The sequence below is a fragment of the Vibrio stylophorae genome, assembly GCF_921293875.1.
GTDB classification, from domain to species: Bacteria; Pseudomonadota; Gammaproteobacteria; order Enterobacterales; family Vibrionaceae; genus Vibrio_A; species Vibrio_A stylophorae.
Genome location: NZ_CAKLDI010000001.1, coordinates 402,961 through 518,303 on the forward strand (window position 1 = coordinate 402,961; position 115,343 = coordinate 518,303).

The following is a 115,343-nucleotide window of genomic DNA, read 5'->3' on the forward strand; positions in this document are numbered from 1 at the left end:
TCATCGCCCGCTTGCTTACCCATCTCTTCGTCTGATGCCGTGTAGTCCAGTGCATCATCGATCAATTGAAATGCCGTACCGAGGTAGCGACCATAATCTTGCATCGCAATTTCTTGTTCTGTGGTGGCACCCGCGAGCACGGCGCTCACTTGGGTGGCGACTTCAAATAAGCGTGCCGTTTTTGAGTAAATGACTTGCATATAACTGTCTTCAGTTACATGTGGATCATTGCAGTTAATGAGCTGGTGGACTTCACCTTCGGCGATTACATTGACTGCTTCGCTCATTAATTCAAGGACGCGAAGTGAGCCAAGTTTGGTCATCATTTGAAAGGCGCGGGTGTAGATATAATCACCGACCAAAACGCTGGCAGCATTGCCGAATTCGGCATTAGCGGTGGCTTTGCCACGACGCAATTCTGATTCATCAACCACATCATCATGAAGCAGTGTTGCGGTGTGAATGAATTCGATATAAGCCGCACTCATCAGATGCTTATCACCTTGATAATTGAGCGCTTTAGCTGCTAATACCGCCAATGTTGGGCGAATACGTTTGCCGCCGCCACTGATGATATAAAAGCCAAGTTGATTGATCAGCGCGACAGGCGAATTGAGCTGGTCAAGAATGTGTTGATTGACGGCATTCATATCGCTTTCAATCAGTTGAGTGATTGCTTTGAAGTCCATTATTTTTCCTGTGCCTAGCTGTCAAAAAAGCAGATTTATGTATAATTAGCTACATGGATTTTACATGAAAACGGCATAGGTGACAGCGTTGATCCTATGTTGGGCGGGCGACGATTCAAGGTTGATCAGCTTTTCACCAATTTTCTTTGTCGAATGGCTTGTCAGTTGCGATTTAATAACGTAGAATTCGCGCCCTATTGATAAAAGATTTGCGCACACTCAATTGGTCACAATTTGACCTGACTGTGCGGATGAAGCGGAGTAAGAAATGTACGCTGTTTTCCAAAGTGGTGGTAAGCAACACCGAGTAAGCGAAGGTCAAACCGTTCGCTTGGAAAAGCTAGACGTTGAAACTGGTGCGACTGTTGAATTCGACAAAGTGCTACTGGTTGCTAACGGTGAAGAGATCAAAGTAGGTGCGCCTCTTGTTGAAGGTGGCAAAATCACTGCTGAGGTTGTAACTCACGGTCGTGGCGACAAAGTGAAAATTGTTAAATTCCGTCGTCGTAAGCATTCACGTAAGCAAATGGGCCACCGTCAGTGGTTCACTGAAGTCAAAATTACTGGCATCAGCGCTTAAGTTAAGGAGAAGGATTAGATGGCACACAAAAAAGCTGGCGGTTCTACTCGTAACGGCCGTGATTCAGAAAGTAAACGTCTTGGTGTAAAACGCTTCGGCGGTGAATCTGTTCTTGCAGGTAACATCATCGTTCGTCAACGTGGTACTAAGTTCCACGCTGGTACTAACGTAGGTTGTGGTAAAGACCACACACTTTTCGCTCTAACTGAAGGTAAAGTTAAGTTTGAAGTGAAAGGTCCTAAAAACCGTAAATTCGTTAGCATCGAAGCTGAATAAGCCAATCGGTACGAATGACAAAGCCCTGCCTTATGGCGGGGCTTTTTATTAATGGTGCATTACTCACTCTTGAGGCTTTATTCTCTCTGCTGCTGGGTTAAACTAAACAAAATGCACCGATGTGGAGCAACAAATGAAATTTGTAGATGAAGCCGTCATTAAAGTTGATGCCGGTGATGGTGGTAACGGTACCGTCAGTTTTCGTCGCGAAAAATACGTCCCTAAAGGTGGCCCTGACGGTGGCGATGGTGGTGATGGTGGCGACGTTTATCTGATTGCAGATGAAAACCTAAACACCCTGATTGATTACCGTTTCCAGCGCTTCTATGCAGCCGGTCGTGGTGAGAATGGCCGTGCAGGTAACTGTACAGGTAAACGTGGCGATGATTGCGTGTTGCGAGTTCCTGTGGGTACCCGTGCTGTTGATATCGATACAGGTGAAGTGGTTGCAGATTTAACGCAACATAATAGTAAGATCATGGTTGCCAAAGGTGGTTGGCATGGTTTGGGGAATACCCGCTTTAAATCATCTGTGAACCGCGCTCCACGTCAAAAGACCATGGGGACCAAAGGTGAAGTGCGTGAACTGCGCCTCGAGCTTTTGCTACTCGCTGATGTGGGTATGCTAGGTTTGCCAAACGCAGGTAAATCAACCTTTATCCGCGCAGTGTCTGCTGCGAAACCGAAAGTGGCTGATTATCCATTTACCACGCTGGTGCCAAGCCTTGGTGTGGTTCGTATTGCCGATGATAAGAGCTTTGTGGTTGCCGATATTCCAGGATTGATTGAAGGTGCATCTGAAGGTGCGGGTCTTGGTATTCGCTTCTTGAAGCACCTTGAGCGTTGCCGCGTGCTACTACATATGATCGATCTATTGCCGATGGATCAATCGGATCCTGTCGCTAATGCAGTGACGATCATTGAAGAGCTCGGTCAATACAGTGAAAAGTTAGCCAATAAACCTTGTTGGTTGGTATTTAACAAAGTTGATCTGCTTTCTGAAGAGGATGCACAAGCAACCATTGATGCAGTACTTGAAGCATTGGATTGGGATGAGCAGTACTACTGCATCTCTGCGGCAAACCGCCAAGGTACGCAGCAGATTTGTTATGATCTGATGACGCAAATTGAATCCATGCCGCGCGAAATTGAAGTGGAAGAGACCCTTGATGCCCCTGAAAAAGTGGAATTCAAGTGGGATGATTACCATGATCGTGCAATCCGCGAACATCAACAAGTCGATGATGACGATGATGATGATTGGGATGATTGGGACGAAGATGATTATGATGTAGAGATCATCTATAAGCCATAATGTAAATTATCGCTTAGTCGAAGAAAAAACCGCCGATAAATTCGGCGGTTTTTTTATACAAAAAGAGCCCATGATCTAAGAAAAGTGTGGATTTATATCAATATTCACATTTCACATTTTGTTACACTGAGCGCCATCTGTTGGAAGGAATTGCTCATACATGATCATACAGGATGTCGATGCGCATGGTTATCAGCGCAAGGTCACGCAGCTTGCGATTCTCGCAGGCCAAATGTTATTGCAGCACGGTGCGGAAAGCGCACTGGTTGCAGATATTAGTCGCCGTTTTGCTTACGCTTTGGGTGCTAAGGATGTTGCTGTGTCGCTCACAGCAAATTCGCTCACCTTAACCACCATTATTAACGATAACTGCATGACCACAGTGCGTGAATGCCCAGACAAAGGGATCAACATGCGTGCTGTCACTCAGATTCAGCGCACCTGCATCTTGACCGAAAAAGGGTTACTTGATGCCACGCAGGCACGATATAAGCTCGATCATATTACCCCGCGACGTTATAACCGCTGGTTGGTGGTACTCATGATTGGCCTGTCGTGTGCGGCATTTTGTCGATTGGCTGGTGGTGATATCGCAGCGATCCTTTTGACTTTTTTAGCCTCCAGCTGCGGCATGATTGTGCGCCAAGAGATGGGGCACCGTCATTTCAACCCAAGCCTAAATTTTGCTGTCACCGCCTTTGTCACCACGCTGGTTGCGGGCATTGGTGAAAAATACCAGATAGGTGATACGCCCTTCTTAGCCATGGCCTCTTCGGTATTGATGCTAGTTCCCGGCTTTCCTCTAATTAATACCTTTGCTGATATGGTAAAAGGCTATATCAATATGGGCATCGCACGATTTACCTTTGCCAGCTTGTTAACGTTGGCGACTTGTATTGGCATTGTCGCGGCAATGAAGGTACTTGGTGTTTGGGGGTGGATCATATGATCGTGGATATCAACTGGCTGGATCTTTTAATTGGTCTTGCCCATGACATGTTCTTTGCATCGATTCCAGCGGTTGGATTTGCGCTGGTGTTTAATGTGCCGGAGCGCGCATTGAAATATTGCGCCATGGGTGGTGCTTTGGGTCATGGCATGCGCTATGTGCTGATGCAATTTGGTATGCCTATTGAGTGGGGGACCTTAGCTGCGGCGACCACAGTTGGCATGATCGGTGTTTATTGGTCGCATCGCTTTTTGGCGCATCCTAAAGTGTTTACTGTGGCAGCGATGATTCCTATGGTGCCAGGCGTTTTTGCTTATAAGGCGATGATTGCCATGGTTGAGATTAACGAGCAAGGCTATAGCCCTGAGCTTTGGGCGATGGTCATGGATAATTTTATTAAGGCCATGTTTATTATTGCTTCCTTGGCGATTGGGCTTGCGATGCCTGGACTGTTATTTTATCGTCGACGTCCGGTTATTTAACGCCGCTAGCTTCAGTCGATATAAGGATAAACCATGAAAATTAGTATGATTGCCGCATTAGCAAAGGATCGTGTGATTGGTCAAGACAATCAAATGCCTTGGCATTTACCGGCTGATTTTGCTTGGTTTAAACGCTGTACTTTAGGCAAGCCTGTGATTATGGGGCGCAAAACCTATGAGTCCATTGGTCGCCCTCTGCCCGGCCGTCACAATATTGTGATTAGTCGCCAAGCGCCAGCTGATCAAGCGGTGACTTGGGTCAGTGGTATTGAGCAAGCCATTGAAGCTGCTGGCGATGTTAAAGAGGTGATGATTATTGGCGGTGGCTCTATTTATCGCAGTTGCTTAGCCACTGCAAATTGCCTGTATCTTACCTTTATCGATGCGCAAGTGGATGGTGACACTCAGTTCCCTGATTGGGGCGATGCTTGGCAACAAACTTATTCTGAGCATTATTCTGCAGATGATAAAAATGCTTACGATATGGAATTTGCGATTTTAGAGCGGATCTAAGCTTGAATTCTGAACAATAAAAAAGCGCCTTTGGCGCTTTTTTATTGTCTTGGAATGCGAATGGCTACGAGTACGACTCTGGCGCGATTAATTCGCGGATTGATGAGCCGTAAGGCTGGGCTGATGGAAGTATTGCTGATCTTCCCAGCGCAGCATGGTCATGCCATTGCCCCACACGCAGCCACTATCTAAACAAATCACACCATGACCTTGGTATTGACCAAGCGCTGCCCAGTGACCAAAGATAACCGTTGGCAATTTATTGCGACGCGGTACATCAAACCAAGGCATTAAATCAGGATTTTCAAGGGCTTGAGGTGGCATTTTTTCCGCCATATCCAGCGCCCCATCGGCATAGCAAAATCGCATCCGAGTAAGGCTATTGATGGTAAAGCGTGTCTTTTCAAGTGGCGTGTGTGCATCGCACCAACGCGCAGGCTGATCGCCATACATCTGTTGTAGTAGCTGCTGATAGTTAGCACTTTGCAGCTGTTTTTCGATTAATTTGGCTTGCGTGGCTGCGGTTTTCAGATCCCACTCAGGCGCAATGCCGGCATGACTGACCACAAAATCAAAGGTTGGGTGCTGGCGTAGCAAGGGTTGATGGCGCAGCCAAGTGAGTAAGGACTCACAGTCTGGCGCATCTAAAATCGCTTGGGTCTGATCTTTTGGATTGATGGTTTTAAAGCCATGCGCGACGGCTAGCAGGTGGAGATCATGATTGCCCAATACAGCTTTTGCACTATTGCCGAGCGATTGAATAAAGCGCAAGGTTTGCAAAGAAGCAGGGCCGCGAGCCACCAAATCACCGACCAGCCAAAGTTCATCAGTGGCTGGGTCAAAATGAACGCTTGAAAGCAGGGCTTGTAGTTCAGCTAAGCAGCCCTGTATATCACCGACAAGATAGGTGGCCACGTGAAGGAACCTTATGCTTCGTCACTATTCGCTGGATTGTTATCTGTTGCATTGCCATGATTGGCATCAAGCCAGTTGGCCATCGCAACAAATTGTGCCAGCGAGAGGTTTTCTGGACGTAGCGTTGGGTTGATATCCAAAGACTCAAGCACGGTATCATCCATCAACTTTTTAAAGCAGTTACGTACGGTTTTACGGCGTTGGCCAAAACCTTCACGACACACACGATCCAACCATTTTAAGTTGGTGGCAGGGTGTGGCAATTCAGCATGTGGGGTAAGACGAACCACAGCTGAGTCAACTTTTGGTGCTGGTTTAAATGCCGTTGGCGGTACTTCCAATACTGGTGTTACTTTGCAGTAGTACTGCGCCATCACGGTCAAACGACCATAAGCCTTGCTACCAGGGCCAGCCGCAAGACGGTTCACCACCTCTTTTTGTAGCATAAAGTGCATATCTTGAATGCAGCCGCTAAAGCTAAAGAGATGGAACATCAAAGGTGTTGATACGTTATAAGGCAAGTTACCAAATACACGCATTTTGTAATCAGGGCGTGCCAATGCAGAGAAATCAAATTGCATCGCATCAGCTTGGTTAATGGTGAGTTTGTCTTTAAGGACAGGGTGTACCATCAGACGTTCAGCAAGATCACGGTCAAGCTCAACAACAGTGAGGTGATCCACTTGCGCTGCAACAGGCTCAGTCAGTGCGCCAAGACCTGGGCCGATTTCGATCAGGTTTTCACCATTACGTGGGTTAATCGCTGAGACGATGCTGTCGATGATATAAGGATCATTCAAAAAGTTTTGGCCAAAGCGCTTACGAGCGCGGTGACCCAGGTGAACTTTGTCACTCATTACTGTTGTTCTACCATATGTTGCGCATAGGCGAGCGCTGTCCAGAGGCTGCCTGTGTCTGCGTTTCCAGTTCCAGCGAGATCTAACGCCGTTCCGTGATCTACTGAGGTGCGAATAAAGGGCAGGCCAAGGGTGATGTTCACCGCGTTGCCAAAGCCTTTGTACTTAAGTACGGGCAACCCTTGATCGTGATACATGGCCAATACCGCATCGGCATCAGCGAGATATTTGGGTTGAAATAATGTGTCTGCGGGTAATGGACCAATCAGGTTCATGCCGCGGCCGCGTAGTGTATCAAGGACTGGGGTGATGGTGTCAATTTCTTCGCGACCCAAACAGCCATCTTCGCCCGCATGTGGATTGAGGCCTGCGACCAATACTTTTGGCACAGCAATGCCAAATTTGCGCTTGAGGTCTTGCTCGAGAATTTCAATCACTTCCGTAAGCGATGCCTGGGTAATGGCATCAGAAATGTCTTTAAGTGGTAAGTGAGTGGTTGCTAGCGCAACGCGAAGTCCCTCGGTTGCCAGCATCATCACGACTTTATGAACGCCAGCTTGCTCTTGGAAAAATTCTGTGTGGCCACTAAAAGGCACGCCAGCGCGGTTAATCACCCCTTTGTGCACTGGGCCTGTGACCACCGCGGCAAATTCACCACTTAAACAGCCCTGTGCGGCGTAAGCAAGAGTGTCGAGGACATAGCGACCATTGGCTTCATTGAGCTTGCCAGCGATGGCTGGTGATGCCAAAGGTACATGTGCAACCACAAGTTCACCAGCTTGGCTAGCACTGGCTGGTACATTGCTGTCATAGTCTTTTAGTTGAATTGTCAGCCCGAGCGACTTTGCGCGCTCTGCTAGTAGCGTTTTATCCGCGCACACAACCAATTGATGGGGCCAGCTATGCTGGCCCATGGTGATCATTAGGTCTGGGCCAATGCCAGCAGGTTCACCAGCAGTGACGACAATGCGTTGGGTTGATTTATTGAGGGTCACGATTGATTACCTCAATGTAGGCGCTGTTGCGAAGTTGTAGCAGCCAGCTTTGTGCTTCGTCATTGAATTTGCGCCCCATCAGCATGCGATAGGCTTGATCCAACATAGCTTGCTCTGTGCGATCGACTTTTTTGCGACCAAGGACTTCGACAATATGCCAGCCGTGCGCAGTGACAAAAGGTTGGCCAATAACACCAATGGGTTGAGTCTCGATGGCATGCTGAAACTCGGGCACAAAAATACTTGGGTCTTGCCAGCCAAGGTTGCCACCTTTGACGGCAGAACCTGGGTCATCACTGTATTCACTGGCCATTTTCGCAAAGCTCACCTCGCCACTGCGAATTGATTGTGCGATACGTTCGAGCTCAGCTTTAGCGCCTGCATCACTTAAGATTGGGGTGGTTTTGAGCAAAATATGGCGGCTATCAATCTCTTGCGCAGAGACGGTTTCGAGGCCTTTCACATCAAAAATTTTGAGAATATGGTAACCCTGACCGCTGCGGAATGGACCGATGATGGCACCTTTACCTTGCGCGCCAATTTGATCGGCAAAGAGGGTCGGCATCGCTTCTTTACGAAGCCAGCCCCAGTCACCGCCTTGTAGTGCCTTTGGACCATTAGATTCAGTAAAGGCAAGAGTGGCAAAATCAGCACCGTTGTTTAAGCGCTTCACGATTTGGTCAATGGCCGCTTTTGCATCTTCACTTTCGTCAAATTTCACCTGAATGTGGCCCAAGTGATATTGCACGTTTTGTGTGCTTTGATCTTGCAGTGCTTTGGCTAGTGCTTTGACTTCCTCTGGTAGCACGTTGATTTGGCGCTGAACAATGGCGCCACGAGCGCGGCCAGCAGCCATATCATCACGAACACTTTGACGAAAATCAGCATAACTCACGCCGTTTTTCTCGACCGCGCGGCGCAGACCATCAACAGAAAGTCCTTCGCCTTTAGCAATGCGAGCAATGGCCTCATCAAGCTGTGCATCACTAATTTCAAGACCGATGCGTTTGGCTTGCTGAAGCTGTAACTCTTGGTCGATGAGGTTATCGATAATTTGATCGCGCATCACGGATAAACTAGGAACGCTTTGTCCTTTTAGCGCTGCGTTCATCGTTAAAATTTGGTGAGCGCGATTGATATCACTTTCCAAAATGACGCCATCGTTGACGATGACGGCCACCTGATCGAGTGACTGAGCTTGGGCTGGGGCAACAAGACTCACAACGCAAAGACACAGGTAAATCCACTTTTTCATACACAATCCACAATCAAATAGCACAGAGTTGAGACCTTGCTGGCTCAATTTCATTCATTAATTATTCAAATAAAATGGGCGACCATAACCTAAGGAATTACCACCATCAGTGGTGTCGAGATTTAGGTTTTGAGTGCTTAGGCCACGCAAGGATACGGTGAAGCTAATATTGTTCTCATAGTCCGCTTGTTGCGCGTCAAAGCTGTAGTCGCGAAGATATTCGTTATAACTGATGCCCATCGCCCAGCAAGCGGCTTCATAGGTGAGTCCTGCATAGCTTTGCAGCATGATATCTTCGTTGAGATCATGGTAGTAATTGGCGCGGAACTTCCAGTTATTGGTGATTGAAAAGCCTGTTTCAAAGCCCAGCTGTGAAATCCCTTCATCGGAGATAATTTGCTCACTACCTGGTACAGATAAATTGACCGTTTGGCTAATATAATCTTTGGTGATGTAGCGATAGCTAAGCTGAGCAAAAGTACTATCTTGGCGGTATTCCATGGTGGTGTTAGCCAATTGTACTTGATTGATGTTGGCATCATATTGCAATGAACTATGGAAAAATAACCAATCTGCATAGTTAAAATCAGACTCGAGCGCCCAAGCTGAATAGGTTGGCGGCGCATCTTGCCCTGTCGGTGAAGTGTTACCAGTATCGTTTAGATAGAAGATTTGACCAAAGGACAGGTTAAATCGCTCGATGTAATCACTATCAAAATAACGGGTGGTGGCACCCACGCTGACTTGATTGGCTTCGGCGATATAGTCAATGCCACTATATTTGCGATCGCGGAACAGACCATAGTAATCAGTTTGTAGTAAGGTGGTGTCATAACCACCGCCAGCATAGTTAAATGGCTGATAAATCGCGCTTTGATCTTCTTTTGGAATATACAGATATTGAATTCGAGGCTCTAAGCTTTGGGTATAAGCATGGCCTGAGATCTCGGTGTCACGCTCAAGATAAACCCCACCATCCCAACGAAAGCTCGGTAGAGTGCGCGTCACAGAGGATTCAAGTCGGTTGGTTTCGCCTGCATCGAGCGTAAGGTTGTCGATATTTTTTTGGTTGTAGTAGGTGTACATCAACTTGGCTTCGGTATTCATATACCACCAAGTGTCGCTGAGCGGCAGTGAGATACTGGGCTCAAGATGAACGCGATCCGCAGAAGGCTTATTCGGGTCATCAGTTTCAAAGCGGCTGACACTGCTGTTCATATTCCAATCCAAACCCAGTAATGAGTTGGGATAATAGAAGTTGAAATCGAGCTGTGGCACTAAACGATAGGGCAGGCTATCGCCAGTCAGCTGCTGAAAATCACGCACCATGATACGACTGTTCCAATGCTGGTCGCGATAACTCACCGCGCCAGTTTGCATCAACTGGTTGTCTTCGCGTTGACCAATATCAGAATCAAGATCGACAAAATAATTGGTATCACTGACGCGGCTGTAATCAGCCTCAATCAGCCAGTGCTGTTTATAGGTGCCGTAATGCTGCCAGTTAAAAGCCCAGCGTTTGCCAAGACTCGGATTTTTTTTATCTGAATCGAGAATTTCACCGCTGAGCGAACCTTCGCCAATATCCCAGAGGTAGCGAAATTCGGCGCCCATTTGCAGGCCGCGTTTTTCCATATATTTGGGGGTCAAGGTGAGATCGTAATTGGGCGCGATATTCCAATAAAATGGCAGTTCAAACTCTAAGCCGTCACGAGAGCCGATACCAATGGTTGGAAATAGAAAACCTGTGAGGCGCTGTTCGCCTACAGGAACACGCAGCCATGGCGCATAGAGAATGGGCACATCGAGCACTTCAAAGCGCGCGTTATAAAAATCGGCGTAGGGACTGTCGTCGTCTCGCTCAATATGGCTGGCAGAGAAATTCCAGCTTTTATCGCCTTCTGGACAAGTGGTAAAGGAGCCATCTTGCAGGCGAAAAATTTTCTGACCGTCTTTGTATACGCGATAAGCTTCACCGCGACCTTGTTGGCATAGCAGGCGATATTTCGCGTTATGCATCTCAGAGTCTTCGGTGGTGAGATTGGTCACCAACTTGTCACTTTTGACTTCAACTTGGCCATCACTAAAGATCACATCACCTTCGGCCGTCACAATATTTTCAGGTTGGCGTAGGGTCGCACTATCCGCTTGCATATAGCGCGCGCCTTGTCTTACGGTGACATCGCCTTCATATTGTGCATAACTTTCACTAATCGCCTTGGCGGTATTGGCCTTGATGGTGATTGGCTGATCGTTAACCGTTTCGCTATCTTGCGTTGCAGGTGCGCATTGCTCATGGGGCAGTGCGCTGGTGTCCTCGGCAAGGCTTGGGCTCGAGAGTAATAGTCCAATCAGTGGGGTAAGGGCACGACGAGCATGAGGTAGCATTTGACAGGGTAATCCTTTTTCTTCGCGGCAAAAAAGTCTATTGTGGACAACCAAAAGATAGAATCAGTTCGATCGCCAGCGTGCTGGCTATCATAATGCAATTTTATCAGTAACCACAGCACCTTGACGATGAAGTGTGCGATTAATTTGCAAACACATAGATAAAATGAGGATTGAGCACGTGTGGGGTAGAATTCTCGGCACTCTATTTGGATTTATTTTAGGACGCTGGATTGGCGCCATTTTGGGCTTTATGGTGGGATCCTATTTCGATCACGCCAACGCAAAACTTTATCGATTTAATAGCCCTTTTTCAGGCCAGCCTTTTGGCAATAATCAGCAGCAAAGCAACGATTTCTTTTATGCTGCTTTTGCTGTGATGGGTCATATCGCTAAAGCCAAAGGGCGGGTGAGCCAAAAGGAGATTGCCGTTGCAACGGCATTGATGGATCGCATGGGGCTCGATGCTGAGCGCCGCGCCAAAGCGCAGCAAGCATTTCGCGAAGGTAAAGATCCGCATTTTGCACTGAATCAAGTGTTGCAAGACCTGAGACAAGTGTGTGTCGGCCGTCATGATTTGATTCAGTTCTTTCTAGAGCTACAAATCTCTTTGGCCTTTGCTGATGGCGAAATTCATCCCAATGAGCGCGCAGCCCTGTATCAAATTGCGACCCAGCTTGGTTTTTCTGAACGACAAATGGCGCAGCATTTGCGCATGCGTGAAGCAGCGATGCGTTTTCAGCAAAACAATTTCCGCTCCTACTATTCACAGCAACAATCACAGCAGCAATATCAGCAAGCGGATCCACGAACCGCTCGCGATCAAATTGCCGATGCTTGTACTGTTTTAGGCGTGGCTGCAGATGCGGATGGTAAAACCATTAAGCGCGCTTATCGCAAGCTGATGAGCGAGCATCATCCAGACAAATTGGTGGCAAAAGGTTTACCGCCAGAGATGATGGAGATTGCTAAGGAAAAGGCGCAAGAGATTCAAGCTGCCTATGAGGTGCTGCGCAAGCACCACGGGATTAAGTAATGGCTATTATCAAATAAATAGGCCAACCTACTGATAAACAAAAAATAAAAAGCGCTCATGATGAGCGCTTTTTTGATGCCTAATTTGATATCTGGCGGTTGAAGTCAGATTAAAGAATTTGACTTAAAATCGCATCAACCTTGACTCGGCGAAGACGCTTGAGTAGACGCTTCACTGGCATTGGGTATTGTTCCAAATCCTCAACTTCAAGATAGGAGTTCAGGCGTGTGGTATGGGTCAAAATACAATCCAATTCACGCTGTTTTTGCTCGCGAAGATGCCCCTGTGGATCTTGAATCAAAATGGCATTTTCAAGATCAAGTTTCCATGCGCGAGGGTTGAGGTTACTGCCCGTGATCAACATATAACGCTGATCAATCCAGATCCCCTTAAGGTGGAAGCTGTTATCGTCATGGCGCCATAGATGCAGATTCAAACGACCATCATTGATCTCTTGCTGATGACGTTTGGCAAATTTGCGCAGATTGACCTCATAAAGATAAGGCAGCCCACCAATGGTGCGAAACGGCTCGCTGGGTGGAATGTAGAAGTCATTGGCGGTTTTATCACCGACAATAATGGTGACTTTCACACCACGTCTCATGGCGTTGCGTACTTCTTTGCTCAAACTTTTTGGCAAATTGAAGTAAGGGGTACAGATGGTGATCTCATGCTGAGCACTCGCCAAAAGTGTTTGAATTAGAAAGTTCAAACGGTTACGGCGTTTACCAAGGCCGACCACTGGGGTCAGTGAAATATGTTCATCACCAACACGTTGCGGCTCAAATTGATAGCTAGCGTGTTGCAGGCGACCACGAAGCTGACGAATCGCTGGCTTAAGTGATTTGGTGCTTGGTCGGCATGGTTGCGCTAGGCAGTTGACCGCGTCACTTTCAAGCATATTGTCGAGCACATATTGCGCCATGCTGTCAGCAAGCGATTGATTACGCAAAATATGGTAGCGGTCATAGCGGTAGCGTTCGTGCTGCGCTAAGTAAACATCGTTTAAGCTGGCGCCGCTGTAGATCACCTGATCGTCGACGATAAAGCCTTTGAGGTGCAGTACACCAAAGACTTCACGATTTTTCACTGGCACACCATAAATCTCAATGGCATGTTCATATTTTTCGGCATATTGGCGATACAGTGCCGCGTTGCCGTCAGAGGCGGCTGCGCCAATTAAACCGCGCTGCGCGCGATGCCAGTCAACAAAGACTTTAATATCGAGTGCCGGGTTCTTTTGTTTGGCTTGGTAGAGCGAATCCAAAATAGCGCGGCCAGCTTCATCGTCTTGCAAGTACAGTGCGACGATATAGATGCGATGCTGCGCTTCGCTGATCGCTTGATGAAGTCGGGCACGGAAAGATGACGCGTCAAACAGCGTTTCAAGATCGGCTGGATGATGTGCAATGCAGGGCAATTGTGCTAAGCGCTGCTGTTTCGCACTCAATACGTCCATAGGGCCTCGTCAAAATCTAAATCAAAAGAAAAACAACCGTGCATTCTACCAGAAAGCACCGAAAAAGCGCGACTTGTTGTTTTTACATCCCTTTTTGTATCGTGAAATTGCGGATTTTGTCATAAAAATCAGCTGTTTTATCACAATAAAAAAGCGTTAAAAAATAACCGAGTGTGATGGGTTTACGGGCATTATTTGTGAATAGTGCAAATATTTCGCGTAAAAAAGACCATAAAAAAAGGGCAACCCGAAGGTTACCCTAGGTCGCTCAATTTTGGCCATAGAGCGACAACGAACAACGATGCAGCCTTAAACTTTCAAAAAGGCTTTCAGTTGTTCTAGCACAGCTTCAGCTTCATCTTTGGTTGCCATTTCGACAAACAAGCGAAGCAATGGCTCTGTGCCAGAGAAGCGAGCAAGTGCCCAGCCGCCATTTTTGAAGTAGACTTTCGCGCCATCTTCATAGCTAACTTTTTCCACTTCATAATCAAAAGCTGGTAACGCTTTTTCGACATAGATTTTGTCGTAAATGCGGCCGCGCTCTTTGGCTGGGAATTTACAATCGCCTTCAGCAGTGTACATAAAGCCATATTTGCCGTAGATCTCGTCCAATAGCTCAGAGATCTTCTTGCCAGTCACACTGATCATCTCAACCAGAATGCTTGAGGCAAATACGCCATCTTTACCTTTGATGTGACCGCGAATGGTGAGGCCGCCAGAGCTTTCGCCACCAATCAATGAGTCATCGGCTTCCATTTGTGAGCTGATGTGTTTAAAGCCAACAGGCACTTCAAAGCACTTCTCACCATGGTCTGCTGCAATCGCGTCAAGTAGGTGGGTGGTTGCGATATTACGAACCACAGAGCCTTTCCAGCCCTTGTACTTGAGCATGTAGTAGTAAAGCAGCATCAGCACTTCGTTTGCAGAAACGAAGTTGCCTTTTTCATCGATGATACCCAGACGATCGGCGTCGCCATCGGTACCGATACCGATGTCATAGCCTTTTTCCGCAGTCAGGTGCTTCAAGCGGAACAGGGTTGCTGCGCTTGGGCTTGGCATACGGCCATCAAAGCCTGGGTTTTCGTTATCGTTGATTACGTCTACTTCACAGCGGGCGCTAATCAGTACGGTTTGTAGGGCGTTTTTCGCCACACCAAACATAGGATCGATCAATACTTTGAGGCTGGCATTGCGAATTGCTTCCATATCCACAAAGTCGATGATCGAATCAACAAATTCGTTCATTGGGTTGATGATAACAATGCTGCCAGCTTCGATGGCGTCATCAAACTCAATGGTTTTAATGTCTGCGGCGGTGAGTGTCGCAATGGCAGACTCAATTTTTTGCGTGATCACTTCATCGGCGTCTCGGCCGCCTTCGATAAACACCTTAATGCCGTTGTAATCGGCTGGGTTATGCGATGCTGTGATACATGCTGAATAGGCACAACCCATGTTTTTGGCTTTAAACATCACCACAGGGGTTGGGACATATTTGTTGATAAAGCTAACGGTAATGCCGTTGGCTGCCATCACTTCAGCAAACCAGCGCGATGCTTTATCAGACAGGAAGCGACGGTCAAAGCCAACAACGAAACCGCGATCTGTGACTTTTTCATTGATCATCACTTGCGCTAGGGCTTGCGCCACAAAGCAAACATTCTCGCGGGTAAATTCGTCGCCGATAATGGCACGCCAACCACCGGTTCCAAATTGGATCATGATTGAACTCCTATTTCAAAAATGGATAACCAAGGCAACATGGGGCCCGTAGGCCCCAGATTGGAATGGTGATTAGCCTAGAACAACAACGACTTCGTTGATGCTGCCTTCAGCTTGAACTGGAACCACGTTGCCTTCGATGGCGCCGCCGTTCACAGTAATTGATTTCACGCCTTTGCTGACGCCGTTTGGATTTTCAACTTTGATGTTGTAAGTCGCGCCGCGCCATTGACGAGTCACTTCAAAACCAGGCCAGTTGGTTGGGACACATGGGTCAATTTCTAGACCTGCGAAACCAGTACGAACACCGAGAATGAAGTTGGTCACTGCGTAGTATGCCCAACCAGAAGTACCGGTTAGCCATGGGTGGTTTGCACGACCGTGATCTTGGTGATCGCGACCCATGATGAACTGTACATATGAGTAAGGTTCAGCAATACGTTTTTCGATCATGTCGTTTTGGTTGTATGGGTTCAGTGCGTCGTAGAACTTCATCGCACGGTCGCCACGACCTAGTTTGGTTTCTGCAACCCAAGCCCATGGGTTTGGATGTGAGAAGATCGCACCGTTCTCTTTCACGCCTTGGTAAACGCGCGTAACGAAACCGATATCATCGTTTGGCGTTGCAAATGATGGTGAGTTGAGGTGTAGACCGTACTCTGAGTACAGGTTCTCATCCACTGCATCCATCGCTTTCTCACCGCGCTCTTGAGACACCGCGCCAGAAAGAACTGCAAGGGTGTTTGACTCAAGGTGTACACGGCCTTCAGCTTGTTGCGCAGTACCGATTTTGTCGCCATCTTTGGTTAGACCGCGAATGTACCAGCCGCCTTCGTCATCCCACAGGTGGTTTTCACAAGCTTTACGAACGCCTTCAGCCATCAGGGTGTACTTATCAACATCTGCTTGCTCACCGCGATATTTCGCAAGTTCAACAAATGATTGAAGTGCCCAGAAGTGAAGGAATGAAACCATCGCTGACTCACCGCCGCCAAGGTTCAAACAGTCGTTCCAGTCTGCACGTAGACCTTTACAGATACCGGTTTGACCCACGTACTCTGCAGAGAAGTCTAGTGCTGCCTTCATGTGCTCGTAAACAGTCGCCACACCGCCATCAGCGTATGGAATTGACTCGTCTAGGAAGGTCTCTTCACCTGTTTCTTGAACGTAGTTACAGATGGTTGGAACCAGCCATAGGTGGTCATCAGAACAGGTGTCTTCGATGCCGTGGATCTTATCTTCATCACTTGGGGTTGGTACAACTGTTGGTGATTTAGATGGTTTAACATCCGCTTTTTCAGGATCGAACCAATCAGGATCGAATAGGTGCAAACCGTAGCCCGCTTTTACTTGACCGCGAAGTAGGTCAACCAAGCGCTTACGTGTCATGCGTGGATTTGAGTGAGGTACAGAGATCGCATCTTGCGCAGTATCACGGTAACCCAAGCCAGTACGGCCGCCCACTTCGATGAATGATGCAAAGCGAGACCAAACCACACAAGTTTCTGCTTGGTATAGGGTCCATGCGTTGATCATGGTGTCTAGACCAGCGTTTGGTGATTTCACCTGGAACTTAGCACAGCGCTCATCCCAGTGTGCTTTGATGCCAGCAAATGCAGCGTCAATTTCAGCAACGTTTTGGTATTTAGTGCGAAGTTTCGCGCCAAGACCTTTACCAATACCCAGAATGTAGGCAAAGCGAACTTCTTCACCAGGTTGTAGAACGAATTGCTTGTGCAATGAACCACAGTGGTTGTAACAAGTTTGTGCAGTGTTGAAACACTTACCTTGCTCAACGGCGAGTGGGTTTGATTCGTCGCGGTACAAACCAAGGAAGCTATCACGTTGACCGTCGTATGAATCTGGGTCAAAGGTTGACGCTAGGTAGTAGAAACCTTCGAAATCATTGGTGTTGTAGTAAAGATCGTATTCGATCACGCCATCTTTATATTCAGTACCTGCTGAGTACAAAGACATCTGATGGTTTTGGTTATCAGATTGAATGTGGCTGAATGAGAACTCAACGAATGAGAACGCACTGATGGTACGAGGTTGTGCTGAGGTGTTTTTGATCACAACATCCCAAACTTCAGCATCTTCGCCCACAGGAACAAATAGAGTCTTTGTCGCAACGATGCCGTTGTAGTCACACTTGAATTTTGAGTATGACAAGCCATGACGCACTTCATAAGTTGCTTCATCAAGGCTCTTTGCCACAGGTTGCCAAGAGATTGACCAGTAATCACCTGTCTCGTCATCACGAAGATAGACGTAGTGCCCTGGGCGATCAAATGTCGCATTTGGGCGGAATTTGGTGACACGGTTGTACTCAGGCGAGTTGTAGAAAGAGTAGCCGCCTGCGTTGTGAGAAATCACAGTACAGAATTTTTCAGTACCAAGGTAGTTGGTCCACGGCGCCGGCACGTCAGGGCGAGTGATCACATACTCCCTGTTTTCGTTGTCAAAATAGCCGTACTTCATTGTTGTTCCATCCTTAAAAAAAAAGTGTCGCGAACACTGGGTTAAAGGGGGCGATAGTTAATGCCTTGACGATCCAACCAAGGTAGTTGTCCGTTCAGGCGGGCTAAAAAGTCGTCCCAGTTGCGCTGTTTGTTCTCTGTCCAACACACTTCGGACAGAGCAATCAGTCGTGGGAATAACATAAAATCGAGGCGGCTTTGGTTGTTTACAAACTCACACCAAAGTGCGGCTTGTACGCCCAAAATATGCGCTCGGACTGGATCGCTTGCTGGCAAATCAGCAAGCGGCTCATAACTGTAAACATGGCGAAGTGGCGCTGGGCAGGCCCAGTCGGCACCTGGCTCTGAAGGCTGATAACCCTGCGCCATATCGAGATAGGTAAATTGGCCAGGCTGCATCACCACATCAAAGCCTTTTTTGGCGCAAGCCAAACCAGCTTCTTCGCTGAGCCAAGAGAAGATAATGGTGTCTTCGCTGACTTTGTCGCCTTTGGTGGCCTCTTCCCAGCCCATCATGCGACGGCCCTTGGCTTGAATTTTTTGCTCAAGGTAGCGCAGCATATGGCCTTGTAGTTCTTTCGGATCGCTATAACCATGCTCATCCATCATCGCTTTACAGGCTGGGCTATCGGTCCAAACGCCTTGCGGTACTTCATCGGCACCGACATGGATAAATGGTGATGGGAATAGCTCACAGACTTCATCGATCACGGTATCGAGGAATTCATAGGTGGTTGCCAGTCCTGGCGACAAAATGTTGTCTTCAAACCACTGAATCGAGCGATATTGCGATTTGTCTTCGGCATCAACCAAAAGCTCAGGGAGCGATTTGATCGCCGCACGGCTGTGCCCTGGAACATCAATTTCAGGGATCACTGTGATACCGCGAGCGCTTGCATAGGCAATGATTTCACGCACTTCTTGCTGGCTGTAGTAGCCGCCATGACGCTGGCTCAGAAGGCTATATTGCGGCTCCATCACTTCATGTGGACCGCGCCATGCGCCAATTTCAGTCAGCTCTGGATAGGCTTTAATCTCAAGGCGCCAGCCTTCGTCATCGGTTAAATGCCAATGGAAGTAGTTAAATTTGTAGTGTGCTAACTGGTTAATGAGACGCTTCACGCGTGATACTGGATGAAAGTGGCGAGCACAATCGAGCATCATGCCGCGATAGACAAAGCGCGGCGCATCTTTAATCTCAACACAAGGCAGGAAGAAACCATTGTTTTTGCCATGCGCTGGCGTGCTGTTAACCAGCTGCAATAAGGTCGCCGCTGCGCTATGAAAACCGCCAGCATCGGCCGCCAAAATCACCACTTTGCTGGTGGTGATATCAAGTTGATAGGCACCTTTGGCAAGTGATGTGGAGTATTGAAATAGAATTTGACCTTGGGTTGCCAAACGAATCGGCTCACCGATATGTTGGCTTAGCTCTTCCGCCAGCCATGTGGCAGCTGCATCGGCTGCATCAGCGCAGCTGGCAATGGCCACAGTGGCATTGAGTGGCAAAATCCCAGCTTTGGCAATTTGCAGCTGAGGTTTTGGAATTACATTGATATCGCGCACGCCTGGGCTGAGCACTTCATCATCTCGATGCGTCACTGTACCGATATCAAGCGGTGTGACTTCCGCTGGAATTGGGGTGCTGTCATTGCCAATGGTGAGGTAAGCATCGCCAATACCATGAGTGTGATAACGAAACGGTTCGGTGCGCACGGTAAATTTAATGCAGTAATGACCGTTAGGTAGCAGGCTTGGTTGCGCGGTTGGCTTAAAGCAGCAGTAGCTACCCACTTGGCTGACTAGCGCACCAGAAAGCTCTGCTGGATCAATATAGCGGCTATAGGAAAAATGCAGCTGCCAATCAATCAGCGTGGTATCGCTGAGGTTATGTAGGGTCAGCGCCAAAGTACTATGAGTCGCGTTTTCGCTTAGTACTGTTAAATCAACACGATAACTCATCATTTATCCTTCAACAGAATACAGGTTATGACCTGAACCTTGAGCCATTAAAATTGCCCCAGCCATGGCATCAGCTTGGGGTTCAACTAAGCACGCTTGATCAAATGGCGAGAGCCAAGGAACGATGCGCTCACCAATGCTGCCCATAAGGGCAACTTTTTGTGCACCGCGATGGCGAAGTGCGCCAAGCCACATCTCAACATCGGCTGCGGTTTGCTTGAGCATCGCAATAGCAAGGGCATCGCCTTGCGCTGCGTGGGCAAAAATAGCCGGTGAGAATTGACCGTAGTCACGGGGAATCGCTGTTTTCGACCAATCGACAATGGCGTCGATATCATGGTCAAAATGGCTAAGAACATGTTCCGCAAGTGGCGTTTTTTCGATGATTTCATCAGCTGCCAGCAATACTTGCTGAATCAAGCGCAGCCCCATCACAGCGCCGCCGCCTTGATCGGAAATGGGAAACTCACGACCACCGACAATATGCTGTTGCTGCTGAGGGTCGATATAGATGCCGCAAGAGCCAGTGCCGGCGATTAAGATCGCGCCACTTTGCCCACTGTGCGCGCCAACACAAGCGCCATAGGCATCGGTATTCATTTGTACTTGCGCAAAGGGATGCGGTTGCGCCATAAACGCCAGCCAAGCATTTTTTTGCTCGCCGCCCGCAAGCGCCATACCGACTGAGAAATTTGCGTAGTCTTGTTGGCTCAGACCGGCTTGCTCTGCTGCCAGATCAATCGCTTGCATGATTGAGGCCATGGCAACATCAACACCCAATAGAATATTGGCACTGCCAACTTTGGCTTCCCCTAGGGTGTCACCTTGCGCATTGACGATGCGAGCGCGGCAGGAGGTGCCGCCGCCGTCGATGCCAACATAGTACTTAGTCATGCTGGTTTCCTTTGGCTTGCATACAAATCGCAAGCAGATACCAAGCACCGTGCGGGATCCATTGTTCGCCCCAGCGCCAATTTTGTAGCATGTCCTCAGCTTGCCCTTCAGGTTTAAAGGCGATATCACGTGGGTTATCAAAGCCCGCAGTAATACCATTACACACGCCACCCATGGCGTTGTGGAAACCAAGCTCAGGTAGGTAATCAGGGTTGTTGTGGCCGTGGCCATCCAACATACACATATCGTACGGGTTGAGGCCGACAATCCAGTTCAAGCATTGGTCGCCATAGTGGCGTAGTGCTTGTTGTAACAGTGGATCGCTTAAGGCGTCTTGTGCGATATAGGCCATGGCTGCAAGCGATGCGATACGTGCGTTCTCGCCTTGCCACCAGTAGCCGGTTTCATTGTTCTGCGCGACAAAGAAGCTGTCGCGTTTGTCACCATTCACGTCTTTGACGTATTGGCGTGGATAGCCAAATGGGTTGGTCACAGCCTTGGTGATATTGAGCTCAAAGCTCACCGCTTGCGCGATCACGGTGCGTACTTTGGTTTGCAGGTCATCTTGCGTTTCAACCAATAGATATTGGCTGAGCGCGATCACTGGCAAACCTGCTTCTGCAGCGTGGAAATAGGGGCGTGAGCCATCGGCAGTGGCGGACCAGAAATGGGCCATCTGCTCATCGCTTTGTTGGCGAGCGCAAAGGCGCTCAGCCCATTGACGCGCTTCTACAAGGTAGCGACAGTCATCTGTTGCACGGTAAAGCTCAACCGCGCCAAGCAAAGCACAGTACTCATCAATGATGTTCTCTACGCCATCATTGAGATATTCACAGTTGTGCTCAACCAAGTGCCAGTAGCCTTTTTCGGCTGCTGCCAAGTATTGTGCTGGGGTGAATTCACCGCCAGCTGTGAGACGAGATGCTGCTGCAAGAGCGGCAATCGCCACACCTGCGCCTTGACGGAAACCGGCTTGGTAGTCATCAGACTTATGACCTTGCTGTGTTGCGTAGGCGCAAATCTCCCGTTGCTCTAAAGACTTACTCCAGCGATCAAAGATCGTGGTGTAAAAATATCCTTCATCGTCTTGCATGCGATAAAGGAAATCCACTCCAAAAATTGCCTCTTCAGTGAGACGGTAGTGGGTAAATTTCGCAAAATCTTCTTCCACCTTGAGGCTGTCAAGCACATGCAACATGTTCCAACACACCATTGGAATCTGCTGCGGATTGAAGAAGTTGCTGTAAGACAGGTGTGTAAAATACTTGCTGACATCACCAGAGGCGTCATACCAGCCTCCGGTGACATCGGCGGTGCGATCACTACCAAAAATAGGCACAGCTTTGTCGAAGCGATCAAATACGCCGCCACAACGCTGTGATTTAAAGTAATGAATCACATCTGTGAGGGTTTCAGTCATCAACACGCCGCTACCAATGACAAAGTCATGGGAGCAGGTACCAGCAACTTCAATGCGATAGTTGCCTGGTGTGGTGAACTCTGAAAAATCAATGGTGTAAAACTTTCCTTGATGCCATTCGTCCACACTTCCTTGGGCAATGACTGGCAGCTGTAATACGGCTTGTTGAGTATCGACACAGCGTAGTGTTGCGGTTTGGGTCGCAAGAGATTGCGGTGCATTAAGCACCGCAACTTTTGCGCTGAATCGTTCGAAACCGAGATGGTTGACAAACAGCTGCATGAAACCTCCAGATTAATCTTCGTATAGGTAACAACGTACGAAGTGGTTGTCTGCCAATTGCGTTACGCCTGGTAGCTTTTCACGACAACGTGGTTGTGCGTGCAAGCAGCGGCCAGCAAAAGGACAGCCCACAGATTCAGGTGTCCAAAGCGGGATTTCACCCTTATTGCCTTCCAATTTTTCATGGATAGACTTGCTTGGATCTGGTACTGCAGAAACCAATAGACGTGTATATGGGTGTTGTGGCTTGTGAATGATCTCTTCACAGTCGCCCCATTCAACCATGTGACCTACGTACATCACCGCAATATCTTCAGTGATATAGCGAGCAGTCGCGATATCGTGGGTGATGTATAGAAGCGCCATGTTGCGCTCGTGCTTCATCTCTTCCATTAGGTTGAGAACGCCAGCACGGATTGATACGTCAAGCATTGAGGTTGGTTCGTCAGCAAGAACAACCTTTGCACCCACCGCAAGGTTACGGGCAAGGTTCACGCGCTGACGCTGACCACCAGAAAGCTGATGCGGGAATTTCGCAGCAGTTTCTTTTGCAGGAACGAGACCTACTTGCTCAAGCAGTTCGTAAACGCGCTCTTCAAGTTCTGCCTTGTTGTTACCTACTTTGTTGTGAATCAACAGTGGACGTGCAACGTGGTGGAAAATGGTATGGGTTGGGTTCAATGAACCAAACGGGTCTTGCCATACCATTTGCACCGCTTGACGGTATTCCATCAGATCTTGTTTCTTTTCGATCTCAGCGATGTTACGACCATCAAAGAAGATGTCGCCGCCTGAAGGGGCGTACATCTTGGCGATCATACGGGCTGTGGTTGATTTACCAGAACCTGATTCACCAACAACAGATAGACCACGACCTTGATACAGTTTGAAAGAGACATCATTGATGGCACGCATCTTTGAGGTCTTTAACGAATTGCTGTTAATAGCAAAATCTTTAATCAGATTTTTGCCTTCAACAATTGGTTTACCTAAATCTTTGCTCATATTGAATTCCTATTGCTTTTTCTTATCCACTAACTGCAGGTTTTATTTGTTGTTGAATAGGTTGCAGTTAGAGAAACGACCTGGTTCCACTTGAGTCAAAATGTTTTGACCCTGCTTACATTGGTCGTGCACCTTTGGACAACGCGCCTGGAAACGACAGCCCTGTGGAATCTCAAACAGGTTGAGAGGGTTACCAGGGATACCGGTCAAACGAGTCTTAGGCCCAAGTAGTGGCGGGAACGAGTTTGACAAACCTTCGGTATACGGATGGTATGGGTTTTCCAAAATCTGCTTCGATGGTGCCACTTCAATCAACTCACCGGCATACATGATGCCGATACGGTCAGAGAACTCGACCATCAGAGAGATATCGTGGGTAATGAACAGAATGGCAAAACCGAACTCTTCTTTTAGCGCATAGATCTTTTGTAGGATTTCACGCTGTACCACTACGTCTAGTGCTGTGGTTGGCTCATCCATGATGATCATTTTTGGATTAAGCGCCAAAGCAATCGCAATAACCAAACGCTGGCGCATACCACCAGAGAACTGGTGTGGGTAGTCGCGCAGACGACTTGGGTGAATATCAACAATCTCCAATAGACCTTCAGCACGGCGTACTGCCTGCTCACGAGTCATATTGGTGTGACGCATAATCACGTCGCAGAACTGCTCTTCCATGGTCAAAACTGGGTTCAATGCGTTCATCGCACTTTGGAACACCATTGACATCTCTTTCCAGCGGAAGTCAGTCACTTGTTGTTCGTTTAGCTTGAGTAGGTCGCGACCTTCGAACATCACTTCGCCACCAGTGATAAATGCGGGCGGCTTATGAAGGCGCATTAGCGAGAAGGCAACAGTTGACTTACCACAGCCAGATTCGCCAGCAAGACCAAAGACCTCGCCTTTACCAATATCAAAGCTTACGTTGTTTACTGCGCGGACATCGCCCGCGGCAGTAACATAATCTACACAGAGATTACGGATTGAAATTTGTGGATCCTGTACTTTCATGCTCATTACTCTCCGACTGCCGCTGCAGGTTGCGTGCTTACGGTTTTTTGTTGCTCTTTCTTCTCTTGTTTTGCGAGTGCTTTCCAGCGCTTCATGCCTTTGTGGCTACGCAATTGTGGGTTTGCAATTTCGTCAACTGCGAAGTTAAGAAGTGCAAGACCAACAGCGATGAAGGTAAGAGCCAAACAAGGAGCCAATACTTCCCACCATGCGCCAATCAGCATTGATGAAGAGGTACGAACGTTGTAGAGCATGACGCCCCAGCTGATTGCGTTCGGGTCACCAAGACCTAGGAACGACAGAGTAGATTCCATCATGATTGCAAGCATTACGGAACCGATGAAGCTGGCACCAACGATAGAGATCAAGTTTGGTAGTAGCTCAACGAAGATGATGCGAACTGATGATTCACCCAGTACTTCAGCCGCTTTAACAAACTCTTTTTCACGAAGCGATAGGGTTTGTGCACGAACAACACGTGCGCCCCATGCCCAGGAGGTACAGGCGATTACCAATGCGATTGCCACTGGACCTGCCTCACCGATAAATGCTGCGATAACGAACAGGATTGGGAACTGAGGCAGTACCAACATGATGTTCATTGCTGCGCTGAGTACGTCATCGACGCGGCCACCGAAGTAACCTGCTGAGATACCGATGATGGTTGCAAGGAAGCACACCATGATACCTGCACCAAAGCCAACGGCTAGTGAGGTACGCGCGCCGTATACAAGCTGAGACCATACGTCACGACCCATGCGAGTTGTACCCATCAAGTGATACATAGGCTCAAGCTCTTTTAGCTCGCTCAACTCTTTTTTCAGCAATGCATGCTCAGTCACCAATTGCTCTTCGGTAGACAAAATACCAAGGTTAAGCAGCTCTTCAGCTTGCTCAAGTGATACCTTGTCAAACAAAGTAACGTTCTTTGGTAGTGTCTTTTCCATCGCTGCTAGTTGCTGCGATTTCTCTTCGATTAGCTTGGCGCGTTGCTCCGCTTTTTTCACGCTCTGCTCATAGGCACGAACCGTGATTTTTACGTTGCGAGTGTCGCTAGCAATGTTGTTTGCAATCCAACCATCTTTGTTGCTATCTGCTGCGAAAGCGACAGAGGTTGGGAATTCATGTGGCTTACCCGTGCGCTTATCAGGCGCATGTTGAGTAATGAGAGGCGCAAAAATGGCCGCTAAAATAAAGGTAACGATGATACCCAAGCCAAACATTGCTTTTGGGTTACCTTTGAGAAGAGTCCAAAGTGCTTTCATGATTATTTACCTCCCTTACGTAGGCGAGGATCGAGTAGAACAATAAGGATGTCAGCCATGAAGTTGAAGAACAGCATGAACAAAGTCATGATGATGAGCTGACCTTGAAGAACTTGATAATCACGAGCGTTGATCGCGTTTAGCATCACCTGGCCAAGACCTGGGTAGTTAAAGACGATTTCAACAATCAGCTGGCCACCGATGGCCATACCAAGTGCCATAGAAAGCGCGGTCACACTAGGAAGAAGGGCGTTACGTGCTGCATAGTTAAATACAACGCGGTTTTCGCTTAGACCCTTACCTTTTGCCATGGTGATGTAGTCTTCGTTCAGTAGGTTGATCATGTTGTTACGCATGTTGATCAAGAAACCACCGACCTGAATGATACTGGCACAGAAAAGAGGCAAAACTGCGTGATAAGCGACCGACTTATAGAAGGCGAAACTGGTCCAGTCTGGCGTCAAACCTGGGGTGTAGGCATAACCCGTTGGGAACCAACGAAGACCTAAGGCAAAAATGAAAGACATTAATAGCGCGATAACCACAGGTGGTACCGCTTGGCAGATCAACATACCTGGTGACATGAAGGTATCGTACAAGCTGCCACGTTTCCACGCCGCAAAAATACCGGCGATAGAACCAAATGCGAAAGAGATGATTACAGCACTACCTGCTAGGAACAGAGACCAGCCCAAAGCACCATTCAGTAGTTCGTTTACTGATTGTGGGTAGTTTTGAATCGAAGTACCTAGATTCCAAGTCATCACACTCTTGATGTACGTAAAGTACTGCTCATAAAGTGGTCCTTCCGTGAAACCTAGAAGTTTTTGCATTGCCGCGATACGCTCAGGCGTTACCTGGACCGTGGCGTTCGCAAACATCATGGTCACTGGATCGCCAGGCATAGCCCGCGGAATAACAAAGTTTAGCGTTGCTGCAACGAGCAATGCCACTAAATAGAACGCAAAACGTCGTAGAAAATATCCCATAACTCACACCTTACCAATCCAGCTTTTTCCTAGGCCTGAGCTGGAAATCAGGCCGAACTCTCCCCTGACGCAGAGCGCCATACCTTGAAGTTATCGTTGGGGGGAAAGGGCGGTGCGCAGACTGCGCACCGCAATTACAGAAGTAAAAAATTACTTAACTGGTTTTAGATCCAATACGTGTAGAAGACGCTCTGGGATACCAGCCCAAATGTTTGGACGGCCTTTCGCGTTATCTTCGTTCCACCAGCCAGTGAAGCGAGTGGTGTTGTATTGGTACATGTATGCACCAGACATCACAGGAACAGTTACTTGGTTCTCAGCGATGATCTTCTGGATGTTGTGCGCAATAGCAATCTGCTCGTTCTTATCAGCTGTCTTATAGAAGCTGTCGAGTAGTTTATCTAGCTGCGCGCTCTTGAAGAAGTGCATTGCGAAGCGAGGCATACCTTCACCAGCTTGTAGTGCTGAGTTGTATGCGCTGTCCCAGTATAGATGTGGATCTGCACCGTGGAAGTAGTTGGTGTAAGCCACATCGTAGTCAGCGTTTAGCATCGCTTGGTTGTATACAGAGAACTCAGGAGTTACTGCACGTGCGTTGATGCCTGCTTCTTGAAGTTGTTCAACAGCTAGCTGCACAGTGTTGTTGAAGTCAGTCCAACCGTTTGGAGATTGGATGTTCAACTGGAACTCTTTACCCGCAGGAGTTTCAACGAAACCGTCGCCGTTCTTATCTTTATAACCAGCTTTCGCTAGAAGTGCTTTCGCGCCTTCAAGGTTATAAGTGTTGAACTTCTTGAATTCGTTGTGAACTTTCTCGTCAGACCATGCTTCGAAAGCATAACCAAGACCAGAAGCGAAGTCGTTCACAGTACCGCCACCGTAGAACGCGATGTCGATGATAGTTTGACGGTCGATCGCCATAGAGAATGCGCGACGGAAGTTAACATCATTGATTGCGTCGTGTTTTGCTTTGTCCTTGTTATTGAAGTTCAAAACAAATGACTGAGTACCTGCTGGTGGGTACCAGTAGTGGTGGTTAGGGCTCGCTGCTTTATAAGTACGATCGATATCTGGAATGAATGAAGAAGTCCAGTCAAGCTCAGAGTTGATGATCATACCAAGAAGCTGATCGTTACCCGCGATTTGTGGAACGCGTAGACAGTCTACATCTAGGTTCGCGTTATCCCAGTAGTTAGGGTTACGACATTGGATGTAAAGCTGTGGAGTAAAGGTATCGATCACAGTAAATGGACCAGTACCTACTGGGTTTTCGTTAGTGAAAGTTGTTGGATCTTTCACATCTTTCCACACGTGCTCAGCAACGATAGGAACAAGAGAAATTTCGTATGGAACGTTTGAGTTCGCTTCAGTTAGACGGAATAGAACTTCATAATCGTTCACTTTTTCAACTGCGCTAACCCACTTCGCGATACCGCGAGTGTCTAGTTCTGGCTTAGATTTAACTAGGTCGAATGAGTAAACAACGTCGTCTGCAGTGAACTCTTGACCATCAGACCATTTCACACCTTTACGGATGTCAAAAGTCACAGTCATTAGGTCATCAGACATTTTGAAACCAGTCGCTAGGCGGAATACTGGCTCGTTACCTTTCATCTCATTGAACACAACAAGTGGTTCATAGATGAAGTCAGTAGTTGTACGTAGGTTAGTTGCAGTTAGGTACGGGTTAAAGTTACGTACCATGCTTGGGTAGAAGTCAGGTACTACAGTTAGCTCTGAGCGAGCTGCTGCTTGTGGTGCTGCTACCGCAGAAGTTGCTGCAACGATAATTGCTGCTGCTAGTTTGGTCTTCTTAATATTGGCAAGCATAGCTGTTCCTTACTCTTGCTTTTTGTTTCACTTGTTTATGCTTTCATCACTTAAGTGAGTCGTCGATGAAAACAACCTTGGGCTACTTCATCTGTGTCTCGCACATTTGAATGGCCGTGTAGTCCTTCGGCGAGTGTTAGGAAACTACTTTGTAAGCTGCTGGTCAATTGACCGCCCCGTCAAAATCGTAAAAAAAAAAGACAACTCCGTTATTTCCGTTAATTTCAGTTTTGGCAAACGGTTGCAAAAGCATCAGATAGTTGATTTCGATCAATAGAAATCTCTTCTAAAAGTATCAATTGGTTAGTGGTTACAAACCTATAAATGCCTTATTTATAAGGGGTGGTTGTTTGTGTTTTGTAATAGGTGATCTCGATCGGCTGTTTTTTTCAAAGTCGAAAAATTACGGAAAATTTGACCGTCAAAAATGTTGTGATTGGCATCTCAATATCTAACAAATCTTCCAACCACTGACAATTTAACGTCATTTCGACGAAAAATTGGGCATTTTGAATGGGTGCGATGAATGACAATCGCGCTTCTTTTTTTGCTCAAAATTGAGCGAATAAGAATTGTTCTCTTGAGTTTTTACTCAGATTTCATGCTATTGGTTTCATTGAATCAACGCGAGAAGCATCACGACTAACCGGACGTTATTTCATTTGTTTTTATCAGGTTATTGCAGTTTTCGTTGCAATTGGCTGCATTGAATTGAGGTCAGTTTTATTGATCATAAATGGGGGGGCTTGCATCGAAAGGCTTTATGGCAAATATGCGATGAGCATGCGCCGCATTGCTGCTGAATGCATCATCTAACGCAGATCGTCAAAATGTTGGCTGCATCCCACAGATTTGAATAGCGATAATAAATGAGCGAGAGCGAAAAAGTAGTTAGCTAAGGTGCTAAACAAGGCAGATGGAGCCACTGCAATAGAAAAATTGATAAGAAAAGCAGCGACAGAAAAGAGTGAGCGGCACCGCCATGACAGGAAAAGCAATCTAGTGAAGTTGCGGTAATGCAGAGCGGTTGCGGTAGGGAGGGCTGCGGTAGAAAAGGCATGATGGCTCAAGGCGTATGGTTTTGTGTTTAACGTTTCAGGCTAAGTGCGGCTATGCAACCTCACAAATGCAAAGCTCTAAGCCATCTTGTTCGCGTGCGATTAGGTATCACTCCATGCTTAAAGATACAGAGCGAGCAGCACAGTTTTGCGCAGGAAGGAACGTATATGAGGTGTATAAGGTATGGGCGCTAGCAGCTAGACAGAGCAGACGTTTATAACGATTGAGATGGCGGTGAAAGGCTCAAAAAAAGCGCTCATTGAGCGCTTTTTTGGGGTTTGAGATATGCGATTAAACCTGGCTCATCATCAGCCGCTGCAGCCTATCGCGTGCTTGCTGTAGTCGCTGGCGCAGGTCTGTGTGTTGATGACCGCGCTCTAGGACAAAATCAACGGTATTGAGCACGGTGCGCCAACGCGGCGTTTTTGGCAGTGTTTCTTTTCTTAGGTATTTATCTAGGGTGCGGGTTTGTAGTGTGCTGCGGTCGAGATAAACACGCCATAGGCCACTCTCTTCTGCTAAGGCAAACTTGTTGCTGCCAGTGCAGGTTTCCCAATATTCCAAGGAGAGTAATGTCGCTTCAACCAAGCATTCACGCATTAAATCGCCTTTTTGAGTTTGCTGCCCACCGAGGCGATCGGCAAGACGAGTAAACTCACCGCCTAGCTCTCGCAGCTGCTGCAGCTTGTCATCATCACTGTGGAAGGCGTAATCAGAGAGTAGCTCAATGGCGCTTTCTAGAATATCAATGCGCACATGGGCGGCGGTTTCCCCGGTGTTAAATACTAGCATTGCGTTAAGCCCTGACTCCTCAGGAAGCTTAATCATGTCGACTTTAATGGAGTGTATCTCTTCACCAATTTTCACCGAAATCGCGCCACTATAGTGATGGCTTTCCATGGCGCTATGCGGCAAAGGTACTGAGAGTAGATCGTTAAAGTGCAGTCGCTCAAGCTGTTCTGAGGCGCGTTTAAATAGCTTACCTGCAGCATCGTTGGCATAGCGAATACGATCATCGGCCTGAATACACAGGACGGGTTCTGATGCACTTTCGAGCAGGTTGAGAAGACGACTTTGCGTTTCCAGTAGGCCTGCTTCCACTTGCTGGCGATGGCGAATTTCAGCTTGCAAACGGGCGTTTTCTTGGCGCTGTACCTCAGATTGGCTGGCGCGAAGGTGAGCCCGTATACGAGCGCTGAGCTCTTCTTTACTAAAGGGCTTGGTCAGATAGTCATTGGCACCGGATTCAAAGCCGCGAATGCGATCGTGAATTTGACTCAGTGCGGTGAGCATAATGATCGGCAGCTCAATTGGATTGTAGTGCTGGCGCAGCGTTTCTGTGACTTCATAACCATTCATACCCGGCATCATCACATCAGTGAGCACCAGAACCGGATGATAGGTTTGCACCAACTCAAGCGCGTTCATGCCGTTATCTGCGGTGATCACCCGATAGCCTTCAAGGCGCAGATAGTTATTGAGGATTTGCAGGTTCACTGGCTCATCATCAATCACGAGCAGCATATCGCCATTGGGGTTTTCTGGCAGCTGCTCGGATTCATCCAATAGCTGATTATCCGCAGCGCTTGGCGCTTGGAAGTGGTTGTGTAGATCCCGCGCCTTACTGGTGGAGACTTGAGCTTCTGTCGCCAACGGCAAGGTAAAGCTAAAGGTGGTACCAATCAGTGGTTGGCTGCTGACATAGAGCTGGCCGTTCATCAATTCAATCAACTGGCGGCTGATGGATAGCCCCAAGCCTGCCCCTTGGCGATAACGGCTGCTGTCGCTGGTTTGGGTCAGTGGCTCAAAAATTAGTTCGAGCTGATCGGCTGGAATGCCTTCGCCAGTGTCGACGACTTGAATGCGAAGCTGATGATCAAGCACGGTCGCTGAGATAATAATTTTCCCTTCGCTGGTGTACTTGATGGCATTGCCTACGAGGTTATAAAGCACCTGCTCAAGGCGCTGCTCGTCAGCAAAAATAAGCGGCAGGTTAGGTCCTACTTGGTTGATGATGCGCACAGGCTTATCACCCAATAGGTGGTTAGACATTTCCAAGACCAAACGCACTGCCACTGAGCTATCTAGTGCATGACTGTCGAGGTCTACATTGCCATAGCGCATCTTGTGATAGTCGAGAATGTCATCGACCAAGTTTGAAAGGCGCTGGCCACTGTTGATGATCATCTGTAGCTGATGCTGCTGCTGAAGTGGCAGCGGGCCATTGAGACCTGAAACCATAGATTCAGCAATACCCACCATGCCGTGTAGTGGTGTCCGCAGTTCATGGGAGGTCATGGCCAAAAATTCATCTTTGAGCTTATCGGCATGCTCAAGCTCGGCGTTTTTCTCTTCGATAATCTGAATTTGATGTTCGAGCTCTTGGTTTTGGCTGCGAATGGTGGCGATTTTCTCGCGCACTGAGCGTTGCATACGTTCAAAACTGATGGCCAACCGGCCAATTTCATCGTGGCGGTCGGTGCTGCTAATGGCTTGGTCGAGATCGCCTGCGGATACTCGCTCAGCTGCCCAAGTGAGGCGTAGTAGTGGTGCGGTGATGGAGTTCGATAGCCAGTGTGAGGCGATTACGACCAAAATAATCGCCGATAGCATGGCGATGATAAAGATAGTCTCGAGCTGGCGCACTCGCGCAAAGGCTTCATTGGTAGGCAACTCAATGACTAGCGCCCAATGTTTATCGAGCACATGAATCGGGGCAAAGGCACTGAGTACCGCGATGCCATCAAAGTTATCCAAGCGACCCACACCTGTATCGCCAGCCAGCGCTAGATCAATGGCAGGGCTTTCAAAAAGCTTGTCATTTTCAGCGCCCATATTGATGCGTGTATGGTGCGCTTGGTTAATCAGCAGGGCGTGGGTTGAGTTGGCTTGGTTATTGACATCCTCTTGCACCAACTCGGTGAGCACTGTGTTGGGCAACTCAAAGAACACATAGCTATGCAGGTAGTTATCCTGTGAAACTGGTGCAGCGAGCCAAGCCACAGGAACATCATGGCTATTGTTGGTTGAAAAGTCGGTCAAAATAACAGGAATATTGTTGGCATCAATGCGCCCTTGACTGGCTTTTTGAATTTGCTGAAAGGCTTGGCCCAGCGGTTTATCTTTATAGGCCGCAGAGGTGAGATTCATCCCGTAGTTGTTGCGTTTTTTGACTGAATAAACCACGTTGCCATCGACATCGACGAGCAGAATATCAGAGAAATCAGAGCGATTGAGAAAGTCTAAATAGCTTTGGTGATAGCGTTTGTGCAGTAAGCGATAACGCTCACTGGTGTTGACCAGTGACGGTGAAATAGGGCGCGTAGAGTCGGGCTCGGCCTGATTGCCATCTAAGTTAGCGGCGACTTGATTGGTAATGGCATTGAGCGCGCGATCTTTGCTAAATCCTAGCTGAGCAAAGGCGCTGACCAGACCATAAAAGCGGCCGCCACTTCCCACCGCCAAATCAGAACGGGAAAAGCCCTGCACATTGGAAACTTCCGCCTCAAAATAGCGGTTAATTTGTTTGACCTTACTATCACGCAGCGAGGCCAAGTGACCCTGACTTTGATTTTCAAGGTCACGGCTGTGCGAGTTCAGGAAGAAGAGACCAGTCAGAACCAAGGGGGTAATGCTAAGCGCCAAAAAGGCCAGCATCAAAGCATGTTGTAGCCGCTTAAATCGTTTGGTTGTTTGCATCCTTGGCCCACCACAAATTACAGCTTAAGCATCTAGGTCAATATGACAGATGCAAAATGAGAAAGTCGCGTCGGCGAAGCTTAACGAGGATCAAATTTATCAGCAAGGTAGTGACCAACTAACTGTGCGCCAATACACAGCTTTTTGGAAAATATAATCGCAACACCAAGTTACAAAGCCATGCTCGTGATATCAACCGCAAGCTCGTTATGTGAGAAGACCTTTTAGTAAGCCAAATCAATAAGACAAAGGCGCTCATTCAAGTTGATAGGTATGGATAAGAAGGGGATAGCCATGAAACAAAAATGAGTACCAAAGGGGATTGGTACTCATGATTTTGCAGGGGATGCGTGAAGGGCTTATTCAGCGCTTAGGTTGCTGTAGACGCGAAACCCTTTGCCCTCAGCCACAGTGGTGCATTGACCAAAGCTTGCTTGATAAACCGGTGGATATTGCAAGAAGCTGTTGGCCACGATCAGCAGTTGTCCTTGCGCAGTGAGATATTTTGGCGCTTGCTCAATCAGCTGCTCACTGGCGCGATAGAAGGTTTTTAGTCCGGCGTGAAAAGGCGGATTACTGATGATGGCATCAAATTTTTCAGCGTCAGTATTTTTATCAAAGGTGCTATACACATCGGTTGCGCGCACATCACCCTCAAGGCCATTCGCGGCTAAGGTCGCTTGGGTCGATGCCACTGCCCAAGCGCTCACGTCAGCGGCGACCAAATCAATGGTTGGATAGCGTTGTTTCATCAATGTGGCAATCACACCTGCACCGCAACCAAAATCAAGAATGCGCCCTTGTAGGTTGGGTAAGTGATTTAGCAGCAGTGCGGTGCCAACATCTAAGCTGCCGTGACTAAAGACGCCAGGCAGGCTTTGCACGCTGATCTGCTGTTCGCCTAAGGTCACTGTGTATTGCTTGAACCAGTCGTTGAGGTTGAACTCAGTCGGTGCTTGCTCACATAGGCCAAAGTAGAAGCTGCAGCGGCGCGCAGAATCAAATTTGGTGAGCTTGCCATAGGGGGCAAACATCTTTTCAGCGCTTTTTACGCCGCTACGGTTTTCACCAACCACGATCACTTCAGTACCTGCACCGCAGTGATGCATCAACATCGCAAATAGCATCTCGGCTTCCGCTTTGGCTTTTGGCCAATAGAGGATCACTTGGGTTGGTTTGATTTCAGCTGGAATGCGGGTGCCAAAAAAGCATTGTAATGACGGATATTGGCTGAGTCGCTGATAGTGGCCAAAGTGGGTGCAGAATACGGAAACACTGAGACTATGCTGCGCTAGGGTCAGAGCAAAATCATCACTGAACTCACCAGCAATTAAAAGGTGTTGATCGGCGACATAGGCCAGTTGGCGCTCAAGAATTTCGCTCGCAGGAATAAAGGCAGACATAGGGTGCTCCGCACAGGCTATCAATTGGGCGGCGATTGTCCCACAAAAGGGGGGGGGATAAAAGAGCGGCCAAGGTTTGTGCCTTGGCCGCTTTGATTTGATTGAAATTTGTTTGCACCGAGGTGCTAGCGGTTATCTTGATGGGTTAAGAAATCTTTGAACTCTTGTTCGTAGAGATGGAATAGCACCATGGTCATACCAAAAATCACTGGGCCATAAATCAATCCCATCAAACCAAAGAGCTGTAAGCCACCCAGTAGTGAGAAGAAGATAAACAGCGTGCTCATGGCTGAGCTGCCCTGCATCAAAATTGGTCGTAGGAAGTTATCGATAGAGCCGACAATCAAGGTGCCCCAGGTGGCTAAAAATAGCGCCCATTGCCAGTCACCCGTGAATAGTAAAAATGCAGCGGCGGGCACCCAAATGAGCGCTGTGCCGACTACCGGAATGAAAGAGGCAAAGCCCATGATAGTGCCCCAGAAAAGACCTGGGAAGCCGGCCAGCCACATCGCAAAGCCGCCCGCAAAACCTTGCGCAATAGCGGTTACGAATGATCCCAGTACCGCAGATTTAGCGACATTTTCCATTTGCGTAAAGAGTGCATCTTCTTGGCTACGAGAAAGCGGCAAAATATGGCGTAGGCCTCGAATCATCTTGTCGTAGTCACGAAGTAGGAAGAACAGTACAAAGAGCATCAAAAAGAAGCTGGCAATAAATCCGGTAAGATCGCCAAGTAGCTTGGTACTGAGATTAAGAATCTTGGTGCCCATGGTGGAGGCAAAGGTCGCTAAATGCTGCAAAATCTTCTGCGGTTCAAGCTTATCAAATGGGGTGTATTCATTGAGTAGCTTGAGCGATTTCTCCACATAGGGGTGCACCATGATTTCCTGAGCGCCGCCATTGCTGAGCCAATCATAGGCTTGGCGTGAAAAGACTGTACCTTGCTGTGCGATAGCTGAAATAACAAAGATCAGCGGGATCACAATCATAAAGGTGAGCAAAATACAGGAGAGTAGGGCAGCGGTATTGGCATGGCCGCCAATGCCGCGTTCAATGCGTTTATGCAAGGAGGCAAATAGAATCGCAATAATAAAGGCCATTACGATGGAGCCAATATAAGGGGCGATTAATTTATAACAAGCAAATGCGGCGATACCTAGGGCAACAATCAAAATCCAATGACGAGGTTCACTGGCCATACTTTGCGGTGATTGTGGCAATGGCTTATTGCTTTGTGATTCAGACACGTTGAATCCTTCGATGTAACAAAAGATGAGCACAGCATAGTATGTCTTGGCGCTGCTATAAATAGACTTTTGCTTGACCCTGCCGACTATCTCAAGTGACTATGAGCGAGGTAATGATTTTTTTGCAATGTAATTGAGCCAGCAAAGGCAAGCGAGGAGAACAGCATGGGTTGTGGATGTGGAGATTCGGGCTGCGGTAAAAAACGTAAAATGCCATGGGCATTGATCTGTGTGGTGGTGATCGCGATTGCGGCTGTGTTCCTATGGCAATAATGACGCGCTAGATATATCAGACATTGTTGTGACTCGCCTGTTTGCAGGCGTATATGACGGAGAAAAATAAGGGTGCAGGCTTTCAATGAAGTCGCACTCTTTTTTATTTTTTCGGTGAAAAACTGAAAGAGGGAAGGGGAATAGCAAAAAACCCCACTCAAAGAGCAGGGCTTTTTAAGGTGGCTCCCCCTGCAAGACTTGAACTTGCGACATACGGATTAACAGTCCGCCGTTCTACCGACTGAACTAAGGGGGAACAATTTGTCTTGTTTAATCACTTCAGAGAAGTCATCAAACGAAAGTGGCTCCCCCTGCAAGACTTGAACTTGCGACATACGGATTAACAGTCCGCCGTTCTACCGACTGAACTAAGGGGGAACAATTTGTCTTGTTCAATCACTTCAAATGAAGTCATCAAACGAAAGTGGCTCCCCCTGCAAGACTTGAACTTGCGACATACGGATTAACAGTCCGCCGTTCTACCGACTGAACTAAGGGGGAATTGTATGGTGCCTCGAGGCGGAATCGAACCACCGACACGGGGATTTTCAATCCCCTGCTCTACCGACTGAGCTATCGAGGCAAAAGTGCAGCATTTCTGCTTTCACTTTTGCAAGTCACTTAAAAAGTAACATTGCTAAATAATGGTGCCGGCTACCGGAGTCGAACTGGTGACCTACTGATTACAAGTCAGTTGCTCTACCAACTGAGCTAAGCCGGCACAAACTGGTTGTGCAATACAACATTTTCTATCTTAAGCGCTTGGTATTCACTTAAGAGCACAATATGGTGCCTCGAGGCGGAATCGAACCACCGACACGGGGATTTTCAATCCCCTGCTCTACCGACTGAGCTATCGAGGCGAAAGTAATGTATTTCTACTTACTTCCAGCAAGCCACTTACAAGCGACATTGCTAAATAATGGTGCCGGCTACCGGAGTCGAACTGGTGACCTACTGATTACAAGTCAGTTGCTCTACCAACTGAGCTAAGCCGGCACAAACTGGTTGTGCAATTTCAGCACCATCTCAAGTCATTCAAACTCAAGACTTAAATATGGTGCCCGGAGGCGGAATCGAACCACCGACACGGGGATTTTCAATCCCCTGCTCTACCGACTGAGCTATCCGGGCAACGGAGCGCTATTAAACGGATTTTCGCTGAAATGGTCAACCCTTTTTTCCAACTTTCTTTACTTTTTTGTTCGTTTGCTCGCTTTCTGTTCGCAATGGTTGTTTTGCCTACAGAAAACGATTGTTTACACGCCGTGTGCTGCAAATTCTTTTTTGAAATTGGTCACTTTGTAAAGATAGCGACGCGCTTCCTGTTTTGGGTGTTTTTGGGTGAGCGCCCAGTACACTTGGTTCGGTTTTAGACGATTGATCTTCTCAATGGCGCGTGTGCGGTTGGCATCAAAGGTTCTGAGCACATTGCCAGCACCACCGTTATAAGCAGAGATCATCGTATACTCTTTTGACAGTGGGTGGCGTACATCTTTGAGATAACGAGTCTTTAAGATATAGAAATAGGCGGTGCCGATATCGATATTCTTTGCTGGGTTAAATAGCACCTCAGGCGTGGGTTCGCCGGGTTTATTCATCACCAGCTTATAAACATCACGTCCTGCCGTTTTCGGTACCACCTGCATTAAGCCGTAGGCATTGGCCCAACTGACCGCGTAGGGGTTAAAGCTACTCTCGGTTTTGATAATGGCGTAGATCAGATCTTCTGGGATCCCATATTTACGCGAGGCTTGGCGAATATAACTGGCGTATTGGCCACCACGCATATCGCTGTGTCCCTCGACCATAGGGATCTCAACATAGTAGGCATTTTGATAGCCCACTTGACGCTTTTTAAGCTGATGAGCAATCAGATAATCAGCAAAACGGTTGGCGCGCCAATCCCATTCAATGGCTTTTTTATCTTGGTCGAGCACCTGTCCCAGCAAAAAAGGTTTCCCTTGAAGTGAGACATCTCGAGCACTAAAAAGATCGACGCCAGCAGGATCGTAAGGCGTGAGTAGGGTGGTGATAATGGCATTGCGCAAATGTAATTGCGGATCATCTTTGGCCACAGTTTCGACTGTGACTATGCCGCGGGTAAAGTCCACATGGGCACGGCTTAAATAGCCATCGGTATACTTGACGTAGTCACGTTTGCTGGCAATCAACACATCATTGCTGCCCCAACGATGTTCAATTTCGCCAGAGAAGTTGTTGATCAGCCGATCCATGGCTGCGATATCTTTGGTGAACTGGCCGGGCAGCGGCGCTAGGTTTTTAGCAAAGCGGTTGGTTGTGTCGTAATCAACATCATAAATTCGCTCCACCATTTCTCGAGAGCAGCCCGAAAGGGCAAGGAGAAGACAAACAAGCGCCGTGAATCGCATGACCTACATCGTCCTTGAATACTAAATCTAACCGATTGAAATAAAACCTTATTGATCCTTTCTATTGATCGTCGCTTGGTGGGGTATAGCCATCGATCACGGTATCGTGACCTTCAAATAGATATTTCACCATTTCAGCTTCGAGTAGCTGGCGATGTGCAGGATCCATCATGTTGAGTTTCTTTTCATTGATCAGCATGGTTTGTTTTTTCTGCCACTCAGCCCAAGCTTCTTTGCTGATATTGTCAAAAATGCGCTTACCAAGATCGCCTGGATAAAATTGAAAATCGAGGCCTTCGGCTTCTTTGTTTAGGCGCTGGCAAAATACGATTCGGCTCATGCTTGATTCCTCATATGGGCGCGCAATCCGTTTCGATTGCGTCAAAATGGGGTGAAGAGATTGTTATACCAAAGCTTGGCCGTCGCGGCTATGGCGCAGCGGCGAGAATCTGAGCTTGGTAGTGCTTTACGGCTGCCTAGTATCGATGGCATTTATTGATGAGATGCTGTTAAGCCGTGCTTTTTTCATTGTTTTTGAGACAGCTTTGTTCGCTAGTTTGCTGAAAGTGGGCGCTTACAAATTTTCGAATTGGGGTGGGCAGGCCAAGTTCATCACAGGCGCTGCGATCAAACCAAGCTTGATTCGCGCTTAGCTGGCCTAGGCTATCAATACGCCATACCCGTGCATCCAATTTATAGTGGGTAAAGGTGTGTTTGAATTTGCCTTTAAGCTGTGCATTTTTACTGAGCTCAGCTTCATCTAAATGAATTTGTGGTAAGCACCAGAGCGAGCCCCAAATACCACTGTCTGCACGTTTTTCGAGTAGCAACTTGTTATCGTGCTCCAGCCAGAGAAACTCCCCTGGTTTGGTCGGCGTTACTTTTTTCGGTTTGGGGTTGGGTAGCTCACCCACGCGATTTTGCGCCTTGGCTTGGCAGTGCGCATGTAAGGGGCAATCAGTGCAGTTTGGGTTTTTAGCTGTGCAGATGGTCGCGCCCATATCAAGTAGGCTTTGCGCAAAGCTGCGATTGCTTTGATCTGCGCTTAGCGCTTTGGGTTCGGGCGTATAGTGCTCGGCCAATTGCCAGAGCAGCTTATCAACGCGACTGGTGCCGGGGACACCATCAATGGCGAAGAAACGACAAAATAGGCGTTTTACATTGCCATCGACAATGGGGCCATATTGGTTATAGGCAAATGAAGCGATGGCGCCAGCGGTATAGCGGCCAACGCCGGGAATCTTTTCAAGCGCAGCAAGGCTGGTCGGAAATTCGCCTTGGCATTCGTGCATCACATATTGCGCGGCTTTTCGCAAATTACGCGCGCGTGAGTAATAACCCAGTCCCTGCCAAAGATGCATTACTTCATCTTCATCGGCGTTTGCGAGCGCTGCGATATCGGGAAAACGAGCCATCCAACGCTCAAAGTAGGGGATCACGGTAGCCACTTGCGTTTGCTGCAACATGATCTCAGAGACCAGCACTGAATAGGGGTTAGGCTCACGCTGCCAAGGCAGATCGTGGCGGCCATGCTGCTGTTGCCATGTCAGCAGGGTTTGACTAAATGTGTGGGGCGCAATCACGGCGCAGGCTTTTGTGAACATGACGACTTGCTTATACTGACTTTATTGTTGTGAATCGCATCTTTTATCTGATGCTCAATCGTTGATTGCGCATGATTGCACCACAAAGGTGATGGATGCGCAAACACAGCACTTGCAGTTCAGGGCAATCTTTGGATAATGCCCTGTCCGAATCGATGGATAATCCATCGCCAATTGAATAGCCAAAATAGTGAGCCAATCCATGAGCGAAGTGACGCAAACTGAATTGACTGAAGATGGCAAAGTTGTTCGCAAAATTCGCAGCTTTGTTCGTCGTGAAGGTCGTCTAACCAAAGGCCAAGAAGCGGCGCTAAATGAGTGCTGGCCAACCATGGGTATCGATTTCGCCTTAGAGCGTTTGGATTGGCAGCAGGTGTTTGGCAACAGCAATCCTGTGGTATTGGAAATTGGCTTTGGTATGGGCGCATCTTTAGTTGAGATGGCAAAAAATGCGCCAGAGAAAAACTTCATCGGTATTGAAGTGCACAGCCCTGGCGTTGGCGCATGTTTAATGGCGGCCAAAGAGGCAGGTGTGACCAATTTGCGCGTAATGTGTCATGACGCAGTGGAAGTGTTTGAGCACATGCTGCCAGAAAGCAGCCTTGCGACCGTGCAACTATTTTTCCCAGACCCATGGCATAAAAAACGCCATCATAAACGCCGTATTGTGCAGCTACCATTTGCTGAAATGTTGCGTCAAAAGTTAGCCATTGGCGGTGTTTTCCATATGGCGACTGACTGGGAGAACTATGCTGAGCATATGCTTGAGGTGATGAACCAAGCACCGGGTTATGAAAACCTATCCTCAACACAGGACTATGTGCCGCGCCCAGAAGAGCGTCCATTGACCAAATTTGAAGCCCGTGGCCACCGTCTTGGCCATGGCGTATGGGATCTTAAATTCGCGCGTAACGCCTAATTTGACGTCCTATCTGCGTTGCCACTGGTTGGCAACGCAAACTCTCCGTTAGGGATGACGGTAAAGATTTGCGCCATGACTTGAAATGCGCATTTATCTAGCAATGGAAGCCAGCCTGAAGCGCTGGCTTTTTTTATCCCTATGTATTTGACATAGCAGGAGAGAGAATGAAACCAACAGTTGAGCTGTTACAAAGCATTGTTGAATCGGCGCGACCGCTGATTGGTCAAGGCAAGGTGGCGGATTATATTCCGGCGCTGGCCGAAGTTGATCCATCGAAAATTGGTATTGCCGTGTGCACCATTCAAGGCGAAACCTTTTGCGCCGGTGATGCTGATGAGCGATTCTCGATTCAGTCGATCTCTAAGGTTTTGAGCTTAACGTTGGCGATGATGCTTTATGATCAAGATGAGGTTTGGTCACGTGTCGGTAAAGAGCCATCAGGCCAAGCCTTTAACTCGATGATCCAGCTTGAGATGGAGCATGGTATTCCACGTAATCCCTTTATTAATGCCGGTGCGCTGGTGGTTTGTGACTTGCTGCAATCGCGCTTGAGTGCACCGCGTCAGCGAATGTTGGAATTGGTGCGAAACCTCAGTGGTGAGCCTAGCATTCATTACGATAAAGTCGTTGCAGCCTCTGAAATGGAGCATAGCGATCGCAATGCTGCCATCGCCTATTTGATGCGCGCCTTTGGTAACTTTGATAACCAAGTGATGCCCGTGCTGCAAAACTATTTTCACTACTGCGCGATCACCATGAGTTGCCGAGAATTAGCGCGCGCTTTTGTCTATCTCGCTAATCAGGGGCGTCCGTTGGGATTATCTAATCCGCTGGTCTCACCGATGCAGAGCAAGCAAATCAATGCGCTGCTGGCCACTAGTGGTCTTTATGATGGTGCTGGGGAGTTTGCTTATCGTGTCGGTATGCCGGGTAAATCTGGTGTTGGCGGCGGTATTGTGGCCATTGTTCCTGGTGAGATGAGTATAGCTGTGTGGTCACCCGAGCTTGATAAAAGCGGTAACTCGCTGGCGGGTACCGCGATGCTTGAAGCGCTATCGACCCAAATTGGTCGTTCAATTTTTTAAGCCTTGATTGTTTTACCCTGCACAAATACAGAGAAACCGCCGCAATGGCGGTTTTTTTATATGCATTGCTGTGCTGATCTTGATATGAGCGTCAGCGAAAAAATAGGCGGCGATTGCGTGCCGTTGTGTCTGGAAAACCTTTCAGTCTGGCGCTTGTTTTTGCCCAGATTCAATCAACAAAATTGATATTTATTCTTGCTATAAACGAGATTGAACGGGATTTAAAGCGGCGTAAATTGATTTTCATAGACAGATATATTTATTTAAGGGCTGTCTATTAAGGAAAAATAATGAGTCACTTCAATAGCCAAGAACACAAACAATCACAGCATGGCCATCAACATGGCGCTGAATTTGAGCATGAAAAAATGGAACGTCGTTACGGCGAAGAAGTCGAGCACAAACATAATCGCGATCACCATGAAATGAGAGAGCACGAAAAAAGCCATCCTCATACTCAACATGGCGGCGATCCTGAAGGGCACAAACACCCAGTTCAAACCCATGCTGACCGTCATGAGCACAGCAATACACACCACCACAAAACCAAAGAGCATGACCATAAAGAGCATTCTCGTGAGCACCACAAAACAGGTCATCACCAATAGATTGTCCGCTTCTCTTTGATGTGAGTGTCGCTTTTGCGATGAATTGAGTTTTACCGCTTCCCCCATCTTTCTCAATTCATGGCAAAAGCAAAATGGCAGCGTTTAAACCCGCTGCCATTTTTATACTTCGGTTATATATTTGGGCGTTATATTTCGAAGCTTATTGTGATGTGATGCTTAACGCTCGCTATCTGCATCCACATCATCTTCGTCGGCAAGAAATAGCTCAAGCAGGTCATTTAAAAAGAGCGCGCCTTTGTCAGTAACTTGCCAGCAATCCACACCAGTTGAGTCTGTAACATCGACAATATAGCCCAGCGCTTTGGCTTGGTTGAGCTGTACGGCAATGGTGTCGTCATTGAGGCCGGTGCGCTCGCTGTAATCACGGTGTGGGCAAGGCTCAATGAGGCGCAGGCGATTCATCATAAACTCAAAGGGGCGCTCGCTAACCGGCACCGGAATTTCTTGGCTTAAATAGTCGCGTCCTGAATCAAGATAGCCCTTAGGGTGTTTGACTTTTACGGTGCGGGTGATGGCGCCATCAGCATGAGAAATCTTGCCGTGTGCGCCGCAGCCAATCCCCAGATAATCACCAAAACGCCAATAATTGAGGTTATGTTTGCACTGATAACCTGGCTGGCTAAAGCCTGAGGTTTCATAGCGCTGATAACCGGCTGCTTCTAGTTTTTTCTGACCGAGCTCATAGATATCCCACAGATCATCGTCATCGGGCAGTACTGGCGGTTTTGAGGCAAATAGGGTATTGGGTTCAATGGTGAGCTGATACCAAGAGACATGCGGTGGTTTCAGTGCGATCAGCTGGTCGAGATCACTCAGTGCTTGCGCTGGCGTCTGGCTTGGTAAGCCATGCATTAAATCGACGTTGACGCTGTTAAATCCCGCTTTGAGCGCCTGTTCAATGGCAACCTTGGCTTCATCACTTTGGTGAATGCGTCCTAGCAAATTGAGCTTATCATTGGCAAAGCTTTGCACGCCCAAAGAGAGGCGGGTGATCCCTGCTTGGCGATATTGCAAAATTGGCGCAGATTCAAGGGTGCCGGGGTTGGCTTCCATGGTGATCTCAATATCTTCAGCAAAGGGAATTTGCGCTTGGATCCCTTGTAGAAGTCGGGCGATCTGCGCTGGCGCAATTAAGCTCGGCGTACCGCCACCAATAAAGATGCTGTGCAGTGGGCGATTGTCATCGGCAAGATAACGCGCGCGGTCTTGCGCCAAATCTTCCAAAAGTGCATCGATATATTCAGCCTGCGGAATCTCTCCCTTAAGTGCGTGGGAGTTAAAGTCGCAGTAGGGGCATTTTTGTACGCACCATGGTACATGGACATACAAGCTAAGTGGTGGCGGCGTTAAATTCATGGTTGCTATCAGTATTGAGTAAAGGCTGTCTTGCGCTAACGCAAATGGGATTACAGATTGCCGAGCTGAGCTTTGACCTGTGCAAAGAGCGCTTGTAGCGCTTGGCCACGATGTGAAAGCTGCTTTTTACGCGCGCTTTCAAGCTCAGCAGCATGACAGTTTTCGCTGGGCACAAAGAAGATTGGATCATAACCAAAGCCATTGTCGCCGCAGGCTTGCAGTGCAATACGCCCTTGCCAAACACCATGACAAATCAGCGGCGTTGGATCGCTTGCGTGGCGCATGAGCACTAAAACGCAATGAAAACGCGCCGTGCGCTGCGCTTCTGGCACGCCTTCCAGTGCTTTGAGCACTTTGGCATTGTTGGCTGCATCATTACCATGCTCGCCGGCATAACGTGCTGAATAGATCCCCGGCTCGCCATTAAGGGCATCAATCTCAAGACCTGAGTCATCGGCAATGGCCGCTAGCCCTGAAACCTTGGCTGCATGACGCGCTTTAATAATGGCATTTTCCACAAAGGTGGTGCCCGTTTCTTCGACATCATCAATGTTAAATTCGCTTTGCGGGTGGACGGTAAAGCCAAAATCGGCGAGCAAATCCGCCATTTCTCGAACCTTACCTGCGTTTCCCGTGGCTAATACGATGGCTGTCATGGCAACTCCTAAGTGCTTATTTTCAGAACAGATACTCAGTGCTGATAGAATGAGGATGAGCGCTAAAGCGCAGGATTGATGTGGCGCTAGTTTAGAAGCCTGCCATGAAAAAGCAATCCTCACGCCTCGCGGCAAGCTTTTGTCGTGCGTCATGAGTATCAAAAACGCGTGAGTATAAAAACCTGTGAATATAAAAAACGCCATTCAGATGAATGGCGTTGATTAATTATGATTGCAGCGCGCTTGGTATTTTGACGGGTTGAGTAATACGCACTCGTTTGTGCCGACCCAGCTCGCCTTTTTCCACCGTCACCTTGCTCTTAGCCACGCCAAATTGTTTGGCGAGATATTTGACCAAATGGGCATTGGCTTTACCATCAATGGGCGGCGCGGTAATGGCGATTTTCAGCTCATCGCCATGCATGCCCATGATCGCATCGCGGCTGGCTTTGGGCTGAATATATAACGGAATCAGCCAATCGCCATTGGATTGCACAAATGTGTGTACCTGCATTAAAGATACCAAACTTCGTAATACCAGCCTGTCAGTAGTGATTGACCAATCAATGAGTTGGCAAATTGCATCAACAAGAAAATGATTAAAATACTGAAATCAAGACCGCCCATGGCAGGAATAATGCGGCGGACTGGCGCGCAAATTGGCTCAACCAATTGATGTAGCACATATTCAATTGGGCTGCGGCCTTGGCTAACCCAGCTTAAAATTGCGCGAATCAGTAGCATCCAAAATACCATCTCACCGGCTGCTTTGATCAATGAGACTAAAGCGAGCAGCGGAAAATCGGCGCTAAATTGATAACCACCTTGCGGCAGTAAAAAGCCTAATTTGGCACACACCAGCGCATAGGCAAACACCAAGGTGGCGCTATCGATATTACCCACAGGCGGAATGGCACGGCGCAATGGGCCGACCACTGGTTGCGTTGCTTTCACCACAAATTGTGAGAATGGGTTATAGAAATCGGCACGGACGTATTGCAACCAAAGGCGCAATAGCACGACGAAAATAACCAGATTAAATAGCGTCGAGACAAGTTGAATCACTGCTTGCATAGCGCGTCCTTATTAAAATAGTTGTTCCATTGCCTGACCTCGGTCATAGGCGGCTTGCATCGCCTCGGCAACGGTTTGTTCAAGTTGTTGTTCTGCAAACACACGCAATGCTTCTGCGGTGGTTCCTCCTTTAGAGGTCACTTGCTCGCGTAAAGTTGCAATATCGGTCTGCGGATTTTCAATCACCATTTTAGCGGCTCCCAGTGCAGATTGCTGCACTAACAAACGTGCGGTGTTCTGATCTAAACCTTTGGCCATGGCTGCTTTTTGCATCGCTTCCATAAACAGGAAGAAATAAGCCGGGGCACTGCCAGAGGCTGCAATAATGGTATTGATCTCAGATTCTTCCTGAACCCAGCAGGTTTTGCCTACGGCTTGCAGCAATTTTTCTGCAAAGGTGCGCTCATCGGCTTGCGTATTGGCACTGGCAAATAGACCACTCATCCCTTCACCCAGTAGGGCTGGTGTATTTGGCATGACGCGCACCAGTTTAAGTTCAGTGGCAAAAATCGCATTGAGACGACTGACGCTAATGCCTGCGGCGATAGAGATCACCAATTTATCACCCATCTCAATGGCTGCTAAAGGTTGGCATACCTCGGCCATCAATTGCGGTTTAACCGCCAAAACCACCACATCCGCTTGTTCTACGGCTTGGTGGTTGTTTTGCGTGGTCTCAATACCATATTGCGCTGCGAGTGAGTCAAGTTGTGCTTGATTGGGATCGCTGGCGATAATTTGCTTGGCGTGATAACCGCTTTTCACAATGCCTGCGATTAGCGCATGCGCCATATTCCCTGCGCCAATAAAGGCGATACGTTTTGCGTCCATTCTTAAATCCTATGCTGAAGGTTGGCTGTCGCCATCACTGTTTTGTGCATAATTGCGCGCGCCAAAAATGGCGGTACCAATGCGAACCATGGTGCTGCCTGCGGCAATGGCGGCATCGAGATCGCCACTCATGCCCATGGAAAGGGTATCCACATCACTGTATGTTGCTTGTAGTTGAACCAGTGCATCACGTAGCTGACTAAAAGTCGCTAGCTGGCTATCATAATCATCGCTCACTTCAGGAATCGCCATCAAGCCGCGCAGTTTTAACTGCGGTAGCTGCGCGATATGCTCGGCTAGCGCCGAAATTTCACTGAGCTGCACGCCTGACTTACTATCTTCATCACTGATGTTGACTTGAATGAGTACCTGCAACGGCGCTTTGTTTTGTGGTCGCTGTTCGCTTAAGCGTGTGGCGATCTTGGCGCGATCCAGTGAGTGCATCCAGTCAAAGTGTTCAGCCACAAGGCGAGATTTGTTCGATTGTAGTGGTCCAATGAAATGCCACTGCAACTCATTTGCGTGAGGGTGATCGGCAAAATAGTTAATTTTATCCACGCCCTCTTGCACATAGTTCTCACCAAAGGCACGCTGACCGGCATCAATGGCACTGGCTATGTCCTCGACAGGTTTGGTCTTACTTACAGCCAGAAGTTTCACAGAATCTGTGCGTCGTCCGCACTTTTGTGCGGCTTGGTCTATCTGATGGATGACCTCGGTTAGATTTTGTTTGATACTACACATGTTTGTTTTCTAGGGGTTTATTGATGGATATCACCGAATTATTGGACTTTACTGTCAAGCACAAAGCATCGGACTTACACCTATCTGCCGGCGTGCCACCTATGGTACGTGTAGATGGCGATATTCGAAAGCTCAGTATTCCAGCCTTTACGCATCAAGACGTTCACCAGCTTGTTTATGAAATTATGAACGATGGTCAGCGCCGTGAATTTGAAGAAAAGTTGGAAATTGACTTCTCTTTTGCTGCGCCAAATATCGGTCGTTTCCGTGTGAACGCCTTTAACCAAAGTCGTGGTTGCGGTGCGGTATTCCGTACCATCCCAACCAAAGTACCGTCTTTGGAAGAGCTCAATTGCCCTGAAATATTTACCTCAATTTCTGAGTATCCGCGTGGTCTTGTCTTGGTAACCGGCCCGACAGGTTCTGGTAAATCAACCACTTTGGCGGCGATGATCAATTATGTCAACGAGACCAAAAACCACCATATTCTGACTATCGAAGATCCCATCGAATTTGTACACAAAAATAAACGCTGTTTGATTAACCAGCGTGAAGTGCATCGCGATACTTTTGGCTTCCAACAAGCGCTGCGAAGCGCACTGCGTGAAGACCCCGATGTGATTCTGGTGGGTGAGCTTCGTGACCAAGAAACCATTAGCTTGGCATTGACCGCCGCAGAAACCGGTCACTTGGTCTTTGGTACCCTACACACCAGCTCCGCGGCAAAAACCGTGGACCGTATTATCGACGTATTCCCTGGTGAAGATAAGGGCATGGTTCGTTCTATGCTATCGGAATCATTGCGCGCGGTAATTTCGCAAAGTCTTTTGAAGCGTCGTGGTGGTGGTCGTGTGGCCGCACACGAGATCATGATTGGTACGCCAGCGATCCGTAACTTGATTCGTGAAGATAAAGTTGCTCAGATGTACTCGATGATTCAGACCGGTCAGCAACACGGCATGGTGACGCTTGAGCAAAGCGTGAAGAAACTCATTGCAGAAGGTGTCATTGAGCAAGAAGAAGGCAACGCCAAGCTCAATGGTCCGATTTAATTTATTTTTGATGAAAACGCATTAAGCAAGGATTTTAGCCATGCAATTGGATGTTGTACTGGATGAGATGATCACCCAAGAGGCGTCGGATCTCTATGTGACGGTTGATGCCAGCTGTGTGCTGCGGGTCAACGGTCGCCTTAAGCCCTTTGGCGAAAAACTCGATATCAGCGGCGTGAACCGTCTGATCAAAGAGTCTATGGATAAAAACCGTCTCACCGAGTTTGTGAAGACCAAAGAAGCGAACTTCGCGATTGCACGAGGCAACGGCCGTTTCCGTGTCAGTGCTTTCTGGCAGCGCGAATGTCCCGGTATGGTTATTCGTCGAATTCAGACGCAAATTCCAACCATGGAAGAGCTTGAACTGCCCGAGGTAATGAAAGATATCGCCTTGGCCAAACGTGGTTTGGTGTTGGTGGTTGGTGCAACCGGTTCTGGTAAATCAACATCCATGGCGGCGATGGTGGGTTATCGAAATAAAAACCGCGCAGACCATATTTTGAGTATTGAGGATCCAATCGAATTTGTGCACCAGCACGATAAGAGCATCATCACCCAACGTGAGGTGGGCTTGGATACCGAAAGCTTTGATACAGCATTGAAAAACTCGCTGCGTCAGGCGCCGAATATGATTTTGATCGGTGAGATTCGTAACCGCGAAACCATGGAATATGCGATGACCTTTTCTGAGACGGGTCACTTGTGTATGGCGACTTTGCACGCCAACAACGCCAACCAAGCCATGGAGCGTATTTTGCACTTGGTGCCTGAGGATCGTCAGTCACAATTCTTGTTTGACCTGTCTTTGAACCTGCGTGCGGTTATTGCTCAGCAGTTGGTGCCAAGTATCGATGGTAGCCGTCGTTTTGCCGCTTTTGAAATTCTGATTAACACCCCTCGTGTTTCAGATGTGCTGCAAAAAGGCGAGTTGCATGAGCTAAAAGGGATCATGGGTAAATCTCGCGAAGCTGGGATGATCACCTTTGACCAAGCCTTGTACGAGCTCTATCGCAATGAGCGTATCAGCTACACTGAAGCGCTGCACCATGCTGATTCTGCTAACGAATTGCGCTTGATGATCAAACTTGATGGTCAGGATAGCGAAGCCAATGTGAATAAATTGGATGGGGTGAAGCTCGATTACGTGTAAGGCGTCCTCTTGTTTCATTAAATAAAAAACGCGCTCAAATGAGCGCGTTTTTTATGTGCTTCGTTTCCGCTCGATGCTTTGCCTCGAGCGACTTACTTTCTTGGCCAGCAAGAAAGTAAGCAAAGAACTGGCCCCAACATCATGCAGTTCTCGCATTTATTCACAACGCTTACTTTCACCACATTCCATACGTTCCCGACGTAGGGAATGTTCTCATGGCATCCATGCCATTCGTTCAATCACATTGGATAAATGCAAGGCATGATGGATGGGGGATTGCTGCATACTAGGTGGTGACACGAATACTCAATGTATAGCATTGCGTGAAATACGTGGGTACGAGGGGGGGTAGGTTTAACAAAAAAGAAAAGGAGGGCTTTATGTTGCTTTCAATAAAGCCCTGCGAGGCTAGCTTTGGTTAGTCATATTGACGCTCAAACCAGCTTTCAAGAATGATCACCGCGGATTGTGAATCGACGTTGCCTTTGGTCAGCGCTTTGTAGCCGCCTTGGGCGAATAGATCGCTGCGCGCGGACTTCGTGGACAGGCGTTCATCGTGCAGTTCAACTTGCACGCCAAAGCGGCCATGTAGACGGTTGGCAAATTTCTTGGCGCGAGGGGTAATGCCCTCAAGTGGTGCGCCATCCATATCTAGCGGTAAACCCACCACTAAGCAATCAGGTTGCCACTCTTTGAGTAGTGCTTCGAGCTGATCCCAGTTGGGAATACCATCACGCGCGGGTAGCGCTTTCAGTGGTCGTGCAGTGCTGGTGATGGCTTGGCCAATGGCGACACCAATACTTTTGGTGCCGTAATCAAAAGCCAAAATGGTTTGTGCTTGCATGGTGTTGCTTTGCATGAACTATGCGTGTCCTACATCTGAAGAGAGATTGGCGATATCAATGCCCAATTGAGCAATGGCCGCCTGCCAGCGTTTGCTGACCGGAATATCAAAGAGTACCTCGGGTGAGGCTTCAAGTGTGAGCCAAGCGTTTTCCGCCAGCTCTTGCTCCAGTTGGCCCGCTTCCCAGCCTGAGTAGCCAAGTGCAATCATATATTTATCCGGTTCATTCATTGAACCCAGTTGGCTAAGAATGTCGGTGGAGGTGGTAATACTGACCTGCTCGCTGACTTTTAGGCTGGTGCCATATTCGCGACTGTTTTCAAGGCTACTATGCAGCACAAAGCCGCGGTCTTCGGCAACTGGGCCGCCGTTGAGCACGGGTTGTTCAAGCCCCTTTGGATTACCGTGACGATCTTGGCTGGCCACTTCGATTTGTTCGAGCATGGCGCCAACGGTGATATTGATTGGCTGGTTGATGGCGATCCCCATGGCGCCTGATTCATTGTGTTCGCAAATAAACACCACAGAGCGCTGGAAGTTGGGATCTTCCATGGTGGGCATGGCAACCAAAAAATGATTTTTTAAATTCATGCGGTGCCTCCATGAAATAACGCGGCGCAGCAGGGGCTAACGCCGCACTTAATTTAAGCTTATGCCTTCGCAATGCGAGCAGCAATGGCATCCATCAGTTTTCCGGTAATTGAGATTGGGAAAGCTTTCTCAATTTCACGGATACAGGTTGGACTGGTGACATTAATTTCAGTGAGTTTGTCGCCAATGATATCCAAGCCAACAAAGATCAAACCTTTGGCTTTCAGGGTTGGACCGACGGCGCGAGCAATACTGAGATCGGCCTCGGTCAGTGGGCGCGGTTCGCCGCTACCACCGGCTGCCAAGTTACCACGGGTTTCCCCTTTGGCTGGAATACGTGCAAGACAGTAAGGCATTGGTTCGCCATCGACCATCAAAATGCGCTTATCGCCGTTGCGAATATCCGCAACAAAGGTTTGCGCCATACAGAAATGTTGGCCGTGACCTGTGAGGGTTTCGATGATCACTGAAAGGTTTGGATCGCCTTTTTGCACGCGAAAAATCGACGCGCCGCCCATGCCGTCTAAAGGCTTGAGGATCACATCGCCATGCTGCTGATAAAACGCTTTGATTTGCGCTGCATCACGACTGACCAAGGTGGTTGGAGTGAGCTCTGGGAACCAAGCGGTAAAGAGTTTTTCATTACAATCACGCAGGCTTTGCGGTTTGTTGACGATCAAACAGCCTTCAATTTCAGCGCGCTCTAGAATATAGGTGGCGTAGATATATTCGGTATCAAATGGTGGATCTTTGCGCATCAATACGGCATCGAGCTCACTGAGCGCAATATTTTGCTCACTGGTAAATTCATACCACTGCTCAGGGTTATCTTCCAATTTCACCGTACGAGTGCGCGCCATCGCTTTGCCTTGTAGCATGGATAGATCGTTCATTTCGATGTAGTGCACTTCCCAGCCGCGGCGCTGCGCTTCCAGCATCATGGCAAAGGTGGAGTCTTTTTTTGTATTGATGGATGCAATGGGATCCATCACCACACCAAGTTTAATCATTTGATTCTCCTATTATCCTAAATCGCCAAAGCGAACTTGAAGCGCTGTAATGGCGGTGAGCGCAGCGGTTTCGGTACGCAGTACACGAGGCCCTAAAAGGGTTTCAGTAAATTGATGATCGCGGGTCATCGCAATCTCTTCACGCGAGAGGCCACCTTCTGGGCCAATTAATAGGCGTACTTTTTCAACTGGTGTTGGTAGCGTATTAATGGAGTAGGGCGCGCGCGGGTGCAAATTGAGTTTGAGTGCGCCATCATTTTCAGCGCACCATGCTTCTAGTGACATGACGGGGCGAATTTCTGGAATGCGGTTACGGCCACTTTGCTCGCAAGCACCAATGGCGATTTTTTGCCATTGCGCCAGTTTTTTTTCAAACCGTTTTTGATCCAATTTGACACCGCAACGCTCAGAAATTAGCGGCGTGATGGTATTGACGCCTAGCTCCACCGATTTTTGAATGGTGAATTCCATTTTTTCGCCGCGTGAGATCACTTGGCCTAGATGCAAATCTAAAGGGGATTCAATGCTGTGCTGCTGGCGTTCTTGCACATCAACCAACACCTGCTTTTTACTCACCTCGGTAATGGTGGCTACAAATTGATCGCCGCTGCCATCAAAGAGCATCACTTGCTGTTCGGGCTGCATGCGAAGCACGCGACCGACATGGCCTGCGCCATCTTCACTCAGTGCCATAACACCAAGCTTTTCAATCAGCTGTGGATGATAAATACGAGGAATACGCATGAAACCTTCTTTCTATTTGTAATTTGAATATTCGCTTTAGCAAATGATGGGGGTCAATGACAGTGAATACAAGCGCAAATTGGTGCACTTGTATTCACTTGAATTTGAAATTGCGGTGACTATCGCCCTTGGCAGGCGCGCTGCACCCAAGGGTTGTGGTTGCCTTGTACCTTGGCGATACGCTGATCGCGGCGACACTCCCAATCGCTTACGGGGTATTTTTTGTTCCAAACTAGCATCAGTTTTTTCTGTGCTGATGAGAGGGCAAGATTGTAACGGTCTGCCATATAGAGATAGGTGCGAGCAATGGCGCCACGAGCGCGTGCTGGTGGCTCAGCTTGCTTGCGTTTAAAGTCGATTTTCATCTCACATTGGCCATAGAAGGCACCCAAATTGCTATTCCACTGGCTAAAACGAAAATTGGAGCGGTCGCCATTGACTTCGCCAATGGAAGGGACGAGGTTGTGCAGATCGCTTTCCATCAAACGAAAGGTCGGGTCGATTTTACCGCACTTTTTACGTCCGCCTTCTTTCCAACATTGGCGCTGATGGCCAAATTGCCATGCCGGCATGATGTGTTCCCACTCAATGCGCGCAGCGCGTTTTTTTTGCTTACGCACTTGATAACCGCATGAATCTAAATCGGGTGTTCCTTTTTTACCGCGCCAAGTGATCGCACAGCCACAGTAAAACGTGGGAGTATTTTGCTGGGCATAAATCTCTTTGACCAAAATGGTTTTGGCCTTGGAAAAAGATTGCGGGTGACCCGCATAACTAGCAAAAGGGAGCGCGCCGCATAGGGCGACAATCAAAAGAAGAACGCGAGACAACATACAACCACGCTGATAAATCCATCAAAAAATCGATTTTATCAAGATTGAGACAGAGGCGCTGCTTTCATTTGTCAGCACCTGTCTTTTCGCTGTCAAAAATTACTGCGTTTGTGCGCGCAATGTTTCACCGCATGTTTTGCAGCGATATTGGGTTTGTCCACGCTGAATCTTGTTATGGCGGCGAATGGTTAAATGATGCTGTTGACAGGCGCAATGATAGATATAGCGCTCTCCTTGGCTGGCGCTGATATCAAATTGATGGGTGACATCTGCTGGGCGTTGAAATACTTGCGTCATGATCGCGCGCCAAGCATCCCCATGGGGTTTTTGTCGATTGCCATAGAGATAAAACGCCCAAAGATGCGCCAGTTCATGGGGAATTACCTGCTGAACAAATTCCGTCTGATTATCACAAAAAAGCACGGCATTGAGGCGTATGAGCCAGCGCTGAGCATGCGCTGTGCCCGCAGCTTTACCTCGCAGCGCAAAGTTGATTTCAGGCACCGGCGGCGACTTTTGAAAGTACTGACAAGCGATGTGATGCCACTGGCCAAGTGCTTGCTCAACTTGTTGGCGCTGGATGTCTGAAATTTCAATCTTTTGTTTGTTCATTGGCGGTGGCGTTGATTAACTGTGACAGATCACGTTTTTTTTCAAATTTTGTTTAAGTTTCATGCGTGTTGGCCGATAGATGGCTTGAGCCTTTAGAAGTGATGGAGTTGATGGCATTTTATGAAACTCACTGTAAAACAAAAATTAATGCTTTCTTTTGGCAGTGTTATCGCACTTATGGTGCTCACTGTCGGTTTTATTTTTACCCAAGTCAGAAGTGCACACAATATTTCTCAAACGATTGAAAAAAGTGATGTGCCAAGTCTGGTACAACTGCTCTTTTTGGTTGATGAAGTAGGCGATGTGCAAAAAGCAACGCTTGCTTATATTCAAGGTGATGAAGACGCCAAGGCGGGTATTCACTCAAACTATCAGCAGTTCGAAACCTATTTCAATGTGCTGTATCCGCTGCAGGTGAATAACCCAGGCGATCAGCAAAAACTGGATCGCGTAAAATCCTTGATGAGTCAGTATATGGCTGATCTGGAAAGTAAAATTCTACCACGCGTGAATGGCGTCACTGATTCTGTCGTAATTTATGCCGATATTAAACAGCTTGATCAACGCTATTTGGTTGAGTTGGAATCAACTTTAGATGGTTTAGTGGATAACGAAATCCTGGAATCTGAAAAAGCTTTGGCAGGTCTTACCAACAACCTTACCACTATTGAGCAAGGGATGTTGATTGCAACACTGATTGCTGCTTTGGTGGCCAGTGTGATTGCTTATCGTCTATCAAACTCGTTGATTCGTCGTATTGAAGCTTTGGATCAAACCTCACGTCGCATTGCGCAGGGTGATTTGACTATGGCGCCGCTGCACGATAACAGTGGTGATGAGCTAGCGCATTTGGCATCGTCAGTAAATGAGATGCAAAACTCGCTACGTAGTTTGATTGGCTCCATTTCTGAGGTGGGTGCGCAGGTACAAGATGTGACGATTTCTCTGTCTCAAGCCAGTGACGCCATTGTCGATGGTGCGAATCAGCAAGCCAGCAAATCACATTTGATTGCCACTGCCTCTGAAGAGTTAAGTTTGACCATTTCAGAAGTGTCGCAGCACAGTACCGATACCGCAGATAGTGCTAATCAGTCTGGCGATGCAGCGCAAAATGGTCAGCATGTCATTGCAGAAATGGTGACTAATATTCAGCAAGTATCTACTCAGATGGAAGATCTGTCTGGCAAGATGGAGCAGCTCGGTCAGCGCAGCGAAGAGATTGGCAGCGTGATCAAGGTGATCAAAGATATTGCAGAGCAAACTAACCTATTGGCATTGAACGCTGCCATCGAAGCGGCACGTGCGGGTGAATTTGGCCGCGGTTTTGCGGTGGTTGCCGATGAAGTGCGCGCACTGGCTGAGCGTACCACCAAAGCGACGCAAGAAGTGTCTAATATTATTGAAGCGATTCAGCAAGGTACCCGCGAAGCGGTGAATCACTCTGAAGAGAGTCGTGCTCTGGTTGAAATTGGTGTCACCCAAAGTGCCGGCGCTGGTAGTGCGTTAGAGCAGATCGTGGCAAGCACTGAAGAGGTGATGAGTAAAATTCACACCATCGCTACGGCGACGGAAGAGCAAAGTCACGTGACCCGTGAAATTGCATCGGATGTCACTGTGATTAACGATTTGTCACAGCAAGCCTTGGCACATGCTTCAGAAAGTAGCGCTAGCGTGTCGCAGCTCACCGTTCGTGTACAAGAGCTAGAAGCCTTGATTAACCGCTTCCGCTTGTCTTAATTCTTGCGGTTATATTCTGTTGAAAAGAGCGCCTTGAGCGCTCTTTTTTTATCTTTGCTTATCTCTATCCCTCTTCGAATTTGATGCAAAAAAAAGAGCACCGAAGTGCTCTTTTTTCAGATTGCGCTTGCGATTATAGGCCAGCGAAATCACGAAGAAGTTGTGCTTTGTCCGTTGCTTCCCATGGGAACTCTTCACGACCAAAGTGACCGTATGCAGCCGTTTTTTGGTAAATCGGTTGCAGTAGGTTCAACATCTCTTGTAGGCCGTATGGGCGAAGGTCGAAGTGTTGGCGAACGGCTTCAACGATAATCGCGTGAGATACTTTTTCAGTACCAAAGGTTTCTACCATGATAGATGTTGGATCAGCTACACCGATTGCGTAAGACAATTGAATCTCACAGCGGTCAGCCATACCCGCAGCGACGATGTTTTTCGCTACATAGCGAGCTGCATAAGCGGCAGAGCGGTCAACTTTTGATGGATCTTTACCAGAGAATGCACCGCCACCGTGACGCGCTGCGCCGCCGTAGGTATCGACGATGATCTTACGACCAGTTAGACCACAGTCACCCATTGGACCGCCAATCACAAAGCGACCTGTTGGGTTGATAAAGAAGTTGGTGTCTTTGTTGATCCATTCTGCAGGCAATACAGGCTTGATGATCTCTTCCATCACCGCTTCGCGAAGATCTGGTGTGCTTACGCTGTCGCTGTGCTGAGTTGAAAGAACCACTGCATCGATACCCACGATCTTGCCTTGGTCATATTGGAAGGTCACCTGAGATTTTGCATCTGGGCGAAGGAAATCAAGTTTGCCGCTCTTACGAACTTCTGCTTGTTTTTGAACCAAACGGTGTGCGTAGGTGATCGGTGCTGGCATCAGAATGTCAGTTTCGTTGGTTGCATAACCAAACATAATGCCTTGGTCACCAGCGCCTTGCTCTTTTGGATCCGCTTTATCAACGCCTTGGTTGATATCTGGTGATTGTTTACCGATGGTGTTCAAAATGGCGCAAGAGTCCGCGTCAAAACCCATATCTGAGTGAACATAGCCGATGTCACGTACGGTTTTACGGGTGAGTTCTTCAATATCAACCCATGCAGATGTGGTGATCTCACCACCCACCATGACCATGCCGGTCTTCACGTAGGTTTCACAAGCAACACGTGCTTTAGGGTCTTGTGCAAGAATGGCATCAAGCACGGCATCAGAGATCTGATCCGCAATTTTATCTGGATGACCTTCAGATACTGATTCTGAGGTAAATAGATGTTTGGTCATTTCGTTGTCCCAATTTGAATGTAAATAGGAAACCACGAGCAAAATTGCTATCTGAACGCGTGGATGTTCCTCCATCTGGACGTCTATTTTAATTTGAGCTGTGTCAAAATCAACAAATTTTTATCTCGCACATTTTTACTAATTTGCCAATCGTTTGCTTATTTACCAAAGCCTTAGCGCAAGGCGTTCCTGCACATTGAGTTTCAAAGGAAAAATGATGAAAGAAAGGCGACAAAAGGCGACTTTCAACGTTGCGAAAAGTGGTGAGATTTTGCGACAATAGCGCCCGCTATTTCATCACTTGTGCCCTGATTTGGCATGAGTCTATAAAACCGTCTTTTCGATTAGGAGCAGACATGTCGTCTCGTAAACAACTGGCTAACGCGATTCGCGCGTTGAGCATGGATGGCGTACAACAAGCTAATTCTGGCCACCCGGGCGCACCTATGGGTATGGCAGATATTGCCGAAGTGTTGTGGCGTGATCACCTCAAGCACAACCCAACCAATCCTAAATGGGCCGATCGCGACCGCTTCATCCTGTCTAACGGCCACGGTTCAATGTTGATTTACTCTCTTCTACATTTGACCGGTTACGACCTCTCTATCGACGATCTGAAAAACTTCCGCCAACTTCATTCAAAAACTCCGGGCCACCCAGAGTATGGTTATGCGCCAGGTATTGAAACCACCACAGGTCCACTAGGCCAAGGCATTACCAATGCTGTGGGTATGGCGATGGCTGAAAAAGCGCTTGCGGCTCAATTTAACAAAGAAGGTCATGAGATCGTTGACCACCACACTTATGTGTTCATGGGTGACGGTTGTTTGATGGAAGGTATCTCACACGAAGCCTGTTCTTTGGCGGGTACCTTGGGTTTGGGTAAATTGATCGCATTTTGGGATGACAACGGCATCTCAATCGATGGTCATGTTGAAGGTTGGTTCTCTGACGACACAGCGAAACGCTTTGAAGCTTACGGCTGGCATGTGATTCCTGCGGTTGATGGTCACGATAGCGCGGCGATTGAAGCTGCGATCCAAGCGGCAAAAGCTGAAACAGGCAAGCCAACACTGATCTGTACTAAAACCATTATCGGTTTTGGTTCGCCAAACAAATCTGGCTCACATGACTGTCACGGTGCACCACTAGGTCATGAGGAAATCAAAGCGGCACGTGAATTCCTAGGCTGGGAATACGGTCCATTTGAAATCCCTGCAGATATTTATGCGCAGTGGGATGCAAAAGAAGCCGGTCAAACGGTTGAAAGCGCATGGGATCAAAAATTTGCGGCTTATGCAGCGGCATACCCAGAGCTTGCAGCTGAATATACCCGCCGCATGAGCGGTGAGCTACCAGCACAGTGGGAAGCTGAAACCAGCAAAATCATTGCAGATCTTCAAGCAAATCCTGCCAATATTGCATCTCGTAAAGCGTCACAAAATGCATTGGAAGCCTTTGGTAAAATGCTACCTGAATTTATGGGTGGCTCTGCTGACTTGGCGCCTTCAAACCTTACCATGTGGTCTGGTTCAAAATCACTGACTGCCGATGATTTCTCTGGTAACTACATTCACTACGGTGTGCGTGAATTTGGTATGACCGCGATCATCAACGGTATTGCGCTACACGGTGGCTTTGTTCCTTACGGTGCAACCTTCTTGATGTTTATGGAATACGCGCGTAACGCAATGCGTATGGCTGCACTAATGAAAGTGCAAAACATTCAAGTTTACACCCATGACTCCATTGGCTTGGGTGAAGATGGTCCGACACACCAACCAGTTGAGCAAATTGCTTCTCTTCGTTTGACGCCTAACATGAGCACATGGCGTCCATGTGACCAAGTTGAATCTGCAGTGGCTTGGAAATTTGCAATTGAGCGTAAAGATGGCCCAACAGCGCTAATCTTCTCTCGTCAAAACTTGGCACAGCAACCACGTGACGCGCAGCAATTGGCTGACATCACTAAAGGTGGTTACATCCTGAAAGATTGCGCAGGCAAACCTGAGCTTATCTTTATCGCTACGGGTTCTGAAGTTGAGCTAGCCGTCGAAGCTGCAGCACAGTTGAGCGCTGAAGGTAAACAAGTTCGCGTTGTTTCCATGCCAGCAACTGACGTGTTTGACAAGCAAGATGCGGCTTACCGCGAAGCTGTATTGCCTTCTGATGTAACGGCTCGCGTTGCAATCGAAGCAGGTATTGCTGATTTTTGGTACAAGTATGTTGGCTTTGATGGTCGCATCATCGGTATGACCAGCTTTGGTGAGTCTGCACCTGCAGATGAGCTATTCAAAATGTTTGGTTTCACCGTTGAAAACGCAGTAGATACTGCGCGCGAATTGCTTGCTTAATCGCACTTTGCTTGATTGATAAAAAGCGCCTCCTTGAGGCGCTTTTTTTTATTGCTGTTTTTCTGTGCAATTTTGCCTTTTGGGAATGCCTTTGGTTAAATGTTGTTCACAGGCGCGAGCGATAAGCACAGGGAATGGTGATGAAAAAGGCGTTTTTGATCTTGGCAGTGTTGGTAGCGATATTGGTATTTTATGGCTTGGGACGTGCTCATGAGGTCAATAAATCCAAGAGTTATCAATTGCCCGTCGATGAGCAAACCACCCTTGCTCAGTGGCGCCTAACACTGCGCGCTCAATTATCGGCATTGGCATCGCAAACCAGTGTGCGAAATTTAGCACGTCGCGATGATGCGCTATTGGCGCGTCTTGGACTCATCGCCAATGCAGAGCAAAGTATCGATCTGCAATATTACATTTTTGCTGAAGATGAAGTGGGGCACTTGCTTTCCTTTGCGTTGTGGCAGGCCGCTGAGCGAGGCGTGCGGGTTCGTATGTTGCTCGATGACATGCAAAAACGCAGTGATGACACGCTACTGAAATTGGCCGCGCATCCTAATATTGAGGTTCGTCTTTTTAATCCCTTAGGTAGCCGAGTGCTGGGCTCCATTGCACTACTGGCCGATGTCGGCAGCCTGAATCGTCGTATGCACAATAAAGCGCTGATCGTTGATGGCGTGGGCGCCGTGGTCGGCGGGCGCAATATTGGTGATGAGTATCTGTTGCCAGAAGCTGAGGTGGAATTTGGCGATTATGATCTCTTGGTGATTGGTGAGGTGGTGCCGCAAATCGGAGCGCAGTTCGATCAATATTGGAACAGCGCTTCTGCGCAACCTGTGAGTCATGTGTTAGGCCGTGAGTGGCAATTGCAAACCCCGCGAGTGCAAGCCTGGGTAGGGCAGCTGAGTGAGCACTATTCAGCGCATACCTATTGGCTGTTAGCGCAGGATTGGCTGGACACTTTAGCACTCAATAGTTGGCATCAAGGATTGGCCGCTTTGTTTTTTGACGATCCAGCTAAAATTGATAATCCGCAAGCGACTGAGCAGCGCATTTTGGATCAAATTGGCCAAGCCATGTTGCAAGCCAATCAGCGAATTTTATTGGTCTCCCCTTATTTTATTCCAACCCAAAGTGGTGTTGATGCGCTGATTGCTGCCAAATCACGCGGTCTTGATATCACCATAGTGACCAACTCGTTGTCTTCTAATAATGTGCTGCAAGTGCATGGTTGGTACGCCAAATATCGCCATGCCTTACTCAAGGCAGGCATCTTGCTTTGGGAGGTGAAAGGGACGCAGCATGATGAGCAACTTGATCTATTGCTGAAAACTAGTCTGCATGCGAAAACCTTTGTGTTAGATCACCGTCATGTGTTTGTCGGCTCTTTTAATTTTGATCCGCGCTCGGCTTATCTCAATACCGAACTTGGGATCATGATTGATGCGCCAGCATTGGCGCAGCAGATTGAACAACAAGTGGCGCGGCTCCTTCCCGCCACTGCGTATCAGTTAACCTTGAATGAGCAAGAGCAGATTCGCTGGCAAGATCATCAAAATCAAATCACTTACAGCCAAGAGCCAGAAACCGCGTTATGGCGTCGTTGGGGCGCAAAAATATATGGTTGGATGCCTGTGGAATCATTACTTTAGAGAAATATGTTTACGCAGGTTTGGGGGCGATTTATTGCGCCCTGACTCGCTATCCAAGCGGCGCTGCGGTACACTAACGCCGCCTTGGAGATGAGCAGTAACGATGACATTAAAAGTAGCAATTAATGGATTTGGCCGTATTGGCCGCAGCGTGCTTCGTGCGCTGTATGAAAGTGGCCATCGCGCACAGATGCAGGTGGTGGCGATTAATGAATTAGCCGAGCCTCAGGCTATGGCACATCTGCTGCAATATGACACCACCCATGGTCGTTTTGCATACAAGGTGAGTGTTGATCAACATCAATTGCAGATTCATCAGCCGCAGGGTGTGGATTCCATTCAGCTCTGTCATCATCAACATCTGGCTGATCTGCCTTGGCAAGCGCTCAATGTGGATCTTGTTTTAGATTGTACTGGGGTCTTTGGCGATAAAGCCGCTGGCCTTGCGCATATTGAAGCGGGCGCAAAGCGCGTGATGTTCTCTCATCCTGGCAGCCAAGATCTCGATAATACGGTGATCTTTGGCGTGAATCACCATACCTTGCATCCATCGCAGCGGGTGATCTCCAATGGTTCTTGTACCACCAACTGTATCGTCCCTGTAATTGACGTCCTAGACCGTCAATTTGGTATCGAATCTGGCACCATTACCACGATTCATTCGGCGATGAATGATCAGCAAGTGATCGATGCTTATCATTCAGATCTGCGCCGTACCCGCGCAGCAGGTCAATCGATTATCCCGGTGGATACCAAATTAGCCCAGGGCATTAAGCGCATTTTGCCAAAATTTAGCGAGCACTTTGAGGCGATCTCGGTGCGCGTTCCTACCCTCAATGTTACCGCCATGGATTTAAGTGTGACTGTTCACAAAAACGTCACTGTTCATGATGTAAATCAAGCTTTAATTCAGGCATCTCGCGGTACATTACGGGGCGTTGTCGATTATACTGACGCGCCTTTGGTTTCCATGGACTTTAACCATGACCCACACAGCGCCATTGTCGATGGTACGCAAACTCGGGTGAGTAACCACCGCTTGGTGAAAATGCTGGTGTGGTGCGACAATGAGTGGGGCTTTGCAAATCGTATGTTAGATACAGCCCAAGCCTGGTGGGAGCCGACGGCTTAAAATTTTGTAAGAATTTTTCAGGTGGTGCCTTGAAATCAAAAAAGGCATCCCCATTAATTAAGCAGTTTTATTTTGAAACATTTGGCATGAAGCTAAATGGCAAACTTTGAAAACATTTGAGAGGACCTAACATGTCTGTGATTAAGCTGACTGATCTTGATCTGGCCGGTAAACGTGTATTTATCCGTGCTGACCTTAACGTGCCAGTAAAAGATGGCAAAGTCACTTCTGACGCGCGTATCATCGCTTCACTTCCTACTATCAAGCTTTGCCTAGAAGCTGGCGCAAAAGTGATGGTAACTTCTCACCTTGGTCGTCCAACTGAAGGTGAATACGCTGAAGAGTTCTCTCTACTACCAGTTGTAAACTACCTAAACGACGCACTAGATTGCGAAGTAAAACTAGCGAAAGATTACCTAGATGGTCTTGAGCTAAACGCAGGTGAGCTTGTTGTTCTAGAAAACGTTCGCTTCAACAAAGGCGAGAAGAAGAACGAAGAAGAGCTTTCTAAGAAATATGCAGCGCTATGTGACATCTTCGTTATGGATGCATTCGGTACTGCGCACCGCGCACAAGCATCAACTCACGGCGTTGGTATGCACGCACCTGTAGCATGTGCAGGTCCTCTACTTGCAGCTGAGCTAGAAGCACTAGGCAAAGCAATGAGCAACCCAGAGCGTCCACTTGTTGCTATCGTTGGTGGTTCTAAAGTTTCTACCAAGCTAACTGTACTTGAGTCGCTATCTAAAATCGCTGACCAACTTGTTGTTGGTGGTGGTATTGCGAACACTTTCATTGCAGCTGAAGGCCACAATGTAGGTAAGTCTCTATACGAAGCTGACCTGATTGAAACTGCTCAAAAACTAATGAAAGAGTGTTCAATCCCAGTTGCAACTGACGTTGCATGTGCGAAAGCATTCGACGAAAACGCAGAAGCTGAAATCAAAAACGTTGCAGACGTTCAAGATGACGACATGATCTTCGACCTAGGTCCAGATTCAACTGCAGTTCTAGCAGACATCATCGCGAATGCAAAAACCATCCTATGGAATGGTCCAGTTGGCGTATTTGAGTTCAAGAACTTCGAAGCAGGTACTAAAGGTATCTCTGAAGCGATTGCAAAATCAGCAGGCTTCTCTGTTGCAGGTGGTGGTGACACCCTAGCAGCAATCGACAAGTTCGGTATCAAAGCTGACGTATCTTACATCTCAACTGGCGGCGGTGCTTTCCTTGAATTCGTTGAAGGTAAAGTTCTTCCAGCAGTAGAAATGCTAGAGCAACGCGCTAAGTAATATCTGATAAAACGGGAGATTGCATCTCCCGTTTTGTTGTTTGCGACGTAGGGGAGTGAGCTGATAGAATAGCCGCCGGTTACGAGCAAACGTTTGCAAGAATAATCAATATTTAACCAGTTTTATTTTAAAACGACAGATAAACAGGACTCTATCCATGTCTAAGATCTTCGACTTCGTAAAACCAGGTGTTATCTCTGGTGATGACGTTCAAAAAGTATTTGCAGTTGCAAAAGAAAACAACTTCGCACTACCAGCGGTAAACGTTGTAAACACTGATTCTGTAAACGGTGTTCTAGAAGCAGCAGCAAAAGTAAAAGCACCTGTTGTAGTTCAATTCTCTAACGGCGGTGCTGGCTTCTTCTGTGGTAAAGGTGTGAAGCTTGAAGGTCAAGGCGCACAAATCCTAGGTGCTGTTGCTGGTGCGAAATATGTTCACGCAGTTGCTGAAACTTACGGTGTGCCAGTTATTCTTCACACTGACCACGCTGCGAAGAAACTACTTCCATGGATCGACGGTCTACTAGACGCAGGTGAAAAACACTTCGCAGAAACTGGTAAGCCACTATTCTCTTCTCACATGATCGACCTTTCTGAAGAGTCTCTAGAAGAGAACATCGAAATCTGTGCAAAATACCTAGCTCGCATGGAAAAAATGGGTATGACTCTAGAGTTTGAACTAGGTTGTACTGGTGGTGAAGAAGATGGCGTTGATAACTCAGATATGGATTCTTCTGAGCTATACACTTCTCCTGAAGACGTTGCATACGCATACGAGAAACTAAGCCCAATCAGCCACCGTTTCACTATCGCAGCATCTTTCGGTAACGTACACGGTGTTTACCAAGCAGGTAACGTTGTACTAACTCCAACTATCCTACGTGATTCTCAAGCATACTGTTCTGAGAAATTCGGTCTTCCTGCAAACTCATTGAACTTCGTATTCCACGGTGGTTCAGGTTCAACTGAAGCAGAAATCAAAGAGTCTATCTCTTACGGTGTTATCAAAATGAACATCGATACCGATACTCAGTGGGCAACTTGGGATGGTATCCGTAAGTACGAAGCGGAAAACCACGATTACCTACAAGGTCAAATCGGTAACCCAACTGGCGAATCTGCACCAAACAAGAAATACTACGATCCACGCGTATGGCTACGTGCTGGTCAAGCGTCTATGGTTGCACGTCTTGAAAAAGCGTTCTCAGACCTTAACGCAATCGACGTACTATAAGTTACGACGCGATTTCGTGAATTGAAAAACCCGCGCCAAGGCGCGGGTTTTTTTATAAAAGAGCGCGAATCATAACGCGCTGACTATATTAAATAAGTTAGAAATCTTAAGGAGCTTGTTTTATGCCGGATCAAACCGCAATTACCGATTCTCTTGCGCAAGTAGAATCTTGGTTTACTCAAAATTCAAATTTATTGGTGGAATACAGCGTCAATATCATTGCTGCGATTCTGATTCTTGTCATTGGTAACTTTGTGGTGAAGATGGTTGCCAATAGCGTGAGTAAAGTGCTGCGTAAAAAAGAGCTGGATAAAGCCGTCGTTGATTTTGTTCATGCCATTGTGCGTTATACCCTTTTTATCATCGTTCTGATTGCCGCACTGAGCCGCATTGGCGTACAAACTGCATCTGTGGTTGCGGTGATTGGTGCCGCCGGTTTGGCTATTGGCTTAGCGCTACAGGGCTCGCTCTCTAACTTTGCCGCAGGTGTGCTGATTGTCGCTTTCCGTCCATTTAAATCAGGGGATTATGTGGAAGTGAGTGGCGTTGCTGGTGCGGTGGATTCGATTCAAATTTTCCAAACCATTTTGACCACACCGGATAATAAAATGGTGGTGGTTCCTAACGCTGCTATTATCGGTTCGCCAATTACCAACTATTCGCGCCATAAAGTGCGTCGCATCGATCATGTGATTGGTGTGGGCTATGACAGTGATCTCACGCTGGTCAAAAAAGTAATTGAAGAGGTGCTTTTGGCCGATGAGCGTGTGATTGCTCGTTTAGGTATTACCATTGGCGTGAGCGCTCTAGCGGACTCTTCTGTGAACTTTGTGGTGCGCCCATGGGTCAAAACGGAAGACTATTGGGATGTGTATTTTGACTCGTTACAAGCGATCAAAGAAACACTAGATGCTCATGGGATTCAAATTCCATTTCCACAAATGGATGTACATCTTGAGCAGATCAACAAATAAGGTCAATTGATAAAAAAAAGGCGCGAATGCGCCTTTTTTTATGCTTTTTTCAACATTCAGGGATATTTTGAAAAAAATACGAGTCCAAGCAATGTAAAACAGCTTTGCGATAAAAGGAGACAACCATGCGCAAGTTAATGCAAGCCAGTGTTTTAATGCTATCGAGCCTATTGGTATTCCCTGCGATGGCGCAGGAACCCGATTTTGCGCACATCTCAGTGGTTGGCCACGGTGAAGTGAAAGCAAAGCCGGATATGGCCGAGTTTTCAGTCTCAGTAGAAACGCTGGCGAAAAAGCCAGAAGATGCGAAAAAACAAGCGGACAAAGTGGTCGCTGATTTTCTTGCGAAATTAGCTAAGCAAGGTGTGAATCAAGATCAGATTCAAAGTAGCAATCTGATGGTGCAGCCACGTTATAACTATTCCAAAGATAACGAACGCAAATTGGTAGGGTATGTCGCCACGCGTCAAGTGACTGTGACTGTGACCGATCTGGATAAACTAAGCTCACTACTGAATATTGCGTTGACGCAAGGTTTTAATCAGGTGAGCAATGTGCAGTTAAAAAGCAGCAAAGCGGATGACTTGCAGCAGCAAGCACGTCAACAAGCTATTGCCAATGCGAAAATGCTTGCCGCAGATATCGCCAAAGGTTTTGGCCAAGAAGTCGATGGTGTTTGGCAAGTGACCTATCAAAAACGCGGTCCGATGCCAGTTTATGCGATGGCGGCGGAAGCAAAATCATTAAATAGCGCTCGCGCTGGCTATCAAGATAGCACCATTACTGTAAGCGATAGCATTGAAGTGATCTTTAAATTAGCGGAATAAGCTGCTTATCTGTATTTCACCTATCGTGCGTAGGTCTGAGTACGGTTGCGAAAAAAGCCCCGAATGTTCGGGGCTTTTTGTTATGGTGATGATTGGTTTCAATCGAATGTTTGCTAATTTGCAATTAGCGCATCAAACGCTGTGCCTTGCGGATTTCGATACATGGTTTTAAACACGCGCTCAGCATTTGAGCCCCAAGCATCACCTTCACCGAAGTTAAGGAAATGGTGCACCATGCCCATGGCGTGTGCAAATTCATGGATGGCGACATCTTGCGGCGCGCGCGCATTACAAGTGATCAGGCCACCATTGGCACCTTTTAAGCTATCGATATTCACCCAAGCGAATTTTGGCGTCGTTGTTCCATAGGGGTCTCTTTGATAGCTGATGCTGAAATCATCAGGATCGACAATGGATTGCACTGTGTTTGTCGTATAAGGACCAGTGGACACCGTGCCTTTACTACAGTTGCCCATGATCATCCCTGGCGCAGTACCTTCGCTGAGGATAAAGCCCCAATCATAGCTTAAGCCAGATAGGTCGATATGTTCTGGGTCGGAAATGTCGATATCAACGACGCCCATGCGATCAAAGAGTTTATAGCCAGCAAGCCTTTCCATTTCATCCATGGCTTTGACAAAGCGTGGGTCTTCTTTCTCACGAAAATAAACTGGAATCAGGTGGCCATCTTTAAAGCGCGTGAGTCTTGCGGCATCTATCATTTGTGTGGGTTTAGACTCAAAGCAATAATTGCCATAACAGTTATGATTAGTGAGATCGCCCCAGCCGGTCCATACATCCAATACACCGTTATAACATTGTTGGTTGGTGCATTTGACCGCTTCTATCACTTCAGCATCGCTAAAGGTCTCTTCTTCATCAATATTGCAACCCGACAACAAGCCCGCAGAAAGAAATAAAATTGAGAGCATTTTCAGCTTCACAGGATTTCCTTATATTCATTTATAATATGGGGCGGCATGATATGCCTTATTCCTTATATAAAAAACGAATCTATCGTAATTTGTGGCTTATCCAACATTTAAGGCAAGCGAATGATTATTTTATCATCGTTATGCATGGTGATGCGTAGTGTGACTTGAGGTCGGGTCGAGGCGTCAGTGGCGGGAGAGTGTGAGATGCTATGGCGCAATAAAAAAGGCCCTTCAATGAAGAGCCTTTTGTCAGATTGAACGCGTCAAATGAGACTAGTGTTAGTGCAAAATGCGTGCGCGAATAGTGCCGTCAATTTGCTTGAGCTTAGTCAAGGCATCTTGTGAACGCTCAGTTTCAACATCAATGACCACATAACCGACATCGTTGGCTGTTTGCAGATACTGCGCCGCGATGTTGATCTTCTCTTCTGCGAAGATGGTGTTAATTTGAGTCAAAATACCAGGCTGGTTGCGGTGAATGTGCAACAAGCGAGAGCAAGATTGCGTATGTTGTGGCAAAGCAACTTCAGGGAAGCCAACCGCTGAAAGGGTTGAGCCGTTATCTGAGTATTTCACCAATTTACCCGCAACTTCGATACCGATGTTTTCCTGCGCTTCTTGCGTTGAGCCACCAATGTGTGGGGTTAACAGCACATTGTCATATTTCAGCAGATCAGACTCAAATGGGTCTTTGTTGGTTTTTGGTTCAGTTGGGAACACATCAACAGCCGCACCAGCCAAATGGCCGCTTTCAAGTGCTTGGCAAAGGGCTGGAATTTCAACCACAGTACCACGTGCTGCGTTGATAAAGATGGCGCCAGGTTTCATGCGCGCAAATTCCTCTGCGCCCATCATATTCTTGGTTTCTGGCGTCTCAGGAACATGCAAGGAGATCACATCACACTTGTTGAGTAGCTCGCTCATCGAAGGCACTTGCACCGCATTACCTAGGGTGAGTTTGCTTTCGATATCGTAGAAATAAACTTGCATGCCAAGGTTTTCAGCCAAAATGCTCAACTGAGTACCGATATGGCCGTAACCGATGATGCCCAGTTTTTTACCGCGCGCTTCAAAGGCGTGGTCTGCTGATTTGATCCACTCACCACGGTGAGCTTTGGCGTTTTTCTCTGGCACGCCGCGAAGCAATAGAATGATTTCGGCAAGAACAAGCTCAGCCACACTACGAGTGTTTGAGAACGGCGCGTTAAATACAGGAATACCACGCGCGGCGGCGGCTTTGAGATCCACCTGGTTGGTACCAATACAGAAACAACCAATTGCGGTTAGCTTTTTCGCTTGCTCAAGCACTTCTGCAGTGAGGTTGGTGCGTGAGCGAATGCCAACAAAGTGCGCATCTTTAATCGCTTCGATTAGTGCGTCACCTGACAAGGAACCTTTGTGGTATTCGATGTTGGTGTAACCTGCGTTTTGAAGCACTTCCAGTGAAGATGGATGAAGTCCCTCAAGCATCAGAATTTTGATTTTGTCCTTGTCCAGTGAAAATTTAGCCATTGTAATTTCGTCCTTAAAACAGTGGGACAGACTACGACAAGGCGCCGCTTGGAATCGGTTGCGTGGGCTAGCGTCAGAGGCCGTGGCCTGAATTTCTCAACTAACTTATCAAAAAATCATCAGTTTGGGTAAAAATATTACGACATAGCATAGAAAAAACGGCGCTAAGTGCGCCGTTTTTGATCTGATAACAACATTTGTGCATCCTGATGCGCAAATGTAAAAAAATTTAGTCGATTCGCTTCGCGCCTTCAGGGGTGCCCATGATTACCACATCCGCGCCGCGGTGGGCAAATAGACCCACAGTGATCACGCCAGCAATACCATTAATCTTGGTTTCAAGTGCTTGTGGATCAGTGATCTGTAGATCATGCACATCCAAAATCTGACCGCCATTGTCGGTGATCACGCCTTGACGATAGACTGGGCGACCGCCCAATTTTGCCAACTCACGCGCCACATAGCTGCGCGCCATAGGAATCACTTCAACGGGCAATGGGAATTTACCGAGTAACTCAACTTGTTTGGTGTCATCGATAATACAAACAAAAGTATCTGCAATAGCCGCGACAATCTTTTCACGGGTTAGCGCCGCACCACCGCCTTTGATCATTGCCTTGTGTGCTGTGATTTCATCCGCACCATCGACATAGATATCGAGTTTGTCTACTTGGTTGCAATCAAATACAGGAATTCCCATGGCTTTTAGACGCTCAGTTGAGGCTTCAGAGCTAGATACTGCACCTTCAATGCGATCTTTCATGGTGCCAAGGGCATCGATAAAATGATTCACGGTTGAACCTGTGCCCACCCCAACGATGCTGTTGTCTTGAACAAATTCTAAGGCTGCCCAGCCTGCCGCTTTTTTCATTTCATCTTGGGTCATTGTTCTCTCCTGTATCAATCATCCACACCAAGCGATGGCGCATTATAGCGTTAATTTTTCACCCCCGTCAGGCGTAAAACATGTGCTAGGTCATGATTATTTGGATTTAACGTTAACGATTGCGTGATTTTCAGGGGTAATCACTTGCAAAAGTGGTTGATCCCAAGTCGCAGTTGGTATTTTCGCCACTTGCTGGCAATCATGGGCAAGACCAATGGCTGGGAGTGTTTCGTTAAGCGCAAGAGTGCGATCGTAATAGCCGCCGCCCATGCCGAGGCGATGGCCTTGTGCGTCAAATCCCACTAAGGGGGTAAAGATTAAATGAAGCTGTTGTAGCGGCAGCACGCGTTGCACAGAGAGTTGCGGCTCTTGAATACCATAGCGATTGGTTTGCATTGGTGTATCTGCGGTGAAATGCAAAAACAATAAATGACCTTTGCGAAAAGGGTGTAGCACTGGAAGATAGGTTTGAATCTGCTGCTGCCAGCAAGCTTGCATCGCCGGCATAGGGTCGATTTCGCCATCGCTGGCGAGATAAAAGGCGACATGCTGCGCTCGATGCTGCGCAATTTGCGACAAAATTGGCAGAATAATCGCTTGGCTTGCGCTGCATTGTTGCGCCATGGATAGCGCCCGGCGTTTGCCTTTGAGTGTTTGACGAAGTGTTTGACGCGCCAGTTGGTCATGGAGTGAGTGAGACACAAACTATCCCTGTGCTGAGCAAATGATCACCAGAATCATACCCAAGGAAGTAGCAAAGGCGAAAGAAAAAAGAGAGGAATCCCGGAGTGCCGTTGAGGATGGCAGCCCTTGAACCCTTAGGTTCAAGGCGGACAGCTAACGTTGGAACCGTAGGCTTCTCGGTACGAGCCGAGCATGCTCAATAGCCAATCTGTTAACCATCCTTTGGTTTGATTATCGGCTCAGGGGACATTCATCCACTGACGAACACTCCAGGAAAATAGGTAACTTAAACCGCGCTATGTTGTTTAAGCGCTGACTCAAGTGCTTGTTGTAGTTGCATGATTCTGTCATCAACCCGTTGTTTTTCGGCTTGATGTTCATGACGCAACTGCAGTAATTCGTAGCAGACATTGAGTGCCGCGATGGTCAAAATCTGATCGCCGCTACTACCATTTGCGCGCTTGGCTAATTTATCGAGCTCTTGTTTGAGATAGTTTGCAGCTTGGTGCAGCGCTTGCTCTTGTCCCGTTGGACAGTTTACGCCGATTCGACGTCCCAACACTTCGATTTGAACCGCCTGTGTCGTCATTTTGTCATGGGCTCCGTAGCACTAATTCTCAATCAACCGCAGGGCGCAAATGACCTGCTCTGATTGCCACAATAGGCAATGGGGGGGTAAAAAGCAAGCGTGTTACGGCTTGTTCGCTGTAACTTTGCTCAGTTCAACTCGACCTTTTTGCGCTTTGTCGAAAATCGCAGCAGCTGGCCTTGCGATCTCGGAAAAAGCGGCGGTGATAGATGAGAAATTGGCGCGGCAGTGGTAGCATGCGCAATAATCAATATGCCCATTTAGTTCAAAAAAGAGAGCGCCATGAGCCAAGTTCAATACCCAGATTACCTCGCCTTTGACAGTCTTCTTCGCCAGCATGGTTTGGCGCTTTCACCCGCCGAATTACATGGTTTGGTCAGTGGCATTTTGGCCGGTGGCGTATCGGCGCAGGCACATGCTTGGCAGCCTTTGCTCAATGAATATACCAATGAAGGCCAAGCTTGGCCTCACGCAGCGCAGCAAGCAGTGAGTGCACTAGTACAAGCGAGCAGTGATGAGATGAAGGCGCAGCAATTTCAGTTCACTTTGTTAATGCCTGATGATGAAGAAAACCTCATGGATCGCGCTGATGCCCTTGCTGAATGGGTGAACCATTTTCTTTCTGGCCTTGGTTTGGCCAATATCGATCCAAGCAACATGTCAGCCGAAGCCAAAGAAGTGCTCGCTGATTTAGAAGAGATCGCTAAGTTGGGTATTGATGAAGACGATGATTTAGAAGAGCAAAGCATGTTATTTGAGCAGGTAACTGAGCACGTCAAAGTGTGCGTGTTGACTCTTGCGCTGGAGCTTGCTGGCCCTGAGCAAGGTGCGCAGCAGCCAACCTTGCATTAATTTGTTGCTTGATGGTGGTGATTGCAGATGAAAAGCCAGCGCTCTGATTGCCCACCTTTGTACCGATATCCATACCTATGCAAACTTTAAAGCCAATGCCAACCCAGCTTGATGTTGATATCGCGATTGTTGGCGGTGCGATGACAGGTGTTACCCTGGCGTTAGCGCTGCGCCAGCGCTGCCCGCAACTTTCTGTTGCGCTGATTGAACGTGCGCCGCTGGCGCCATCTACCGAGCCCTGCGAAAGCCAAGTGCAAAGCGGCTTTGATGCGCGGGTGATTGCGCTCAATTTGCATACCCAGCGCCGGTTAGAGCGAGATAGTATTTGGCCTGCATTGCAGCATCAAGGTTGCGCGATTGAGACCATTCATGTCAGCGATCAAGGCCATGGCGGCATGGTGAGCCTAAACCCGCAGTGTGGTCAGCGCCAGCATGGTTGGGTGATGGCGCTGAGCGATGTGCAAAAGGCTTTGGTGCCGATGCTCGCAGAGCGCGGCGTTCGCTGTTTTGCGCCGGCAACCATTTGTCAGATGCAAGCGATCGAACAAGGCCATCAGCTGCAATTAGCCGATGGCACCCTGCTGACTACGCGTTTATTAGTCGGCGCAGATGGCACGCAATCGCAAGTGGCGCAGCATTTGGGCTTGCAAAACCAAGTGCTAGATCTGCAACAAAGCGCGATTATTGCCAATATTGCCTGCCAGCTGCCGCATCATGGCTGCGCCTTTGAGCGTTTTACCGCGCAAGGCCCAGTGGCGCTGCTGCCAATGCAATCGAGCGCAGAAACCCTTGCCGTTGGTGGGCAAGGGCAGATGTCCTTGGTTTGGTGCTTGCCACCAGAGCAAGCGATGACGTTTCAGCAATTGCCAGAGAATGAATTTTTACAAGCGCTGCAGCACGCCTTTGGCTGGCGTTTGGGGCGTTTTTTGAAAGTGGGAACACGCCACTCTTACCCACTCAATCGCCACCATCAACCATTATTGGTGGGACATCATGGCGTCTTAGTGGGTAATGCTGCACAAACCCTGCATCCGATTGCGGGGCAGGGCTTTAACTTGGGGCTGCGTGATGTCGATACGCTGGTGGATGTAATTGCCAAACACCACGCCATCTTTGGCTCAAACGCATTGGGTTCGACCGCGCAACTTGCTGATTATGCTGCGCGCCGTGCGCCTGATCGTCAGCAATTACTGAGCGGCACTGTGGGATTACTGCAACTGTTTCGCCAGACCAGTTGGCCGATGGTTCTGGGCAGACAACTTGGGTTGATGTTGGCATCGCACTGCGCGCCGCTTCGACAACACATTCAACAACTGGGGCAAGGGATCAAAGCCGGCCCACAAGAGGAGCAACAATGATGAGCGAAATGGAAATAAATAGTGTTGATGTTGCGATTCTTGGTGGTGGCATGGTGGGTTTAACCTTAGCCGCAGCACTTGAGCAAAGTGGCTTAACCGTGGCTGTGGTTGAAGCCGGTCATACGCCTCATGTGGATGAGCGCCAGCGCGATAATCGCGTGTCTGCATTAAGTCGTGCCAGTGAGCATATTTTAACAGCGGTAAAAGCCTGGCCTGCCATTGTGCAAGGTGCCCATGGTCTCTATGACGCGATGCAGGTTTGGGAGCGTGATGGAAATGCCAAGCTTGATTTTTCAGCGATGCGTATTGGTCAACCGAACTTAGGTTATATCGTTGAAAATCGGCGTATTAGCCAAGCCTTGTGGCAGCGCTGCGAGAAGTTATCGCACATTCAGTTGCTCACCGGAATGCGCTGCGAGCGCATTCAATATGGTCGCCAAGAAGCTTGGTTGATGTTGCGTCAGAGCAAGGATGATGCGCAGGGTGGTGAGAAAAGTCTGACGGCGAAATTAGTGGTAGGCGCCGATGGTGCCAACTCATGGTTGCGCCAACAAATGGCTGTGCCCATGCTGCAATGGGATTATGATCATCATGCATTGGTAGCGACCATTGAAACTGAGTTGGCACATGACAATGTGGCGCGGCAAATTTTTAGCTCGCAGGGGCCGCTGGCTTTTTTGCCGCTGGAGCAATCACATCTCAGTGCCATTGTCTGGTCTTTACCGCCAGAGCAAGCGCAGCGCATGCTCAATGCAGATATCACTGAGTTTGAACGACATTTAACGGTGGCATTTGATCATCGCTTGGGGCTTTGCAAGCTGCAAGGTGAGCGTCAAGTGCATCCACTCAAAATGCGTTATGCTCGCGATCTCGTGCAAGCGCGTGCGGTTTTGATTGGTGATGCCGCGCATACCATTCATCCGTTGGCAGGGCAGGGGGTCAACCTTGGCCTGCAAGATGCGGCTGCTTTGGCGCAAACACTGCGTGAGCTCCATCGACAGCAGCAAGATATAGGTGATCCGCAAGTGCTGGCAAGTTATGCACGCTGGCGTAAAACAGAAGCTGCAACCATGATTGCCAGCATGCAAGGGTTTCATGATCTGTTTGCTGGAAACAATCCACTGAAAAAAGGGATTCGTCAATTGGGCATGCAATTGGTCAGCCGCTGCGAGCCACTGAAAGATCAGTTACTTTATCGGGCATTGGGTTTAACTGGTGAATTACCTGAGATGGCCAAAGGCTAATCAACTAGCGAGGCGCTTGTTCAGCGCGCAATAAAAAAGCCATGCGATGCATGGCTTTTTTGTGCCTAGCCGTTTTATGCGGCTAACTTTAAGCGCTTAATCTCGCCGTTAATCTCCTTGACGGCGCGGTAATGATCAAGCTCTGCTTGTTGCGGCACTTCAAGCTTTCCCTTGGCAAAATGGAACTGACCCAATCCCTGAATATAGATATCACCAGCGAATAGACGGGTGACATGCTTAGCGATCAGCTTCGGTAGATAGCGCTGAAATTCACGCATATATTTTCCTTTTGTCGTGGTCTTGCTGTTACTTTTTAATATTTTATCTGGTTTGTTGTGACAATCGGATGAAAAATTTTGGCCAAATTCATGAAATGAGAGATCAACACAATGCTAGCGCACAGTTCCCTATGGCGCTGTGATCATTCTGCCAAATTTCACATAAACCATTGTTTTAAAATGTGAACTCAAAGGTGCATATCGCTGGGTTAAGCCTTTATTGTGCTTTGAGTTGTTTGACTTGGGCTTGAACAAGCTCGGTGACTTGGCTGCTGAGCCATTGCAATCGCGGGTGTTTGCTATCGTGCAGACGTGACAAAAGCAGCACCTCGAAGTCATCCACCGCCAGTGGCGGCTCACAGACCTGTAATTGGCCAATCAGATTGGCTTGTTTCACCATCAATTCGGCAACTGTGGCGATCAATTTTCGTCCCTGCAGTAGCTGCGCCACACTTTGGAAGTGGCGAGAGCAAACCTGTACCCGTCGATGCAATCCAAGTGCCTGTAAGCGCTGGTCAATGGCCGTTTCTAAGCGACCTTCAGGGCTGACTAATGCATGGGGGATTGCGGCAAATTGGGCAAGGGTTAAGCAGCCATCGAGTTCGCAGGCATGGGCGTCAAATAAACAGAGATGGCGCTCATGATAGAGATGGGCGCAGGCGATCCCTTGCTTGGCAAATTCGGGTGAATGGGCAATACCACCAAGCACTAGATCGACAGTGCCTTCACTGAGCATCTCGCTAAAATTAGCGCGATCCACATGGCGCAGCACCAGCTGAGAGTGCGGCGCTAAGGCGGCAAGGCGATCAAAAAGCTGCGGCGCAAAAATGAGCTCAGCATAGTCGGTGAGGCCAATGCGAAATTGACCGCGATATTGGCTAGGTTCAAATTGACTTGGATTCAGCAGTTCATGGGCGATAGAGCCCAGCAGTTGGTCAATCACCACGGCAAGCTCATTGGCACGCTGCGTGGGCTGCATTTGTTGGCCTTGGCGCACAAACAGTGGATCGGCAAAAAGGGTGCGCAGCTTGGCCAGATTATGGCTCATCGCTGATTGGCCTAAGTGCATCATTGCGGCCGCTTTGGTGACATGACGATGTTGATAGAGAGCACGAAAGCTCACCAGCAAATTGAGATCGATGCGTCGCCAGTTAATCTCATCCATCATCTTTCACTTCCTTTATTTGATGTCAGCGCAAGTGTCCGCATCTTGTTGCGGTGTTTGGTCGCGGCACAATGAATGCCATTGCGGTTGGCACAGGGCGACTAGATCTTGCTGCGCTAATAACACACCAGCCCGCGGATCGCCGCTACTAATACTGAGCACGGCATGCTGCGCTAATTGGTGATCAAAAAGAATCGGTAGTGGCTGGGTGAGGGCAATGGGGGTGACCGTGCCGATGGCAAAGCCAGTGAGTTTGGCAACATCCTTTGCCGCAACGCAGGTCATTCGTCGACAGCCCAAGGCGGCGCGGACCAAGCGTGGATCCACTTGATGATCGCCTGGGACGCAAGCTAGTGCTAGTTGCCCTCCCATATCTTGAAGCAGCAGTGATTTGACCATGATGCTTGGCGATATGCCACGCGCTTTGGCCAGCGCATGTACTTGCTGAAGTGGCTCGTGGGTTCGCAGCTCAAAGGCAATATCACGCGCCTTTAATAGGCGCGTGACCACGGTATCAATGATCAGTTGGTTCATCGCTGGGCTTAATCGAGCGCATAGGGCAGGGTTTGAATCTGCCAGTCACTGCCTTCAGCGGTTTGGCGCAGCGGCGTATCCGGCGCAAGATCTTGATTCATCACTGCCATGGCCAAACAAGGCCCATCGGTAAAGTGATAGCTATAAAGCACCGTCGCGCCATCACGCCAGCTTTCTGCAGCAGGGCGAAGCAGGGCATCACCAGCAGTGAGCTGCGTATTTGGGCTCGCAAGCGTGCCCATGACTACATAGCTGGCACGTTTGTTCGCGCCGCGGTATTTGGCGCGCGCCACCATCTCTTGGCCAATATAACAGCCCTTGTTAAAGCTAATGCCTGCTAGCGCTTGTAAATTAAAGGCTTGCGGCAAGTATTGGTTGCTCAGCGCTTGCTCCACTACAGGCTCTGCGGCTTGTAGTGCCATCAAATCAAAGAGTGAAGGTTCATGTACAGGTAGTTGTGCCAAGTTTTGCTGCCAAAAGGCCAGTTGGCTGTCATTGGCGCAAATAACAAAGCGGGTGCTATCGAGCATTAAAATGGTGCCTTGCTCAAGGTTGAGCACAGGATGCTCTGCCATATCGAGGGCGCTATCGATCATGTTATCGAGAACTTTAGCCAAGGTTGCTTTGGCTTGTGAGCCCAGAATCGCAAAGCAGTGATCGCTACTGTCGCTGAGCGTTGTTTTTGAAAAAACAGCGTATTTTTTCAGCTCGGCGAGTTGTTGCGCTTGCACACTTTTAGGGAGTAAGAGGCTAAGGCCCTGCTCACCCAATTGCGGGCGATGAAACAAGCGGAAAATACTCCACAGTTTGCCCTTGGCATCGCAATGGCCGGCAAAGGTCCATTGATTAGCTTCGAGCGCGGTGACATCGCAGGTCAGTTGACCTTGAAGATAGCTTTTGCAATCGGCGCCAAAGGCATCAATCAGCGCCCAATGCGGCAGGGGAACCAGCGCGCAATCAGGCAGGGCATCTTGGCTGCTGAGGCGGCCATGGGTGATGGTAAAAGAGGGTGTGGTTTGCGTCATCACAGAAGTTCCATCATCAAGAGTTGTACTTATGTTACTGTGCTCCTAGCATCTTGTCAGCCATTGCGAGATGACGTGTCGGTCATCGAGACGAGGAGCATCTCACGCTTTCGTGTTGCGGTTGGGCGATAGCATAGTTCGCATGGGTAAGGCTTGCTACACTGCATCACAGTTTTGAATATTACTTTGCCAAGGAGTGAACATGAGTCAAGTAACTTGGACGGCGGAGCAGCGCGCCAGAATTAAATGGGCCTGTCGACGCGGTATGCTAGAGCTCGATGTGCTGATTATGCCTTTTTATGACGAGTGTTTTGAGGCGCTCAGTGAAGCGCGTCAGCAAGCTTTTGTTGCGTTACTTAACTGCGATGATCCGGATCTATTTAAATGGATGATGGGTCATGGCAAAAGTGACGATCCTGCGCTGGTGGATATCACGGCTCAGGTAGTGGCGCATAATCGCAGCAAGATGAGAACGCCTGCTGAGTGATGGCTAGCGAGCCTGTACACAGCGCAAATATGGCGCTCGGCAAGCAGCAGATGGGCCCCATTTTATTGGGGCCTTCGCGTCTTTTTGAGCGGCTGACTTGGGCACTTTATTTCGCGCTGATGACGCTGATTTTGATTTCCGCCTTGAGTATGGTGCTGTGGGTTCAGATTGCAGCGGCCTTGTTTTGCGCCCTATTACTTTACAGGCGTTGGCAGCAAGTTCATGACAACCGAACCACTGGTTATCAAAGACTACAGTTAAATCGACAAGGGGCGTTATGGCTGGATCAGCGGCGCTATCAGCTTGAGCGCATTCAGGGTTACAGCCGTTATTTGATGATATGTCAGCTTCGCACGCAAACAGGAGAGGGGCAGCGACTACTGATTTGCTGCGATGGACTTTATGATTTAGACCAGCAGCCATTAGGGCATTCGGCTTATCGCGATTGGCTGAGTTTGAGTTTATTGGCGATTAGCCAAGGCCAATCATTTAAATCTTGAATGTTTGTAATAAAAAACGCGCCATTAGGCGCGTTTTTTATTGCTCTGACGATGAATCAGACTCGCTATTGAGTGATGACCATCAAGTCGTGGTTAACGGCATGTCGTGATTAACAACAAGGCTTACCAAGCGAAGATTTGGTCCACCCAAGATTTCTCATTTTTAGCTTTCTCACAGGCCTTGGTCTTGGCTTGGTCCACATCCCACACAGGCACCATCACCTCGCCATCACAGTCAAAGACTAAGCGTTTATGATCTTGCTGCCAGCTGTAAGGCAGGGTGCGAATCTCACTTGGCCAGCTGAGTTGCAAGCGCTCTGGAATGCGGCGTTTCAAATATTGGCGGTACACTTTGAGGGCACCTGAAGAGCCCGTTAAGTTGGTGGACTGGTTATCGTCTCGGCCAAGCCAAATGGTCACCACCTCACGACCATCAATGCCGACAAACCAACTGTCACGGTTATTGTCTGTGGTGCCTGTTTTACCAGCCAACTGGGCTTTACCAAATTCCCCTTGCAGCGCGCGCGCCGTGCCTTGGGCGACCACCTGTTTCATCCCATACACCGTCAGCCATGCAGCTTGCTCGGCTACCACTTGGCGAGAGCGCGGAATAAAGTGATAGAGCTGCTGACCATCTTGGGTGGAAACGGCACGTAGTGCTGTGAGCTCAGCATAGCGACCGCTGTTACCAATGGTTTGGAACATCTGCGTGACTTGATAAGGCGATAGGGTCAGGCTACCCAATAAAATGGATGGTAGTTTAGGGATCTCATTAGCTGGTACACCAAGCAGTACCATGGTATCGATCACCTTGTCCAGCCCCACAGCCATACCAAGATTAACCGTTGGCACATTCAGAGACTTGGCCAGTGCCTGATAGGCGGGTACCTCTTCTCGATATTTACGGTCGTAATTTCGCGGTTGCCAGGTTTTGCCATCTTCACTGCGTAGGGTAATGGGTTTATCCGCAATGGGGGTGGCTAAATCAAAGCGTTTTGGCTCGCGCCATGCGGCTAGATATACCGCAGGTTTAGACAGCGAGCCAATTTGTCGCTTGGCATCTGTGGCGCGGTTAAAGCCGGCGTAACTGGCATCGACACCACCGACCATGGCGCGTATTTCTCCGCTTTGGCGATCAGCAATGACGCCTGCCGCTTCTAGTTTGCCGGTGCGATCAATTTTAGGCACATCATGGTGAATGGTTTGCTCTAAAAATTGCTGTGATACCGGGTCAAGCGTGGTAAAGACGCGCAGCCCTAAGGTTGGCGAAAAGGCATCGCCGACTTTGGCTTTGAGCTCTCGCTTGAGCTGCTGAAAATAAGCGGGCTGACGACTGGCGATCTTCGCTTTGCTTTGAATATCCAGTGGGCGGGTGACCGCTTGCTCATATTCTGAAGCGCTGAGCAGGGTATTTTCCAGCATGATTTTTAGCACTAGATCGCGACGCTTTTGCGCGCGCTCAGGGTAGCGCCATGGATTGTAATAGGATGGGCCTTTGACCACGCCAACCAGCAGCGCCAGTTGGTCAATGCGCAGCTCTTGAATCGGGCGACCAAAATAGAGTCGAGCGCCAAGCGCAAAGCCATGAATTTCATCGCTACCGTTTTGTCCGAGATAGACCTCATTGAGATAGGCTTCGAGAATGCGATCTTTGCTATATCTATGGTCGATAATGAGTGCGATATAGGCCTCACGCAGTTTACGCCATAGGGTGCGCTCTGTGCTTAAAAATAGGTTTTTCGCGAGCTGCTGCGTTAGCGTGCTGCCACCTTGCACAGTTCGCCCGGCCTGTAGGTTGACCGCAAAGGCGCGCACAATAGCCATGGGTGAGACGCCGCCATGTTGGTAGAAATCGCGATCCTCGGTGGCCAATAGGGCATCGACTAAAATCTCAGGGAACTGCTCTCGCGGCAAAAAGAGACGCTGCTCATCCATGCCTGATTCCAAAAGGCCCAGTAGTTTCGGTTCTATGCGCAAAAAGCCGAGCTGTTTACCGCTCTCGGCATCAACGATGTTTTGCACGCTACCATCAGCAAAGCTGATCATCACATGGCGCTCAGATTCTGGACCATCGATAAAGTCAAAGGGGCGTCGAATCATTTCGATTTTGCTGCTGGATGCCGAATACTCGCCACTGCGCTGTGGATCGCGAACCTTGCTATAGGCCAGTGCATCTAGCTCTTGTTTGACTTGGGTAATGTTATAGCTCGCACCCGGCTCTAAGGTGAGGGTTCGGCTATAAACCACCGCAGGAAGCTCCCACATTTGATTGGCATCAAAGCGTTGGCGTACACGGTCATCAAGGTAGATACCGATTACAATCAGGATCGCAATGGCAACCAGCGCGAGTTTTAGGCCCAGCCAAAACAGGCGTTGATACCATGGTTTTTTCACCGCGCTTTGATTACTGCGCGCCTTTTTCGTGGTTTTCTTGCGTGTTTTCTTTGCGTTGGTCATGACGATTGCTGCTGTCGTTTGGTTTTTAAACTGGGCTGATGATGTGCGGGATCATCAGGCCAGACGTGTTTGGGATAGCGTCCCTTCATCTCTTTTTGCACTTCTTTATAACTGCCTTGCCAAAAGCCAGCGAGATCCTGAGTGCGCTGAATGGGTCGCTGTGCCGGCGATAAAAGCTCAAGCATCACAGCCTGTTTGCCTTCGGCCACCATAGGCGTTTGGCTCTGACCATACATCTCTTGTAGGCGTAATGACAAACAAGGTGGCTGATTTTCGTGATAAACAATGGCGTAGCGATGGCCGATGGCGCTGGTAAAGTGAGTGGGTAGCTCGCGGCTGAGCCACTGCACCTGATCCCAGCCCAAATAGCTATCAAGGACACTGTGCCACTCTAACTGAGCAAGCTGACTGAGGCGATTGATCTGGGTTAAAAAGGGAGCGAGCCAAGTATCTACATTGGCAATGAGCGCTGCATCATCTAGCGCTGGCCACGGGCCGCCTGCTTGCCAATGAGCGGCGCAGCGCGCACGGGTGAGTTTTTGCCAAGCGCTTTCTGTCATCGGAAGTGCGCTTAACCCAGACTTTTCAAGCTGCTTGCTGAGCGCCTGCGCAAGTGCTTGTTGCTTGGCTTCGGTGCTCATCGCGCTGGAAGGGGCGGGTTTTCGAGCCAGAATCAATTGGCCATAACGGTATTGCTCTTCTGCAATCAGCGCACCTTTTTCTTCATGCCAAAAGACCACCGTTTGCCAGTCAAAGGCCTGTGGTTTGCGCTGGGCAAGTGCTTCTATATTGCAGGGCAGCGCAGTGAAAATGCGGCTATCGCCCTGCTGCGTTTGATTGAGCGCCAGCACCAAGAGTGCAGGAGATTGGCTGAGAGGATCGTCCTGAGACAGTTGCGCCCCTTGACCGCTAGCAAGCTGATAGCGATGGCTGTCACCGCGCTTAAGCGCAAGACGATCAGTAAAGGCGTAGCTGAGCCAATAGGCGCATTCATCATCACGCAGGACGATATCTTGCCAATTTAGGTTTTGCCAAGTCACCTGTTGCTTAGGTGCAAGCTGCTGCAGGAGCTGTTGCGCGCGCTGGCGATAGCGGGGGGCTAATTTTTGCTGCTGGAATAGGTGTAGCTGTGTGGCGAAATTACTGCTCGCTTGCTTGACCGGATCCTCCAGTAGCGCGGTGATGATTGCGCATAGTGGTAGGGCATTGGGCGCTTCATGTTGCGCTTGCGCCAGCATGGCGGCTAAGCGTGGCTCGGTACCAATTTGGCTCATCCGTTGCCCTAGCGGGGTCAGCTGCAAGTTGTGGGTGAGCGCCCCTAACTGCTGTAGTTGTTTTTGCGCCTGTGAAAGATGCGCTGCTGGGGGCTGCGTCAGCCAGCTTAGCTCACTTGCATCGCTACAGCCCCATTGTGCGAGCTCTAGCGCTAACTGGCTTAGATCACTTCGCAAAATTTCTGGCATGGGGACTTTGGCTTGCTGCTGCAGATGACTTTCACTGTAAAGGCGAATGCAGTGGCCAGGCATGAGACGGCCGGCTCGGCCAGCGCGTTGCTCAGCGCTACTTTGTGCAATGCTTACTGTTTTTAGCTGGCTGATCCCAGATTTGGCATCCCAATGGGCACGCCGCTCGAGGCCGCTGTCAATCACCACCTCAATCCCTTCAATGGTTAAGCTGGTTTCTGCAATATTGGTGGCGAGCACCACTTTGCGCTGATTTGATGGCGCAGGCGCGATGGCGGCTTGCTGCGCCTTTGCATCAAGCTGACCGTATAGCGGGCAAATGGCAATCTGCCGATCAAGGCTGGCTTCTAAGCGCTGCTGAAGCCGTTTGATCTCGCCAGTTCCCGGTAAAAATACCAAGATCGAACCCTGATAATTTTGGCTGGCAAAGAGCACCGCGCGCTCAAGTGCTTCATCCAGATATTGCTGGGCACTGAGTGGGCGGTAATGAATATCCACAGCAAAACAGCGACCTTGCGATTCAATATAAGCTGCGTCAGGTAAGAGATCTTGCAGCGCTTGCTGATCAAGGGTGGCCGACATCACTAATAGATGCAGATCATCACGCAGCGCCATTTGACTCTCTAAACAAAAGGCAAGGGCGGTATCGGCATGAAGAGAGCGTTCGTGGTATTCGTCAAAAATCACCAGACTCACGCCGGAGAGCTCAGGATCGCGCTGTAACATGCGCGTGAGCACTCCTTCGGTGACGATCTCAAGGCGAGTTTGCGCGCTCACTTTGCTTTCGCCGCGAACGCGAAAACCGATGCGCTCTCCCACAGACTCACCCAGCTGGGCTGCGAGATAATAGGCAATATTGCGCGCGGCTAATCGGCGCGGCTCGAGCAGAATAATCCGGCCGTCAAAGCAAGGATGGGTGACTAAGCTCAGTGGTAATTGGGTTGATTTACCGGCACCTGGTGGCGCTTTGAGGATCACTTGTGCGTTTTGTTGTAGCGCTGAGCGGAGCGCATCGAGCACGGCATCAATGGGTAGAGACAAGTTGCTTCCTTATATCATCAGGCCGAGTCAGCGAGAAAAATAGCGCCTTAGTTTAGAGGATGGGGGCGCGGATTGCAGCAGCTTGTGCCGCGCTTTGTGTCATTCAGATGTGAAATATCACGTGTGTCGAGGCGCTAGATTCTTCATTGAAACGCATGCTAGGCTGGTGAAAGTGAGTATCAAAGAGTGAATTCAGCCCATGCCAAGCCCGCGTCCTCAGGTGTTTTATCCGCTACCTGAACTAAAATCTGCAACCTTATTGCGCCGTTACAAACGATTTTTAGCTGATGTACGTGATGACCAAGGTCATGAATTTACCATTTATTGCGCCAATACAGGGGCGATGACGGGGTGCGGCGTTGCAGGTGATCGCGTCTTTTATAGCACCAGTGACAATACCAAACGTAAATATGCTCATACTTGGGAGTTGACGCTGACTCAGGCGGGGCATTGGGTGTGCGTGAATACCGCGCGTGCCAATGATTGGATGGGTACGCTGCTTAACGCCAAAGCGATCTCAGGTTTAGATCAGTATCAACAGGTGCAAGCTGAAGTGCCTTATGGTGAGGAGCGAAGTCGTATCGATTTTTTACTTACCGATACGCATTTGCCAACGTGCTATATCGAAGTGAAAAGTTGCACCTTATTGGATGAGCAATTGGGACGTGGCTGTGGTTTTTTTCCCGATGCGGTAACCAAGCGCGGACAAAAGCATTTGCGAGAATTGATGGCGATGCAAGCGCAAGGCGCGCGAGCCGTGCTGTTATTTGCTGTGCTGCATACCGGGATCAGCCAAGTGGATGCGGCGCGTCATATTGATGCCGATTATGGCGCATTGTTTGATCAAGCCATCGCCTCAGGCGTTGAAGTGCTGGTCTGTTATGCTGATATCAACACACAAGGGATCGCTTTAAAACAAGCACAATGGAAATAGTTTGAGCACCTTGATTGGCTATAAAATATGAAAAGATAAAAAAACCGCCTCAGGCGGTTTTTTTATAGTCTTTGGTGAGGAGCATCGCTTAGAAGCGATAACCAAATACAACAGAGCCTTGGCTCAAATCGATATCTGATGTATTTACAGAACCTAAACCTGAAACATTGAATTTATCTAGTGACGCAAAATCATAACTAACGTTGATATAAGCACCACTATCACCTTGGAAATGAATACCAACCCCATAGTAGAAGGTATCAGAATCGATAGTGTCTTCTTCATAATATAGGTAGCCAGCAGACAGGTACGGGCGAACATAGCCATTTTGGATATCGCTATTAAATTCAAATCCATAACCTAGCTCCACACCTGTTTTTAGTGTCTTGCCATCTGCTTGGTAAAATTGATCTGGTGTTGCTGGAACTGGCGGTGTTGCGCCAGGATCTCCCGGTGTTCCCGCAACTTCAACGATATCGGTATCGCCTTTATTTGTTTCATAAGACGCTGTGATGCTTAGAAAACGGTTAAAGTCGTAGCCAAGTTCCCACTTGATACCATCACCATAAGATGTAGATAAACCTAAGACATCAACTTCGGCTTTGGTAAAGGTGTAACCCACACCCATGCGGAAGCCGCTATCATCTGCCATCGCAGGGGCACAAAGTGCAGCAGATAAACATGCGGTCAGCAGAATCTTTTTCATGCTAAGCTCCAAAAAATAGAATTGTGAAATCAAACACCATTATTGCACCATCCCTATCTCATTCAATCTATTGGCTTTTTGTTGGCTTTGCTCGGTGATCATCTTTGGGGCTGAATCACAAAAAAATGCATGCGATATGCCGTTTGAAGGAATGGTGGCGTGCACTGGGTTGTGATGTGCCTAAAGAAACCGCGTGATGCTCATGAAATCTGCGGATGCAATGAGCTGCACTTATCCTTTTTCTTACGCTATATCACGATGTTGAGTGATGAGCCTTTACCGAATATTTCACCTCAATCAAGATATCGTTTTAAAGACAAGGGTGAATTTGAGGATTAAAGCGGGCGCTTTTCGCCAACTTTTTGTGCCCATTTGAATGGTGCGAGGTAGACGCATTTCGCTGCGATTTGCTACGGAATTGTGAAAATTGTCGTGCTGCTCACGTGAGGTAATCACGGTCCAAAATAACCGTTGCTATGGGGGAGGCCTTCTGCTATAGATACCGCCCTAAAAATTTGGCCCACTCGGGTTGAGTAATCACTCTAGGAGAAAGCTGCATGCCAGATAGCAAAAAGAAGACGCTTGGAACCCTGGCCATTGCCGGCGTCGAGCCATATCAAGAAAAAGCGGGCGAAGAGTACATGAACGATGCGCAAATCGCGCACTTTCGCACCATCCTTGAGGCATGGCGTAACCAACTCAGGGAAGAAGTGGACCGCACCGTCACGCATATGAAAGATGAAGCGGCAAACTTTCCTGATCCAGTGGATCGCGCGGCGCAGGAAGAGGAGTTCAGCCTTGAACTTCGTAACCGAGATCGCGAGCGTAAGCTGATCAAGAAAATTGAAAAGACGCTGATCAAACTCGAAGACGATGATTTCGGCTTCTGCGACACCTGTGGTGTTGAGATTGGTATCCGTCGTCTTGAAGCACGTCCAACAGCGGATCTATGTATCGACTGTAAGACACTTGCTGAAATTAAAGAGCGTCAAATGGCTGGCTAATCGCCGACATTGACAGCGAAAGAAAGAGAGCGTTAGGCTCTCTTTTTTTATCCCTCAATTTTGTGCCGCTTGATTATGTCTGCTTATATTGGTCGTTTTGCGCCTTCTCCGTCAGGTCCGCTTCATTTTGGCTCTTTAGTTGCCGCGCTAGGTAGCTATTTGCAAGCTAAATCACAGCAGGGTCAATGGCTGGTACGGATTGAAGATATCGATCCGCCCCGTGAAGTTGTCGGTGCCAGCAGCCTGATTTTAAAGACTCTCGATGCTTATGGTTTGCACTGGGATGGCACTGTGCGCTATCAAAGCGAGCAGCTGGCACGCTATCAAGCGCAAATCGATGCTTGGTTGAACACGGGCCAAGCTTATTACTGCCACTGCACACGTAAAACCATTCAGGCCATGGGCGGCATTTATCAAGGCCACTGCCGAGATTTAGGTTTAGGACCTGAGCAAGCAGCCGTGCGTCTTCGCTTAGATCATCCTTATTATGCCTTTGATGATGGTTTGCAAGGCCATATTGAAGCGAACCGCGCCTTGGTTGAAGAAGATTTGTTGATTCGTCGTCGTGATGGTTTATATGCCTATAACCTTGCCGTGGTGATGGATGATATTGACCAAGGAGTCACGGAAATTGTGCGCGGCGCTGATCTCATCGAACCCACGGTGCGACAAATGGCACTCTATCGTCAGCTTGGCGTGTCACCCGTCAATTATGTGCATCTACCTTTGATTGTGAATGCGGATGGGCAAAAGCTATCGAAGCAAAATCATGCGCCAGCAATAGATATCAATCAACCACAGCCCGCACTGGTCGCGGCGCTGCGCTGTTTGGGGCTTGAGTTACCTGCTGCGCTTCATCGCGCACCTTGTGAAGAGATGCTTCGTTGGGCTATTGGTCATTGGCAATTGCAACAGCTGCCAGTAACGACAAAGATCAGCCTGCCATTCTAAAATGGATCACACTAGGCTATTATGTGCGCCTTAATTTCGCGGGCGAACATGGTTCAGAGGTGTGGTATTTTTTCTCGAGTCGCAAAATTCTGCCGTAAGGTACTGAATACAAAAGGTGGTTCACGTGATCTCAATGCGTTGTCGTTGGAGATCATTGCACGCGAAGATCATAATATTTCTCGCCAAGATATCAGCGAAAATGCGCTGAAGGTGCTTTATCGCCTGCACAAAGCAGGTTATGAGGCCTATCTTGTGGGTGGTGGTGTTCGTGATCTATTGCTGGGCAAGCAACCGAAAGATTTTGATGTGACGACCAATGCCACGCCAGAACAGGTCCGTAAACTGTTTCGTAACTGCCGCCTCGTCGGTCGTCGTTTTCGCCTAGCGCATATTCTCTTTGGTCGTGATGTGATTGAAGTGGCTACGTTTCGTGGTCACCATGAAGATGTGAACAATCAACAGCATTCCGCCTCATCACAGCAGGGGATGCTGCTGCGTGATAACGTCTACGGCACCATTGATGAAGATGCTGAGCGCCGCGACTTCACCGTCAATGCCCTTTATTACAATATCGCTGATTTCTCGATTCGAGATTATGCTGGCGGTATCGATGATATCGATGATGGCATCATTCGCATGATTGGCGATCCTGAAACCCGTTATCGTGAAGACCCTGTGCGTATGCTGCGCGCTGTGCGTTTTGCCGCCAAGCTTGATATGCATATCGACAGCACCACCGCTGAGCCGATTCCACGTTTAGCTAAATTGCTCAATGAAATTCCTTCAGCACGTCTGTATGAAGAAAGCTTAAAACTGCTGCAAGCCGGGGAAGGTTATGAAACCTACCAATTGCTGCGTCAGTACGATCTATTCGATAAGTTGTTCCCGCAGGTGGTGAGTCACTTCACTGAGAGCCAAGAGAGCCATACTGAGCGCATGATCGCCTTGGTACTGCAGGCGACTGATGAGCGTATCCACAACGACTTGCGCGTCAATCCCGCCTTTATGTTTGCTGCGATTTTGTGGTATCCCATGGTAGAGCGCGCGGAAGAGATCGCCCATACCGGTGGTTTGACCTTCTATGATGCGGTTCTGATTGCGGGCAACGATATTTTGGATGAGCAAGTGAAAAGCTTGGCGATTCCAAAACGATTTACTGCCACCATTCGTGATATTTGGCAGTTGCAGCTTCGTTTGCCTCGTCGCAGTGGCAAGCGCGCTTTCCGTTTGCTTGAACAGAATAAATTCCGCGCAGCCTATGACTTTTTGGTGATGCGTGGTGAAGTGGAAGGCGGTGATACCGAAGAGCTTGCCGACTGGTGGACCCATTTCCAATCGAAAGGCCGCTCACAGCGCCAGTTTATGGTGCAATCGCTGAATAAAGAGGGCGAAGCGCGTAAGCCACGTCGCCGTCGTCAAGTGAAGCCGCGCCGTAAGCCAAACGCCAAGAGTGGCCAAGGCGAATAAGATGGCCCAGGTTTATATTGCCATCGGCAGTAACCAAGCCGATCCCATGGCGCAAGCAAGGCAGGCGATTCAAGCGCTTGCCAGCTTGCCCGCGTCGCGTCTGCTGGCCGTATCTTCACTTTATGGCAGCAAGCCCATGGGGCCGCAGGATCAGCCTGACTATATTAATGCCGTGGCATTGATTGAGACAGCGCTTGCGCCTTTGGCGCTGCTTGATGCCACTCAAGCGATTGAATTGTCGCAGGGTCGCGTGCGTAAAGATGAGCGCTGGGGTCCACGTACCTTAGATCTTGATATTTTGCTTTATGATCAGGCGATCATTGAGAGTGAGCGCTTAACGGTGCCACATTATGGCTTAACGCAGCGTGAGTTTGTGGTTTATCCACTCTACGAGTTAAGTCCAGAATTACGTTTGCCAAATGGCCAAGCGATTGCTGTACTCAAACAGCAATTACCCGCCAATGGACTTAGTGTGCTTGCCGAGGTGTAAGACGCACTGCAAAGGGAGAGCAGATGAGAAAAGTCACCATCAATACGCTCATGGCATGGAAAAAAGAGGGGCGAAAATTTGCTTCTTTAACTGCCTATGATGCGAGTTTTGCTAAATTGTTTGAAGCTGCCGAAGTCCCTGTTCTTCTTGTTGGAGATTCACTGGGAATGGTGCTTCAAGGAAAAGATGACACCTTAGATGTCAGTGTTGATGACATCGCCTACCACACCCGCTCGGTTCGAGCCGGTAGTCAGCATACCTTGCTGATGGCCGATATGCCCTTTATGAGTTACGCCACCCCTGAGCAAGCTTGCGCCAATGCAGCTGTGCTGATGCGCGCAGGCGCCAATATGGTCAAGCTTGAAGGTGGAAGCTGGCTGGTGGACACGGTAAAAATGCTGACTGAGCGCGCTGTGCCTGTCTGTGCACACTTAGGTTTGACACCACAGTCGGTCAATATCTTTGGCGGCTATAAAGTGCAAGGGCGCGACCAAGATGCAGCAGAGCAGATGGTGCGTGATGCGCTGTTACTACAAAATGCTGGCGCTCAAATTATTTTGCTGGAATGCGTGCCGCGCGCGCTGGCAGAGCGGATTACCCAAGCGCTGGAAGTACCGGTGATCGGTATTGGTGCAGGCAATGCCACCGATGGCCAGATTTTGGTGATGCATGATATCTGCGGCATTTCAGCCAACTATATTCCAAGTTTTTCTAAGAACTACCTTGCCCAATGTGGCTCTATGCAGGGAGCCGTTGAGACTTATGTGGCAGAGGTGACACAGGGGATCTTCCCTGGCGCCGATCACGGCTTTGACTAAGGAGTCTTGATGTTAACCGTGAGTGAAATTGCGCCGCTTCGCCAGCAGATTCTGCAATGGCGTCGTGACGGTAAACGTATCGCTTTTGTGCCAACCATGGGCAATTTGCACCAAGGTCATATGGCCTTAATTACCACGGCTAAATTGCACGCCGATGTGGTTGTTGCCAGTGTCTTTGTCAATCCAATGCAGTTTGATCGAGCTGACGATTTAGCCGCCTATCCGCGCACTTTGGAAGCCGATAGCCAATTGCTTGATGGACATGGTGCGCACCTTCTTTTTGCGCCAACGCCAGAGCTTATTTTTCCACAAGGGTTGGACGATCAAACCTTTGTCGAGGTCCCTGGATTGAGCCAAATGCTTGAAGGCGCTTGTCGTCCGGGCCATTTTCGCGGCGTTTCAACCATCGTCAGTAAGTTGTTTAATATCGTGCAGCCTGATGTCGCCTGCTTTGGTGAAAAAGATTACCAACAATTGGCACTGATTCGCCAAATGGTTCGCGATTTAGCGTTTCCCATTGAAATTGTTGCGGTCCCGACGGTGCGCGATGTCGATGGCTTAGCGCTGAGTTCCCGCAATGGTCGCCTCAATGCCGATGAGCGTCAGCGAGCGCCTGTATTGGCGCGTACCATGCGTTGGATCGGATCACAGCTTCGTGGCGGTCGTCGCGATGTTGAACAACTGCTTCTTGATGCTGGAGATCAGCTGCGCGCGGCTGGTCTGGCGCCTGATGAACTGTTTATTTGTGATGCCAACACACTCCAACCTATGGTGGATGAATCACCACGGGTGGTGGTGCTGATGGCGGCCTTTTTGGGGCAGACTCGACTGATCGATAATCTCACGGTAGACTTGGTTGGTTAAACTTTCATCGACATGAGCCATGTTTTTGATGAAATGTGTGTAATGAAGAATAGGGAATAGTGAGACGCGTGATGCAAAGAACGATGCTCAAAGGGAAGTTACACAAAGTCCGTGTAACACAGGCCGAGCTTTACTACGAAGGCTCTTGCGCCATCGATCAAGACTTTCTTGATGCGGCAGGTATTTTGGAATATGAAAAGATTGAGATTTATGCGGTCAATAATGGCGAGCGTTTCTCAACCTATGCCATTGCCGGTGAACGCGGATCTAAAGTGATTTCTCTCAATGGTGCTGCGGCGCGTCGTGCTGCGGTGGGCGATACAGTGATCATTTGTGCCTATGTAGGAATGAATGATGAAGCCGCGCAAGCACACAAGCCAAGCTTGGTTTACTTTGATGAGCACAACAATATTGTGCGCACTAGTAAGGCGATTCCAGTTCAGCTGGGTTAGTCTGAAATGCGTCAGTAAAAGCAAGCAGATTAAAATGCTATGAGAGCGCGCCTTTGGGCGCGTTTTTTTATCGCTAAAGCGCAGTAAGACGAGTGGATTAGTGAGTCCTCAATGGTTGAAAGTAAACTTCGCTTGTTATTTCAGTCGCAAAAATTCTGAGGTCGATGTATGGCGACAAAAAAGGCAATGAGCTGGACAACAAAACCGAAAATGGGTGTCGTTTTTATCACCAAATTATTTTTTCTGTCGTTATCATGTTTTAAATTTTGTTTTTAACTCAATGGATTATGAAAAAATATCTGCTTTGTTTGGTTTGTGCCATGGGGTTGAGTGCACCCGCAATGGCAAATGTTACTCCGCAACAATTTATCGATGATCTCTTTGCCCACATTCCGCAAACCTTGGATGGCAATCATGACTTCGATGCCTTTAATGCGATGTTTTCTCGCTACATCAAATATGATCAAAAAGAGACCTATAACGGCGCATCAGGCGATGGCAAGTTGCCCTTTATCAAATCAGGAACTTTCTTTTACTCCGAATGCCATGGCGCACTTGAGTATGTTCAGTTTCGTTTCGATATGAAGGATTTTGATACCATCAATGCACTTGCTGATAAAGCGATGAGCAAGCGTCCAAATGACAGCTGTAATCAGGTTGAACTCAATAAAACCAAGGATAAGCAGCAGTTTCACATGACCGTTTATCACTGTTTAGATATTTGCTAATTGAGCCTGTGAGCTTGATGGTTTGAGTAATAAAAAAGCGAGCTTAAGCTCGCTTTTTTCTTGCAGCAAATGTCTGCTGTCGTGGCTTTATTTTTCGCTTATTCCCAGTCTAGCTCGACTAAAATTCCTTGCTTGGGCGCTTGTTTATTGAGCTTGGCAAAGCTTGCTTCAATCACTTTGGCTCTGGCAAGGAACTTGCGTTTCGCCTCACCTGTCAGTGAGCGAGCATCGGGTAGTTTGACGGTGCGCGGGTTTTTATGCACGCCATTGACCAAAAACTCATAGTGCAAATGCGGTCCAGTGACGCGGCCTGTGCCACCCAAGGTACCGATTTTTTGTCCTTGCTTCACGCGCTCGCCTTTTTTCACAAAGCGCTTGGTGAGGTGCAAATACTTGGTGATGTAGGTGGCATTGTGGCGAATAAACACATAGTTGCCATTAAATTTGTTATAGCTGGAGGCGATCACCGTACCGTTACCAGCTGCCATAATCGGGGTGCCCACAGGTGCGACATAATCAGTGCCGCGGTGCGCGCGTACTTTACCTGTAACCGGATGGAGGCGACGCGGGTTAAAGTTTGAACTGACGCGGCGAAAATCCAATGGCGCACGCAAAAAGGCTTTTTTCATCGCCTCGCCTTTGGGGCTGTAGTAGTTGCCATCGCTATTTAAAATCGCGGTAAAGGTTTGCCCTTGATTAACAAATTGCGCCATCAAAATACGGCCGGTATCGATGATCTCGCCGGTTTGCTCATTAAGCACATCTTCATAGAGCAGCTTAAAGCTATCGCCCGGGCGCAAATCTAGCGCAAAGTCGATATCCCAACCAAAGATGAGCGCCATCTCCATAATCTGCTTATCGCTCATGCCCACATTTTGCGCGCTCAGCCAAAGAAAACTACCGTTGGCAATTTTGCCCTGCACAAAGTTCTCACGCGTGGTGGTTTTTAGGGTATCGATGCGACTTTCAAAATGTCCCTTTGCATTACGTGCCACTGTGAGGGTATCGCGGCTGTTGATCGCATAACGCAGCTGTTGTAGCTCGCCGTGCTCAATGGTCAGCCAAAAGGTATCGCCCACTTTGATGGTATTCAGCGCTTTGGCCGCTTCGCCGCTGTGTAATACCGCATAGAGGGTGTTGGTGGAAAGACCCGCCCGGCTAAACAGCTGAGTGAGATATTCACCTTTTTTAAGATGCCAAGGGGTGCCTTCATCGATAAAGGTTTGCACTTGGATGGCGCGCGCTTGTGGCTGCGTTGCAAGGGTGACTGGATAACGCTGGTTCAGTTGGTAGTGGTAATCCGGTTTCGCTGCTTGCGGGCTTGGCATAATGAACAGCACAATGACACAGATACTGAGTATGGTAATCAGTTTGCGATGTAGAGCAGGCAAGCTGCGATCCTCGAGACAAATTAGAAAGAAATTGCTGCGTGCTAGTGTAACTGGTTTCAAAACCGAGCGCTATTGAGTACCATGCTTGTTTATTCACAAAAATTAGCCACTCGTCGGAGATAGCCATGGCGCATATCGAAGCCGCACTCGAGCAGATCAAACGCGGCGTAGAAGATTTGATCCCAGAATCTGAATTGATCGAAAAGTTAAAATTGGGCCGCCCTCTAAAAATTAAATTGGGTGCCGATCCAACGGCGCCAGATATTCATCTTGGCCATACCGTGATTTTGAATAAACTTCGTCAATTCCAAGATTTGGGTCATGAAGTCATTTTCTTGATCGGTGACTTTACTGGCATGGTGGGTGATCCAAGTGGTAAGAACACCACGCGTCCACCGCTCACTCGCGAGCAGGTTGTTGCCAACGCTGAAACCTATAAAGAGCAAGTATTCAAAATTTTGGATCCTGCGAAAACCCGTATCGAGTTTAACTCAACTTGGCTGAGTGAACTGGGTACCGAAGGGATGATTCGCCTTGCTGCAAACTCAACCGTTGCACGTATGCTTGAGCGTGATGATTTCAAAAAACGCTTTGCCGGTAACCAGCCGATTGCGATCCATGAATTTATCTACCCATTGCTTCAAGGTTATGACTCTGTTGCCCTAGAAGCGGATGTTGAGCTTGGCGGTACCGATCAGCGCTTTAACCTGCTGATGGGGCGTGAGCTACAAAAATCACACGGTATGGCGCAGCAAGTGGTATTAACCATGCCACTACTTGTTGGTTTGGACGGTGTGAAGAAAATGTCCAAATCACAACACAACTACATCGGTATTAGCGAAGCACCAGAAGAGATGTTCGGCAAGCTGATGTCGATCTCTGATGATCTGATGTGGGATTACTACAATCTGTTGTCTTTCCGTTCTCTTGAAGAGATTGCAGTCTTTAAGGCTGCGGTTGAAGCGGGTACGAACCCACGTGATATTAAGATCACCCTTGCCAAAGAGATCATTGCGCGTTTCCATAGCGAAGCGGATGCTGATGCGGCTGAACAAGCCTTTATCGCACGTTTCCAAAAAGGCGTGATTCCGGATGAAATGCCAGAATTCACCATGCCTGTGGGTACCGCGATTGCCAACGTGTTGAAAGACTCAAACCTTGTTGCTTCAACTTCTGATGCTATGCGTATGATTCGCCAAGGTGCTGTGAAGCAAGACGGTGAAAAACTTGAAGACACCAAGCTTGAACTTGCAGCGGGTACTTATGTACTGCAAGTGGGCAAGCGTAAATTTGCACGTGTGACGATTGCATAAGTCAGCGGCTATTACACAGTTCTGCGACTTAGCAATATTGATGCGCAAGTGAAAACACCGCCTTTGGCGGTGTTTTTTTATGGGTGAATTTTGTGGTGAGAGGGGATTTTTGTGTGTTGTACAGGTATTTGAGCTTTTGGATCTCAGGTGCTCAAAAGCTACTTCACATGTAGTGAGTTCAGGTTTCGTTTGATGGTTCATATCTCGGGATTCGCCCCGAGAGGCGACCTACTTTCTGCAACAGCCCAGAAAGTAGGCAAAGAGGCCGCCCCATGTCGTTTGCCTTCACGTCAAAGGCGTCTTTGCTATATCGCCGTCTCAGAACGGCATCCTGCCGGCTTCGACTGATTTTTTCGTCCTGAAAAAATCCGATGCAAAGCATCCTTTTTCGTGAAAACGACAAAGGGAAAATTCCCCATTTATCATGCCTTGCAGAATCAAGCGTGGATGAGCGAAACGACGTTATTTTAGAAAAGGTGTACAGCTTTTTAAGCTTTTGGATCCCCGTAGCTCAAAAGCTCTTTTTCTTTGCAGGTGAGCTCGGTGGTTTTGTTCAGGCGTTTGAGTCGGCGTAGGGTTAAGCCAAGGCAGGGAAGCAGCATCACGGCCATTACAACGGCTGCTGGGATAAAGGAGAGATTGAGCGCATGGTGGCAAATGACCAGCAGGATCAATGGAACTGCAATCAGGTAGCCTGAAATAACAAAATAGCGTGTCATGCTGATTCATCCCTCAATAAATGAAGTGGAATTCTATTGATGTGCGCAGGCAAGGGCAACTATTTATCTATCGATAAGGTAAAATTTTTCTCTTATATATACCAATATAATCAGTCGGTTAGTGTTTTGTTGGTGAAGTGTTTTGGAATTTTTAACTATTCTTTGCGACGCCGGTGTATCTCTAATGCACGCAAGGCGAGTGCTAAAAATGGTGAAAAAAGCAGCGCAATCATAGGTAAAACGATAAAGCTAAATGCACTCATGGGATTGGTCGATAGAAGCAAATAGGCGAAAACAATGGTCAGCAGATAGCTGAGAATCAATAATCGGTCGGACATAATCATCAAATAAAATATAAAGTACGACGTATTGTATATAATTTGAGTCGCTAAACAAGATGAAAAAATGTGCAACACTGAGACAAGATGAGATTGGGTCAAATAAAAAGCCGCATCATTGCAATCAAGATGCGGCTTGCGCTTTGTTTGGGCTCTGGATAAGCGATTGATGTGCAGTGAGCGCCAGTCCGATGATTAGGACTTATTAAACACAAAGGTGGGTAGAGAAAGTCGCCAACGAATCGCGGCAAGACGTATGGTGAGTGTCGTCGCGATGCCAGCAAGGCCAGCCCAAGCACTATTACAGCCTAAATAGAGCGAGAAGGTGTGAACCATTCCGCCGATAATACAAGCCGTGGCATAGACTTCAGTGCGCAGTACCATGGGCACTTGTCTGGCCAACATATCGCGCAAAATACCGCCGCCGCAACCCGTGAGAACGCCCATCACCACCGCGACATCATAACCTGTGCCATGAGCCAGTGATTTCTCGACGCCGATGGCAACAAATACGGCAAGGCCGATGGCATCACATACGGGAAGAAAAAAACTGGGTAAGCGTCTGGGGCGACGTCGCAGGGTCAGCATCGCCAAAACACAGGTGGCGATAATCACCCAAAAATAGTTGGTATCGTGAATCCAAAATACCGGGGTTGCGCCGAGTGACATATCACGTAGTGTGCCGCCACCAATGGCTGTGGCGCTAGCAAGGACTAACACGCCAAAGGGGTCCATTTTTAATCGGCCAGCGAGTAACACGCCAGACAGAGCAAAAATTGCGGTGCCAAACATATCAAGAGCATAGAGCAGCATAACATTCCTTTTGTTGTTCTTATCTCGCCGCTGGCGAAAGTCGGCGGATTGTATGAGTTGGCCCATCCTGCGCCAACATTTTCATCAGTTATCGTTTTATTCCTGTGCTCGCGATCTCGCTTGGTCAAAATAGCCACACACCTGATCAATTGCCAATATCACCCGTGGTGTGGGGCGATTGAGCCAATTGGAATTCAGTAGCCAAATCTGTTGTTGATCATATGCAGGAAGATGACCTGCCCATGCTTGCCAATCGCGTTGAATGGAACGGTTACTGCCATCACCTTGATGGTCTGCGCCAAAGATGATCTCAGGTTGTTTCATTAACACTTGTTCTGGCCCGACTTGCGGATAGGGCGCTGGTGCATTCGCAAAAATATTTTGACCACCACAGAGCGTAAATACGGGGGATGGCCAACGTTCTTGCGCCATGGTGATTAGCGGCTGGTTGCTCAGTTGATAAAAGTAGCGCAGTGGTTTGGCGTCTTGGTATTTTGTGCGACGCGCGCTCAGCGCTTGCCAGTATGTTTGGGCGGCTTTTTCTGCGGTTTGTGGGTTTTCAGCATAGGGCGCTAGCGCCATGAGCTCGTCGCCAATGCTTTCAAGCGTAGTGGGATTGGAGTAATGAATTGGAATACCAAAAGCGCTGAGTTTGTCGAGCTGTGCTTGCGGCAGGCCGCCTTTCCATGTCACCACTAAATCAGGCTTTAGCGTGATAATGCGCTCAAGGTTAATGCCACGATAATTGGCAACGCGCTCTAATTTGAGCGCGGCTTTCGGGTAATCACTAAATTCACTGGCGGCGATGAGTTTATCCCCCATACCCGCGGCATAAATCAGTTCTGTGGTATGGGGCGATAGGCTGATAATGCGCTGCGCCGGTGCCGCCAAAACCCACGGGCTGAGTAAAATAGTGAGCAATAATGCGAGCAATCTGTGCATATCAGTCCTTGATAGTGGCAAGCTAAATGAGAGTGTGAAGCGCAAAAAATAATGCGCTTTGTAGGCCTAGCCAGATTAGAAGTCGCCAGTTCAGTTGGCGATGAAGCTGCGCAAGCTCAATGGCACTGGGCACACGTACGCCGCCGATGCGTGGGCGCTGACGTTTGTTGTCGCCATAAATGGCTGGGCCACCCAAACTTAAATCATATTGATGGGCAATAGCGCAAAGCAGCCAACCTGGGCCGGGTAAAAACCAGAGTTTGGCTTGGCGAAATATGCCGGAAAATGCTTGTTTGCCTCGCTTACCAAAGGCACATAAAAGTGCAAAGAGGCGCAGCGGAATGAGATCGGCTAAGGCGAGAATATTGGTCGACGCGGTACCAAAGGGAAAAAATTCACTGCGGCTAGGCGACCAAGTGCGCGCCAGCGTTAAGGTCAAACGATACATCGCGGCGCCGATGCCACCAAAGCAGCCATACCAAAATAGCACGGCGACAACTTCGCGACCGTAGCCAAGGATCATCAGCTCTGCGGTGGCCTTGCCTAGTCCATTTTCCGATAGGCTTTCCGTTTGTCGATTGAGTTTCGCGGCCAAAATGCGTCGACTGGTTTCTTTGTGCGCTTGCGCCAAGCTGGCGATCAAGCTCTGGCTAACTTGTTGCAGTGGACGCCAACCAAGGCTAAGCCAAAGCAGCGCAGCATCCAATAGCCAAGGTGAACTGACTAAAGTGGAAAGGGCAATCAGTACCACCAAGCTTGGAAACCAAAATAGCGCCCAAGTCATGGAGCCTGAGATCAGATTTTGTTGGCGTGAATTATGCGGTTGATTGACCTTTTGCGCGATCACCTTAGCCAATCGTTGATAGATAGACCAAGGTGAAAGCGTATTGGGCAGTGGCAATAAAAGATGAAACAGCAGCGCGCCCCAAAAAGTAAAAAGCGCAAGGTGATGTTCCAATAGATGCCACGCCGTCATGATTAGGCCATTTTTTCAAGCATGCGCACAATCATCTCAGATGAGCGTGCAGCCGCTAGTGGTAGAAACTCATCAAAGCTCATTGGTGAGGCTTTGTCTGCTACATCAGAGATAGCGCGAACCACTACAAATGGCACTTGGAACTGATGACAGGTTTGCGCAATGGCAGAGGCTTCCATTTCAACGGCAACTACGGTTGGGAAGTTGGCTTTGATTTGTGCTTGGCGTTCGCTGCTACAGATAAATGCATCACCAGTACAGATCAAACCGCGCACGGCATGTTGCTCTGGGCTTGCTTCAATGGCTGCTTCAGCTTGCGCAATGAGAGTTGCATCAGCAATAAATGCCGCAGGTTGGCTGGCCATTTGACCAATTTCATAACCAAACGCAGTGACATCGGCATCGTGATGGCGCACTTCTGTTGAAACAACCACATCACCGACATTCAGTGATGGATCAAAACCGCCTGCAGAGCCAGTGTTGATGACCACTTCTGGTTGGTAGTGATCAAGTAATAGGGTGGTGCCTACAGCGGCAGCCACTTTACCAATGCCAGATTGCAGCAAAATCACGTCATGGCCCTTGAGGTTGCCAGTATAAAAGTGGCAGTTGGCGATAGTGGTTTGTGTCAGGTTTTCTAGTTGATCTTTGAGGATCGCGACTTCTTGTTCCATCGCGCCAATAATGCCGATTTTCATAATATGGTTCTTTTGGGTTTTATCAGAATAGGCGCTCAGTCTAGCATAAATTTCTATCAAGTCAGCGGGGTGAAACCGCTTCAATTGCGCTTTTGAGCTTTAGGAAGGTGTAACTCAAAAGCTAATTTTCGGGTATAAAAAAGCCAGCCCTTATAGGGCTGGCAAAACTGGAAGGTCGTTTTTATTATCACGATAGCATTAAAGAATCCGCTTTCGCTTCAAGATGGGTGTTACCCATCAAGTATTGGTCAATGGCGCGGGCGCATTCACGCCCTTCGTTGATACAGCGAACCACTAAAGACTGACCAGTGCGCATATCGCCAGCGGCAAATACACCTTGTTGGTTGGTTTGAAAATCCGTGGTCGCCACATTGCCGCGATCGTCCAAGGCAATATCAAGCTGCGCCAGTACACCCGATGGTTCTGGATGTAAAAAGCCCATGGCCAAGAAGGCGAGATCGCAAGGGATATCACGCTCAGAGCCTTCCACTTCGGTAAAGCTTGGACGCTCGCCTGGCTTAGCGTCTTGCCAGACGATATCGGCGATACGTAGCGCTTTGACGTTCCCTTGGCCATCATCAATAAAGGCCTTGGTCAAAATATTCCAATGACGCTCACAGCCCTCTTCATGCGAGGTCGAGGTGCGAAGAATCATCGGATATTGCGGCCATGGCATATTGGCTGGACGCTTTTCTGGTGGCACTGGCATGATTTCCACTTGGGTAATGCTCGTAGCGCCGTGACGGTTTGAGGTACCGACACAGTCTGAACCGGTATCACCACCACCGATCACCACCACATGTTTACCCTTGGCGTGAATCTCTTGCGTTTTCAGATCCATCCCATTGGCACGGCGGTTGTTCTGGCCCAAAAACTCCATGGCAAAGTGAACGCCCTTGAGTGAACGGCCATCAATCGGTAGATCGCGCGGTACGGTTGAGCCACCAGTGAGTAGCACCACATCATAGTCATGCTGAATTTGCGCGGCACTCACATCGACACCCACATGGGCATTGACCACGAACTCTACGCCAGCTTCGCGCATCAAATCGATTTTACGATCGATGATATCCATGCCTAGCTTAAAGTCAGGAATACCAAAGCGTAGCAAGCCACCCACTTTTTCATCGCGCTCAAAGACGGTCACGCTATGACCGGCGCTATTGAGCTGCTCTGCAGCCGCCAGTCCCGCAGGACCTGAGCCGATGATCGCCACGGTTTTACCGCTGCGCGAACGTGGGGTTTTGGGCTTGGCGTAACCTTCTTTATAGGCGCGCTCAACAATGGTTTTTTCCATGTTACAGATGGTGATGGGATCTTGGTTGATACCCAAAACACAGGCTGTTTCACAAGGCGCGGGACAAACCCGACCTGTGAATTCAGGGAAATTGTTGGTTGAGCTTAAAATTTGCCACGCTTCTTCCCAGCTATCGCGGTAAACCGCATCGTTAAACTCGGGAATGATGTTGCCAATTGGGCAACCGCTGTGACAAAACGGTACACCACAATCCATACAACGTGACGCTTGCTCAAAGATCTTGTCTCCAAACTCATCGTTTAAAACAAACTCTTTGTTATCGGCGATACGAACCGCTGGGTCCTTTTTACCCGGCAACTCTCGGCCGAACTCTAAAAATCCAGTTGGCTTACCCATTGACGGCCTCCAATGCTTCCTTGTTATTGGCTTCTGCTTTGCGTTTTTCTAGCACGGCTTTGTAATCTCGTGGCATCACTTTGATCATTTGCTGCAAGCTGCTTTCCCAGTTATCAAGGAAGGCTTGCGCCACTGGACTGCCAGTGAGCTGCGCTTGGTTGTTGATCATGCGTTGCAGCAGTGCAATGTCTTCGGCATCAAGCGGATCAAGATCAACCAGCTCAGGGTTGAGTTTGCTGTTGAAGTCGCCATCGCGATCCCAAACATAAGCCGTACCACCACTCATGCCTGCGGCAAAGTTACGACCTGTGCTACCGAGAATAATGGCCACACCGCCGGTCATATATTCACAACCGTGATCGCCAATCCCTTCGACGACGACGCTGGCACCTGAGTTACGTACACAGAAGCGCTCACCTGCGATACCGCGAATATAGGACTCACCTGACGTCGCGCCGTAGAAACAAACGTTACCGACAACAATGTTTTCTTCGGCCACAATATCGCTATTGGTATGCGGATAAAGCACCAAGGTACCGCCTGATAGGCCCTTGCCCCAGTAGTCGTTGGCATCGCCTTCAACTTCAAAGGTCACGCCTTTGGCTAGGAAGGCACCAAAGCTTTGTCCAGCACTGCCGTTGAATTTCACTGTCATTGGCTGTGGTAGCCCTTGGTCTTTGTAGACTTTGGAGATCTCATTGGAGAGCATGGTACCGGCGCTGCGATCGGTGTTTACGATCTTAAATGCAGCATCCACTTTTTGCCCTTGCTCAAGCGCTGAGCGCGCTGCTTCAATCAACTGACGATCAAGGATCATATCCAAACCATGCTCTTGCTGACGTTGGCAGTACATGCCATCGCCTTCGCGCGGCTCTTCTTTATAAAGTGCCACATCCAAGTTGAGGTTTTGATATTTCCAATGGCCAATATCGCGACGCACACGTAGGTGCTGTGATTGGCCCACCATTTCATTGATGGTGCGATAACCAAGCTCTGCCATGATTTCACGCAGGCCTTCAACCATGTATTGGAAGAAGGTGACCACATCATCAACACGGCCATCAAAGCGCTCACGCAGGGTTTTGTTCTGCGTTGCGATACCGACAGGGCAGGTGTTGAGGTGACACTTACGCATCATGATACAGCCCTCAACCACCAAGGCTGCGGTAGCTACACCCCATTCTTCGGCACCGAGTAGGGTGGCAACGGCGAGGTCACGCGGTGTTTTCATCTGACCATCAGACTGCACCACAATTCGGTTACGCAGACCATTGCGAAGTAGGGTTTGGTGCGTTTCAGCAAGACCCAACTCCCATGGCAGACCAGCATGTTTAATTGATGACAGTGGTGATGCACCTGTACCACCGTCAAAGCCGGCAATCAGTACAACATCGGCTTTGGCTTTCGCAACCCCAGAGGCAATGGTACCGACGCCAGCTTCAGAAACTAGCTTGACGTTGACACGCGCTTTACGGTTGGCATTTTTCAGATCGAAAATGAGCTGTGCCAAATCTTCGATGGAGTAGATGTCATGGTGCGGCGGTGGTGAAATCAAACCAACCCCTGGGGTGGAGTGGCGGGTACGGCCGATCCAATCATCCACTTTATGGCCTGGTAGCTGACCACCTTCGCCTGGTTTTGCACCTTGCGCCATCTTAATCTGAAGCTCATCGGCATTGGTCAGATAGTAAGAGGTCACACCGAAACGGCCGGAAGCAACCTGCTTGATCGCTGAGCGTTCCCAATCACCATTGTCTTTTCGCTCAAAGCGAATTGGGTCTTCGCCGCCTTCACCTGAGTTGGATTTAGCGCCAATGCGGTTCATGGCGATGGCCAAGGTGGAGTGTGCTTCATGAGAGATGGAACCAAAGCTCATGGCACCTGTGGCAAAGCGTTTAAGAATATTTTCCGCTGGCTCCACTTCCGATAGGGGAATCGCACCCGCAGGATTTTTAATAAACTCAAATTGGCTACGCAGGGTGGCTGCGTTGTCGCCTTGGCTATCCACTGCGCTGCAGTATTGTTTGAACTGAGCGTAGTCTTTGTTGCGCGTTGAGTTTTGCAATAGGTGAATGGTTTCAGGGTTAAACAGGTGTTTTTCACCACGCTGTTTCCACTGGTAAACACCGCCGACATCCAACACTTGCATTGGAATTTCACGAGTTGGGAAACCAAAGCGGTGACGAATCAACACCTCTTTGGCGATGTCATCAATGGACAAACCTTGAATACGAGTCACTGTGCCGGTGAAGTATTTATCCACCACAGCTTTGCTGATCCCCAGCGCTTCAAAAATTTGCGCGCCATGATAGGACTGCAGGGTGGAGATCCCCATTTTCGAGAAGATCTTCAATAGGCCGGCATTGATCGCTTTGCGGTACTGCTCAAACAGCACTTCGGCACTTTGGTCTTGATTGAGGCGTTTTTTACGCTGCAGCTCAACAATAGTCTCATGCACCAAATATGGGTTTACTGCGTTAGCACCATAGCCCACAAGTGTTGCAAAGTGATGGGTTTCACGGGCATCGCCTGTTTCCACCACGATGTCACATTTGGCGCGCAGGCCTTTGCGGATCAGGTGATGGTGCACCGCGCCCACTGCCAGCATCGCTGGAATTGCGGCGTGGTTTGAGTTCACCGCGCGGTCAGTCAATACAATAATCGAGTAACCATCGGTGACCGCATCTTCTGAGTATTGGCAGATGCGTTTCAGTGCACGCTCAAGCTTGCCTTGATCTTCACTGGCGCGAAATACGATATCGAGCGTCTTGGCTTGCAAGTGATCGTTATCGATGGCGCGCAGTTTCTCAAGTTCGCTGTTGCTTAGAATTGGGGTTTCAAGCTCGACTTTACGACAGTGCTCAGGCGTTTCTGCTAATAGGTTCTGATCCTTACCTAGATAAGTTTTCAGTGACATCACCATGCGCTCACGGATCGGGTCGATCGGTGGGTTGGTGACCTGAGCAAAGAGCTGCTTAAAGTAGTGAGAGAGATGCTGTGATTGGTGTGACAGCACCGCCAATGGCCAGTCAGCCCCCATCGCACCTAATGGCTCTTTACCATCGCGCACCATGGGAATGATGATCTCATTGACTTCTTCACTGGTCACGCCAAAGGCTTGTTGACGATGTAGCAGCGTTTCTGAGGTTGGTTGCTGATGCAGATTTTCAGGCTCTGGCAGCTCAGTGATTGGGAATAGGTTTTTCTCAACCCATGCCTCATAGGGCTGTGCGGTGGCGATTTCCCGTTTCACCTCTTCATCAGAGATGATACGGCCTTGCTCAAGGTCCGCTACAAAGATCTTACCTGGCTGCAAACGGCCACGAAGCTGAATATTTTCAGGGGCAATCTCAATGACCCCAGACTCGGATGCCATGATTAGGAAATCATCTTTAGTCACGGTATAGCGTGATGGACGCAGACCATTACGGTCTAGTGTGGCCCCCACTTGTACACCATCGGTGAAACAAACAGAGGCAGGGCCATCCCAAGGTTCCATCAAGGTGGCATGATATTGATAGAAAGCATGCATGGTTGGGTCGAGATTTTTGTTCTCTTGCCATGCTTCAGGAATCATCATCATTAAGGCGTGCGGCAGGCTGCGGCCAGAGAGCACCAACAGCTCGAGCGCCATATCAAAGTTGGATGAGTCAGAACTTCCTTCTTGGCAAATCGGCAGCAGCATTTGTAGCTCGGCTGGCGTGAATAATTTGCACTCAAGAATTGCTTCACGTGCGCGCATCCAGTTGAGGTTGCCGCGAACAGTATTGATTTCACCATTATGTGCGATATAGCGGAAAGGCTGTGCCAAACGCCATTTCGGGAAGGTATTGGTGGAAAAGCGTGAGTGTACCAGCGCTAGTGCGGTCACCATGGCTGGGTTTTGCAAATCAAGGAAGTATTGCGGGACTTGCGCTGTGGTCAACTGACCTTTATAGACCAAGGTCTTATAGGAGAAGGAGTTGATATAGAAGTTATCTTCAATACCTGACACGCTCTCAAGACAGATACGCACGGTATAGTTGCGTAGAACATAGAGTTTACGTTCAAGCACAGCTGGATCGCACTGCTCACCACCGGTAACAAACACGTGTTCAAAGTGCGGCTCAGTACTCAGGGGATCGGCGCCGATCATTGAGTTATCGGTTGGCAGTTCACGATAGCCAATCAGTTCCAGATCAAGACGCTTGATATTACGTTCTAGAATTTCACGACATTGTTGACGTTGATGTGGATCTTGCGGGAAAAGTACGACGCCGACACCATAACGGTTAAAGGCGGGAAGATTGAACCCAAGGTCTCGGGTCTCTTCAAGGAAAAATTCGTGGGGCTTTTGTAAAAGAATCCCTGCACCATCACCGCTACAAGGATCACAACCTTGGCCACCTCGGTGCTCCATACGCGCGAGCATTTCCAATGCTTGGCTGACGATTTGGTGTGATTTGCGGTTTTTTAGATGGGCAACAAAGCCGATACCACAGGCATCGTGCTCAAGCTCAGGCACGTACAGGCCCTGAGCAGTTTGCGCATTATCTGTCATAGATACGTCCTTCCAGTTGACGCAGTTTCGCTGCGACCAGCGACTGCTTTTATCCCTATCATGTTTTCGCTACGCCCAATTGATATGGCAGGATGCCGTGGCGTAAAAAGTGAGGTTTGTGATGTGTTTTTGTGATGCACCTGGCATTGTGAATCACCTCACAAAACTCGGTTAAGCTCAACTGTGACAGGTTATTATCACGGTTAACTTTATTTTCTTAGGTTTTTTATTGGGAAAATTCATATTTTTCGAATAAAAAACCGACCAAAAAATAGTCGCGTATGAAACTATCCTACATATTTGATTTAGTAATTACCATTAAAAAATTAAAGCTTTGTTAAAATTAAATCCAAGTTAAGGTGGATAAACGTAACGAAAAAGGGTGTAAATTCGGATGATATCTAAAATATAGTGATATCCACTAATGATTGATTGTTGCGAGATGCGCAACGTGACAATTGTTTGTGAGCCAGTCGACTATAAAACGATAATTTTTTGTGAAAATGTAATTTATTCTCATTTATATCTTGTTTTCCTTCATTTTTATTTCCGCCCTGTGGTCAGAAATGCCTTTATGTTAATATTTCCGGCGATTTTCTCCGTCGCGACTTCCGTTTTTTAGCGCGCAAAACAAAGAGCATTTTTATTCATGCAGTTACATCAGTTGGTGAATACCTTCGGCCAAGATCTTCAACGTCGTTATGGCGAAAAAGTACATAAACTCACCTTACATGGTGGTTTTAGTTGTCCGAATCGCGATGGCACTTTGGGCCGTGGTGGTTGCACCTTTTGTAATGTTGCCTCTTTTGCTGATGAATCCACGCAGCGTCATAGTATTCGTGAGCAGCTTTCAGCGCGCGCTGATGAAGTCACCCGAGCTAAGCGTTACTTAGCTTATTTTCAGGCTTACACCAGCACCTATGCTGAGGTGCAGCTGCTGAAAAAAATGTATGAAGAAGCGCTGCAAAGTGCCGACATTGTCGGTTTGTGTGTGGGGACGCGGCCTGATTGCGTGCCGGATGCGGTGCTTGACCTATTGTCTGAATATCATCAGCAAGGCTATGAAATTTGGCTCGAGCTGGGGTTACAAACCGCCAATAATCAAACCCTCAAACGCATTAACCGAGGCCATGACTTTGCTGCTTATGCTGCGACTTGCGAAAAAGCGCGCGCACGTGGATTAAAGGTGTGCACACATTTAATTATGGGCCTGCCGGGTGAAGTGCAAAGCGATTATATGCAAACCTTGAATCGCACTTTGGCAGTGGGTACCGACGGTTTGAAATTGCACCCTCTGCATATTGTTGAAGGCAGCACCATGGCCAAGGCTTGGCAAGCGGGGCGACAGCAGGTGATTAGTCTTGAGCAATATATTGAAGCGGCAGGAGAGATGATTCGTCACACCCCGCCTGAGGTGATCATTCATCGCGTGACGGCTTCGGCAAGGCGTCCAACCTTACTGGCGCCACTTTGGTGTGAAGGGCGCTGGAAAATGATGCATGCGGTTGCAGAATACTTAAATCAGCATGGCGCACAGGGCAGCGCATTGAATCAAAGCTTTGTTTATACCGCGCCAGTACTAAAGTAATTTGAGACTTGATCACGGATTTGTTGCCCAGACTTAGCGCTGGGCATTTTTTTATGTGGGCTTGGGTTAAGATACAGGTTCACAGAGGGAGCAATTTTTCATCATGAAACCAATCAAACAGCTCGCACAATATTACGTCGACCTTTTGGTCAAATTGGGCTTGGTGCGATTTAGTATGCTACTGGCGATCGCGCTGGTGGCCTTGGCGATGTTTGTACAAATTGGCCTGACCTTGGTGGTTGAAGGTCGCGTTCATGATGTGGATATTGTTCGCTCGATCTTCTTTGGTCTCTTGGTTACCCCGTGGGCGGTGTATTTTCTTTCGGTGGTGGTGGATCAGCTCGAAGAGTCTCGCCAGCGTTTGACCAAATTTATCCATAAGCTGGAAGTGATGCGTGAGCGTGACTTAGAGCTGAATGCGCAGCTCAAAGCCAACATTGAACTGCTTAATGAAGAGATTGAAGTGCGTCGACGCGCAGAGCAAGAGCGTGAAGCGGCATTTGCTGATTTAGAGGCTGAAGTCTTTGAGCGTGAGCGCGCGCAGTTGGAAGCTGCAGAGCAAAGTTTGCTACTGCGATCATTTCTCGATGCTTCGCCGGATATCATCTATTACCGTAATGAAGAGGGCGTATTCTCAGGTTGTAACCGCGCGCTGGAAGAGATGATCGGTATGACCGAGCAGGATATTCAGGGCCTAACGCCGCACCAAGTGTATACCCACAAAGTGGCTAAAGAGATCGCCCAGACTGATGCGCAGGTCTTTGCCACCAGTGAGTCGCTTTGCTATGAGCAGTGGATGAACTACCCCGATGGCCGCAAAGTTTGTATGGAGATCAGTAAGACCCCACTTTACGGCCGAGATGGACACCGAATGGGGGTGGTAGGCTTTGGCCGTGATATCACCGAACGTAAGCGCTATCAAGAAGCCTTGGAAAAAGCCAGTCAGGAAAAAACCACCTTTATCGCCACTATTAGTCATGAGTTAAAAACGCCGCTTAATGGCATTGTCGGCTTAAGTCGCATGCTGCTTGATACGCCGCTTTCTGATGATCAGCGCAACTATATTCGCACCATCAATATCAGCGCTATTACGCTTGGCAACATCTTTAATGATCTCATTGATATCGATAAATTTGACCGCCGCCGGTTGGAATTAAGGCCAAGCGCTATCGATTTTCATGCCTTTGTTGCAGATATGGAAAATATGGTGGGCTTGCTGGCTGAAGAGAAGGGGCTGCATTTTCAGTGCGATCAGCTAACCGATCTGCCACATCATATTGAGGTGGACTCCACGCGATTGCGACAAGTGCTCTGGAATCTGCTGAGTAATGCCATCAAATTTACCCCTGAAGGGAATATTGATGTACGCGTCAGCGCTGAAATTATTGGCGATCAAGCAGAGCTTGAGTTTGAAGTGGAAGATACCGGTATTGGGATCCCCAAGGCAGAACAAGACAAGATTTTTGCCATGTATTATCAGGTGAAAAGTGGCAAGAACAATCTGCATGCCATGGGGACGGGGATTGGCTTGTCAGTATCGCGGCAATTGATTGAATTTATGGGCGGCGAGATCATCCTCGATAGCGAAGAGGGCGAAGGCAGTCGTTTTGTTATTCGACTTACAGTGCCCGTGGTACAGCAAGCCGACCCAAGCGATAGCATGCCAACTGAGAAGCAGCAGCATCTGCGCGTCTTTATGGTCGAAGATGTGCCACTGAATGTGACCATTGCTCAAGGTTTGCTTGAAAGTCTTGGCCACAGCGTGACAGTGGCGATGACCGGTGAAGAGGCGCTGGCCAAATTTGAACCAGAGCAATATGACTTGGTGCTACTGGATATTCAGCTGCCCGATATTACAGGGCTGGAGGTCGCTGAGCGATTGCATCAGCGCTACGCATCCTTGCCGCCACTGATTGCGCTGACCGCCAATGTATTGCGGGATCAGGCGCAGTATCGTGAGCATGGCATTATCGATGTGGTGACTAAGCCACTGAGTGTCAAATCACTTAGACAAGTGATTCATCGGCGCGTCCTCAAGGATGACGCGGCTTTCACTGAAACCGACGCACTCAAAAATGAGACGAATGTCAAAATTAACATGCAACAACTCGAGGCCGTTCTAGATTTAGAGATGTTAGAGTCCTATGTCGAGATTGTTGGTGTCGAGCCAATGCTCAAAAGTATTGATATGTTTGAAGCCATGATGCCTGACTATCTGGCTTTACTCGAAGGTAATTTGGTCGCAGGCGATCAACAGGGGATTACCAGCGAGGCGCATAAAATGAAAGGCGCAGCAAGTTCCATAGGGCTAAAACACCTCCAACAGGTGGCCCAAAAAGCACAATCACCGGATCATCCTGCTTGGTGGGAGAACATCAACTCTTGGGTTGATGAGATAAAAAGTAGCTACCAGCAAGATGTCGAATTACTAAGGAGCTGGTTAGCCCAACAAGAGGGGTGAAACCATGAAATGGATGGCTGTGCTCGCGCTACTGACCGTGGTGGGTTGTAGCGCACAACCACAATATAGTCAGTTACGAACGTCAGAAATTATGGCCTCGGCCAGTGACTCGATCTTACTGCAAGCGGTACCTCTGGATATGGATGCCGCAATCTTTCTCAATCAAGGCCCTCAATTCGACCGCCAGAGCACAATGCCAATGGCCAGTGTTCGTTTACTCGGGAATGCGCGGGTCATTCCTCAAGATATCGAAATCAAGACAGTTGTGATGCGCCAGCCTGGCCATGTAATGACCTTAGCAGAGCATCAATTTGAAATGCATCAGTCAACAGATTCGGATATTTGGCGCCTAGATAAAGGCGCATTGGCTAAAGTGGATCAATCACAGCCAGTGGATGTATATCTGATTTTTGAACACGACGATGCTTTATATGTATTACAGCAAAGGCAAGTGCGAGTACAGGCTGTTTACTAAGCCTATCAGTCGATAAATGGATTTCTTCTTCGTGACCTAAAAAGACGCTCCGCATTGCGGAGCGTAAAAATAGGTGATGCACCAAAGCAAACTTTATAGCGTTTCTAGATCACCGCAGAAGCGATAGCCTTCACCATGAATGGTGGAGATGATTTCTGGGCCATCAGCAATCGATTCAAAGTGTTTACGAATGCGACGAATAGTCACATCAACGGTGCGATCGTGTGGTTTCAGTTCTCGGCCAGTCATCTTTTTCAGAAGATCGGCGCGGGTTTGAATTTTGCCTGGGTTTTCACAGAAGTGTAGCAGGGCACGAAATTCTGAACGTGGCAATTTAAAGGAGTCGCCACTTGGGCTCACGAGTGCACGGCTGTTAATTTCAAGCGTCCAGCCATTGAACTGGTAGCGTTCAACGGTTTTACGTTCTTCCTGTGGCAAGCTTTGATTCATGGCGCGGGTCAATAGATTGCGGGCACGAATGGTAAGCTCACGAGGGTTAAAAGGTTTGGTGATGTAATCATCGGCACCAATTTCTAGGCCAAGGATTTTATCCACTTCATTATCACGACCAGTCAAAAACATCAGTGCTGTGTCGCCTTTTTCGCGTAGTTCACGCGCCAACAATAGGCCGTTTTTACCTGGTAGGTTGATATCCATGATCACAAGATTCACGGTGTGGGTTGAGAGCTGTTGGTGCATCTCGTTGCCATCATTGGCTTCGTAAACAACATAACCTTCCGCCTCAAAAATACTTTTGAGGGTATTGCGGGTTACATGTTCATCTTCAACAATCAAAATTTGCGGGGTTTGCATGGCATTACCTAAACAAGGGTCCAAAATAGCAATAATAATCGCCGAATTTTAGCGAAAAACGTTATATACAAGCAAAATGGATCAACAGTAAGTGTTGTCCAGTTATCAATTATTCACTGCTTTGTGATATCGATGCGGTGAAAGTGAGCAAAAATAGGGCGCTTAGGGTATTTCACCCGTTATAATTCTGCGCCGTTGGCCTCGCTCAAAGTCGCCATTTTAAGGCAGATTGTATGTACTTCACTATATCGCCACAATCTGAACCGAAATCACAAGGGGAAAACCGACGACTTTGTTGATTTAAGTCAAATCAGAAAGCCCAATTTAGTTGACAACTCTACGCTAATTTTCAATTACTTATCTTGTTTTTTTGTTGGAATGCAATCGATGTCAAATTCATCAATAGAATCAATGTTACCGCTTTGGCAAAGCTACTTTGATATTCAATTTCAATTTGATGCGCCATTACAGGGGACTGCATTCGCAATTTTAACCGCCTGGAATCCCAAAAGTCAGCCATTATCACTGGCTGAAAATCAGCAGCGAAATCTTGCCCTAGTCGAGCAATTAACCGCTCAGCAGTTGGGTTTTCAAAGGATGAATGGTGGCGCGACTGATGGTAGTTGGTTTGAGCCGGGATTTGCGTTGTTTTGCTCGCGTCAACAAGCGCACAAAATTGCGGCGCATTGGCAGCAAAACGCGATCTATTGGGTGGAGAATGGGCGGCTCTATTTGGACCCTGTATTGATGGCATCTTTTTCCATCACAGAGCTTGGTGAGTTTGCTGATTTTATCGCGTCATAATTGGGCCAATTAGTGAGCTGAATCGAGCTAAAAGCGGCGCTAAAAATTAAGGCCAATGCCAAAACTGAGCTGGCTATCTTGTTCTTTAACATCCATGCTGGCGTTCAAATTGAAGTGTTCAAATTGATATTGGCTAGAAAACTCAAACTCGGTTTGGCTGTTGGCGGGTGAATCATCGCTTGGCGCTGGAGCGGTGATGCCAGTGGTAAAGCTTAACCGATCAGACACCTGATATTGCAGTCCGCTGGTAAAGCCTTTTTGTGATTGCTGTAAGTTGTCGCCAGTGATCATGCGCGTACCGATATAAAGCTGGAAATGATCGTACATGCGGTAGCGATAGCCGCTGTCAATTTGCCATAGGGCAAACTGCTGCGACTGGCTCTGAGAGGTCAGATACCATTGATGTTTACTGCTGTTGTTTGATGGTTCTGAAAGGTTTTCTGCACTCACTGAGGCACATAACAATAAAAATCCGGCCAGTCCCTGTGCAAACCTTGAACCATAGCAATGGATCATGGCGATTCGCTTCCTAAATAACTGTCATTAGATTAGCGTGATTGAATGCGGTGGTCATATTTTGAACATCAAGATGAGAGGTCGCTTCTTCTTTTTCCAGACAAAATCGCTCAAATTGTGAAAATGCTAACGGATTATTTCGATCGAATTTTCGACAAATTGATTATTTTTTGTTTGTTTGCTTGACTCGGCTAGTTCGATGCGGTACTTGTAACAGCACGTTTTAAAAGAGTAATCAGTTGATGGCATTCGTAGTTCGTACCATTACCACCACCATTATTACCGGCACCATTAGTGTTGGGGTGGGCTGATACTCGACGAATAGACAAATGAGCCCGTACCCCACAAGGTGCGGGCTTTTTTTATCCAAGAAGGAACTGGAGGAAAGGATGCGAGTTCTCAAGTTTGGCGGCACTTCGCTGGCCAATGCAGAGCGTTTTCTGCGCGTCGCTGACATCGTGGTCAGCAATCAATGTCAAGGCCCTGTTTCACTGGTGCTCTCTGCACCAGCAAAAATTACCAACCATTTGGTTGCAGTTGTTGAAGACACAGTTGCAAAAGGTGAAGCTGAAATCCATATCGGTGAAATTGAGCGTATTTTTACCGAGCTATTTCATGGTCTGGCGCAAGCAGAAAGCAAGCTAGATAGCGCACCACTGTTCCAAGCATTGGAAAAGTTGGTGGGTCAACTCAAGCAATACCTGCATGGCATTCAATTACTTGGCCTATGCCCGGATAACGTCTACGCCAAAATCATTTGTAAAGGTGAGCGACTTTCAATTGCCGCCATGAAAGCTGTTTTAGAAGCGCGTGGTCATCAAGCTTATATTATCGATCCGGTGCAATATCTCGTGGGTCATGATGACTATCTTGAGTCGATGATTGATATTGAGCGCTCAACGCTGAACTTCCGAGCCAATCCCATTCCACAAAACCATGTAGGCTTGATGGCTGGTTTTACTGCCGGTAACAACAAAGGCGAGTTGGTGACTTTGGGCCGTAACGGTTCTGATTATTCAGCGGCGGTACTGGCGGCATGTTTACGCGCAGATTGCTGTGAAATCTGGACGGATGTGGATGGCGTTTATAGCTGCGATCCGCGTTTAGTGCCGGATGCTCGTCTACTGAAATCCTTGAGTTACCAAGAAGCAATGGAGCTGTCTTACTTTGGTGCCAAGGTTCTGCATCCAAAAACCATTGCGCCTATTGCCCAATTCCAAATTCCTTGTCTGATTAAAAACAGTTTTAACCCGCAAGCGCCAGGTACTTTAATTGGCCAAGATGCCGGTGAAGATGGTTTGGCCATTAAAGGGATCACTACCCTAGATAAACTGACCATGGTCAACGTGTCAGGTCCGGGCATGAAGGGCATGGTGGGTATGGCATCGCGTGTATTTGGTGCGATGTCGCAAGCTGGCGTCTCTATTGTATTGATCACTCAGTCTTCATCTGAATACAGCATCAGTTTTTGTATCGAGCAAGAAGATCGCGATCGCGCAGAGCAAGCGCTTTATAGCAGTTTTGAACTTGAGCTCAAGGATGGCTTGCTTGAGCCGGTGGAGTTTATTGAAGATCTCGCCATTATCTCTTTGGTCGGCGATGGTATGCGCACCTCTCGCGGTGTGGCTTCACAATTCTTCACCGCGCTGGCTGAGATGAATATCAATGTGGTGGCGATTGCCCAGGGTTCTTCTGAGCGTGCTATCTCTGCTGTAATTCCTGCAGAAAATGTTTCTTCTGCGGTGAAAGCGTGTCATCAAAATCTATTTAACGCCAACCATGCGCTGGATGTGTTTGTCATTGGTGTCGGTGGTGTCGGCGGTGCTTTGGTCGATCAAATTTCTCGTCAAGGCGAGAAGCTATTGGGTCAAGGCATTGAGATTCGTGTGTGTGCGCTGCACAGCATTGATCAGCGTTTGCTCAATGCCGATGGCATTAGCCTTAATGATTGGCGTGGTCAGCTTGAGCAATCTTCTGGTGCTTTTGAGCTATCTGATTTGATCAATATGGTGCGTCGCAACCACATCATTAACCCTGTGATTGTGGACTGTACCTCAAGCCAAGCAATTGCTGATCAATATGCAGATTTCCTCGCTGCTGGCTTCCATGTGATCACCCCGAACAAGAAAGCCAATACCGCGAGCATGAACTATTACCATCAGCTTCGCCAAGCAGCGCGCGGTACGCGTCGTAAGTTTATGTATGAAACCACTGTGGGCGCAGGCTTGCCAGTGATTGAAAACCTACAAAACCTGATTGCAGCTGGTGATGAGTTAGTGCGCTTTAACGGTATTTTGTCTGGCTCTCTTTCTTATATCTTCGGCAAATTGGATGAAGGCATGACCTTTAGCCAAGCCACTGGCGTTGCCAAAGACAATGGCTTTACCGAGCCCGATCCGCGTGACGATCTATCGGGCATGGATGTGGCGCGTAAGCTGCTTATTCTAGCGCGTGAGTCAGGTCTTGAGCTTGAGCTGGATGATGTTCAAGTTGAGCCTGCCTTGCCACCGGGTTTTGATGCATCCGGTTCGGTTGAGCAGTTTATGGCACGTTTGCCAGAAGCAGATGCTTACTTTACTGAGCAGGCTGGCAAAGCCGCCGCTGAGGGCAAAGTGCTTCGTTACGTGGGTGAAATTGACCAAGGCAAATGCGTGGTACGTATTATGGCCGTGGATGGCGATGACCCAATGTTTAAGATTAAAGATGGTGAAAATGCCTTGGCATTCTATAGCCGCTACTATCAGCCAATTCCGCTGGTACTGCGCGGGTATGGCGCAGGTACTGAAGTGACCGCTGCTGGCGTGTTCTCAGATTTGATGCGCACGGTTGGCTGGAAATTAGGAGTATAAGCAATGAGTGTGGTGGTTTATGCCCCAGCTTCCATTGGCAATGTCAGTGTTGGTTTTGATGTATTAGGGGCGGCAGTGTCGCCCATTGATGGCACCCTGCTTGGCGATCGCGTGGCCGTTGAGGATGGCGATTCGCCATTCTCTTTACGCTGCATCGGTCGC

99 protein-coding genes, 8 tRNA genes, 1 other RNA gene and 1 other annotated feature (2 of these 109 only partly in view) are annotated in these 115,343 nt (G+C 48.4%); of the genes, 41 read left to right on the forward strand and 67 right to left on the reverse strand.

Features of this window, described 5'->3' with window-relative positions; translation table 11 throughout:
* Positions 1 to 689, reverse strand: the 5' portion of a protein-coding gene (gene ispB, locus L9P36_RS01895; protein WP_237464493.1) for an octaprenyl diphosphate synthase. Its footprint begins 283 nt before the window's first position; 689 of the gene's 972 nt are visible here — the first part of the coding sequence; the start codon lies at positions 687 to 689; its stop codon lies off the left edge, out of view.
* A gap of 268 nt (positions 690 to 957) precedes the next feature.
* Here ispB and rplU point away from each other — a divergent pair, with 268 nt between their 5' ends.
* From rplU to folA, 6 genes are all read left to right on the forward strand, one after another.
* Positions 958 to 1,269, forward strand: coding sequence for a 50S ribosomal protein L21 (gene rplU / locus L9P36_RS01900; RefSeq protein WP_237464494.1), 312 nt, complete (start codon positions 958 to 960; stop codon positions 1,267 to 1,269).
* A gap of 18 nt (positions 1,270 to 1,287) precedes the next feature.
* Entirely contained in the window at positions 1,288 to 1,545 is a 258-nt protein-coding gene (gene rpmA, locus L9P36_RS01905) for a 50S ribosomal protein L27 (protein WP_237464496.1), read from the forward strand.
* A 133-nt stretch (positions 1,546 to 1,678) separates the two neighbouring features.
* Positions 1,679 to 2,860: an Obg family GTPase CgtA gene (cgtA, locus tag L9P36_RS01910; protein ID WP_237464497.1), complete on the forward strand. Its 1,182-nt coding sequence runs from the start codon at positions 1,679 to 1,681 to the stop codon at positions 2,858 to 2,860.
* Between the two features lie 160 nt (positions 2,861 to 3,020).
* Positions 3,021 to 3,809, forward strand: coding sequence for a threonine/serine exporter family protein (locus L9P36_RS01915; RefSeq protein ID WP_237464498.1), 789 nt, complete (start codon positions 3,021 to 3,023; stop codon positions 3,807 to 3,809).
* Positions 3,806 to 4,291, forward strand: a complete 486-nt coding sequence (locus L9P36_RS01920; RefSeq protein WP_435532754.1) for a threonine/serine exporter family protein — start codon at positions 3,806 to 3,808, stop codon at positions 4,289 to 4,291. The genes L9P36_RS01915 and L9P36_RS01920 overlap by 4 nt, the downstream gene beginning before the upstream one ends.
* A 33-nt stretch (positions 4,292 to 4,324) precedes the next feature.
* Positions 4,325 to 4,804, forward strand: coding sequence for a type 3 dihydrofolate reductase (folA, locus tag L9P36_RS01925; RefSeq protein ID WP_237464499.1), 480 nt, complete (start codon positions 4,325 to 4,327; stop codon positions 4,802 to 4,804).
* 87 nt (positions 4,805 to 4,891) lie between these two features.
* Here folA and L9P36_RS01930 read toward each other — a convergent pair whose 3' ends face one another.
* The 5 genes from L9P36_RS01930 to lptD are packed head-to-tail and all read right to left on the reverse strand — an operon-like array spanning position 4,892 to position 11,214.
* Positions 4,892 to 5,719 (reverse strand): symmetrical bis(5'-nucleosyl)-tetraphosphatase, encoded by an 828-nt coding sequence (locus tag L9P36_RS01930; protein ID WP_237464500.1) that lies wholly within the window; start codon positions 5,717 to 5,719, stop codon positions 4,892 to 4,894.
* 11 nt (positions 5,720 to 5,730) lie between these two features.
* Positions 5,731 to 6,576, reverse strand: a complete 846-nt coding sequence (gene rsmA / locus L9P36_RS01935; protein ID WP_237464501.1) for a 16S rRNA (adenine(1518)-N(6)/adenine(1519)-N(6))-dimethyltransferase RsmA — start codon at positions 6,574 to 6,576, stop codon at positions 5,731 to 5,733.
* A complete protein-coding gene (gene pdxA / locus L9P36_RS01940; RefSeq protein WP_435532723.1) occupies positions 6,576 to 7,571 on the reverse strand; it encodes a 4-hydroxythreonine-4-phosphate dehydrogenase PdxA in 996 nt (331 codons plus the stop codon). Before pdxA ends, rsmA begins: the two co-directional genes overlap by 1 nt.
* Positions 7,558 to 8,826 carry a peptidylprolyl isomerase SurA gene (gene surA, locus L9P36_RS01945; protein ID WP_237464502.1) on the reverse strand — a complete coding sequence of 423 codons (1,269 nt, stop codon included), beginning with the start codon at positions 8,824 to 8,826 and terminating at the stop codon, positions 7,558 to 7,560. Before surA ends, pdxA begins: the two co-directional genes overlap by 14 nt.
* Positions 8,827 to 8,883: 57 nt before the next feature.
* The gene (lptD, locus tag L9P36_RS01950) at positions 8,884 to 11,214 is read right to left on the reverse strand and encodes an LPS assembly protein LptD (protein ID WP_237464503.1); all 2,331 of its coding nucleotides are present in this window, start codon (positions 11,212 to 11,214) and stop codon (positions 8,884 to 8,886) included.
* Positions 11,215 to 11,380: 166 nt separating this feature from the next.
* Between lptD and djlA the strand changes: the two genes are divergently transcribed.
* Positions 11,381 to 12,250, forward strand: a complete 870-nt coding sequence (gene djlA / locus L9P36_RS01955) for a co-chaperone DjlA (protein WP_237464504.1) — start codon at positions 11,381 to 11,383, stop codon at positions 12,248 to 12,250.
* Positions 12,251 to 12,359: 109 nt separating this feature from the next.
* Here the strand turns inward: djlA and pssA are convergent, their stop codons facing one another.
* The 25 genes from pssA to mutY form a co-directional block, all read right to left on the reverse strand.
* Positions 12,360 to 13,709 carry a CDP-diacylglycerol--serine O-phosphatidyltransferase gene (pssA, locus tag L9P36_RS01960; RefSeq protein ID WP_237464505.1) on the reverse strand — a complete coding sequence of 450 codons (1,350 nt, stop codon included), beginning with the start codon at positions 13,707 to 13,709 and terminating at the stop codon, positions 12,360 to 12,362.
* A gap of 309 nt (positions 13,710 to 14,018) precedes the next feature.
* A complete protein-coding gene (locus L9P36_RS01965; RefSeq protein ID WP_237464506.1) occupies positions 14,019 to 15,431 on the reverse strand; it encodes a phosphoglucomutase/phosphomannomutase family protein in 1,413 nt (470 codons plus the stop codon).
* 72 nt (positions 15,432 to 15,503) lie between these two features.
* The gene (locus L9P36_RS01970; RefSeq protein ID WP_237464507.1) at positions 15,504 to 17,912 is read right to left on the reverse strand and encodes a glycoside hydrolase family 94 protein; all 2,409 of its coding nucleotides are present in this window, start codon (positions 17,910 to 17,912) and stop codon (positions 15,504 to 15,506) included.
* A gap of 41 nt (positions 17,913 to 17,953) precedes the next feature.
* Complete coding sequence (locus L9P36_RS01975) at positions 17,954 to 19,873, reverse strand: beta-N-acetylhexosaminidase (protein WP_237464509.1); 1,920 nt, start codon at positions 19,871 to 19,873, stop codon at positions 17,954 to 17,956.
* 3 nt (positions 19,874 to 19,876) lie between these two features.
* The gene (locus tag L9P36_RS01980; protein ID WP_237464510.1) at positions 19,877 to 20,767 is read right to left on the reverse strand and encodes a glucosamine kinase nucleotide-binding domain-containing protein; all 891 of its coding nucleotides are present in this window, start codon (positions 20,765 to 20,767) and stop codon (positions 19,877 to 19,879) included.
* Entirely contained in the window at positions 20,760 to 22,469 is a 1,710-nt protein-coding gene (locus L9P36_RS01985; protein ID WP_237464511.1) for a glycoside hydrolase family 9 protein, read from the reverse strand. Before L9P36_RS01985 ends, L9P36_RS01980 begins: the two co-directional genes overlap by 8 nt.
* A gap of 12 nt (positions 22,470 to 22,481) precedes the next feature.
* Entirely contained in the window at positions 22,482 to 23,474 is a 993-nt protein-coding gene (locus L9P36_RS01990) for an ABC transporter ATP-binding protein (RefSeq protein WP_237464512.1), read from the reverse strand.
* A gap of 42 nt (positions 23,475 to 23,516) precedes the next feature.
* A complete protein-coding gene (locus L9P36_RS01995) occupies positions 23,517 to 24,488 on the reverse strand; it encodes an ABC transporter ATP-binding protein (protein ID WP_237467828.1) in 972 nt (323 codons plus the stop codon).
* A 5-nt stretch (positions 24,489 to 24,493) separates the two neighbouring features.
* Positions 24,494 to 25,753 (reverse strand): ABC transporter permease, encoded by a 1,260-nt coding sequence (locus L9P36_RS16420; RefSeq protein ID WP_354004716.1) that lies wholly within the window; start codon positions 25,751 to 25,753, stop codon positions 24,494 to 24,496.
* A 2-nt stretch (positions 25,754 to 25,755) separates the two neighbouring features.
* Complete coding sequence (locus L9P36_RS02005) at positions 25,756 to 26,742, reverse strand: ABC transporter permease (RefSeq protein ID WP_237464513.1); 987 nt, start codon at positions 26,740 to 26,742, stop codon at positions 25,756 to 25,758.
* Between the two features lie 150 nt (positions 26,743 to 26,892).
* Positions 26,893 to 28,572 (reverse strand): ABC transporter substrate-binding protein, encoded by a 1,680-nt coding sequence (locus L9P36_RS02010; RefSeq protein WP_237464514.1) that lies wholly within the window; start codon positions 28,570 to 28,572, stop codon positions 26,893 to 26,895.
* Positions 28,573 to 29,922: 1,350 nt separating this feature from the next.
* Positions 29,923 to 33,330 carry a hybrid sensor histidine kinase/response regulator gene (locus L9P36_RS02015; RefSeq protein ID WP_237464515.1) on the reverse strand — a complete coding sequence of 1,136 codons (3,408 nt, stop codon included), beginning with the start codon at positions 33,328 to 33,330 and terminating at the stop codon, positions 29,923 to 29,925.
* A gap of 359 nt (positions 33,331 to 33,689) precedes the next feature.
* Entirely contained in the window at positions 33,690 to 34,733 is a 1,044-nt protein-coding gene (rsmC, locus tag L9P36_RS02020; RefSeq protein WP_237464516.1) for a 16S rRNA (guanine(1207)-N(2))-methyltransferase RsmC, read from the reverse strand.
* Positions 34,734 to 34,858: 125 nt separating this feature from the next.
* A complete protein-coding gene (locus tag L9P36_RS02025) occupies positions 34,859 to 35,932 on the reverse strand; it encodes an AI-2E family transporter (protein WP_237467829.1) in 1,074 nt (357 codons plus the stop codon).
* A gap of 501 nt (positions 35,933 to 36,433) precedes the next feature.
* Positions 36,434 to 36,509 (reverse strand) — tRNA-Asn (locus L9P36_RS02030).
* A 46-nt stretch (positions 36,510 to 36,555) separates the two neighbouring features.
* Positions 36,556 to 36,631, reverse strand: a tRNA-Asn gene (locus L9P36_RS02035).
* Positions 36,632 to 36,678: 47 nt separating this feature from the next.
* A tRNA-Asn gene (locus tag L9P36_RS02040) sits at positions 36,679 to 36,754 on the reverse strand.
* A 6-nt stretch (positions 36,755 to 36,760) separates the two neighbouring features.
* Positions 36,761 to 36,836 (reverse strand) — tRNA-Phe (locus L9P36_RS02045).
* Positions 36,837 to 36,898: 62 nt separating this feature from the next.
* Positions 36,899 to 36,974: transfer RNA gene (locus tag L9P36_RS02050), tRNA-Thr, on the reverse strand.
* A 66-nt stretch (positions 36,975 to 37,040) separates the two neighbouring features.
* Positions 37,041 to 37,116 (reverse strand) — tRNA-Phe (locus tag L9P36_RS02055).
* Positions 37,117 to 37,176: 60 nt separating this feature from the next.
* A tRNA-Thr gene (locus tag L9P36_RS02060) sits at positions 37,177 to 37,252 on the reverse strand.
* Positions 37,253 to 37,311: 59 nt separating this feature from the next.
* Positions 37,312 to 37,387, reverse strand: a tRNA-Phe gene (locus L9P36_RS02065).
* Positions 37,388 to 37,512: 125 nt separating this feature from the next.
* Positions 37,513 to 38,646 carry a membrane-bound lytic murein transglycosylase MltC gene (gene mltC / locus L9P36_RS02070; RefSeq protein ID WP_237464517.1) on the reverse strand — a complete coding sequence of 378 codons (1,134 nt, stop codon included), beginning with the start codon at positions 38,644 to 38,646 and terminating at the stop codon, positions 37,513 to 37,515.
* Between the two features lie 61 nt (positions 38,647 to 38,707).
* Positions 38,708 to 38,986: an oxidative damage protection protein gene (locus tag L9P36_RS02075; protein WP_237464519.1), complete on the reverse strand. Its 279-nt coding sequence runs from the start codon at positions 38,984 to 38,986 to the stop codon at positions 38,708 to 38,710.
* A gap of 169 nt (positions 38,987 to 39,155) precedes the next feature.
* Positions 39,156 to 40,250: an A/G-specific adenine glycosylase gene (gene mutY, locus L9P36_RS02080; RefSeq protein ID WP_237464521.1), complete on the reverse strand. Its 1,095-nt coding sequence runs from the start codon at positions 40,248 to 40,250 to the stop codon at positions 39,156 to 39,158.
* Positions 40,251 to 40,452: 202 nt separating this feature from the next.
* On the opposite strand from mutY, the gene trmB reads away from it, so the two are divergent.
* The 3 genes from trmB to L9P36_RS02095 all read left to right on the forward strand — a co-directional run bounded on the left by trmB (position 40,453) and on the right by L9P36_RS02095 (position 42,865).
* Positions 40,453 to 41,169, forward strand: coding sequence for a tRNA (guanosine(46)-N7)-methyltransferase TrmB (gene trmB / locus L9P36_RS02085; protein WP_237464523.1), 717 nt, complete (start codon positions 40,453 to 40,455; stop codon positions 41,167 to 41,169).
* A 167-nt stretch (positions 41,170 to 41,336) separates the two neighbouring features.
* A complete protein-coding gene (gene glsB / locus L9P36_RS02090; RefSeq protein WP_237464525.1) occupies positions 41,337 to 42,257 on the forward strand; it encodes a glutaminase B in 921 nt (306 codons plus the stop codon).
* A gap of 290 nt (positions 42,258 to 42,547) precedes the next feature.
* A complete protein-coding gene (locus tag L9P36_RS02095; RefSeq protein WP_237464526.1) occupies positions 42,548 to 42,865 on the forward strand; it encodes a cation diffusion facilitator family transporter in 318 nt (105 codons plus the stop codon).
* 177 nt (positions 42,866 to 43,042) lie between these two features.
* On the opposite strand, the gene hemW is transcribed toward L9P36_RS02095, so the two are convergent.
* The 6 genes from hemW to L9P36_RS02125 form a co-directional block, all read right to left on the reverse strand.
* Positions 43,043 to 44,242, reverse strand: a complete 1,200-nt coding sequence (gene hemW / locus L9P36_RS02100; RefSeq protein WP_237464527.1) for a radical SAM family heme chaperone HemW — start codon at positions 44,240 to 44,242, stop codon at positions 43,043 to 43,045.
* A 50-nt stretch (positions 44,243 to 44,292) separates the two neighbouring features.
* Positions 44,293 to 44,898 carry an XTP/dITP diphosphatase gene (locus L9P36_RS02105; RefSeq protein WP_237464528.1) on the reverse strand — a complete coding sequence of 202 codons (606 nt, stop codon included), beginning with the start codon at positions 44,896 to 44,898 and terminating at the stop codon, positions 44,293 to 44,295.
* 226 nt (positions 44,899 to 45,124) lie between these two features.
* A complete protein-coding gene (yggU, locus tag L9P36_RS02110) occupies positions 45,125 to 45,412 on the reverse strand; it encodes a DUF167 family protein YggU (protein WP_237464529.1) in 288 nt (95 codons plus the stop codon).
* A complete protein-coding gene (locus L9P36_RS02115) occupies positions 45,412 to 45,972 on the reverse strand; it encodes a YggT family protein (protein WP_237464530.1) in 561 nt (186 codons plus the stop codon). Before L9P36_RS02115 ends, yggU begins: the two co-directional genes overlap by 1 nt.
* A 12-nt stretch (positions 45,973 to 45,984) precedes the next feature.
* Positions 45,985 to 46,803: a pyrroline-5-carboxylate reductase gene (proC, locus tag L9P36_RS02120; RefSeq protein WP_237464531.1), complete on the reverse strand. Its 819-nt coding sequence runs from the start codon at positions 46,801 to 46,803 to the stop codon at positions 45,985 to 45,987.
* A gap of 9 nt (positions 46,804 to 46,812) precedes the next feature.
* Positions 46,813 to 47,547: a YggS family pyridoxal phosphate-dependent enzyme gene (locus L9P36_RS02125; protein WP_237464532.1), complete on the reverse strand. Its 735-nt coding sequence runs from the start codon at positions 47,545 to 47,547 to the stop codon at positions 46,813 to 46,815.
* 23 nt (positions 47,548 to 47,570) lie between these two features.
* Between L9P36_RS02125 and L9P36_RS02130 the strand changes: the two genes are divergently transcribed.
* A complete protein-coding gene (locus L9P36_RS02130; RefSeq protein WP_237464533.1) occupies positions 47,571 to 48,599 on the forward strand; it encodes a type IV pilus twitching motility protein PilT in 1,029 nt (342 codons plus the stop codon).
* Between the two features lie 40 nt (positions 48,600 to 48,639).
* Positions 48,640 to 49,749 carry a PilT/PilU family type 4a pilus ATPase gene (locus L9P36_RS02135; protein ID WP_237464534.1) on the forward strand — a complete coding sequence of 370 codons (1,110 nt, stop codon included), beginning with the start codon at positions 48,640 to 48,642 and terminating at the stop codon, positions 49,747 to 49,749.
* Between the two features lie 418 nt (positions 49,750 to 50,167).
* On the opposite strand, the gene ruvX is transcribed toward L9P36_RS02135, so the two are convergent.
* The 6 genes from ruvX to L9P36_RS02165 all read right to left on the reverse strand — a co-directional run bounded on the left by ruvX (position 50,168) and on the right by L9P36_RS02165 (position 54,383).
* Complete coding sequence (ruvX, locus tag L9P36_RS02140; RefSeq protein ID WP_237467830.1) at positions 50,168 to 50,593, reverse strand: Holliday junction resolvase RuvX; 426 nt, start codon at positions 50,591 to 50,593, stop codon at positions 50,168 to 50,170.
* 18 nt (positions 50,594 to 50,611) lie between these two features.
* A complete protein-coding gene (locus L9P36_RS02145; RefSeq protein ID WP_237464535.1) occupies positions 50,612 to 51,184 on the reverse strand; it encodes a YqgE/AlgH family protein in 573 nt (190 codons plus the stop codon).
* Positions 51,185 to 51,243: 59 nt separating this feature from the next.
* The gene (gene gshB, locus L9P36_RS02150) at positions 51,244 to 52,194 is read right to left on the reverse strand and encodes a glutathione synthase (protein WP_237464537.1); all 951 of its coding nucleotides are present in this window, start codon (positions 52,192 to 52,194) and stop codon (positions 51,244 to 51,246) included.
* A gap of 12 nt (positions 52,195 to 52,206) precedes the next feature.
* A complete protein-coding gene (gene rsmE, locus L9P36_RS02155) occupies positions 52,207 to 52,938 on the reverse strand; it encodes a 16S rRNA (uracil(1498)-N(3))-methyltransferase (RefSeq protein WP_237464539.1) in 732 nt (243 codons plus the stop codon).
* A 119-nt stretch (positions 52,939 to 53,057) separates the two neighbouring features.
* Positions 53,058 to 53,771: a deoxyribonuclease I gene (endA, locus tag L9P36_RS02160; RefSeq protein ID WP_237464540.1), complete on the reverse strand. Its 714-nt coding sequence runs from the start codon at positions 53,769 to 53,771 to the stop codon at positions 53,058 to 53,060.
* A gap of 99 nt (positions 53,772 to 53,870) precedes the next feature.
* Positions 53,871 to 54,383: a SprT family zinc-dependent metalloprotease gene (locus L9P36_RS02165; RefSeq protein WP_237464542.1), complete on the reverse strand. Its 513-nt coding sequence runs from the start codon at positions 54,381 to 54,383 to the stop codon at positions 53,871 to 53,873.
* A 120-nt stretch (positions 54,384 to 54,503) separates the two neighbouring features.
* Between L9P36_RS02165 and L9P36_RS02170 the strand changes: the two genes are divergently transcribed.
* Positions 54,504 to 56,120, forward strand: coding sequence for a methyl-accepting chemotaxis protein (locus tag L9P36_RS02170; protein WP_237464543.1), 1,617 nt, complete (start codon positions 54,504 to 54,506; stop codon positions 56,118 to 56,120).
* A 133-nt stretch (positions 56,121 to 56,253) separates the two neighbouring features.
* Here L9P36_RS02170 and metK read toward each other — a convergent pair whose 3' ends face one another.
* Positions 56,254 to 57,405 carry a methionine adenosyltransferase gene (gene metK, locus L9P36_RS02175; protein WP_237464545.1) on the reverse strand — a complete coding sequence of 384 codons (1,152 nt, stop codon included), beginning with the start codon at positions 57,403 to 57,405 and terminating at the stop codon, positions 56,254 to 56,256.
* Between the two features lie 356 nt (positions 57,406 to 57,761).
* Here metK and tkt point away from each other — a divergent pair, with 356 nt between their 5' ends.
* The 7 genes from tkt (at position 57,762) to L9P36_RS02210 (ending at position 66,867) form a co-directional block, all read left to right on the forward strand.
* A complete protein-coding gene (gene tkt, locus L9P36_RS02180) occupies positions 57,762 to 59,759 on the forward strand; it encodes a transketolase (protein ID WP_237464547.1) in 1,998 nt (665 codons plus the stop codon).
* A 140-nt stretch (positions 59,760 to 59,899) separates the two neighbouring features.
* Complete coding sequence (locus tag L9P36_RS02185) at positions 59,900 to 61,408, forward strand: phospholipase D family protein (protein ID WP_237464549.1); 1,509 nt, start codon at positions 59,900 to 59,902, stop codon at positions 61,406 to 61,408.
* Positions 61,409 to 61,511: 103 nt separating this feature from the next.
* A complete protein-coding gene (epd, locus tag L9P36_RS02190) occupies positions 61,512 to 62,540 on the forward strand; it encodes an erythrose-4-phosphate dehydrogenase (protein WP_237464551.1) in 1,029 nt (342 codons plus the stop codon).
* Between the two features lie 131 nt (positions 62,541 to 62,671).
* Positions 62,672 to 63,832, forward strand: coding sequence for a phosphoglycerate kinase (locus L9P36_RS02195; RefSeq protein ID WP_237464552.1), 1,161 nt, complete (start codon positions 62,672 to 62,674; stop codon positions 63,830 to 63,832).
* A 157-nt stretch (positions 63,833 to 63,989) separates the two neighbouring features.
* Positions 63,990 to 65,066: a class II fructose-bisphosphate aldolase gene (fbaA, locus tag L9P36_RS02200; RefSeq protein WP_237464554.1), complete on the forward strand. Its 1,077-nt coding sequence runs from the start codon at positions 63,990 to 63,992 to the stop codon at positions 65,064 to 65,066.
* A gap of 122 nt (positions 65,067 to 65,188) precedes the next feature.
* The gene (mscS, locus tag L9P36_RS02205) at positions 65,189 to 66,040 is read left to right on the forward strand and encodes a small-conductance mechanosensitive channel MscS (protein ID WP_237464555.1); all 852 of its coding nucleotides are present in this window, start codon (positions 65,189 to 65,191) and stop codon (positions 66,038 to 66,040) included.
* 125 nt (positions 66,041 to 66,165) lie between these two features.
* Positions 66,166 to 66,867 carry an oxidative stress defense protein gene (locus tag L9P36_RS02210; protein ID WP_237464557.1) on the forward strand — a complete coding sequence of 234 codons (702 nt, stop codon included), beginning with the start codon at positions 66,166 to 66,168 and terminating at the stop codon, positions 66,865 to 66,867.
* A 113-nt stretch (positions 66,868 to 66,980) separates the two neighbouring features.
* Here the strand turns inward: L9P36_RS02210 and L9P36_RS02215 are convergent, their stop codons facing one another.
* From L9P36_RS02215 to L9P36_RS02240, 6 genes are all read right to left on the reverse strand, one after another.
* The gene (locus tag L9P36_RS02215; RefSeq protein WP_237464559.1) at positions 66,981 to 67,811 is read right to left on the reverse strand and encodes a hypothetical protein; all 831 of its coding nucleotides are present in this window, start codon (positions 67,809 to 67,811) and stop codon (positions 66,981 to 66,983) included.
* A gap of 270 nt (positions 67,812 to 68,081) precedes the next feature.
* Complete coding sequence (gene serA / locus L9P36_RS02220) at positions 68,082 to 69,314, reverse strand: phosphoglycerate dehydrogenase (protein WP_237464561.1); 1,233 nt, start codon at positions 69,312 to 69,314, stop codon at positions 68,082 to 68,084.
* A gap of 229 nt (positions 69,315 to 69,543) precedes the next feature.
* Positions 69,544 to 70,200 (reverse strand): ribose-5-phosphate isomerase RpiA, encoded by a 657-nt coding sequence (rpiA, locus tag L9P36_RS02225; protein ID WP_237464562.1) that lies wholly within the window; start codon positions 70,198 to 70,200, stop codon positions 69,544 to 69,546.
* Between the two features lie 96 nt (positions 70,201 to 70,296).
* The gene (locus L9P36_RS02230) at positions 70,297 to 70,902 is read right to left on the reverse strand and encodes a 5-formyltetrahydrofolate cyclo-ligase (protein WP_290368658.1); all 606 of its coding nucleotides are present in this window, start codon (positions 70,900 to 70,902) and stop codon (positions 70,297 to 70,299) included.
* Positions 70,903 to 70,976: 74 nt separating this feature from the next.
* Positions 70,977 to 71,163: non-coding RNA, 6S RNA (gene ssrS, locus L9P36_RS02235), on the reverse strand.
* Positions 71,164 to 71,170: 7 nt separating this feature from the next.
* The gene (locus L9P36_RS02240) at positions 71,171 to 71,473 is read right to left on the reverse strand and encodes a cell division protein ZapA (protein ID WP_237464563.1); all 303 of its coding nucleotides are present in this window, start codon (positions 71,471 to 71,473) and stop codon (positions 71,171 to 71,173) included.
* Positions 71,474 to 71,755: 282 nt separating this feature from the next.
* Here L9P36_RS02240 and L9P36_RS02245 point away from each other — a divergent pair, with 282 nt between their 5' ends.
* From L9P36_RS02245 to L9P36_RS02255, 3 genes are all read left to right on the forward strand, one after another.
* On the forward strand, positions 71,756 to 72,325 hold the full coding sequence (locus L9P36_RS02245) for a YecA/YgfB family protein (RefSeq protein ID WP_237464565.1): 570 nt from the start codon (positions 71,756 to 71,758) through the stop codon (positions 72,323 to 72,325).
* A 77-nt stretch (positions 72,326 to 72,402) separates the two neighbouring features.
* Positions 72,403 to 73,683 (forward strand): 2-octaprenyl-6-methoxyphenyl hydroxylase, encoded by a 1,281-nt coding sequence (ubiH, locus tag L9P36_RS02250; RefSeq protein ID WP_237464567.1) that lies wholly within the window; start codon positions 72,403 to 72,405, stop codon positions 73,681 to 73,683.
* An 8-nt stretch (positions 73,684 to 73,691) separates the two neighbouring features.
* Complete coding sequence (locus L9P36_RS02255) at positions 73,692 to 74,927, forward strand: FAD-dependent monooxygenase (protein WP_237464569.1); 1,236 nt, start codon at positions 73,692 to 73,694, stop codon at positions 74,925 to 74,927.
* 74 nt (positions 74,928 to 75,001) lie between these two features.
* Here L9P36_RS02255 and L9P36_RS02260 read toward each other — a convergent pair whose 3' ends face one another.
* From L9P36_RS02260 to ygfZ, 4 genes are all read right to left on the reverse strand, one after another.
* Complete coding sequence (locus L9P36_RS02260) at positions 75,002 to 75,205, reverse strand: DUF1107 family protein (protein WP_237464571.1); 204 nt, start codon at positions 75,203 to 75,205, stop codon at positions 75,002 to 75,004.
* Positions 75,206 to 75,422: 217 nt separating this feature from the next.
* Positions 75,423 to 76,373 (reverse strand): LysR family transcriptional regulator, encoded by a 951-nt coding sequence (locus L9P36_RS02265; protein ID WP_237464572.1) that lies wholly within the window; start codon positions 76,371 to 76,373, stop codon positions 75,423 to 75,425.
* A gap of 12 nt (positions 76,374 to 76,385) precedes the next feature.
* The gene (locus L9P36_RS02270; protein WP_237464574.1) at positions 76,386 to 76,904 is read right to left on the reverse strand and encodes an aminoacyl-tRNA deacylase; all 519 of its coding nucleotides are present in this window, start codon (positions 76,902 to 76,904) and stop codon (positions 76,386 to 76,388) included.
* 8 nt (positions 76,905 to 76,912) lie between these two features.
* Positions 76,913 to 77,929 (reverse strand): tRNA-modifying protein YgfZ, encoded by a 1,017-nt coding sequence (gene ygfZ, locus L9P36_RS02275; protein ID WP_237464576.1) that lies wholly within the window; start codon positions 77,927 to 77,929, stop codon positions 76,913 to 76,915.
* Positions 77,930 to 78,131: 202 nt separating this feature from the next.
* Here ygfZ and L9P36_RS02280 point away from each other — a divergent pair, with 202 nt between their 5' ends.
* Both L9P36_RS02280 and L9P36_RS02285 read left to right on the forward strand, forming a co-directional pair.
* Positions 78,132 to 78,416, forward strand: coding sequence for an FAD assembly factor SdhE (locus L9P36_RS02280; protein WP_237464577.1), 285 nt, complete (start codon positions 78,132 to 78,134; stop codon positions 78,414 to 78,416).
* Positions 78,416 to 78,916: a protein YgfX gene (locus tag L9P36_RS02285; RefSeq protein WP_237464579.1), complete on the forward strand. Its 501-nt coding sequence runs from the start codon at positions 78,416 to 78,418 to the stop codon at positions 78,914 to 78,916. Before L9P36_RS02280 ends, L9P36_RS02285 begins: the two co-directional genes overlap by 1 nt.
* A gap of 123 nt (positions 78,917 to 79,039) precedes the next feature.
* Here the strand turns inward: L9P36_RS02285 and mrcB are convergent, their stop codons facing one another.
* Together mrcB and hrpB are read right to left on the reverse strand one after the other, a co-directional pair.
* Positions 79,040 to 81,373: a penicillin-binding protein 1B gene (gene mrcB, locus L9P36_RS02290; RefSeq protein ID WP_237464580.1), complete on the reverse strand. Its 2,334-nt coding sequence runs from the start codon at positions 81,371 to 81,373 to the stop codon at positions 79,040 to 79,042.
* Positions 81,370 to 83,877 (reverse strand): ATP-dependent helicase HrpB, encoded by a 2,508-nt coding sequence (gene hrpB / locus L9P36_RS02295; RefSeq protein WP_237464582.1) that lies wholly within the window; start codon positions 83,875 to 83,877, stop codon positions 81,370 to 81,372. Before hrpB ends, mrcB begins: the two co-directional genes overlap by 4 nt.
* A 199-nt stretch (positions 83,878 to 84,076) precedes the next feature.
* Between hrpB and sfsA the strand changes: the two genes are divergently transcribed.
* Positions 84,077 to 84,811, forward strand: coding sequence for a DNA/RNA nuclease SfsA (gene sfsA, locus L9P36_RS02300; RefSeq protein ID WP_237464584.1), 735 nt, complete (start codon positions 84,077 to 84,079; stop codon positions 84,809 to 84,811).
* A gap of 88 nt (positions 84,812 to 84,899) precedes the next feature.
* Here sfsA and L9P36_RS02305 read toward each other — a convergent pair whose 3' ends face one another.
* Positions 84,900 to 85,517, reverse strand: coding sequence for a porin family protein (locus tag L9P36_RS02305; protein WP_237464585.1), 618 nt, complete (start codon positions 85,515 to 85,517; stop codon positions 84,900 to 84,902).
* A gap of 557 nt (positions 85,518 to 86,074) precedes the next feature.
* Between L9P36_RS02305 and dksA the strand changes: the two genes are divergently transcribed.
* The 8 genes from dksA (at position 86,075) to L9P36_RS02345 (ending at position 92,291) form a co-directional block, all read left to right on the forward strand.
* A complete protein-coding gene (gene dksA / locus L9P36_RS02310; RefSeq protein ID WP_237464587.1) occupies positions 86,075 to 86,521 on the forward strand; it encodes an RNA polymerase-binding protein DksA in 447 nt (148 codons plus the stop codon).
* A 75-nt stretch (positions 86,522 to 86,596) separates the two neighbouring features.
* Positions 86,597 to 87,472, forward strand: a complete 876-nt coding sequence (gene gluQRS / locus L9P36_RS02315; protein WP_237464588.1) for a tRNA glutamyl-Q(34) synthetase GluQRS — start codon at positions 86,597 to 86,599, stop codon at positions 87,470 to 87,472.
* Between the two features lie 48 nt (positions 87,473 to 87,520).
* Positions 87,521 to 88,939, forward strand: a complete 1,419-nt coding sequence (gene pcnB, locus L9P36_RS02320; RefSeq protein ID WP_237464590.1) for a polynucleotide adenylyltransferase PcnB — start codon at positions 87,521 to 87,523, stop codon at positions 88,937 to 88,939.
* Position 88,940: 1 nt separating this feature from the next.
* The gene (folK, locus tag L9P36_RS02325) at positions 88,941 to 89,429 is read left to right on the forward strand and encodes a 2-amino-4-hydroxy-6-hydroxymethyldihydropteridine diphosphokinase (protein WP_237464592.1); all 489 of its coding nucleotides are present in this window, start codon (positions 88,941 to 88,943) and stop codon (positions 89,427 to 89,429) included.
* Between the two features lie 23 nt (positions 89,430 to 89,452).
* Positions 89,453 to 90,247, forward strand: coding sequence for a 3-methyl-2-oxobutanoate hydroxymethyltransferase (gene panB, locus L9P36_RS02330; RefSeq protein WP_237464594.1), 795 nt, complete (start codon positions 89,453 to 89,455; stop codon positions 90,245 to 90,247).
* Between the two features lie 9 nt (positions 90,248 to 90,256).
* The gene (panC, locus tag L9P36_RS02335) at positions 90,257 to 91,111 is read left to right on the forward strand and encodes a pantoate--beta-alanine ligase (protein WP_237464597.1); all 855 of its coding nucleotides are present in this window, start codon (positions 90,257 to 90,259) and stop codon (positions 91,109 to 91,111) included.
* A gap of 71 nt (positions 91,112 to 91,182) precedes the next feature.
* The gene (gene panD, locus L9P36_RS02340; RefSeq protein ID WP_237464599.1) at positions 91,183 to 91,563 is read left to right on the forward strand and encodes an aspartate 1-decarboxylase; all 381 of its coding nucleotides are present in this window, start codon (positions 91,183 to 91,185) and stop codon (positions 91,561 to 91,563) included.
* Positions 91,564 to 91,850: 287 nt separating this feature from the next.
* Positions 91,851 to 92,291 (forward strand): hypothetical protein, encoded by a 441-nt coding sequence (locus L9P36_RS02345; protein ID WP_237464601.1) that lies wholly within the window; start codon positions 91,851 to 91,853, stop codon positions 92,289 to 92,291.
* A gap of 98 nt (positions 92,292 to 92,389) precedes the next feature.
* Here L9P36_RS02345 and L9P36_RS02350 read toward each other — a convergent pair whose 3' ends face one another.
* Positions 92,390 to 93,682 (reverse strand): peptidoglycan DD-metalloendopeptidase family protein, encoded by a 1,293-nt coding sequence (locus tag L9P36_RS02350; RefSeq protein WP_237464602.1) that lies wholly within the window; start codon positions 93,680 to 93,682, stop codon positions 92,390 to 92,392.
* Between the two features lie 125 nt (positions 93,683 to 93,807).
* Here L9P36_RS02350 and tyrS point away from each other — a divergent pair, with 125 nt between their 5' ends.
* Complete coding sequence (tyrS, locus tag L9P36_RS02355) at positions 93,808 to 94,995, forward strand: tyrosine--tRNA ligase (protein WP_237464604.1); 1,188 nt, start codon at positions 93,808 to 93,810, stop codon at positions 94,993 to 94,995.
* A gap of 488 nt (positions 94,996 to 95,483) precedes the next feature.
* Here tyrS and L9P36_RS02360 read toward each other — a convergent pair whose 3' ends face one another.
* The 7 genes from L9P36_RS02360 to gltB all read right to left on the reverse strand — a co-directional run bounded on the left by L9P36_RS02360 (position 95,484) and on the right by gltB (position 105,675).
* Positions 95,484 to 95,714: a hypothetical protein gene (locus L9P36_RS02360; protein ID WP_237464605.1), complete on the reverse strand. Its 231-nt coding sequence runs from the start codon at positions 95,712 to 95,714 to the stop codon at positions 95,484 to 95,486.
* 533 nt (positions 95,715 to 96,247) lie between these two features.
* A complete protein-coding gene (locus L9P36_RS02365) occupies positions 96,248 to 96,865 on the reverse strand; it encodes a trimeric intracellular cation channel family protein (RefSeq protein ID WP_237464606.1) in 618 nt (205 codons plus the stop codon).
* A 96-nt stretch (positions 96,866 to 96,961) separates the two neighbouring features.
* Positions 96,962 to 97,807 (reverse strand): vitamin B12 ABC transporter substrate-binding protein BtuF, encoded by an 846-nt coding sequence (gene btuF, locus L9P36_RS02370; protein ID WP_237464607.1) that lies wholly within the window; start codon positions 97,805 to 97,807, stop codon positions 96,962 to 96,964.
* Positions 97,808 to 97,829: 22 nt separating this feature from the next.
* A complete protein-coding gene (locus L9P36_RS02375; protein WP_237464608.1) occupies positions 97,830 to 98,783 on the reverse strand; it encodes a cobalamin biosynthesis family protein in 954 nt (317 codons plus the stop codon).
* A gap of 2 nt (positions 98,784 to 98,785) precedes the next feature.
* Positions 98,786 to 99,481 (reverse strand): 5'-methylthioadenosine/S-adenosylhomocysteine nucleosidase, encoded by a 696-nt coding sequence (gene mtnN / locus L9P36_RS02380; protein ID WP_237464609.1) that lies wholly within the window; start codon positions 99,479 to 99,481, stop codon positions 98,786 to 98,788.
* 187 nt (positions 99,482 to 99,668) lie between these two features.
* Entirely contained in the window at positions 99,669 to 101,135 is a 1,467-nt protein-coding gene (locus tag L9P36_RS02385; RefSeq protein WP_237464610.1) for a glutamate synthase subunit beta, read from the reverse strand.
* Entirely contained in the window at positions 101,128 to 105,675 is a 4,548-nt protein-coding gene (gltB, locus tag L9P36_RS02390) for a glutamate synthase large subunit (protein WP_237464611.1), read from the reverse strand. Before gltB ends, L9P36_RS02385 begins: the two co-directional genes overlap by 8 nt.
* A 649-nt stretch (positions 105,676 to 106,324) precedes the next feature.
* On the opposite strand from gltB, the gene mnmL reads away from it, so the two are divergent.
* The 3 genes from mnmL to L9P36_RS02405 all read left to right on the forward strand — a co-directional run bounded on the left by mnmL (position 106,325) and on the right by L9P36_RS02405 (position 110,199).
* Positions 106,325 to 107,263 (forward strand): tRNA modification radical SAM protein MnmL/YtqA, encoded by a 939-nt coding sequence (mnmL, locus tag L9P36_RS02395; protein ID WP_237464612.1) that lies wholly within the window; start codon positions 106,325 to 106,327, stop codon positions 107,261 to 107,263.
* 103 nt (positions 107,264 to 107,366) lie between these two features.
* A complete protein-coding gene (arcB, locus tag L9P36_RS02400; protein WP_237464613.1) occupies positions 107,367 to 109,724 on the forward strand; it encodes an aerobic respiration two-component sensor histidine kinase ArcB in 2,358 nt (785 codons plus the stop codon).
* Positions 109,725 to 109,728: 4 nt separating this feature from the next.
* Positions 109,729 to 110,199, forward strand: a complete 471-nt coding sequence (locus L9P36_RS02405) for a hypothetical protein (RefSeq protein ID WP_237464615.1) — start codon at positions 109,729 to 109,731, stop codon at positions 110,197 to 110,199.
* A gap of 93 nt (positions 110,200 to 110,292) precedes the next feature.
* Here L9P36_RS02405 and arcA read toward each other — a convergent pair whose 3' ends face one another.
* Positions 110,293 to 111,012, reverse strand: a complete 720-nt coding sequence (arcA, locus tag L9P36_RS02410) for a two-component system response regulator ArcA (protein WP_237464617.1) — start codon at positions 111,010 to 111,012, stop codon at positions 110,293 to 110,295.
* Between the two features lie 387 nt (positions 111,013 to 111,399).
* Between arcA and L9P36_RS02415 the strand changes: the two genes are divergently transcribed.
* Complete coding sequence (locus tag L9P36_RS02415) at positions 111,400 to 111,816, forward strand: DUF3293 domain-containing protein (RefSeq protein ID WP_237464619.1); 417 nt, start codon at positions 111,400 to 111,402, stop codon at positions 111,814 to 111,816.
* 39 nt (positions 111,817 to 111,855) lie between these two features.
* On the opposite strand, the gene L9P36_RS02420 is transcribed toward L9P36_RS02415, so the two are convergent.
* Positions 111,856 to 112,332 (reverse strand): hypothetical protein, encoded by a 477-nt coding sequence (locus L9P36_RS02420; RefSeq protein WP_237464621.1) that lies wholly within the window; start codon positions 112,330 to 112,332, stop codon positions 111,856 to 111,858.
* Between the two features lie 252 nt (positions 112,333 to 112,584).
* Positions 112,585 to 112,698 (forward strand) — a sequence feature (Thr leader region).
* Between the two features lie 23 nt (positions 112,699 to 112,721).
* Between L9P36_RS02420 and thrA the strand changes: the two genes are divergently transcribed.
* Positions 112,722 to 115,181 carry a bifunctional aspartate kinase/homoserine dehydrogenase I gene (gene thrA, locus L9P36_RS02425; protein WP_237464623.1) on the forward strand — a complete coding sequence of 820 codons (2,460 nt, stop codon included), beginning with the start codon at positions 112,722 to 112,724 and terminating at the stop codon, positions 115,179 to 115,181.
* A gap of 3 nt (positions 115,182 to 115,184) precedes the next feature.
* A protein-coding gene (thrB, locus tag L9P36_RS02430) for a homoserine kinase (RefSeq protein WP_237464625.1) crosses the window boundary here: on the forward strand, positions 115,185 to 115,343 show its start. It continues 798 nt past the right edge of the window; the window shows 159 of its 957 coding nt (coding positions 1-159); it begins with the start codon at positions 115,185 to 115,187; the stop codon falls past the right edge of the window.

Excerpts from the sequence above, each read along its gene's own strand:
- L9P36_RS01995 (WP_237467828.1), bottom strand. The coding sequence starts at position 24,488 with ATGAAAGTACAGGATCCACAAATTTCAATCCGTAATCTCTGTGTAGAT.
- L9P36_RS02365 (WP_237464606.1), bottom strand. The coding sequence starts at position 96,865 with ATGCTGCTCTATGCTCTTGATATGTTTGGCACCGCAATTTTTGCTCTG.
- thrA (WP_237464623.1), top strand. The coding sequence starts at position 112,722 with ATGCGAGTTCTCAAGTTTGGCGGCACTTCGCTGGCCAATGCAGAGCGT.
- L9P36_RS01920 (WP_435532754.1), top strand. The coding sequence starts at position 3,806 with ATGATCGTGGATATCAACTGGCTGGATCTTTTAATTGGTCTTGCCCAT.
- gltB (WP_237464611.1), bottom strand. The coding sequence starts at position 105,675 with ATGACAGATAATGCGCAAACTGCTCAGGGCCTGTACGTGCCTGAGCTT.
- L9P36_RS02145 (WP_237464535.1), bottom strand. The coding sequence starts at position 51,184 with ATGAATTTAAAAAATCATTTTTTGGTTGCCATGCCCACCATGGAAGAT.
- L9P36_RS02010 (WP_237464514.1), bottom strand. The coding sequence starts at position 28,572 with ATGCTTGCCAATATTAAGAAGACCAAACTAGCAGCAGCAATTATCGTT.
- tkt (WP_237464547.1), top strand. The coding sequence starts at position 57,762 with ATGTCGTCTCGTAAACAACTGGCTAACGCGATTCGCGCGTTGAGCATG.
- L9P36_RS02280 (WP_237464577.1), top strand. The coding sequence starts at position 78,132 with ATGAGTCAAGTAACTTGGACGGCGGAGCAGCGCGCCAGAATTAAATGG.
- ubiH (WP_237464567.1), top strand. The coding sequence starts at position 72,403 with ATGCAAACTTTAAAGCCAATGCCAACCCAGCTTGATGTTGATATCGCG.
- ruvX (WP_237467830.1), bottom strand. The coding sequence starts at position 50,593 with ATGCAAGCACAAACCATTTTGGCTTTTGATTACGGCACCAAAAGTATT.
- L9P36_RS02375 (WP_237464608.1), bottom strand. The coding sequence starts at position 98,783 with ATGACGGCGTGGCATCTATTGGAACATCACCTTGCGCTTTTTACTTTT.
- mscS (WP_237464555.1), top strand. The coding sequence starts at position 65,189 with ATGCCGGATCAAACCGCAATTACCGATTCTCTTGCGCAAGTAGAATCT.
- L9P36_RS02125 (WP_237464532.1), bottom strand. The coding sequence starts at position 47,547 with ATGTGTAGTATCAAACAAAATCTAACCGAGGTCATCCATCAGATAGAC.
- L9P36_RS01915 (WP_237464498.1), top strand. The coding sequence starts at position 3,021 with ATGATCATACAGGATGTCGATGCGCATGGTTATCAGCGCAAGGTCACG.
- L9P36_RS02345 (WP_237464601.1), top strand. The coding sequence starts at position 91,851 with ATGAAAAAATATCTGCTTTGTTTGGTTTGTGCCATGGGGTTGAGTGCA.
- rpmA (WP_237464496.1), top strand. The coding sequence starts at position 1,288 with ATGGCACACAAAAAAGCTGGCGGTTCTACTCGTAACGGCCGTGATTCA.
- glsB (WP_237464525.1), top strand. The coding sequence starts at position 41,337 with ATGAAACCAACAGTTGAGCTGTTACAAAGCATTGTTGAATCGGCGCGA.
- L9P36_RS02025 (WP_237467829.1), bottom strand. The coding sequence starts at position 35,932 with ATGGCCAGTGAACCTCGTCATTGGATTTTGATTGTTGCCCTAGGTATC.
- djlA (WP_237464504.1), top strand. The coding sequence starts at position 11,381 with ATGAGGATTGAGCACGTGTGGGGTAGAATTCTCGGCACTCTATTTGGA.
- L9P36_RS02095 (WP_237464526.1), top strand. The coding sequence starts at position 42,548 with ATGAGTCACTTCAATAGCCAAGAACACAAACAATCACAGCATGGCCAT.
- L9P36_RS02360 (WP_237464605.1), bottom strand. The coding sequence starts at position 95,714 with ATGACACGCTATTTTGTTATTTCAGGCTACCTGATTGCAGTTCCATTG.
- epd (WP_237464551.1), top strand. The coding sequence starts at position 61,512 with ATGACATTAAAAGTAGCAATTAATGGATTTGGCCGTATTGGCCGCAGC.
- L9P36_RS02130 (WP_237464533.1), top strand. The coding sequence starts at position 47,571 with ATGGATATCACCGAATTATTGGACTTTACTGTCAAGCACAAAGCATCG.
- rsmE (WP_237464539.1), bottom strand. The coding sequence starts at position 52,938 with ATGCGTATTCCTCGTATTTATCATCCACAGCTGATTGAAAAGCTTGGT.
- hemW (WP_237464527.1), bottom strand. The coding sequence starts at position 44,242 with ATGAATTTAACGCCGCCACCACTTAGCTTGTATGTCCATGTACCATGG.
- mnmL (WP_237464612.1), top strand. The coding sequence starts at position 106,325 with ATGCAGTTACATCAGTTGGTGAATACCTTCGGCCAAGATCTTCAACGT.
- L9P36_RS02305 (WP_237464585.1), bottom strand. The coding sequence starts at position 85,517 with ATGAAAAAGATTCTGCTGACCGCATGTTTATCTGCTGCACTTTGTGCC.
- L9P36_RS02285 (WP_237464579.1), top strand. The coding sequence starts at position 78,416 with ATGGCTAGCGAGCCTGTACACAGCGCAAATATGGCGCTCGGCAAGCAG.
- yggU (WP_237464529.1), bottom strand. The coding sequence starts at position 45,412 with ATGCAGGTACACACATTTGTGCAATCCAATGGCGATTGGCTGATTCCG.
- arcA (WP_237464617.1), bottom strand. The coding sequence starts at position 111,012 with ATGCAAACCCCGCAAATTTTGATTGTTGAAGATGAACATGTAACCCGC.
- L9P36_RS02135 (WP_237464534.1), top strand. The coding sequence starts at position 48,640 with ATGCAATTGGATGTTGTACTGGATGAGATGATCACCCAAGAGGCGTCG.
- L9P36_RS02165 (WP_237464542.1), bottom strand. The coding sequence starts at position 54,383 with ATGAACAAACAAAAGATTGAAATTTCAGACATCCAGCGCCAACAAGTT.
- L9P36_RS02170 (WP_237464543.1), top strand. The coding sequence starts at position 54,504 with ATGAAACTCACTGTAAAACAAAAATTAATGCTTTCTTTTGGCAGTGTT.
- L9P36_RS16420 (WP_354004716.1), bottom strand. The coding sequence starts at position 25,753 with ATGAAAGCACTTTGGACTCTTCTCAAAGGTAACCCAAAAGCAATGTTT.
- L9P36_RS02420 (WP_237464621.1), bottom strand. The coding sequence starts at position 112,332 with ATGATCCATTGCTATGGTTCAAGGTTTGCACAGGGACTGGCCGGATTT.
- L9P36_RS02195 (WP_237464552.1), top strand. The coding sequence starts at position 62,672 with ATGTCTGTGATTAAGCTGACTGATCTTGATCTGGCCGGTAAACGTGTA.
- folK (WP_237464592.1), top strand. The coding sequence starts at position 88,941 with ATGGCCCAGGTTTATATTGCCATCGGCAGTAACCAAGCCGATCCCATG.
- L9P36_RS01985 (WP_237464511.1), bottom strand. The coding sequence starts at position 22,469 with ATGCAGCTGTTTGTCAACCATCTCGGTTTCGAACGATTCAGCGCAAAA.
- panC (WP_237464597.1), top strand. The coding sequence starts at position 90,257 with ATGTTAACCGTGAGTGAAATTGCGCCGCTTCGCCAGCAGATTCTGCAA.
- serA (WP_237464561.1), bottom strand. The coding sequence starts at position 69,314 with ATGGCTAAATTTTCACTGGACAAGGACAAAATCAAAATTCTGATGCTT.
- mutY (WP_237464521.1), bottom strand. The coding sequence starts at position 40,250 with ATGTTCACAAAAGCCTGCGCCGTGATTGCGCCCCACACATTTAGTCAA.
- L9P36_RS02270 (WP_237464574.1), bottom strand. The coding sequence starts at position 76,904 with ATGAACCAACTGATCATTGATACCGTGGTCACGCGCCTATTAAAGGCG.
- lptD (WP_237464503.1), bottom strand. The coding sequence starts at position 11,214 with ATGCTACCTCATGCTCGTCGTGCCCTTACCCCACTGATTGGACTATTA.
- rpiA (WP_237464562.1), bottom strand. The coding sequence starts at position 70,200 with ATGACCCAAGATGAAATGAAAAAAGCGGCAGGCTGGGCAGCCTTAGAA.
- L9P36_RS02265 (WP_237464572.1), bottom strand. The coding sequence starts at position 76,373 with ATGATGGATGAGATTAACTGGCGACGCATCGATCTCAATTTGCTGGTG.
- L9P36_RS01965 (WP_237464506.1), bottom strand. The coding sequence starts at position 15,431 with ATGATCCAATTTGGAACCGGTGGTTGGCGTGCCATTATCGGCGACGAA.
- sfsA (WP_237464584.1), top strand. The coding sequence starts at position 84,077 with ATGCCAAGCCCGCGTCCTCAGGTGTTTTATCCGCTACCTGAACTAAAA.
- surA (WP_237464502.1), bottom strand. The coding sequence starts at position 8,826 with ATGAAAAAGTGGATTTACCTGTGTCTTTGCGTTGTGAGTCTTGTTGCC.
- L9P36_RS02240 (WP_237464563.1), bottom strand. The coding sequence starts at position 71,473 with ATGACGACACAGGCGGTTCAAATCGAAGTGTTGGGACGTCGAATCGGC.
- L9P36_RS01970 (WP_237464507.1), bottom strand. The coding sequence starts at position 17,912 with ATGAAGTACGGCTATTTTGACAACGAAAACAGGGAGTATGTGATCACT.
- btuF (WP_237464607.1), bottom strand. The coding sequence starts at position 97,807 with ATGCACAGATTGCTCGCATTATTGCTCACTATTTTACTCAGCCCGTGG.
- folA (WP_237464499.1), top strand. The coding sequence starts at position 4,325 with ATGAAAATTAGTATGATTGCCGCATTAGCAAAGGATCGTGTGATTGGT.
- endA (WP_237464540.1), bottom strand. The coding sequence starts at position 53,771 with ATGTTGTCTCGCGTTCTTCTTTTGATTGTCGCCCTATGCGGCGCGCTC.
- L9P36_RS02415 (WP_237464619.1), top strand. The coding sequence starts at position 111,400 with ATGTCAAATTCATCAATAGAATCAATGTTACCGCTTTGGCAAAGCTAC.
- L9P36_RS02005 (WP_237464513.1), bottom strand. The coding sequence starts at position 26,742 with ATGGGATATTTTCTACGACGTTTTGCGTTCTATTTAGTGGCATTGCTC.
- mtnN (WP_237464609.1), bottom strand. The coding sequence starts at position 99,481 with ATGAAAATCGGCATTATTGGCGCGATGGAACAAGAAGTCGCGATCCTC.
- L9P36_RS02260 (WP_237464571.1), bottom strand. The coding sequence starts at position 75,205 with ATGCGTGAATTTCAGCGCTATCTACCGAAGCTGATCGCTAAGCATGTC.
- gshB (WP_237464537.1), bottom strand. The coding sequence starts at position 52,194 with ATGATTAAACTTGGTGTGGTGATGGATCCCATTGCATCCATCAATACA.
- rplU (WP_237464494.1), top strand. The coding sequence starts at position 958 with ATGTACGCTGTTTTCCAAAGTGGTGGTAAGCAACACCGAGTAAGCGAA.
- L9P36_RS01990 (WP_237464512.1), bottom strand. The coding sequence starts at position 23,474 with ATGAGCAAAGATTTAGGTAAACCAATTGTTGAAGGCAAAAATCTGATT.
- L9P36_RS02245 (WP_237464565.1), top strand. The coding sequence starts at position 71,756 with ATGAGCCAAGTTCAATACCCAGATTACCTCGCCTTTGACAGTCTTCTT.
- L9P36_RS02115 (WP_237464530.1), bottom strand. The coding sequence starts at position 45,972 with ATGCAAGCAGTGATTCAACTTGTCTCGACGCTATTTAATCTGGTTATT.
- pcnB (WP_237464590.1), top strand. The coding sequence starts at position 87,521 with ATGGTTCAGAGGTGTGGTATTTTTTCTCGAGTCGCAAAATTCTGCCGT.
- pssA (WP_237464505.1), bottom strand. The coding sequence starts at position 13,709 with ATGGACGTATTGAGTGCGAAACAGCAGCGCTTAGCACAATTGCCCTGC.
- L9P36_RS01975 (WP_237464509.1), bottom strand. The coding sequence starts at position 19,873 with ATGAGTTATCGTGTTGATTTAACAGTACTAAGCGAAAACGCGACTCAT.
- arcB (WP_237464613.1), top strand. The coding sequence starts at position 107,367 with ATGAAACCAATCAAACAGCTCGCACAATATTACGTCGACCTTTTGGTC.
- mltC (WP_237464517.1), bottom strand. The coding sequence starts at position 38,646 with ATGCGATTCACGGCGCTTGTTTGTCTTCTCCTTGCCCTTTCGGGCTGC.
- proC (WP_237464531.1), bottom strand. The coding sequence starts at position 46,803 with ATGGACGCAAAACGTATCGCCTTTATTGGCGCAGGGAATATGGCGCAT.
- L9P36_RS02015 (WP_237464515.1), bottom strand. The coding sequence starts at position 33,330 with ATGCAAACAACCAAACGATTTAAGCGGCTACAACATGCTTTGATGCTG.
- L9P36_RS02385 (WP_237464610.1), bottom strand. The coding sequence starts at position 101,135 with ATGGGTAAGCCAACTGGATTTTTAGAGTTCGGCCGAGAGTTGCCGGGT.
- L9P36_RS02185 (WP_237464549.1), top strand. The coding sequence starts at position 59,900 with ATGAAAAAGGCGTTTTTGATCTTGGCAGTGTTGGTAGCGATATTGGTA.
- cgtA (WP_237464497.1), top strand. The coding sequence starts at position 1,679 with ATGAAATTTGTAGATGAAGCCGTCATTAAAGTTGATGCCGGTGATGGT.
- gluQRS (WP_237464588.1), top strand. The coding sequence starts at position 86,597 with ATGTCTGCTTATATTGGTCGTTTTGCGCCTTCTCCGTCAGGTCCGCTT.
- tyrS (WP_237464604.1), top strand. The coding sequence starts at position 93,808 with ATGGCGCATATCGAAGCCGCACTCGAGCAGATCAAACGCGGCGTAGAA.
- ygfZ (WP_237464576.1), bottom strand. The coding sequence starts at position 77,929 with ATGACGCAAACCACACCCTCTTTTACCATCACCCATGGCCGCCTCAGC.
- L9P36_RS02075 (WP_237464519.1), bottom strand. The coding sequence starts at position 38,986 with ATGAGCCGAATCGTATTTTGCCAGCGCCTAAACAAAGAAGCCGAAGGC.
- rsmA (WP_237464501.1), bottom strand. The coding sequence starts at position 6,576 with ATGAGTGACAAAGTTCACCTGGGTCACCGCGCTCGTAAGCGCTTTGGC.
- panD (WP_237464599.1), top strand. The coding sequence starts at position 91,183 with ATGCAAAGAACGATGCTCAAAGGGAAGTTACACAAAGTCCGTGTAACA.
- L9P36_RS02210 (WP_237464557.1), top strand. The coding sequence starts at position 66,166 with ATGCGCAAGTTAATGCAAGCCAGTGTTTTAATGCTATCGAGCCTATTG.
- L9P36_RS02105 (WP_237464528.1), bottom strand. The coding sequence starts at position 44,898 with ATGACAGCCATCGTATTAGCCACGGGAAACGCAGGTAAGGTTCGAGAA.
- L9P36_RS02255 (WP_237464569.1), top strand. The coding sequence starts at position 73,692 with ATGGAAATAAATAGTGTTGATGTTGCGATTCTTGGTGGTGGCATGGTG.
- rsmC (WP_237464516.1), bottom strand. The coding sequence starts at position 34,733 with ATGTCTGCCTTTATTCCTGCGAGCGAAATTCTTGAGCGCCAACTGGCC.
- trmB (WP_237464523.1), top strand. The coding sequence starts at position 40,453 with ATGAGCGAAGTGACGCAAACTGAATTGACTGAAGATGGCAAAGTTGTT.
- L9P36_RS02405 (WP_237464615.1), top strand. The coding sequence starts at position 109,729 with ATGAAATGGATGGCTGTGCTCGCGCTACTGACCGTGGTGGGTTGTAGC.
- L9P36_RS01980 (WP_237464510.1), bottom strand. The coding sequence starts at position 20,767 with ATGACTAAGTACTATGTTGGCATCGACGGCGGCGGCACCTCCTGCCGC.
- metK (WP_237464545.1), bottom strand. The coding sequence starts at position 57,405 with ATGACCAAACATCTATTTACCTCAGAATCAGTATCTGAAGGTCATCCA.
- mrcB (WP_237464580.1), bottom strand. The coding sequence starts at position 81,373 with ATGACCAACGCAAAGAAAACACGCAAGAAAACCACGAAAAAGGCGCGC.
- dksA (WP_237464587.1), top strand. The coding sequence starts at position 86,075 with ATGCCAGATAGCAAAAAGAAGACGCTTGGAACCCTGGCCATTGCCGGC.
- fbaA (WP_237464554.1), top strand. The coding sequence starts at position 63,990 with ATGTCTAAGATCTTCGACTTCGTAAAACCAGGTGTTATCTCTGGTGAT.
- panB (WP_237464594.1), top strand. The coding sequence starts at position 89,453 with ATGAGAAAAGTCACCATCAATACGCTCATGGCATGGAAAAAAGAGGGG.